The 115,343-nt window shown below is 48.6% G+C and carries 106 protein-coding genes and 6 pseudogenes (1 of these 112 running past the window's edge); 71 read left to right on the top strand and 41 right to left on the bottom strand.

Going from position 1 to position 115,343, the window contains the following annotated elements; translation table 11 throughout:
• Positions 1-110 (top strand): annotated as a pseudogene (locus J1784_RS26510) (IS630 family transposase); the annotation flags it as partial.
• Positions 111-123: 13 nt separating this feature from the next.
• Here the strand turns inward: J1784_RS26510 and J1784_RS16975 are convergent.
• From J1784_RS16975 to J1784_RS17000, 6 genes and pseudogenes are all read right to left on the bottom strand, one after another.
• A complete protein-coding gene (locus J1784_RS16975) occupies positions 124-3,936 on the bottom strand; it encodes an nSTAND3 domain-containing NTPase (RefSeq protein ID WP_217150209.1) in 3,813 nt (1,270 codons plus the stop codon).
• A 266-nt stretch (positions 3,937-4,202) separates the two neighbouring features.
• Positions 4,203-4,364 (bottom strand): annotated as a pseudogene (locus tag J1784_RS16980) (transposase); the annotation flags it as partial.
• A gap of 310 nt (positions 4,365-4,674) precedes the next feature.
• On the bottom strand, positions 4,675-5,448 hold the full coding sequence (locus tag J1784_RS16985; RefSeq protein WP_217150210.1) for a DUF4145 domain-containing protein: 774 nt from the start codon (positions 5,446-5,448) through the stop codon (positions 4,675-4,677).
• A 32-nt stretch (positions 5,449-5,480) separates the two neighbouring features.
• Positions 5,481-6,503, bottom strand: a complete 1,023-nt coding sequence (locus J1784_RS16990; protein WP_217150211.1) for a DUF3307 domain-containing protein — start codon at positions 6,501-6,503, stop codon at positions 5,481-5,483.
• Positions 6,504-7,160: a hypothetical protein gene (locus J1784_RS16995; protein WP_217150212.1), complete on the bottom strand. Its 657-nt coding sequence runs from the start codon at positions 7,158-7,160 to the stop codon at positions 6,504-6,506.
• Between the two features lie 860 nt (positions 7,161-8,020).
• Complete coding sequence (locus tag J1784_RS17000; RefSeq protein WP_217150213.1) at positions 8,021-8,911, bottom strand: LysR substrate-binding domain-containing protein; 891 nt, start codon at positions 8,909-8,911, stop codon at positions 8,021-8,023.
• 163 nt (positions 8,912-9,074) lie between these two features.
• Between J1784_RS17000 and J1784_RS17005 the strand changes: the two genes are divergently transcribed.
• Complete coding sequence (locus J1784_RS17005; protein ID WP_217150214.1) at positions 9,075-9,617, top strand: sugar ABC transporter; 543 nt, start codon at positions 9,075-9,077, stop codon at positions 9,615-9,617.
• A 333-nt stretch (positions 9,618-9,950) separates the two neighbouring features.
• A complete protein-coding gene (locus J1784_RS17010; RefSeq protein WP_217150215.1) occupies positions 9,951-10,796 on the top strand; it encodes an MBL fold metallo-hydrolase in 846 nt (281 codons plus the stop codon).
• A gap of 472 nt (positions 10,797-11,268) precedes the next feature.
• Here J1784_RS17010 and J1784_RS17015 read toward each other — a convergent pair whose 3' ends face one another.
• From J1784_RS17015 to gcvA, 3 genes are all read right to left on the bottom strand, one after another.
• On the bottom strand, positions 11,269-12,159 hold the full coding sequence (locus tag J1784_RS17015) for an oxidoreductase (protein WP_217150216.1): 891 nt from the start codon (positions 12,157-12,159) through the stop codon (positions 11,269-11,271).
• Positions 12,160-12,179: 20 nt separating this feature from the next.
• On the bottom strand, positions 12,180-13,007 hold the full coding sequence (locus tag J1784_RS17020) for a DMT family transporter (protein WP_217150217.1): 828 nt from the start codon (positions 13,005-13,007) through the stop codon (positions 12,180-12,182).
• Positions 13,008-13,082: 75 nt separating this feature from the next.
• The gene (gene gcvA / locus J1784_RS17025) at positions 13,083-13,988 is read right to left on the bottom strand and encodes a transcriptional regulator GcvA (protein WP_217150218.1); all 906 of its coding nucleotides are present in this window, start codon (positions 13,986-13,988) and stop codon (positions 13,083-13,085) included.
• A gap of 346 nt (positions 13,989-14,334) precedes the next feature.
• On the opposite strand from gcvA, the gene J1784_RS17030 reads away from it, so the two are divergent.
• Together J1784_RS17030 and J1784_RS17035 are read left to right on the top strand one after the other, a co-directional pair.
• Positions 14,335-14,487 (top strand): hypothetical protein, encoded by a 153-nt coding sequence (locus tag J1784_RS17030; protein WP_195817669.1) that lies wholly within the window; start codon positions 14,335-14,337, stop codon positions 14,485-14,487.
• 608 nt (positions 14,488-15,095) lie between these two features.
• On the top strand, positions 15,096-16,019 hold the full coding sequence (locus J1784_RS17035; RefSeq protein ID WP_217150219.1) for an endonuclease domain-containing protein: 924 nt from the start codon (positions 15,096-15,098) through the stop codon (positions 16,017-16,019).
• Between the two features lie 171 nt (positions 16,020-16,190).
• On the opposite strand, the gene J1784_RS17040 is transcribed toward J1784_RS17035, so the two are convergent.
• Positions 16,191-16,559 (bottom strand): hypothetical protein, encoded by a 369-nt coding sequence (locus J1784_RS17040; RefSeq protein ID WP_217150220.1) that lies wholly within the window; start codon positions 16,557-16,559, stop codon positions 16,191-16,193.
• 160 nt (positions 16,560-16,719) lie between these two features.
• Here J1784_RS17040 and J1784_RS17045 point away from each other — a divergent pair, with 160 nt between their 5' ends.
• From J1784_RS17045 to J1784_RS17175, 28 genes and pseudogenes are all read left to right on the top strand, one after another.
• On the top strand, positions 16,720-17,244 hold the full coding sequence (locus J1784_RS17045; RefSeq protein WP_217150221.1) for a hypothetical protein: 525 nt from the start codon (positions 16,720-16,722) through the stop codon (positions 17,242-17,244).
• A 99-nt stretch (positions 17,245-17,343) separates the two neighbouring features.
• On the top strand, positions 17,344-18,582 hold the full coding sequence (locus J1784_RS17050; protein ID WP_217150222.1) for an ankyrin repeat domain-containing protein: 1,239 nt from the start codon (positions 17,344-17,346) through the stop codon (positions 18,580-18,582).
• A gap of 571 nt (positions 18,583-19,153) precedes the next feature.
• Positions 19,154-20,035, top strand: coding sequence for an ankyrin repeat domain-containing protein (locus J1784_RS17055; RefSeq protein WP_217150223.1), 882 nt, complete (start codon positions 19,154-19,156; stop codon positions 20,033-20,035).
• Positions 20,036-20,303: 268 nt separating this feature from the next.
• A pseudogene (locus tag J1784_RS17060) lies at positions 20,304-20,564 on the top strand (helix-turn-helix domain-containing protein); the annotation flags it as partial.
• A gap of 60 nt (positions 20,565-20,624) precedes the next feature.
• Complete coding sequence (locus tag J1784_RS26515) at positions 20,625-21,101, top strand: ATP-binding cassette domain-containing protein (protein ID WP_420803979.1); 477 nt, start codon at positions 20,625-20,627, stop codon at positions 21,099-21,101.
• Positions 21,102-21,143: 42 nt separating this feature from the next.
• A complete protein-coding gene (locus J1784_RS26650) occupies positions 21,144-21,269 on the top strand; it encodes a hypothetical protein (protein ID WP_274387336.1) in 126 nt (41 codons plus the stop codon).
• 207 nt (positions 21,270-21,476) lie between these two features.
• Positions 21,477-22,160 carry an ABC transporter ATP-binding protein gene (locus J1784_RS17070; RefSeq protein WP_217150224.1) on the top strand — a complete coding sequence of 228 codons (684 nt, stop codon included), beginning with the start codon at positions 21,477-21,479 and terminating at the stop codon, positions 22,158-22,160.
• The gene (locus tag J1784_RS17075; RefSeq protein WP_238485578.1) at positions 22,160-23,407 is read left to right on the top strand and encodes an ABC transporter permease; all 1,248 of its coding nucleotides are present in this window, start codon (positions 22,160-22,162) and stop codon (positions 23,405-23,407) included. Before J1784_RS17070 ends, J1784_RS17075 begins: the two co-directional genes overlap by 1 nt.
• Entirely contained in the window at positions 23,400-24,146 is a 747-nt protein-coding gene (locus tag J1784_RS17080) for an outer membrane lipoprotein-sorting protein (protein ID WP_105454840.1), read from the top strand. Before J1784_RS17075 ends, J1784_RS17080 begins: the two co-directional genes overlap by 8 nt.
• Complete coding sequence (locus J1784_RS17085) at positions 24,143-25,396, top strand: hypothetical protein (RefSeq protein WP_217150226.1); 1,254 nt, start codon at positions 24,143-24,145, stop codon at positions 25,394-25,396. Before J1784_RS17080 ends, J1784_RS17085 begins: the two co-directional genes overlap by 4 nt.
• A gap of 192 nt (positions 25,397-25,588) precedes the next feature.
• Positions 25,589-26,584 carry a sensor histidine kinase gene (locus tag J1784_RS17090; protein ID WP_217150227.1) on the top strand — a complete coding sequence of 332 codons (996 nt, stop codon included), beginning with the start codon at positions 25,589-25,591 and terminating at the stop codon, positions 26,582-26,584.
• Positions 26,577-27,368 (top strand): LytR/AlgR family response regulator transcription factor, encoded by a 792-nt coding sequence (locus tag J1784_RS17095; protein WP_154708057.1) that lies wholly within the window; start codon positions 26,577-26,579, stop codon positions 27,366-27,368. Before J1784_RS17090 ends, J1784_RS17095 begins: the two co-directional genes overlap by 8 nt.
• A gap of 455 nt (positions 27,369-27,823) precedes the next feature.
• On the top strand, positions 27,824-28,603 hold the full coding sequence (locus J1784_RS17100; protein WP_217150228.1) for an SDR family oxidoreductase: 780 nt from the start codon (positions 27,824-27,826) through the stop codon (positions 28,601-28,603).
• Positions 28,603-28,992, top strand: a complete 390-nt coding sequence (locus J1784_RS17105; RefSeq protein WP_097750244.1) for an acyl carrier protein — start codon at positions 28,603-28,605, stop codon at positions 28,990-28,992. The genes J1784_RS17100 and J1784_RS17105 overlap by 1 nt, the downstream gene beginning before the upstream one ends.
• On the top strand, positions 28,992-30,056 hold the full coding sequence (locus J1784_RS17110) for a hypothetical protein (protein ID WP_217150229.1): 1,065 nt from the start codon (positions 28,992-28,994) through the stop codon (positions 30,054-30,056). The genes J1784_RS17105 and J1784_RS17110 overlap by 1 nt, the downstream gene beginning before the upstream one ends.
• A gap of 13 nt (positions 30,057-30,069) precedes the next feature.
• A complete protein-coding gene (locus J1784_RS17115; protein ID WP_217150230.1) occupies positions 30,070-31,356 on the top strand; it encodes a beta-ketoacyl-[acyl-carrier-protein] synthase family protein in 1,287 nt (428 codons plus the stop codon).
• Positions 31,357-31,366: 10 nt separating this feature from the next.
• Positions 31,367-32,773, top strand: a complete 1,407-nt coding sequence (locus tag J1784_RS17120) for an AMP-binding protein (protein WP_217150231.1) — start codon at positions 31,367-31,369, stop codon at positions 32,771-32,773.
• Positions 32,774-32,788: 15 nt separating this feature from the next.
• Positions 32,789-33,463: a hypothetical protein gene (locus J1784_RS17125; RefSeq protein WP_217150232.1), complete on the top strand. Its 675-nt coding sequence runs from the start codon at positions 32,789-32,791 to the stop codon at positions 33,461-33,463.
• Between the two features lie 52 nt (positions 33,464-33,515).
• Positions 33,516-34,178 carry a class I SAM-dependent methyltransferase gene (locus tag J1784_RS17130; RefSeq protein ID WP_129363309.1) on the top strand — a complete coding sequence of 221 codons (663 nt, stop codon included), beginning with the start codon at positions 33,516-33,518 and terminating at the stop codon, positions 34,176-34,178.
• A gap of 6 nt (positions 34,179-34,184) precedes the next feature.
• On the top strand, positions 34,185-35,393 hold the full coding sequence (locus J1784_RS17135) for an AMP-binding protein (protein WP_217150233.1): 1,209 nt from the start codon (positions 34,185-34,187) through the stop codon (positions 35,391-35,393).
• Entirely contained in the window at positions 35,357-36,202 is an 846-nt protein-coding gene (locus J1784_RS17140; RefSeq protein ID WP_217150234.1) for a class I SAM-dependent methyltransferase, read from the top strand. The genes J1784_RS17135 and J1784_RS17140 overlap by 37 nt, the downstream gene beginning before the upstream one ends.
• A gap of 3 nt (positions 36,203-36,205) precedes the next feature.
• Positions 36,206-37,279: a citrate/2-methylcitrate synthase gene (locus J1784_RS17145; protein ID WP_217150235.1), complete on the top strand. Its 1,074-nt coding sequence runs from the start codon at positions 36,206-36,208 to the stop codon at positions 37,277-37,279.
• Positions 37,270-38,070, top strand: coding sequence for an ApeI family dehydratase (locus J1784_RS17150; protein WP_217150236.1), 801 nt, complete (start codon positions 37,270-37,272; stop codon positions 38,068-38,070). The genes J1784_RS17145 and J1784_RS17150 overlap by 10 nt, the downstream gene beginning before the upstream one ends.
• On the top strand, positions 38,055-38,612 hold the full coding sequence (locus J1784_RS17155) for a hypothetical protein (protein ID WP_105454850.1): 558 nt from the start codon (positions 38,055-38,057) through the stop codon (positions 38,610-38,612). The genes J1784_RS17150 and J1784_RS17155 overlap by 16 nt, the downstream gene beginning before the upstream one ends.
• Before the next feature lies 1 nt (position 38,613).
• Positions 38,614-39,123 carry a DUF6622 family protein gene (locus J1784_RS17160; protein ID WP_238485579.1) on the top strand — a complete coding sequence of 170 codons (510 nt, stop codon included), beginning with the start codon at positions 38,614-38,616 and terminating at the stop codon, positions 39,121-39,123.
• Between the two features lie 388 nt (positions 39,124-39,511).
• The gene (locus J1784_RS17165; protein WP_217150237.1) at positions 39,512-39,919 is read left to right on the top strand and encodes an ATP-binding protein; all 408 of its coding nucleotides are present in this window, start codon (positions 39,512-39,514) and stop codon (positions 39,917-39,919) included.
• Positions 39,920-39,971: 52 nt separating this feature from the next.
• Positions 39,972-40,532, top strand: coding sequence for an isochorismatase family protein (locus J1784_RS17170; RefSeq protein WP_217150412.1), 561 nt, complete (start codon positions 39,972-39,974; stop codon positions 40,530-40,532).
• 187 nt (positions 40,533-40,719) lie between these two features.
• Positions 40,720-41,112, top strand: coding sequence for a GNAT family N-acetyltransferase (locus tag J1784_RS17175; RefSeq protein ID WP_338019915.1), 393 nt, complete (start codon positions 40,720-40,722; stop codon positions 41,110-41,112).
• Between the two features lie 95 nt (positions 41,113-41,207).
• Here the strand turns inward: J1784_RS17175 and J1784_RS17180 are convergent, their stop codons facing one another.
• A complete protein-coding gene (locus J1784_RS17180) occupies positions 41,208-41,369 on the bottom strand; it encodes a hypothetical protein (protein ID WP_217150239.1) in 162 nt (53 codons plus the stop codon).
• Positions 41,370-41,566: 197 nt separating this feature from the next.
• On the opposite strand from J1784_RS17180, the gene J1784_RS17185 reads away from it, so the two are divergent.
• Together J1784_RS17185 and J1784_RS17190 are read left to right on the top strand one after the other, a co-directional pair.
• Positions 41,567-42,010 carry a DUF3290 domain-containing protein gene (locus J1784_RS17185; RefSeq protein ID WP_217150240.1) on the top strand — a complete coding sequence of 148 codons (444 nt, stop codon included), beginning with the start codon at positions 41,567-41,569 and terminating at the stop codon, positions 42,008-42,010.
• Between the two features lie 11 nt (positions 42,011-42,021).
• Positions 42,022-42,657 (top strand): DUF421 domain-containing protein, encoded by a 636-nt coding sequence (locus J1784_RS17190; RefSeq protein WP_217150241.1) that lies wholly within the window; start codon positions 42,022-42,024, stop codon positions 42,655-42,657.
• A gap of 1,192 nt (positions 42,658-43,849) precedes the next feature.
• Here the strand turns inward: J1784_RS17190 and J1784_RS17195 are convergent.
• Together J1784_RS17195 and J1784_RS17200 are read right to left on the bottom strand one after the other, a co-directional pair.
• Positions 43,850-44,245 (bottom strand): pyridoxamine 5'-phosphate oxidase family protein, encoded by a 396-nt coding sequence (locus tag J1784_RS17195; RefSeq protein ID WP_217150242.1) that lies wholly within the window; start codon positions 44,243-44,245, stop codon positions 43,850-43,852.
• A 50-nt stretch (positions 44,246-44,295) separates the two neighbouring features.
• A complete protein-coding gene (locus tag J1784_RS17200) occupies positions 44,296-44,781 on the bottom strand; it encodes a hypothetical protein (protein ID WP_120509490.1) in 486 nt (161 codons plus the stop codon).
• 651 nt (positions 44,782-45,432) lie between these two features.
• Here J1784_RS17200 and umuD point away from each other — a divergent pair.
• Both umuD and umuC read left to right on the top strand, forming a co-directional pair.
• Complete coding sequence (umuD, locus tag J1784_RS17205) at positions 45,433-45,855, top strand: translesion error-prone DNA polymerase V autoproteolytic subunit (protein ID WP_217150243.1); 423 nt, start codon at positions 45,433-45,435, stop codon at positions 45,853-45,855.
• Complete coding sequence (gene umuC, locus J1784_RS17210) at positions 45,855-47,120, top strand: translesion error-prone DNA polymerase V subunit UmuC (protein WP_217150244.1); 1,266 nt, start codon at positions 45,855-45,857, stop codon at positions 47,118-47,120. Before umuD ends, umuC begins: the two co-directional genes overlap by 1 nt.
• Here the strand turns inward: umuC and J1784_RS17215 are convergent.
• The 6 genes from J1784_RS17215 to aspT (J1784_RS17240) all read right to left on the bottom strand — a co-directional run bounded on the left by J1784_RS17215 (position 47,117) and on the right by aspT (J1784_RS17240) (position 56,734).
• On the bottom strand, positions 47,117-47,824 hold the full coding sequence (locus tag J1784_RS17215) for an SOS response-associated peptidase family protein (protein WP_120509493.1): 708 nt from the start codon (positions 47,822-47,824) through the stop codon (positions 47,117-47,119). The two genes, umuC and J1784_RS17215, sit on opposite strands and share 4 nt — an antisense overlap.
• A gap of 452 nt (positions 47,825-48,276) precedes the next feature.
• Positions 48,277-49,068 carry an ABC transporter ATP-binding protein gene (locus tag J1784_RS17220; RefSeq protein WP_119824047.1) on the bottom strand — a complete coding sequence of 264 codons (792 nt, stop codon included), beginning with the start codon at positions 49,066-49,068 and terminating at the stop codon, positions 48,277-48,279.
• Positions 49,069-49,103: 35 nt separating this feature from the next.
• Positions 49,104-50,822 carry an ABC transporter permease gene (locus J1784_RS17225; protein ID WP_217150245.1) on the bottom strand — a complete coding sequence of 573 codons (1,719 nt, stop codon included), beginning with the start codon at positions 50,820-50,822 and terminating at the stop codon, positions 49,104-49,106.
• Between the two features lie 738 nt (positions 50,823-51,560).
• Positions 51,561-53,225: a bifunctional aspartate transaminase/aspartate 4-decarboxylase gene (locus J1784_RS17230; protein WP_120509496.1), complete on the bottom strand. Its 1,665-nt coding sequence runs from the start codon at positions 53,223-53,225 to the stop codon at positions 51,561-51,563.
• Positions 53,226-53,309: 84 nt separating this feature from the next.
• Positions 53,310-54,995, bottom strand: a complete 1,686-nt coding sequence (gene aspT, locus J1784_RS17235) for an aspartate-alanine antiporter (protein WP_217150246.1) — start codon at positions 54,993-54,995, stop codon at positions 53,310-53,312.
• A gap of 38 nt (positions 54,996-55,033) precedes the next feature.
• Complete coding sequence (gene aspT, locus J1784_RS17240; protein WP_217150247.1) at positions 55,034-56,734, bottom strand: aspartate-alanine antiporter; 1,701 nt, start codon at positions 56,732-56,734, stop codon at positions 55,034-55,036.
• Positions 56,735-57,270: 536 nt separating this feature from the next.
• Here aspT (J1784_RS17240) and J1784_RS17245 point away from each other — a divergent pair.
• Both J1784_RS17245 and arfA read left to right on the top strand, forming a co-directional pair.
• A complete protein-coding gene (locus J1784_RS17245) occupies positions 57,271-58,653 on the top strand; it encodes a glycoside-pentoside-hexuronide (GPH):cation symporter (RefSeq protein ID WP_217150248.1) in 1,383 nt (460 codons plus the stop codon).
• Positions 58,654-58,669: 16 nt separating this feature from the next.
• Entirely contained in the window at positions 58,670-60,190 is a 1,521-nt protein-coding gene (arfA, locus tag J1784_RS17250; protein ID WP_217150249.1) for an arabinosylfuranosidase ArfA, read from the top strand.
• Between the two features lie 52 nt (positions 60,191-60,242).
• Here arfA and J1784_RS17255 read toward each other — a convergent pair.
• Positions 60,243-60,380 (bottom strand): annotated as a pseudogene (locus tag J1784_RS17255) (IS3 family transposase); the annotation flags it as partial.
• Position 60,381: 1 nt separating this feature from the next.
• On the opposite strand from J1784_RS17255, the pseudogene J1784_RS17260 reads away from it, so the two are divergent.
• Positions 60,382-60,545 (top strand): annotated as a pseudogene (locus J1784_RS17260) (RNA-guided endonuclease TnpB family protein); the annotation flags it as partial.
• A gap of 107 nt (positions 60,546-60,652) precedes the next feature.
• Here J1784_RS17260 and J1784_RS17265 read toward each other — a convergent pair.
• Complete coding sequence (locus J1784_RS17265) at positions 60,653-61,765, bottom strand: nickel/cobalt efflux protein RcnA (RefSeq protein ID WP_120509501.1); 1,113 nt, start codon at positions 61,763-61,765, stop codon at positions 60,653-60,655.
• Positions 61,766-61,890: 125 nt separating this feature from the next.
• On the opposite strand from J1784_RS17265, the gene rcnR reads away from it, so the two are divergent.
• From rcnR to J1784_RS17290, 5 genes are all read left to right on the top strand, one after another.
• Entirely contained in the window at positions 61,891-62,163 is a 273-nt protein-coding gene (gene rcnR / locus J1784_RS17270; RefSeq protein ID WP_120509502.1) for a Ni(II)/Co(II)-binding transcriptional repressor RcnR, read from the top strand.
• A 1,627-nt stretch (positions 62,164-63,790) separates the two neighbouring features.
• Entirely contained in the window at positions 63,791-65,173 is a 1,383-nt protein-coding gene (locus J1784_RS17275; protein ID WP_217150250.1) for a radical SAM protein, read from the top strand.
• A gap of 678 nt (positions 65,174-65,851) precedes the next feature.
• A complete protein-coding gene (locus tag J1784_RS17280; RefSeq protein ID WP_338019917.1) occupies positions 65,852-66,637 on the top strand; it encodes an ABC transporter ATP-binding protein in 786 nt (261 codons plus the stop codon).
• A 15-nt stretch (positions 66,638-66,652) separates the two neighbouring features.
• Positions 66,653-67,609, top strand: a complete 957-nt coding sequence (locus J1784_RS17285; protein ID WP_120509506.1) for an ABC transporter substrate-binding protein — start codon at positions 66,653-66,655, stop codon at positions 67,607-67,609.
• Complete coding sequence (locus J1784_RS17290) at positions 67,606-68,604, top strand: FecCD family ABC transporter permease (RefSeq protein ID WP_120509507.1); 999 nt, start codon at positions 67,606-67,608, stop codon at positions 68,602-68,604. Before J1784_RS17285 ends, J1784_RS17290 begins: the two co-directional genes overlap by 4 nt.
• 200 nt (positions 68,605-68,804) lie before the next feature.
• Here J1784_RS17290 and J1784_RS17295 read toward each other — a convergent pair whose 3' ends face one another.
• The 7 genes from J1784_RS17295 to J1784_RS17325 all read right to left on the bottom strand — a co-directional run bounded on the left by J1784_RS17295 (position 68,805) and on the right by J1784_RS17325 (position 75,371).
• The gene (locus J1784_RS17295; RefSeq protein ID WP_119824065.1) at positions 68,805-69,029 is read right to left on the bottom strand and encodes a hypothetical protein; all 225 of its coding nucleotides are present in this window, start codon (positions 69,027-69,029) and stop codon (positions 68,805-68,807) included.
• A gap of 34 nt (positions 69,030-69,063) precedes the next feature.
• Positions 69,064-69,747 carry an LrgB family protein gene (locus tag J1784_RS17300; RefSeq protein ID WP_415838495.1) on the bottom strand — a complete coding sequence of 228 codons (684 nt, stop codon included), beginning with the start codon at positions 69,745-69,747 and terminating at the stop codon, positions 69,064-69,066.
• Between the two features lie 5 nt (positions 69,748-69,752).
• On the bottom strand, positions 69,753-70,130 hold the full coding sequence (locus J1784_RS17305; RefSeq protein WP_217150251.1) for a CidA/LrgA family protein: 378 nt from the start codon (positions 70,128-70,130) through the stop codon (positions 69,753-69,755).
• Positions 70,131-70,278: 148 nt separating this feature from the next.
• Positions 70,279-71,568 (bottom strand): MFS transporter, encoded by a 1,290-nt coding sequence (locus J1784_RS17310; protein WP_119824071.1) that lies wholly within the window; start codon positions 71,566-71,568, stop codon positions 70,279-70,281.
• Between the two features lie 296 nt (positions 71,569-71,864).
• Complete coding sequence (locus tag J1784_RS17315; protein WP_195817691.1) at positions 71,865-72,788, bottom strand: dihydrodipicolinate synthase family protein; 924 nt, start codon at positions 72,786-72,788, stop codon at positions 71,865-71,867.
• A 39-nt stretch (positions 72,789-72,827) separates the two neighbouring features.
• The gene (gene rbsK, locus J1784_RS17320) at positions 72,828-74,045 is read right to left on the bottom strand and encodes a ribokinase (RefSeq protein WP_217150252.1); all 1,218 of its coding nucleotides are present in this window, start codon (positions 74,043-74,045) and stop codon (positions 72,828-72,830) included.
• A 537-nt stretch (positions 74,046-74,582) separates the two neighbouring features.
• Positions 74,583-75,371 (bottom strand): histidine phosphatase family protein, encoded by a 789-nt coding sequence (locus J1784_RS17325; RefSeq protein ID WP_119824076.1) that lies wholly within the window; start codon positions 75,369-75,371, stop codon positions 74,583-74,585.
• Positions 75,372-76,241: 870 nt separating this feature from the next.
• Between J1784_RS17325 and J1784_RS17330 the strand changes: the two genes are divergently transcribed.
• From J1784_RS17330 to J1784_RS17350, 5 genes and pseudogenes are all read left to right on the top strand, one after another.
• A complete protein-coding gene (locus J1784_RS17330; RefSeq protein ID WP_119824078.1) occupies positions 76,242-76,994 on the top strand; it encodes a fimbria/pilus periplasmic chaperone in 753 nt (250 codons plus the stop codon).
• Positions 76,995-77,064: 70 nt separating this feature from the next.
• Positions 77,065-79,581 (top strand): annotated as a pseudogene (locus tag J1784_RS17335) (fimbria/pilus outer membrane usher protein).
• Positions 79,556-80,002, top strand: coding sequence for an AfaD family invasin (gene afaD / locus J1784_RS17340; RefSeq protein ID WP_195817694.1), 447 nt, complete (start codon positions 79,556-79,558; stop codon positions 80,000-80,002). The pseudogene J1784_RS17335 and the gene afaD overlap by 26 nt, the downstream one beginning before the upstream one ends.
• Before the next feature lie 47 nt (positions 80,003-80,049).
• The gene (locus tag J1784_RS17345) at positions 80,050-80,574 is read left to right on the top strand and encodes a hypothetical protein (RefSeq protein ID WP_217150254.1); all 525 of its coding nucleotides are present in this window, start codon (positions 80,050-80,052) and stop codon (positions 80,572-80,574) included.
• Positions 80,575-80,640: 66 nt separating this feature from the next.
• Positions 80,641-81,159 carry a hypothetical protein gene (locus tag J1784_RS17350; RefSeq protein WP_119824087.1) on the top strand — a complete coding sequence of 173 codons (519 nt, stop codon included), beginning with the start codon at positions 80,641-80,643 and terminating at the stop codon, positions 81,157-81,159.
• Positions 81,160-81,400: 241 nt separating this feature from the next.
• Here J1784_RS17350 and J1784_RS17355 read toward each other — a convergent pair whose 3' ends face one another.
• Positions 81,401-81,982: a phage repressor protein CI gene (locus J1784_RS17355; RefSeq protein WP_195817696.1), complete on the bottom strand. Its 582-nt coding sequence runs from the start codon at positions 81,980-81,982 to the stop codon at positions 81,401-81,403.
• A 501-nt stretch (positions 81,983-82,483) separates the two neighbouring features.
• On the opposite strand from J1784_RS17355, the gene J1784_RS17360 reads away from it, so the two are divergent.
• Positions 82,484-82,726: a hypothetical protein gene (locus J1784_RS17360; RefSeq protein ID WP_217150255.1), complete on the top strand. Its 243-nt coding sequence runs from the start codon at positions 82,484-82,486 to the stop codon at positions 82,724-82,726.
• Positions 82,727-82,788: 62 nt separating this feature from the next.
• Here the strand turns inward: J1784_RS17360 and J1784_RS17365 are convergent, their stop codons facing one another.
• Positions 82,789-82,926: a hypothetical protein gene (locus J1784_RS17365; RefSeq protein ID WP_195817698.1), complete on the bottom strand. Its 138-nt coding sequence runs from the start codon at positions 82,924-82,926 to the stop codon at positions 82,789-82,791.
• Between the two features lie 116 nt (positions 82,927-83,042).
• Positions 83,043-83,699 carry an L-fuculose-phosphate aldolase gene (fucA, locus tag J1784_RS17370; protein WP_195817699.1) on the bottom strand — a complete coding sequence of 219 codons (657 nt, stop codon included), beginning with the start codon at positions 83,697-83,699 and terminating at the stop codon, positions 83,043-83,045.
• A 540-nt stretch (positions 83,700-84,239) separates the two neighbouring features.
• Between fucA and fucP the strand changes: the two genes are divergently transcribed.
• From fucP to J1784_RS17420, 10 genes are all read left to right on the top strand, one after another.
• Positions 84,240-85,535 (top strand): L-fucose:H+ symporter permease, encoded by a 1,296-nt coding sequence (fucP, locus tag J1784_RS17375; protein WP_217150256.1) that lies wholly within the window; start codon positions 84,240-84,242, stop codon positions 85,533-85,535.
• A gap of 28 nt (positions 85,536-85,563) precedes the next feature.
• Positions 85,564-87,339 carry an L-fucose isomerase gene (gene fucI, locus J1784_RS17380; RefSeq protein WP_195817701.1) on the top strand — a complete coding sequence of 592 codons (1,776 nt, stop codon included), beginning with the start codon at positions 85,564-85,566 and terminating at the stop codon, positions 87,337-87,339.
• 45 nt (positions 87,340-87,384) lie between these two features.
• Positions 87,385-88,794 carry an L-fuculokinase gene (gene fucK, locus J1784_RS17385; protein WP_217150257.1) on the top strand — a complete coding sequence of 470 codons (1,410 nt, stop codon included), beginning with the start codon at positions 87,385-87,387 and terminating at the stop codon, positions 88,792-88,794.
• A 62-nt stretch (positions 88,795-88,856) separates the two neighbouring features.
• Positions 88,857-89,324 (top strand): L-fucose mutarotase, encoded by a 468-nt coding sequence (gene fucU, locus J1784_RS17390; RefSeq protein ID WP_195817702.1) that lies wholly within the window; start codon positions 88,857-88,859, stop codon positions 89,322-89,324.
• Between the two features lie 13 nt (positions 89,325-89,337).
• Positions 89,338-90,084 (top strand): L-fucose operon activator, encoded by a 747-nt coding sequence (gene fucR, locus J1784_RS17395; protein WP_119824101.1) that lies wholly within the window; start codon positions 89,338-89,340, stop codon positions 90,082-90,084.
• Between the two features lie 438 nt (positions 90,085-90,522).
• Positions 90,523-90,990, top strand: coding sequence for a PTS sugar transporter subunit IIA (locus tag J1784_RS17400; RefSeq protein WP_238485581.1), 468 nt, complete (start codon positions 90,523-90,525; stop codon positions 90,988-90,990).
• Positions 90,987-91,310, top strand: a complete 324-nt coding sequence (locus J1784_RS17405) for a PTS fructose transporter subunit IIB (RefSeq protein ID WP_217150258.1) — start codon at positions 90,987-90,989, stop codon at positions 91,308-91,310. Before J1784_RS17400 ends, J1784_RS17405 begins: the two co-directional genes overlap by 4 nt.
• Positions 91,311-91,323: 13 nt before the next feature.
• Complete coding sequence (locus tag J1784_RS17410; protein ID WP_119824105.1) at positions 91,324-92,427, top strand: PTS fructose transporter subunit IIC; 1,104 nt, start codon at positions 91,324-91,326, stop codon at positions 92,425-92,427.
• A 26-nt stretch (positions 92,428-92,453) separates the two neighbouring features.
• Positions 92,454-95,084: a mannosylglycerate hydrolase gene (gene mngB, locus J1784_RS17415; protein WP_217150259.1), complete on the top strand. Its 2,631-nt coding sequence runs from the start codon at positions 92,454-92,456 to the stop codon at positions 95,082-95,084.
• Positions 95,085-95,094: 10 nt separating this feature from the next.
• Entirely contained in the window at positions 95,095-97,008 is a 1,914-nt protein-coding gene (locus tag J1784_RS17420) for a BglG family transcription antiterminator (RefSeq protein ID WP_217150260.1), read from the top strand.
• 76 nt (positions 97,009-97,084) lie between these two features.
• Here J1784_RS17420 and J1784_RS17425 read toward each other — a convergent pair whose 3' ends face one another.
• The 3 genes from J1784_RS17425 to J1784_RS17435 form a co-directional block, all read right to left on the bottom strand.
• Positions 97,085-98,956, bottom strand: a complete 1,872-nt coding sequence (locus J1784_RS17425; protein WP_217150261.1) for an amidohydrolase — start codon at positions 98,954-98,956, stop codon at positions 97,085-97,087.
• 14 nt (positions 98,957-98,970) lie between these two features.
• Positions 98,971-99,531: an antibiotic biosynthesis monooxygenase gene (locus J1784_RS17430; RefSeq protein WP_217150262.1), complete on the bottom strand. Its 561-nt coding sequence runs from the start codon at positions 99,529-99,531 to the stop codon at positions 98,971-98,973.
• A 118-nt stretch (positions 99,532-99,649) separates the two neighbouring features.
• The gene (locus J1784_RS17435) at positions 99,650-100,066 is read right to left on the bottom strand and encodes a winged helix-turn-helix transcriptional regulator (protein ID WP_120509516.1); all 417 of its coding nucleotides are present in this window, start codon (positions 100,064-100,066) and stop codon (positions 99,650-99,652) included.
• 132 nt (positions 100,067-100,198) lie between these two features.
• Here J1784_RS17435 and J1784_RS17440 point away from each other — a divergent pair, with 132 nt between their 5' ends.
• A complete protein-coding gene (locus tag J1784_RS17440; protein ID WP_217150263.1) occupies positions 100,199-101,056 on the top strand; it encodes an SDR family oxidoreductase in 858 nt (285 codons plus the stop codon).
• 57 nt (positions 101,057-101,113) lie between these two features.
• Here the strand turns inward: J1784_RS17440 and J1784_RS17445 are convergent, their stop codons facing one another.
• Complete coding sequence (locus tag J1784_RS17445) at positions 101,114-101,371, bottom strand: biofilm/acid-resistance regulator YmgB/AriR (protein WP_217150264.1); 258 nt, start codon at positions 101,369-101,371, stop codon at positions 101,114-101,116.
• A gap of 529 nt (positions 101,372-101,900) precedes the next feature.
• On the opposite strand from J1784_RS17445, the gene J1784_RS17450 reads away from it, so the two are divergent.
• Positions 101,901-102,437 (top strand): P-loop NTPase family protein, encoded by a 537-nt coding sequence (locus J1784_RS17450; protein ID WP_217150265.1) that lies wholly within the window; start codon positions 101,901-101,903, stop codon positions 102,435-102,437.
• Here the strand turns inward: J1784_RS17450 and idi are convergent.
• Both idi and J1784_RS17460 read right to left on the bottom strand, forming a co-directional pair.
• Entirely contained in the window at positions 102,390-102,923 is a 534-nt protein-coding gene (idi, locus tag J1784_RS17455; protein WP_217150266.1) for an isopentenyl-diphosphate Delta-isomerase, read from the bottom strand. The genes J1784_RS17450 and idi overlap by 48 nt on opposite strands.
• A 25-nt stretch (positions 102,924-102,948) precedes the next feature.
• Entirely contained in the window at positions 102,949-103,368 is a 420-nt protein-coding gene (locus J1784_RS17460) for a MarR family winged helix-turn-helix transcriptional regulator (protein WP_217150267.1), read from the bottom strand.
• 157 nt (positions 103,369-103,525) lie between these two features.
• Here J1784_RS17460 and J1784_RS17465 point away from each other — a divergent pair, with 157 nt between their 5' ends.
• The 8 genes from J1784_RS17465 to msrA all read left to right on the top strand — a co-directional run bounded on the left by J1784_RS17465 (position 103,526) and on the right by msrA (position 113,099).
• Positions 103,526-104,113: a non-oxidative hydroxyarylic acid decarboxylases subunit B gene (locus J1784_RS17465; RefSeq protein WP_120509521.1), complete on the top strand. Its 588-nt coding sequence runs from the start codon at positions 103,526-103,528 to the stop codon at positions 104,111-104,113.
• A 49-nt stretch (positions 104,114-104,162) separates the two neighbouring features.
• Positions 104,163-105,593 carry a non-oxidative hydroxyarylic acid decarboxylases subunit C gene (locus J1784_RS17470; RefSeq protein ID WP_217150268.1) on the top strand — a complete coding sequence of 477 codons (1,431 nt, stop codon included), beginning with the start codon at positions 104,163-104,165 and terminating at the stop codon, positions 105,591-105,593.
• Positions 105,594-105,622: 29 nt separating this feature from the next.
• The gene (locus J1784_RS17475) at positions 105,623-105,850 is read left to right on the top strand and encodes a non-oxidative hydroxyarylic acid decarboxylases subunit D (RefSeq protein WP_217150269.1); all 228 of its coding nucleotides are present in this window, start codon (positions 105,623-105,625) and stop codon (positions 105,848-105,850) included.
• A 378-nt stretch (positions 105,851-106,228) separates the two neighbouring features.
• On the top strand, positions 106,229-107,782 hold the full coding sequence (locus J1784_RS17480; protein WP_120509524.1) for a peptide MFS transporter: 1,554 nt from the start codon (positions 106,229-106,231) through the stop codon (positions 107,780-107,782).
• Between the two features lie 241 nt (positions 107,783-108,023).
• Positions 108,024-109,403 carry a glycoside-pentoside-hexuronide (GPH):cation symporter gene (locus J1784_RS17485; protein ID WP_217150270.1) on the top strand — a complete coding sequence of 460 codons (1,380 nt, stop codon included), beginning with the start codon at positions 108,024-108,026 and terminating at the stop codon, positions 109,401-109,403.
• The gene (locus tag J1784_RS17490; RefSeq protein WP_217150271.1) at positions 109,400-111,439 is read left to right on the top strand and encodes a glycoside hydrolase family 31 protein; all 2,040 of its coding nucleotides are present in this window, start codon (positions 109,400-109,402) and stop codon (positions 111,437-111,439) included. Before J1784_RS17485 ends, J1784_RS17490 begins: the two co-directional genes overlap by 4 nt.
• 397 nt (positions 111,440-111,836) lie before the next feature.
• Positions 111,837-112,343 (top strand): peptide-methionine (R)-S-oxide reductase MsrB, encoded by a 507-nt coding sequence (msrB, locus tag J1784_RS17495; protein WP_120509527.1) that lies wholly within the window; start codon positions 111,837-111,839, stop codon positions 112,341-112,343.
• Positions 112,344-112,361: 18 nt separating this feature from the next.
• Positions 112,362-113,099: a peptide-methionine (S)-S-oxide reductase MsrA gene (msrA, locus tag J1784_RS17500; RefSeq protein WP_119824131.1), complete on the top strand. Its 738-nt coding sequence runs from the start codon at positions 112,362-112,364 to the stop codon at positions 113,097-113,099.
• An 81-nt stretch (positions 113,100-113,180) separates the two neighbouring features.
• On the opposite strand, the gene J1784_RS17505 is transcribed toward msrA, so the two are convergent.
• The 4 genes from J1784_RS17505 to J1784_RS17520 form a co-directional block, all read right to left on the bottom strand.
• Positions 113,181-113,486, bottom strand: a complete 306-nt coding sequence (locus J1784_RS17505) for a hypothetical protein (RefSeq protein ID WP_119824133.1) — start codon at positions 113,484-113,486, stop codon at positions 113,181-113,183.
• Between the two features lie 20 nt (positions 113,487-113,506).
• A complete protein-coding gene (locus tag J1784_RS17510) occupies positions 113,507-114,772 on the bottom strand; it encodes a PTS sugar transporter subunit IIC (RefSeq protein WP_217150272.1) in 1,266 nt (421 codons plus the stop codon).
• Between the two features lie 72 nt (positions 114,773-114,844).
• Positions 114,845-115,147 (bottom strand): PTS sugar transporter subunit IIB, encoded by a 303-nt coding sequence (locus tag J1784_RS17515; protein ID WP_217150273.1) that lies wholly within the window; start codon positions 115,145-115,147, stop codon positions 114,845-114,847.
• A gap of 65 nt (positions 115,148-115,212) precedes the next feature.
• Positions 115,213-115,343: the end of a PTS sugar transporter subunit IIA gene (locus J1784_RS17520; RefSeq protein WP_113876465.1), read on the bottom strand. 313 nt of this gene lie beyond the right edge of the window; 131 of the gene's 444 nt are visible here — the last part of the coding sequence; its start codon lies off the right edge, out of view — the gene reads right to left on this strand; its stop codon occupies positions 115,213-115,215.

Genomic DNA, 115,343 nt, shown 5'->3' on the forward strand with positions numbered 1-115,343 from the left:
ATCATCGCTGCCGGACAATGTGGCAGTTACTGAAAAATGTCAGACAGTTTATGAAATCAGCTTCACCTTTCCCCGGCAGTCAACACGGGTTAACAAAAGTGGAGCGGTAATAGGCGCAGCTATTTAGTACTGCCAGTCATTCAAATCAGGAAGGGGGAAAGAAGGTTCAAGGCGTTTATAATTAAACAGGTTGCTCCTTGCCTCATTCCAGACCCGAATGACCTCCTTCGACGCATGCATCTTCCTTAATATGTCCATAATGTGATCATAGGTTTTATGGTGTACCGGGGGCGATTTGGCCATTCGGTCATTAATGTTTGCAATGAATATAGACAACATACTTTCACTCAGAATAATTTCATTATCCTTTTCCTCACATAATTCACCTTTCAGGAAATTGTGGGGGTACACGTAGTAAAATGTATCGGGGGATTGTTCTAGAAACAAATTGATAAATTTTTGCGGAATGAAATTTTCTATTTCTTGAATATTAAAGTCATTAAAGACGCGATTCGCAAACTTAGCAAATTTTGGCAGCCAATTATTACAGGCGATATCTTCATCAGCATGTTTAAACAACATCTCCCACACAAGAGGCATATATTCTGGATTGGAGTCAACATAAGAGTAAAAAAGATAGTCGAAAATTTTCTGCAATCGCTTCTCATCTGCGGCGTTGATAACCTCGCATAGCAGCTTCTCTTTATCCTTAAAGAATGTCACAACATAATCAAAAGCCATAGGGGCAATAGGACTCAACTCATCCATAACAAGCATCTTTATCAATGCGTTCTGGAGCAATGAGTTAATATGATAAATGTTGGATGGTGTAGAATGAGTTGCGATCAATGCAATGGCTTCAAATAATGCAGGGTCAAGAGATTTCATTGATTCGATTGAAAGCGCGCTATCTTCATATCCGGGCAAAATGATTTCTATAAGCTCTCGGGGGATGTGTGAAATTATAAGAACGGACGCCAGTATCCATCGATGGTCCGGGCTTGCTTTAATTATCACTGCACTTACTGCTGCTCGTTCAGAAGGAGTCAATTCTGGCCAGGCACAAACAAGATCTTGTATAACTCTCATCCTGTCGCAAGTGCTGCGTAGTGCTAACAGGCGCTCAATCAAAGAAAGCCTTTGTGATTGTAGCGATTCAGGTATTTCAATATCCAGAAGAGCGTTTGTTGCATTTAGAGCATGGCCATCCCTGTAAATCGTCTGTATTTCAAGAAATTTAACCCAGCTTGTCAGTATGTCCATCATTTCAAAAGGTGTGATTTCTTTCTGAGCTTCTTCAACAACATGAGCGAGACGTGAAAAACTTAAATGCACATTTGCATTCAAAGAGGAAAGTGTGATGGAGAATAACCGGGAAAAAACCTGCCAAGGGGGAGCATCTCCTGTAGCATGCTCCCGTTCAAATATCACCAGCAATTGCATCATAACATTTGCCTGAGCCGGTTGCGATGCGAAGCGCTCAAGTGCATTCAGGACGTAATGTTGCCTTTCTTCGGAGTAGAGATGCCATCCTTTCATGGCCGACTGGAAGACAGAATCTGCAACTACCGGATTTGTTTCATTGAATATTCGTTCAAGAATTTCACAATCATTTTCACGGTTAACTCGCATCCAAAGTTTTGCCGCCATTGCCCTAATAAAGCTCTCATTTACACTCAGCAACTTAGCCATGAGTTTATGATCGAGTCTCTCCCGCGACGTCTCAAGATGATGAACAATGTCATAAGCGTCTTTGGAAGTTAAGGTGACATTAAAATCTGACGCAATTTCATTCAGAAGAGTTTCAACGTGTTGCTTGTCATATTCATGTACCCACCTCGTATTAATGATACGTTCACCGTTCATTGGGTACCACGGTTGTCCATTTTCCCACTGAAGAACTGTATGGCTGTATGTATTAACTTTTAGAGTCCAGGATGGTAACTGTTCCTGTATATTAGAACTTAAGGTTGAAGTTTGCTGAATTAGAAAATCAAAGCAGATATCGCGTACGGAAGGATAGCTTGAATCCAGCCCATTAATTGCCAATTGAATGATTAAGTTTTTATTGGAAGCTACGTTAGTTTGTTCGTATATCCAGAAAAGGTTACTTGCGCTTGCTCTGGCGGTTGATGGAGAAAGGCAGAAAATACCTTTGCGTAACGATCGTTCAATATTTATAAATTCGCGTCTCCCGGTTTCCCCTAAGAGTGATTCAGCGGCAGCTCGATAAAATGGATGTGTGAAATTCGTTCTTTCCAAGTCATCAATCTGGAGAATGTGTCTTTTCTCCAAGCGATCAAGATTATCACCATCACTTGAGGCTAACTCAGGTTCGGGATTGTAATCAGGGAAGGGAAGGACTTGATCTTTTTCGCGACTCCCTAACGAGTAGCCTAATGAATTACCAGATAGTCCATAGGATCCTTCACTCTCATCATTTAAAACCCAGGCTAACTCACGATCGCTGATGCTCTCTAAATGGCTTGTGGATAACGCCAAACCAAGTAAAAGACGTTTATACCCTTCAGCCACTAGCCCATTAGCAAGATCTCTGGATTCTTTCCGTGCAAACCGAATAATTTTTTCAGGAGAGGCGAGCGTTTCGAGTCTGGAGTATGTCATCGCAAGATAACTCAGGCATCCAGGTTCAATATTAAGGCGGCCCTGACTGATGTATCCGGCTATTGTCTGATAAACTTCGGAAGGGATGTGGCTTTCATACTGTGCCCAGCATTTAAGCAAAAAGGAATCAGGCGTATCACTTAAATCATTCCAGTGATGTCCTGAAAGAAGAAGGTCTGAAAGGTCAATTACATCATTGAGTTCATACAGACGGTCCTGCCCCTGCGCGATAATCACTTTTCTGCCCGTGCGGGCACTGTCGACGACTCGATTGAGCAACATCCATTTTTCATGCGGTTTGTTAGTTGCATGCGCACCGCCCAGTGGATCATCGATCAAGACAAGCCGATGGCTGCTCACAGGGTCCAGTAAAAAACGCTCAGCCACATCTGCATCTTGTGTTCGTAAAACTCGATATCCTTCTCTTTGGTAAGAAGCAGCAATCCACCTAGCCACACTGCTTTTACCCACCCGGGGCTTGCCTGAAAGCAGCAGAACATGTTGATTTTTAAGTATGTCGAGAAAGTTATCCTCATCCCCACGTAAGGAATATTCTCTGGGCATGACGGACTCAACTGGGTTCTCCTGCAGCTTGGCAACAAATTCTGGCATGATATTTTCTTGAGATGCCCGCCCGGCCTTAATTACGGACCGAAGGCCATTAATCTGCGCATCAAACAAATCATCTGGAACCAAAAAATGCTTTCGCAGGATTTGCCTGCAAGCTTCACTCAGATCTGCATCTGTGGTTCCATCAATGATAATGAGCCGTTTAAATGCCGCGATAAGAGATTTTTTTTCAATACCCGTTATGTAGTCAGTGAGATATTTTTTTCGACCAGACTCAAGATTAGTCTCTTTCAACGTTCCAGCATGGTGCTGTATTGCATCAATCACTAATTCGGCATCCAGATGCGTGAAATAAACGGCACTATGTTCTTCGCCACGCCAGTGTCCTCTCGGTATAAACTTCTGCAGAGAATCATTCGCGCGCCCCGACATGACCATTACGGCAAAGCGATGGGGATCGCTAACCAAGCGCTCTAGGAAGAAGTGGGTGGACTCGTAGGCCGGAAAATGGCTGAGACATTCAGCCAAAAGGGGGAGACCGAAATGCTCTTCTGAACCCTTTACCTGAATCTCGTAAACAATTCGCGTACCGTCGATGTCTGCGGAAATTTCCGCATCTTCAGCCCCTTTGCCTTCAACTATAAGGCTTGCCTGCCCAGATTTATAAAAGTCCAGAGCAAGCTTTATACAAACCAAGTCCTGGAAATCGTATTTTGCCGGCCCAACGGTAGCAATAGACATCATTAAGTCCCGTTAAAATATGCACGTTCCTGAATTGAACTGTCATGCTTGTCACATATTCAATGCGTTCTCAAACAAACAGATTTCTCCAGATCATTACCTATGAATCATACCTGAGTGTTGTACCAGTTTTCATTGGCGCGTTCATAAAAAATGGTTGGCTTGGGTGGGCAATAGTCTAAGCCTGTTAGAGAAAGGAATCGCAATGCGCGGATGGATTGACCTGCCCACAGTATTAGGTACAACCGTCAGTTAGTGATGTCGGTTTGTTTAACCTCGGGCACCTCCATACCGCCATACTTCTTACGGCAGGTGTAAAAGGTGGTGTCGGAAATGGCGTTCTTACGGCAGAGCTCACGGGCAGAAACCCCGGCTTCAGCTTCGCGGAGGATACTGATGATCTGTTCGTCGGAAAAACGCTTCTTCATGGGATGTCCTCATGTGTCTTTTGAAGGCAATACTAACACCACGGTGTATTAATCAACGGGGAGCAGGTCAGATCCTGCAATATTGGCATTACATCAATTCTCTTTATTATGACCGTTATTGCTTCAGGAAGAGAAACTACCACTGTGTTTATTAGATTTTTTTAGCGTAAATGATGATGTAACTGCAAATTGAGGGGGGTGCCGGCGCAAAGTCTCCTTTGATTTTATCATGGTTGAGGAAGCGTAATTTTACCGTCCCACCCAATAAATACGAACGCTTAAATACAAATCGGAGAGATCCTAAAGGAAATTATGATTCGTCTTTTTTCTGAGATTTGTCCTGCAAGTCAGGAAGCGCAATAGTTGATGCATTAACCTTTTTAACTGATTTCTTCTTACTAGCTATTTTCCCGGTTATTTTCATAATACTTTTATCACGTAAAATAGATCGGCGTATAAAGTCTTCTGTGATAGTTAATAGTGATTTGAACTCGCTTTTATTCGGTGACCAGGCACGGTGTGCAGCAGCGCTTCCTGCTTCCGTAACGATAATTAACTGACTCTTCTCAATTTCTCCTATGAACCCGTCTTCCGCGAGTTTTTCAACTTTTTTTCCGAGTGGCAGGGTAGGCAATATATTCAGAACCTCAGATGTACGATCAAACGCCGTTCTTAAACCAATTGAAGCCAAAATATAAGATTTATTATAATAAGCCTGATACATTTCATTAAGAATAAGGTAGAGCTGATGATCTATATCTGCAATATCATCAACCCACTGTGGTCGATGTTCAAGTGACCCTGGATACGTATCTAATCTGTAATTGGCTGAAACTACTGTTTTTCCTTCATCATCATATTCATATTCATATTCATAATCAAAATCTTCGCTATGCCATGATTTTGATTGATAAAAAACAGTATCGCATCCCTTGCATTGCAGCAGGCGATATTCTGTTCCCCAGTGAGCAGAATACCCCCCTCGTCCACTGCTCCACCTTCTATCAGTCTCTCCGATAATTATGCAGTTTCTTTCTCCATTACATTCTTGACACTTTGCTCGAAAACAATCTTTTTCTATCATTCGCCCTCCTGATTCTTTCTTTTAAAACACATTTATACAAACGGATTAATAAGACTATCGATAAACTTCGTCAAATCGCCAGGTGAAATGTAATGCTTAACCACAAGTGAGACCAAAAAGGTCATAAACAAGCTGACAAAGGTACCAAGCATAATGTACTCGGAACGATGACTATCATTATCATCCTTCAAATCATTGAATCTAAACGCTGTTTTTATTGCCATCATGGCTGCAATTGCTGTAAACTGCCCGAACATAAAAAAAGTAAATATCATCACGCGCTCTACATACCCTATCCATTGCCCCCCTTTATTTGATGTAAACGCTTCTTTAGATTCTATGCTTATATCAACATTTGGTATTTCACTTACAATAATCTCTGCGCGGTCCTTGTAGTCTGTATACACTTTCTTTACAGCGGCTGGTGCACATGATGTATCGTCCATAAGCGCATTAAGCTTTACTTTAAGATTCTCTTCTAACATTTTTGAAATATGGCTTTTAGTTACTTTGATATGTGTTATTTTTGTTTCAGCCATTGCCATGTTGAGGAATTTTTCAACAAACAATGATACTGGCCTTAGGAGGATGAGTAAACCACACATTATTGTAATAATGCTGGTCATTCCTTTTATGTGCTCATTTTTGATGGGTGTGAATTTCAATAACTCGAATTTATATATAATGCTCACAATTATCAATATCGTTGACAAGTGAATTACTTGATCTGCCATGAAGAGGTGTAGATCTTTATTAGCGAACTTTTTCTTTGTAAGTTCTTTCAAAACGTCCGTTATCAGATGGATAACTGCATAAATCGCACCCAGGCACAGTACAGGAATTGAAAAATGACAGAAATTACCACCCATTAAGTAAAACCAAACAAATAATCCGAGACAAAAAGCTAAAAAGTGTTCGCAAACATGTGTAATATGACCCCAAGCGGCCTTTTTCCTACCGTATTTTCCTGATTTATTTTCAACCATAATAGTACTTTGAGTATAAAAATCAGCGATGAGATGCGCCAATAGCAAAATAAGTGCAAGATAGAACATTTAAATTATTCCTGTGATGTATTTCCGACAATTCAGTAATGATTCAATTACCTTGTCTGTTCCTGAACGCTCAATAATTTTGTGTATGTTCTGTCGTGTTTTTTGTGTTTTCTTAACCAGTTCCGGTGGGTTAACCTCCATCACGTCTAGAGCTTCCCTGAGAATCTCGGCCTGGGGCTTAGAGAGCATCGATATGGTGTGATCCAGCAGGCTGGTTATAGAGGAAATCGGAAGCATAAAATTTCTTTGCGTTGAATTAAACACCATTTTTTTTGATTTATGCATTGATTCAAGATTTTTACCTGAAAGTACATATGCCTGTTCATATGCGCTTTCATTGTGCTGAGAGTATCTGTTGAGCATTTCGATTGATAATGAAAGTCTGGCATCCAGATTTTCGGACTCGTGAACATCTGTCTGAGAAATCAGGTACGTTCGGATGTACGCAGCTACCTCAAGAATGGATTGAGGAGATTCCATCGTAATCTGGAAGGAGTCACCACGAAAGAATTCAGTTTTTGAAATGCCGTACCAGTCGTGACGGGAAACTTCACTTAGGAGCGTATTTGCCAACTCTCTGTACGTAATACCACGCTCTTTACCGTCACTTGAGTTAACCAAGTCGCCAGTAATAACACCTATGTATCTGTTTTCCATAGCATTTACCTTAATGCCTTAAGTGCTCTTTCATTTATCATGATGATAAATAATTCTTGACACGATACTACTTATTGATAATTTTTTGTCAACCAAATTGATTGACATTAGCTTTTGTCAATCAATTTGGTTGACGCCACTATAAGCTAACAGCGGTTTTACAACGATAATTTGATATAAAACAGGTATAAAAGGAATGGAGTCCCGCTGAAACTAGCTACGTTTTGCCACAAGGTTAAATGCTAGGTCTTTCTGACCTTAGCAATAGCTCTGCGGTGCTAGTCTGCAATTCGCTTTGAACAAATTTCCTTTCGTCGTAAGGCTGCGGCCGATTTTGATGTCCGTATCTGTATTAGACGCTCCCTGATGGATGCAGACGGGCTGAAACCACCTTCCTATGACGTATGGCTCTTGCCGTACTCACGGCAGATATACTCTGACAACTCAATTACGGAATGACCATGTGTACGTAATACCGCGTTCTTTACCGTCACTTGAGCTAAACAAGTCGCCAGTAATAACGCCTATATACCTGTTTTACATAGCATTTAACTTAATGCCTCAAGTACTCTTTCATTTATCATTATGATAAATAATTCTTGACACGTTACGACTTACTCAGGATTTATTGTCAACCAAATTGATTGACATTGACGCTTGTCAATCAAATTGATTGACGTCAATATAAGCTAACAGGCGGTTTTACAACGATGATTTGATTTAAAAACAGGTATAAAAAGGAATGGAGTCCTTTGAAACTAGCTACGTTTTGCCACAAGGTTAAATGCTAGGTCTTTCTCACCTTAGCAATAGCTCTGCGATGATTGTCTGCACCTGGCACAGAGCGGACTATCTCTATGTCAATTTACGGGTAACGATTCAGCCTGCAACCAGCGCTCAAAATTTTGCAATGCAGTTTCATTGATTCCTGTTTCAACCGGTTTTACCAAACAAAATGTTTTGCTCAGTTGTTCTGATTGCGGCCAGGGTGCCACAAGCGATCCTCTGTTTAGCTCTTTTTCGACGTAGATGCGCGGCACCATCGCCACGCCTTGACCCGCCAGTACTGCAGCTATCGCCATTTCATGAAGGTCATAACGGACACCTTGCGCCGGGTTATCAAGGACTATCCCACTTTGCTCGGCATAATGCAGCCAGGCTTCTGGGTTCTGCCGCCGGTGAATACGGGGGAGCGTATTTAGCTGTCCAACGATGTTGTTTCCGGTTAACAGGTCGGGATGGCACACCGGCACCAGCCTCTCCTCAAAGAGGAGCTGCATGCACATGCCTGCCCAGGCCGGGTGCTCAAAATGAATCACCGCGTCAAAGCCACTCCCGGTGAGAATGAAGGGATCGGTTCTGGCCGCGATATTCAATGTGATGTCCGGGTATAAGGATTGGAAGCCGCTAAGGCGGGGGATAAGCCAGCGGCTGCAAAACGTTGGCAGTACAGCAATTTCCAGACTTCTACTGCCTTCAGGCATTCCCATCACATATTGAGTATCCCGCGCGAGCCGTTCGAGCATTTCTCGTACGTGATGGGCGTAGTGTGTCCCCACCGTATTGAGCTTTACCCGGGTTCCCGTCCGGTCAAACAATTTGCACTCAAGCAGAGACTCCAGCCGGGCAATCTGGCGGCTGATAGCGCCTTCCGTCAGTGATAATTCTGCCGCAGCCCGCGCAAAATTACCGTGCCTGGCAGCAGCTTCAAACGCCTGAAGTGAAGCACTGCTGGGAATTTTTCTGCGCATTAATATTGCCTTATTGAAAGGGTGATATCCGTTGTTAGTGACTAAATGTCACTAAAGGTTGAATTAATATCGATTTATTGCCGTAATTACAACATATAGCATGAGTAAAAGTCACTAAGGAGGGCCAGCCTGTCCCTTTGAATCTACAGGCGGAGGTGAGCCAATGTTCTACATCGTGGAGTGCAGCTATACCGATCCTGAAAGTGAGAAGGTGTGGAATGACTTTTACAGTCTGGAAAAGCTGCCCGCGCTGATCTCGGTCATTGGATTTAGTACTTCCCAGCGCTTTCAGTCCCTGACGCCAGGCTGCCCCGTATATCTCGCCATTCATACGGTGAAAGATGCGCAGGTGATAACCAGTAAGGAGTACAAGCTGAAAGGGGGCGGTAATTTTTCACGCTGGCAAAAGCACATCACTGATTGGCACCGTAACCTGTATGAGGGTGAAGGCATGGCACCCGCCGTATCCAGTGATGAATTCCTCCTGCTTAGCACTCACCCTTTGAGTGTTATTGAAGGGCAGGGATGTCGGGCACTCGAGATGCAAGCGTCAGGGTTGGACAGAACGCACGACCGACGTATTGCATACGTGATAAAGCGTGATACTGCAGCGCAAATAGCAGATGTGCCCGGCGTATACCTCTATAAGCCACTGACGGCGCAACTGACCAATTTGCCTAAAACCAGAAGGGACCGGAATTCATGACAACATGCCCAATCTGACGTTTTATTTATTTCAATAACTCGCGCGAAGGTTCACTGATGTAAGCGATTAATAAAGGGCTACAGAGCATGTTGCGCAAGGACTCTGCGTGCAGAATCGAAAAATGTTCGTGTCACCGGTGTGGAGATAAAGCCTGGATGTTGGGATCCGCTCTATGTCTAACACTTTTATCGTCAGATTACATGACGTACACCCGATGTCAGGAAGGACATTATGCGTGAGCTAGAACAGGCCATTCGAAATGCCTCGGATTTCACACCGCGTATATGTTTTGCAGCACCAAATCCATTTGCACGCAATTAACCCGAGGCAATTATGATCCATCCGTCTTTTTCAACCCATCAGATTGGGGATTATCTGGTGACAGCGCTCAGTGATGGCACGATGTCAGCCAGTCTGGATTTGCTGTCAGGCATCGAAACAGCTGAAGCCGCCGCTATTCAACACAACGCCCAGATCGCTGAATCGGGCACTATCCATATCAACGGTTATCTTATTCAGGGCAGAGGGCGGGTCATCTTGGTGGATGCCGGGGCGGGTGGGCTGAATCACGTAGGCGGGCAGCTCAAGGCGAATCTCGATGCAATAGGCATCAGGCCCGATGACGTAGACACCGTCTTACTGACGCACGGCCATCCCGATCATATTGGTGGTCTCTTGGATGCAGAAGGGCAACCTGTTTTTAAACAGGCTGAACTTCATCTTCACCCTCTTGAAGCACAATATTGGCAAGATGATGAGGTATTCAAGGTGGTGAATGAGCGCGGGCAGCGTAATTTTAATCTGGCCCGCCGGATGCTAGACGCGTATGCCCGGCAGGTGCGCCTGTTTGATGAGGGCGAGATATCGGAGGGTATTCTTCCCGTATGGTTGCCAGGACATACGCCAGGTCATACCGGATTTCGCATTACCTCCGGGGAGGAGTGCCTATTGATCTGGGGAGACATCGTCCATTTCCCGCATATCCAGTCAGCACGCCCGGAGGTGTCCATTGCTTTTGACTGCGACCCTCGCCAGGCCGAAGAAACACGGAAAAAAATCCTGGCCCAAGTGGCAAAAGAAAAACTTCTCATCGCAGGAATGCATTTAGACCGAGCGGGTTTTGCCCATGTGCTCAACGCGGGTCAGGGGTACTGTATTGTCTACCGAGAATATAAATGAGGATCCGCCTTTGATTGAACACCTGCCAGCCCCTCAATTGACCTCGTCTTGTCAACCATAAGAGTGAGAGATATCGAGCACACTCGGACAGGTTATTAAAGAGGAGGCAGCCCGCGATGCACGCAGAGGATACGAATTAGCAAAAAGAGGGCGGCTTGGCGATAAGAAAAATCCTCCAGAGACAAATCGCGTCTTATCGGATTGTGATGCTTTTTTTATTACGTTGAAGGAGACAGATTACCTACATTTCTGCAAAGATCTCTCTTGAATTGGTAGATAAAAATTCTCAAAAGGCGTTGGACTTCGTGTCTGTGGGTTTTCTCCAATGACACTTTTCTCTCCTTAGAGAGTCCTGCCGCGAGACGAATACACGAGATGACACGCCTCAGGTCCATAATAGCCTGGGTATTTAGGTCATAGCAGGTGATGGCACCATTCTTTGCCGTGTAAACCAGCCAAGAGGTTAATGGATTTACCCCGGGCCATCACTCCCCGCCGCCAGCAATGGTACCAGGATGTCACTAATAGGGGTTGGGATACCCTGTGAGTGTCCATATCGCTGAATGACGCCGTTGCGTATATCCCATTCCATCGGGCGGTTAGCCTGGCGGTCGGCAAGGATAGAGGTCCCTAAGTCCGCGGGCGCCCGCTGAAAACCCGCTATGATCTCTTGTGGAACATTATCATGAAGTACCGCACCCTGCGCACGCGCGACAGTCAGACATTCATGAAGATATGCCAGCGCCAGCTGCGTGATATCCCTGCGCGCGAACATTCCCGCGCGTCGATTTGCGAGCACCATCAGACCTGCAACCGCATTCTGCAGCAGTTTGCGCCAGGCAATCGAGAGGAAATCGTCGGCTAACTCAACCCCACAGCGGGTGCCGCTAAGTGCATCAGCCACACGTTGTGCCTGCGGCACATCCGGCAGCGTCAGACGCGGTTTGGCGCGTAGTCTGACCGACGCATCGGGCTCGCGTTGTGCCGGAAACCACACCACCGAGGGCAGCACGGTTGCCCCGCGGACATAGGGCGCCAGCAGGGTCTTCTGCTCCACGCCATTTTGCAGCGCACACACGACCGTATTTTCATTGCACAACGCGGCCAGCCAGTCGGCGCTGTCAGTCACCTGGGTAGTTTTGACCGCAATAAACACCAGGTCCATTGGATGTGTGACCGCAGAAGGGTTACTTAAGACCGGACCTGGCACCACGATCTTCCCCTCATCGTGGTGAAGGATTAAGTGCGCATGCGCGGTACGCCCGCATAGCAGGGGGGTGCGGTTAACTTCATGAAGCGCTGCGGCAATCGTTGTGCCGATCGCACCGGGACCAATGAGCGCAATGTTTGGGCGGTCAGACATAATGGGTTCTCCTGATTTGATTAACCTATCATCAGCTTGCCGGATGCAATCACCGTACACGCCAGCATTTTTCGCAGTGTGAGCTTTTCACCCAAAAACAAATAACCCAAAACGGCTGCAAACAAAACGCTGGTTTCGCGCAGCGCAGAGACAGCACCCATCGGTGCAGCCATCATGGCGTAAATAATCATGCCGTAAGCCAGCAGCGACACCAGTCCCCCGGCAGCCGTCATGACAATGCCGGGGCGCCAGCGCAGTAAACTTTTTGCGTCCCGCAGAGTGATGTAAAGGGCTGGCATCAATGCGCCCCATAACATTCTCATCCACACGGTGTAGGAATACGAATTGCCGGAGAGGCGCACACCTATCCCATCCACGACGCTATACGCGGCAATAAAAGCCCCGGTGGCGAGGGGGTAGGTGAGGCCCCGTGCCGCCAGCCTGCGGCCTCTTATGGCAAGGATCATAATACCGCCAGAAATTAACCCGATGCCCAGCAGGGTGTCTATGTCGACATTTTCCCCGGCAAATATCGCCGCTCCACAGGTCACCATCAGCGGCGAAGAGCCGCGTGCAATGGGATAAGCCTGACCCAGCTCCCCGGTTTGATAACTGCGTATCAGGCACAGGTTATAACCCACATGAAGCACACCCGATAACACCACGTACGTCACGCTCGCCACCGCGGGGAAGGGGAGAAACAGGGCAAAGACGGCGCAGCTAAGAGCGATGGCCATGCACATGATGGTCATCGACCAAAGCCGGTCAGCACCGCCACGTAATAAGGCATTCCAGCAGGCATGCAGAAGGGCGGCGAATAATGTCAGAAAAATAATGGGTGTGGACATGCCCTGATGTTAGTCAGCACTTGCCCGGATTTAAAGCGATGCTTTGTCATCCCTGCATGAGTCAATGCTCATGATTTAACGGTAGCTGAGTTGTGCCTGGTGAGATTCACTCAACAGCCAGCTGCGAAATTTCTGGATGTGTGGCCGCGTTTCAATGCCCGCTGGACAGACGAAGTAATAGGCCGCAGGTGAGGGGAACCGTATGTCAAAGAGGCGAATCAGGCTGCCATCGAGGAGCTCTTTCTCAACGTGGCCACTGCGTGCGAGCGCAATACCCTGACCCAGTAACGCGGCTTCAATCGTCATATTCGTGTCAGCGAAGCGCACGCTCTCATGGAGTACGTCGGTATTCAGACCCACCTGCTTAAACCATGCGTCCCATTTAGGCACCAGGTCGGCACCCTCACGCGTCAGCAGGGGGTAGCGCAACAATTCAGCAGGAACTCTCGGGATGCCAAAGCGTTTTAAAAGTGTCGGACTTGCAACCGGAAAGAGTTGTTCGCGAAACATAAAATCGGAATGCAGAGCGGGATAATTACCATGGCCGAATCGAATCGCTACCTCCGAATCTGCGCTTGTGAAGTTAATGGCGCTATCCGTGCTCTCAATCGTCACCAGGATCTCCGGATGCAGGCGTGCCAGACCCGGCAGGCGAGGTAACAACCACTTTAGCGCAAAAGAATAGGTCGTATTAACGAGCAACCGTACCCGCCCTTTTTGTTCACGCTGGTCGGCGAGCGTGGTTTCCAGTTTGCTAAAGAATTCGCGCACGAGGGGGGCAAGGGCTGTGCCGGCAGGTGTTAACCGCAAGGTTTTACCACGCTCAAAGAGCTGCAAGCCCCAAAGTTCCTCCAACTTTTTAAGCTGATGGCTGACCGCACTTTGCGTGATAAATAACTCTTCTGCAGCTGAGGTAAACGTAGCGTGCCGGGTGGCGACTTCAAAGGCGCGTAATGTGGCAGTCGGGGGGAGATCTCGCATAGTGCAGTTCCTGTTAATGAGCTAAAACTCATATCAGGTTAGGCTGAAGTTATTGTAAAAGATACGGTGAAAAACAGTCCAATAAAGCCATCATAAGAGTTGGCTGACTTTTATCGGCTACAATACGCGCGTAAAAAAACGCATCAGAATTTTTCTGCTGGCAAAACCCAACATTAAGTGAGGAGAAAAGGGCCGAGGCAAAGAAAAAATGGTAGCTAGCAGTTTCTTAAAAGGGGGAAGGGCGGTAGAACCCCTTCCCCCTTTAGTTACGTTTCACCGATTTACTTCATCAGGTGATCAATCAGTGCCGCAACCGCTGCTACCAGCTGAAGGACAAGGACGATGAATGTTAAGTTCATCCGTTTACTCCCAACAAGGGAGCGTGACTAACCGGAGCTTTGCTCTTGGATTGCCTATCGGCACCGGCAGACCGTTTGTTAGGACGTCTACACCACGCAACCAGAGCCTGAGCACCGACGGCACCACCCGTTGCGGCTAGGACTTAGTATTTGTGCTAAAGCTTAAGACCCTACACCGGCCTTTGGTCAAAGCACCTTCTGCGTGATGTAACCTAACGTGCTGGATTATATACCAACCTATTGTGAATGGGGCTTGGATTAAAGGTTTCTTGCAGGGTGATTGCAACCTGCAAGGGTTAGCTGTAAAATTAATCACGTTAGGACGTCTACACCACGTTCTGTCAGTGCGAAGGTCACCAACCTGAGTACCGGCAGGAAAACAAAACCCCACACGCTGGGGTTTTTTTTCGTCTAATATGACCCGCTTGCCGTTGAGCAGTATTTTCACTGCCGACTTCTTGTCCAAGGTTGGCAATCGATGGTCGATTGTCTAGACCCCAGGTTGATGCTATCAAACATTACATAGACTGGAACTTACCAACATCATTTGAAAAATCTTTGGTGACCTTATTTCTTTCACTTAATATAATCTGGCGTCTGATTTTTCTGAATAAGCTCTGCTGGCATTTCATTACCCTGTGCGAGAGGCAGATAATTTATTCATTGAACAAATGACGCTAAAAGCCCGGAAATCGGAGCGTTTGTTTCCATAAATGAATTATGATCCGCATAACAGCAGGGGTATTGTGTGCAGGCGAATAAAACTATCTGGCGCCGCGTCGGGTTCATCGTGGTTTTGCTGCCAGTCTGCTTCTTTTTTCCATTCATGTTATTGGTTATTGCCTGGTTGATCTGGACCCTCTATCAAGACCTGAAAACCCCCTCCATCATCCCTGTACCGCCGGCGCCTACCTGGCGTGATGCAAAAGCAGATGATAAAGACTGGCTAGTCAAGTTCTGCGCAGGGTGTGAGTCTCCTGCGGAAGAGCGGTTCCTTCTTGCCATGGTCAGAGCATTTGATCTCAAACCTGCCCGCGCTAAATTAGTCTCGCCCTCGCTGACATTGGAAATGCAGGTCAATGTTGGTCATTATCGCTTTGATTTTCTGGCAAATGGCCGGCAAGTGATTGAAATAGATGGTGCAGCCTGGCACTCATCCCCTGAACAAATCGAACGTGATCGGATCCGGGACGACTATTCTCTGGAACAGGGTTACAAAGTGCTGCGCATTCCCGCCAAACTGGTTTTCGATGCCCCAGACCAGGCCATCCACCGCGTGAAAACAGCTCTCGCCTTAACTCCGCATTTTACCCGCCCGGTGAAACCACCGTCCCTGGCGCCGAGAAAGAGCCTGTCTCGACATCTTAATGCGTTCGCTGAAGGCGTGGCGGCCCTTGATCGCCACGTTACGATAGCCAGTACGAAACATTCAACGATGGCGGATTTTAAATTAGCGATAAGCACAGAACAGATGTTACTTGAAGCACTGGTCTCAGAGGTTGAGCACGATATACGTATTGAAGCCATGCCTTTATTAGCCCGGAAAAATTACGAAGTGATTAAGGCCAAACTTGAAACGCAACAGGGTCGGGTAGGGAAGGCCTCCCGTCACGAGGTATATTGCTGGAAAGAGATAATAAAACCGCCCCCCGTTAATGATGCAGCAGTATAAATCAACAACCTTAACCTATTGATTTTAAATCAATATAAATTCTCTTATTAAATTCAAGCTACAAGTGAGCTACAAATTACAAAAGCGATATACATATCGCTTTTACATAGGTTTTATTAAATTATGAGTATGATATTCTCCATGGATTCAGAAAATATTTATCAAAAAATATCAAAGTCTTTTCTTGCTCTGTTTTATTTCACTTTTTAAATTTTCTGACATAACTGGAGAAAGAACGCTTTCTTCTTTTTTTGCAATTAAAGCCGGTATATTTATATTATCACAATCAAGATTATCTCCCCACCAATGCATGAATTTGTTCACTGCAGGTGTCATACCCTCTTTAATCTCATGATATTCATCATTAGTAAAAATAGAGGATATTAACTTCAAGTTATCAACTTCGATTTTCCTTACAACTATTATAAATATATCTTCTGTAGGAAACAAATCAGTTTCTTCCAAGGTAATATTTAAGTTATCAAGTATCTCACTCATAAGTATATTAACCTCATTGAATACTTTTTCATATTTACCCATTATGGCGCTCCTTTTATTTGCATTATTGCCAAACATTAGATAGCGGATATATTTTAAATGTCAAGTATCAAAACAATAAAAAATTTATAAATCCTTTCATTATTACAGACATGAAATACAAAATCTTAATGGAGGTATAATCTCATATGGATAGCCTCCTTTGGTTTTACACCCTGATTCAGATATCATATATAAATGCTTTTTTGCTCGTGATGCACACAATCGAAGCAGAAATTTCAGCACTTCGCCTGCACTACAGGAGAAGCTTTTAAAAACATTACAAGCGAAGCTTTCAGTATTTTTGAAAACACAACTGCTACATTATTTTTTCTTTATTATAACTGAAGCAAGGGCTAACCCTACGAAGCCGCTGCGCTTGCTTCTCCGGATTGCCCTTGCTTTTCTTCCCTTCGGTCAGAAAATGAAAGCAAGCCCAGAGCCACCGGCCTGTAATGCTGTTCATTCTTCTGATAAGCTTATAGAGTGCATGCTCTTCCGCAAGCAGTGTGGACTCATCATCGTAGCTTCCCAGACATTATTGCGTATATCAGGTTACCACCTGAGACTCATGCTTAATAACTATCGATTCGAATACCAACCCGTAGTCGATTCAGACACCATTTTTCCTTTATTACTCTATTTATCTTTATGCCTGACAGTTAACCCTCACATTAATATACAATAACATTTTATCATCTACACTATGAAATTAATTTCAAATAAATTTGAAAAGCAAAAAATCATTGATTATTGTTATTTTACATTATCAATAAGGAGATAAACTATGAACCAAAAATCACAAAGCAGCAATATCCAGAACCTCTTCAAAATAAAATCACCAGCCGAGCTCAAAAAACTTTTAAAGACAGGGGTAGACATAAACACGCTCAATTCCTCGAACCAGAATGCTTTGTTCGACTGCAGATCCCCTGAGCTTATGAAAGAAATGATCAACGCCGGAATAAATATTAATCATATTGATCCGTTCAACAAGAATGCGCTTTTTTATGCACACTGCCCAGAAACTATCATTCTACTGACTGAAAATGGGATTGATATCAACCATACAGACACGCTGGGCAGAAATGTCCTTTTTTACACCAATGACGCTGAATCAGTCCGATTACTGGTAAAAAATGGAATAAACATAAATCATACTGACCCTGAAGATAAAAATGCTCTTTTCTTTGCAGTCAGTGAACGCTCAGCCAGAGAACTAATCGACAACGGTATAGATATTAATCATAATGACTACATGGGAAGAAATGCACTTTTTTACGCCTGCGAGTCTGAGGTCACACGACTCCTGATTCAAAGAGGTATAAATGTTAATCACAGGGATATGTATAATAACAATGCCGTGCACATTACCAGCATTAACGCTGACTTACTGAATGATTATTTCGCCGCTGGCCTTGATCCTGACATACAGGACTACTACGGAAACAGCTTAATTTTTTACCCTTATAAAAAATCAATTACAGACATTTTAATCAACAATGGCTGCGATATAAACCGAGTTAATAATAATGGGGAAACCGTCTTTGAATACATACAGACCATGTTGTTCAGCAACTATCAACTTGACCAGTGTCTCAGCGTGCTTACGCCTTACATTCACCTTATTAAAGCCAGACCATTAATTTTTAATCGCCTTACTTATGGCTGCATTGAGCTGATTAAAATACTGGAAAGCCAGAATATCGATTACAAAATTAATGACCGTTGCGTTGTAAGATACGCTAACAAAGACATTAAAAATTTTATTACTGAAGCGCAGAAAATAATTGATATCAGCAATATTACTCTTTGCTCATGGTATGACACCCCACTGGTCAGCGTAAAAAACAAGGAAATCATTAAATGGTTTATAAGAAACAATGTAAAAGTAAACATTAATGACATTGAAGAACAGGACATACGTACTGAAATCCTTGCCTATCTTGCACTGAGGGAAAATAAAAATCTAAAAAACATTATCAAGGCGAACATAAAACATTCCGCCAGCAAAATAAGGCTGTGAGAATTATTTCCCATACGCAACTTTGCTCTACAAGAGGTACTTAAACAAAGACATTATGTGTACCGCACTCAATAGGGGCACTGTATAGCGTGATTTGCTGTCAGCAGCCCCCTTAACCGACTACTTCATAGTAAAAGTTTTATGAATGAAAATTCTGGTGCTCTGGCAGTAATAATAAATGCTTTAGTTATTTGCATCCGTGATTTATTGCAAACCTTAACAACAACCTTTCAATAAAGAGCGAAAAAACACGGCAACCATAGACTACACACTCCACTATCAACATTCTGGCTATGCAAGCAGGTATTATATCTATACCCCATACTTACCCCGTAAAACTTAGTAATTGTGTTATAAGAATACTCTCAAGGACTGCTATTATATTTATCCTGGTAAAAAAACACCATAACTGCTCTATGCTCTAAAGTGATCCTTATCATCACCCTGATGATTAATCATAGCCATTATAAATCCATACCGTACTTTATTATTAAAACAATTAAAAATAAATTTGAAAATTAAAAAATCATTGGTTATTGTTATTTTTAACATTAACCACAGGAGATAAACAATGAAAAATAAAATTAAAAAAATCAATGACAATCTATTCAATGCCAAATCCAAAAAAGATGTTATTCGATTATTAAAAATGGGAGTGGAAATCAACACCCTTAATGAGCATGGACAGAATGCATTGTTTCACTGTCGTACCCCTAAGGCTGCACAAGCTATGATTGATGCAGGAATAAACATTCACCATCTGGATAACCGGGCAGAAAATGCGTTATTCCATACCCATGATATAAAAATCATTGATCTCCTTATTAGGAATGGAATTAATATCAATCACAGAAATCAGTCTGGTCAGTTAGCCTTTCCGAACTTTTCCGTCACTCCAGAAGTAATGAAACTGCTGATCGAGTCAGGTCTGGATATCCATTCGTTCGATAATAATGGGCGTACACTCCTTTTCAACGTCTTGCTCGCTGACATTTATATTTTATTAATTGGATCAGGCTGTGATATAAACCACAGAGATCATAATGGCCAGACTGCTTTCGATTATCTTCAATCAAGCCAGTACGATCTCGCTCTGGCTTATTCAATTAATTTAAAGGACAGTTCCCCCGTCATTTTTAAACATTTGACATATACCAGTGTGGAACTAATGTTTGAACTGAATAAACAAGGAATAGATTTTAACATAGATAACCAATGCAGATTGTCGCTCGATGAAAGTGAGGCTACAGAAATCATTACATTAGCCCGAAAAATCACAGACCTCAGCCATGTAACATTTTGTCTTGGTTCCTCTGAATTACCTATTATAAAATATGCAAGTAAATCTTTCATAAAGTTCCTTATCGACTGTAATATAACAGTAGATACAGATTTACTGAAAGATCGGGCTCTTTACGATGAATTCATTCATTACAAAAAGATTAAACCCTGAGGTTTTATCGAAGCGTAACCCGGGTAGGACAGTCCCAAAAAAAACACTGTGCCTGCCTATCATAAAAACATAGTAATACATCATTAACCACCAATGGCTATACGAAAAAAAATGGTGTTTGCACTTAGCAACTATCTTAAATAAATTAAAAATAAATTTGAAGTTCTGAAAACACCATGTTCTTAGTATTAACAGAACAATAAATAATATATACCCGAGATCATTGAAGATGCTTGATTTTGTTAAAGATAGAGATCATGCTGTCCAAATGAAAATTACGCTGACAGCAGAACAAAAAATTGCCCTTGAGATGCAGCACCGCCAGAATCGCGATCGCCGTGTATGTGATCGTATTCTTTGCGTGTTGCTTTGCTCCGAAGGCTGGTCTCCTGTCATGATTGCCCAGTCCCAGCGCATTGATGAAACCACCGTTCGCCGCCATCTCAACGACTGGCTTTACGAAGAAAAGCTGAAGCCCGAAAATGGCGGCTCTCAGAGATACCTCAACGAAACACAAGTCCAGCAACTCAGAACCGGGTTAAGCCCGGAAATTCCGCCGAAACCGCACGCGGCAGAGCCATTTACCTCGCTGGCGCTGGAGAATATTCACTACCAGTATCAGGGAGAGGATGGGGAACGTACCTCCCTCGGCCCGCTGAGCCTGACTTTTACGCCCGGTGAGCGAGTCTTTATCGTTGGCGGCAACGGTAGCGGTAAAACCACGCTGGCAAACTTGCTGGTGGGGATCTTCCCCGCTGACAGCGGCCAACTGTGGCTGAATGGCAACCCCGTCGCGGCAGACGATCTGCAGCACTGGCGTCGGCACTTTTCAGTGATCTTCAGCGATTTCTTTCTGTTTGATGATGTCGCGTTCGTCACCGATCGAACACAGGAGCAGGTTGAGCATCTTCTAGACCTGCTCAAACTTAGCCATAAAGTCAGCTTTCACAACGGACGCTTCTCTACCGTCGCACTCTCTCAGGGGCAGCGCAAAAGACTGGCTCTGTTGCTGAGCTGGCTGGAGGACCGTCCGATCTATCTGTTTGATGAATGGGCCGCTGACTAGGATCCCGAGTTTAAGGCCGTTTTCTATCTCGAACTGCTGCCGATGCTGAAAGCCGAGGGGAAAACGGTGATCGCCATTACCCATGACGATCGCTATTTCCATCTGGCGGATCGGCTGATTAAGCTGGAGTCGGGCCAGATTGTCGAACACACTTCTCCGCCAGAGTGACAACGCTGCTCAGTTTTGGTTGCGGTCGCTGGTCCTGCTGGCAGAGCAATGTCACAGCGACCCGCATCCGGCGCGAAGCGTTTCAGTTCATCCCGCTATATTGCCTTTCATCCCCGCTTATTACCGTTCATCACATGCTGTAGTTTTTGCTGGCGACACTCCTTAGATTGAATGCCATTAATTCATGCATCTACAAGGGGAATGGCTATGTTGTCATTTTCTAACATTAAAAAAGACTACAGGCTGGGGTCGCAAACGGTACAGGCATTAGGTGGCGTGAATGGCGAAATCCACCCGGGAGAAATGGTGGCGCTGTGCGGCCCATCGGGTTCCGGGAAAAGTACCCTGCTGAATATCCTGGGTATGCTTGATATGAACTATCAGGGAAGTGCCTTTATTGATGGCACACCTTTTCCCCGCAAAGTGAAAGAAGCTACCGCATTACGCCGCAGCAGTCTGGGTTTTGTTTTTCAGCGTTTCAATTTAATTCCGGTAATGACAGCTATTGAAAATGTCGCTTATCCCTTAACGCTGAATAAAATCAGTACGAAAGTAAAAAAAGAAAAAGCGGAACAAATGCTGGCGAAAGTCGGGCTGGAAGATTTTCTGCAATATCGTCCGGAGCGTTTGTCCGGGGGCCAGCAACAGCGTGTGGCGATTGCAAGAGCGTTAGTACATCAACCCCGGTTAGTGATTGCCGATGAGCCAACCGCCAGTCTGGACAGCCATTCCGCCAACACAATTATTCAGATCATGAAAACGCTCGGTCATGAAATGGGCACCACGTTCGTGATCGCCACGCATGACCCACGGATGGCAAGCCAATGCGACAGACATATTAATCTGGTTGATGGGCTTATCTCCTCTGAGGAGATTCAATGGAACGCCTGATGCCCATAAGTATTAAAAGTGCATGGCTCAACCTGCAACGTAATAGCCGGAGATCGACGCTGTCAATTCTGATTATCGCCGTGGTAGTCTTTGCATTGTGTTGTATTGGCGGCTTTGGCCTGTATACCTATCAATCGCTGATGAAGGAAACGGCGATGAGCATAGGTCATATCACGCTGAGTCAGCCGAACTATTTTGCGCAGGAAGAAGAGATACCGCTGGATAATGGCTTATCTGACTATTCCATGATTGGTAAAACACTGGTTTCAATTCCGGGAATTCATGCCATTCTGCCGCGAATTGAATTTAATGGCCTAATCAGCAACGGAAGAAAATCGACAATTTATATGGGAACCGGAATTGATCCCCAGGAATTTGCCATTAAAGGTGAATTTCTGGCAATGAAATCCGGGAAGCCATTATCTCCCCAGCGTGACGATCCCGCAGCAAAAGAAGATCCTGAGGTGATGCTGGGCGCGAACCTCGCGCAAAACCTGAAAGTGACCGTTGGCGATGTTGTGACACTGCTATCAACCACCACGGACGGTGTGCTTAATGCGATGGATTTCAAAGTACAGAGCATTTTTTCTACCGGCGTTCCGGATCTTGATAAACGGCAGCTTTATATCAATATTGCCGATGCGCAGGCGCTGCTTGCCACACATAAAGTCAGTACGCTGTCGGTCTATTTATTTGAAACACCCCAAACCCCGGCGTTACAAAAACAGATCGAAGCAAAACTTAATACCCTAAAACTGGCAGAGCCGGTGATCGCGATACCGTGGCAGAAATTAGCGGTCTTTTATGATGGCGTTAAAAATTTATACAACCGCATTTTCGCCATTATGGGTGGCGTAATGGCGCTGGTCGTCTTCGCCGCGCTATTTAACTCCATGACTATGTCGGTAACGGAAAGAACCCGTGAAATAGGCACGCTGGCTGCGCTCGGTACCTATCCACAGGAAATTATTCGCGGCTTTTTGCTGGAAGCGGGATTAATGGCAATGTGCGGATCAATTGTCGGCGGCGGATTATCCGCGGGGCTGGCGCTGTTATTAACGGTCGTTGATATCCGCATGCCGCCTGCGCCGGGCAGAACAGAAAGTTACCCGCTGAATATTTATTTCTCTGCGGAGCTTTTTATCAGCGTGGCGCTCGCCGTCGCCATTATTTGTTTTGTTGTAGCGTGGTTTGCCGCCCGAAAAGGTGTGAAGAAACCGATCATTGAGGCACTGATTTATGCGTAAAATATTGGCATTGTTATTATCCGGTGGAATTGCTTTATCCGCTCAGGCAGAAACAGTGGAACAGATGCTAACAAAAGCGGATCAATATCGTTCCAGAGAGCCTTATGCAAAAGTAACCACCGTGGTTAAGCTCTACCAAAATAATCAGCTCGATACGACCAGATTGTACGATGTGTATATCCGGCCAATGCGCGAGTCATTGGTATTATTTAAATCGAAAGCCGAGGAGGGTCAGAAATTACTGATGCTCGGTGATAATTATTGGCTGTTGATGCCGCAAAGTCGTCGGCCAATCAGAATCACGCCCATACAAAAACTCCTTGGCAATGCGTCCGTCGGTGATATTTCTACCCTCAACTGGAGCGAACATTATCAGGGAACGCTGCAGGGGGCGCAGGATATCGTGATACAAAATAAACACGTCATGGCGAATCACCTTGAGTTGACGGCAAAAACGGCAGGTGAAACCTACGCTAAAATTCAGTTATGGCTGGATGCAACGAATGATTTCCCACTAAAAGCAGACCTCTATTTGCTATCACAAAAGATGGCGAAGCAGGCAATTTTTACTGCAGATAACCCGCTTCATCCGCAAAAAATAGTTTCGATGACATTACTGGATAGCATACAGCCGGAGAAACAAACGGTTATTGATTACCAGAATGTCGTGCCCTGGCAGCTGGATGAAAAATATTACAATCCGGCCTATTTAATCCAACAGCCAAGGGTAGATCTGTGACCGCTTCGGGTCGTCTATGTCTATTATCCATGCTGATTGTTGGCGCGCGGGCTGAAGCTAAATTCGATGTTAACTGGACATGGCAAAGCAGCTTTGAAAGTGAGCAATATCGCCACACGCTGTTAAACGACACGTCTGATGGGTCGATACAGTCTCTGGATTCGCTGGTCACGGCAACGGCTGAGTGGAACAGCGTAACCGGGACATTTGCCCTGGAAAGCAATAATCTTTTAACAACTGATAGCCAGTCATCCGTTGCTAAGAAGTTCATTGTGCAGGAGTTATTTTGGCAGCCAGAAGCCGAACTGGCAGGTGTGCCGCTTGATTTGAGCATCGGGAAACAACGGCTGGACTGGGATGTCGGGTACGGATTTCGTCCCCTGGATATTTTTAAGTCGTACGAGCGCAACCCGATGGGGATACAGGTTGACGAAGGTGTTGGCGCGGCCACGGCATCCTGGTTTGATGGCGTCGGTCAATGGGAACTGGTGGCAACCGATGAGTCCTGGGCCTCAACCAATACGGATCAGGCCCGGCTAGCGGAAAAACAGCACGGCATGGGTCTTCGGCGCTATGCCCTTGTGGGGAATACAGAACTGCAAGGGGTGATGTACTTTGATCAGGTTCATCACGGTACTGTTGGGGGTTCCGTCGTTGCGGTCGTGACGCCGGCGCTGGAGCTGCACAGCTCGTTTGCTTATGCGCAGCGTTATCAGTCTTATAAGCAAGGCGATATGAATGAGCCGGTCAGGTGGGGAACAAGTAATGATTCGTATCAATTTTTGCTGGGTTTCAATTGGGCCAATACCACAGGTTTGAATATTATCGGTGAATATTGGTACGACGGGCGTAGTTGGGATAAAAGTATGTGGAAGAAGGCATTTCAGCGCGCAGACGAACTCTCGCAGCATCCGGCAACAACAGGTTTGGCCAGCAGTTATTCATGGGGGCTGGACAATACCAGTTTAGTTGCACAGAACGTGATGCTGCACTTTAAGATGAATATGTCCGCTTTACATCCCAAATATTTGTGGCTTGAAAAATTAGAACCCAGCCTGGATTTACTGGTTTCGCCAACCGATGGTGGTCTGGTCGCGACCCCAAGGCTCTCATATCCGGTGTATGAGTCAGGAGAATCTGATATGAAGATTGAGTTGGCAAGCCGATTTTATACCGGTGCGGGAAATTCCGTGTATGCCAACATGCCGGATCGGGATTTGATTTTTATAAATCTTGAAGGAGATTTCTAATCAATATGATATAATTTTCTGAATAAAGCAGGGAAACAGGTTAACGCAGAGAAATATGAGTGAAAACTTCCACCATAATATAAAGCTAAAAGGACATTCGGGATGCGCAGGCTATTACCAGTAAGCCAAAAGTTTCGCACTCAGCTAATACAAATAAGTTTGTATTGTATGGGCGCTGCCGGAATACTCATCTTGTTTGAATCGCCAGCAGATTTATCTCACAACTGGGCGTCCTTATTATTCAAAAAAATGATTATTAGTTTTGGTTATGGTTACAGTGCCTTGTTCAGCGCATTGTTGCTGAGATGGATGAAGCCATCACTGTCTGAAGCAAAAATTAAAGGTCTCTCTTTCATCTGTTGCATCCTGTTTGGCAGCCTTAATGCCTATTTTTGGTTTAGCCCATTATCTTATAACGAATTCTTTCTGAATCAACGTTCGACGCTGGTCCCGGGTTTCATTCTGGCCATCGTGAGTTTCACTTTCTTTTATATCCATGAACAGAAATTAAAAGCGCAGAACGCGCTCGAAGTCGCCAGGCGCCAACAATCTGAACAAAAGAAAGCGCTGGCATTAAGTCAACTCAAACAGCTCCAGAGCCAAATAGAGCCGCATTTTCTTTTCAATACTATGGCGAATCTGGATGTCTTAATTGATAAAGATCCTGCGCTGGCAAAACTTTTACTGGTCAATTTGACGAACCTGTTACGCGGAGCCCTGAAAAAAAATCGCAGTGATTTTGTGAATATTGATGAGGAACTGGCGCTAATCGATGCTTATTTATCTATCCAGCAAATAAGGCTCGGCGCACGTTTGGTTTACAAGATAAGGAATGAGTTCAGCACCGGTGCTTTTTTTATTCCGCCCATGCTAATTCAGCCGCTGGTTGAAAACGCCATTCGTCATGGTATCGAACCGCAACACCGAAGCGGATCTGTTGAAGTGACGGTGAAAAAAGAGGCCGAAGGCGCCTGTATCCAGGTTGCGGATAATGGCTGCGGGTTTTCTATGGCACCCTCATCCAGCGGGCATGGTCTGGCGCTGGAGAACATCCGGCAAAGGCTGGATGCAATCTATATGGGAAAGGCACGGTTACGCATCAAAGAAAATCCAACTCAGGGCGTCACTGCTGAAATTTTCATCCCGCTAATAGTAACCAATTCAACGCCGGAAATGCGCAATGACTAAAACCATAACCGCAATTATTGCTGACGATGAGCCTTTACTGAGATATCAGCTCAATAAAATGCTGGCAGATGTTTGGCCTGAGCTGGACATACTGGCCAGCTGTGAAAACGGGAAAGAAGCATTTGATGCCATCGCGGAAGAGCAGCCTGATATTGCCTTTCTGGATATCCGTATGCCGGAAATGGATGGTATGACATTAATACGCAGGATCAGCCAGCTGGATAAATTTCCGTTAGTGGTATTTGTGACGGCCTACGATGAGTACGCCGTGCGGGCATTTGAAACCAATGCCATCGACTATTTGTTAAAACCGCTGAATGAAAAGCGGCTGGAACAATGTGTGTTGAAAATGAAGCAGCGGCTGAATGAGACTACGGCAGACAAAACCACACCCGATCTGAATGCCTTATTCGAAAAGTTTCAGTCCTTTCTGCCCGTTGAGCATAAAAGTTATTTGAAATGGGTCCGAGTGCAAAAAGGCGAGGATATTGAATTAATTCATTGTTCGGATATCCAGTTTTTTAAGGCGGAAGATAAGTACATATCGCTGTATAAGAAAAATAAAACGCAGTCAGACATTTTCCTGTTGCGTGGTTCGCTGCGGGAACTGTTGCTACAGCTTGATCCGGACGAGTTCTGGCAGGTTCATCGCTCTGTTGTCGTCAACGTTAATGCTATTGAAAAAATAAAACGAGACTATACCGGTAAGATTCAATTAATCATTGGTGGGCATGTGTTACAAGTTAGTCGGGCAATGCAGAACAAATTTCTCTATAACATATAAATAATAAAAGACCAGAGATCGCGTTTACTGCTAAATGCACATTATCAATGCTGGTTATTAATCAGGAAAATAGTGTATGGCATAAAAATACCCATTACTGCAATAACTATATTTAATAATAGCTTACGCCAGGTATTAGAAAATTCATTTGCGAAGATACCTGCGGATGATTATTGCCTGAATTACAGGTTATTTAATATCTGATCGTTAGTGGATATTAAACTCTTGTGATTGAATTTCTTTTGCTTTTTATTTGTCTGTAAATATTTTAAAGTAAAAGTAATTGACTTTGTAAAATTAGATGATATTTTAAAACGTAATCAGACATTGCTTATTTATATAGCCTTCTCAGGGCTTGTGTTTGTATTGAGAATGGATGATTCAATTTTTGAGCTGCAATAGAGGATTCATGGTTACGCTTAAATATAAGCAAGATATAAGCAAGGAGAAGTGTCATGAGCCATATCTTTACCGATGTTATAAATCATCCTGCATATAATGAAAAACCTTTGGCACTGGTAGTGGCAGGTACTGCTGAGATAGGTCGAAATGTCATTGATTCATTAATTAATGATGATTATCTCGTTGTTTTTACATGGTTCAGTAATGAAACCATGGTCAGTGATATGAAGGCGCGATATCAAAGCGCTGTTATGCCGGTTCAGCTGGATTTAACCTCTGAGCATGATGTCGTGCAATTCTGTACTGCCTTAGAAAATATCAAAGTAGATGTTGCAATCTACTGTGCCGGTAATAACCCGGCGTGTCTGTGCGATGAGCTGAAACCCGAGAATATTCGCACCACAACGCGTCTTAACTATCTGTCAGCAGTGTTAATTTTTAATACCATCGTCAAAACGATGAAGCAGTATAAAGAAAATGAGACCAAGCTGGTGTTTATCAGCTCGGTGGCGGCCAAAAAAATCAGCGTGGGCAACTCGCTGTATGGTTCGACAAAAGCAGCAATGGAAAGATATCTTTCCAGCGTCGCTCTGGAAATGGCCAGATTCAATATCAGGACGCTATGCCTGAGCCCTGGTTATATCAAAACAAAAATGCTCCAGGACTATTGTGCGAAAGAAGGGAGAAGCATCGCCAGCATAGAAAAAACGATCCCAATGAGAAAAATGCTGGCTACTGAAGATGTTGCAAATGCCGTCAGCTCATTTATTAACGGCACAATTATTACTACAGGCGTTTCATTAACGATCGGAAATGGTGAGGGGATAATCTAATGTCTATTTCAACAATTAATCAGATTTTTAAAGATATCATGTACCTGGATGAAGCAGAGGAGCTTGATCCGAACAAGTCATTGTTCTCTGATTACGGGATGACCTCGATTGATTATATTGATTTTGCCTTCGAGTTAAAAAAGCACTTCAAAGTTGACGTTAGCCCTGAAAGCCTTTGGCCAGTAAATAAATGGGCTACCACCGAAGATTACTATTCATTTGATACCAAAGAGTGGACCAGCAAAGGCCTTACTGAAATCAACAACCTGCTGGGTTTAAAAGGAGCTGCCGCTGTTGATAAAAAAATTCAGTTCAAGGAGCTCTACTCCTATTTCACGCTGAACTATATCAACCAACAAATATCAGCCGTTAAGACGCAGGTCGCGTGATGGAAAAAGTCTATATAAAAAACTATGGTGTGCATCAGCAATTTGCCACCAATAGTGCGGCGCTGAGCCAGTTATTGGCCACTGAGGAGGAAATTAATCCTCATGATCTGGACTACTATAATTTTTCGACGCCGTCGGTGCTGGAAAAAAAGTGGGTCAGCAGAGAGGACTGCTCAGTACTGAACTCGATGTCAAAAATGGCGATCAATGCGCTGATTGATTTTAAAAGCAAAGCGTGCCTAGACGAGCATGCAAAAGCCTTTCTTTATACGGCATGTGATAGTGAGGAGCATAGTTTTTCTACGCTTTTTGAAATTTGCCGTAAATATAACGATGCTGGTTCAGTCTGGAAACATATCCAGCAATATAAAGAGATGAATAATCCTCTTGATATGCTGAGATTACTGCCAACAAATGTGCTGTATCACACCTCAAAATTATTACGCGACCATGAGGAAGGTACGCCGTTACGCGCCGCATCGTTAAGTGGCCTGGTGGCATTAAAACTGGCCTGGGCTGACATCGTTAATTCAACGGCAAAAAAAGGGGCCATGGTGGTGAGCGCGGCAAATATGCTGTCCTTTGACAGCCTGGCCGTCTTTAAAAAGTTTTGTGAAATCCGGAAAAATGCTGCGGATGCCTCCGGTATTATTCCCAGTTGGGGGGCGGCGGTGATCTCTTTAGATAATGACAGCCGCAATGCGCTGGCTGAATTAACCTCCGTCACTGTTCGCTATTGCCCCAAAGTCCGGTTTGAACAAGAAGACTGGGAAAGTCTGATGGGCAAGCAGCGAACGCAACAGGGAGAACCCGATGTTATTATTAGTTATAACAACGGCATTCGCGCACAAAAAATAGCGGAGTATTCTGCGCTGGAGAAATTTTTCCCCCGGTCCAGGATTATCAATTATAAAGCGAAAACCGGCTACACCGGAAAACTCAATAATATACTGGATATTTTATGCTGCCTTAATGATCCCGCTATTCCTTCAGGAGCCCGGGTCATGCTAAATGGCGCTGGTATCAATTATGGTATCGGGAACATTTGGTTAATTAAAAGCTGAGGAACGGATCACAATGAATACCCATTTCGATGCAGATACTTTATGTATCAGTGCATATGGCGCCGTCACGCCATTAGGCAGCAATCTGGATGAAATTCACGCCAGCTTTATCAATGAGAAAAGCGGTATACGGGAGATAAAGAAGTTTGATCACCGCTATTTTCAGACGCATGAAGCAGGTATCCCTGTAGAAGGCAATGCTGCAATTAGCTGGCCTAAAAAAAGCCCTTTCAGGAACGGTGAGCTTTTTTACGCCGGATTAGCAGCAAAGCGGCTGCACGATCGGCTGCGGCTGTCGGCGTATTATTCAGTGGAAGAAATTGGCTGCATCGTGGGAATCGATGAACCGGCGATCGATATTGAGCAGTGCATCGGTTTCTCGGAAAAGGTTCCCGCCGATGCGGATAAGCAATGCTTGGTCGATGCCGCGCTGGAGCATTTTAAAATTGGTGATTTTCTCGATCTTGATACCACTGCCGTTCTGAAAACGATACATGACATCATCCCTTTCGCCGGTCTCAGCTTCGCGCATTTAGGCCTCTGCTCAGCATCGACGCAAAGTATCGGACTGGCTATGCGAGCCATCCGCAGCGGTGAAATTAAAGTGGCAATTTGCGGCGGTGTTTCAGCCAAAGTTACGCCGTTAAACCTTGCGCGATTAGAAGGAATGGGCGTGATCTCGACCGATGAACACTATTGTGGCACCGGGCGTTCACGGCCTTTCGATCGGCACCGCAGCGGATTTGTCTTAGCCGAAGGCGCAGGTCTGTTCGTCATTGAAAAGCTATCCAGCGTATTGGCGCGGCAGGACAAACCGCTGGCCTATTTATTGGGCTATGGGGGCGCACTCTGCGCACAGCATATTGTGATGCCGCATCAAGACGATCTGGAAATGCAATTGTCGATGGAGCGGGCTATCGAACATGCGGGTATTGACCGTAATACGATTGACTTTGTGAATACGCATGGAACATCGACATTACAAAATGACCAGCACGAAGCCAGCGCAATCAGAAAAGTATTTGGTGAGCACAATCCGGCGATTGTGGCGACGAAATCGTATCACGGGCACCTGATTGCCGCCGCCGGGGCGATGGAAATTCTGGGCGTGCTGGTTTCATTTCAGCATGATCTCTTACCCAAAATTTTGAATTGCGATGAGCCCGATCCGCAATTATCTGATGGCATTGCGCTTGTGAATGAGCATCAGCACCGGCCGCTTAAATACGCATTGAAAAACTCATTTGGTATGGGTGGTGGCGCAGGCAGTCTGGTTTTAGGAAATCCCAAATATCTGTAAGGCAGACATCATGCTAACAATGCATTCCTTATTAGAAAGAAACTGGCAAGTGATTTATCATGATAGTCAATATTCGGCAGATGATATCACCACCATAACAAAGGGCTGTGCCAGTAACGTGGTCAGATATTTTCGTCATCATTCGCAGGCGGAACAAAATAAGCTGTTTGTTTTTGTGATTAGAAATAATTTCGAAGGCATGATCAGCTATTTTGTTGCTTCTGCGCTGAGGTTGAAAGCCTGGATAGTGAATGTTCATGACCTTGGCATTGTTGATATGCTGGTTGATACAGGTTGCATTGCCGCTTTTGTTATGAGTAATGAAGTCAGGGATATTAATACGATAAACCAGCGGATTAATATCTCGTTTGACCGCAATCCTTCGCTCGCAAGCGAGAAGCTTGAGGGTTTTACTGAGTATCCGTGTGCGCGTTTTTATTTTTGCACCTCCGGCACAACCAGTACGCCTAAGCTGATCCAGTATCATGAAAATACACTGATTGAAAACGCATGCGCGGTGAGCCAGTACCTCAAGCTCGACAATGAAGATCGCTCATTGTGTTATTTCCCGGTGCAGTATATGTATGGTCTCTCAACCATGCTGTGTGCGTTTTTGTCGGAAAGTAAGCTGGTATTTGAAAAATTTCACATCAGTAATATTGGTGAACTTGTTTCACACTACGGTATTACTAATTTGCCTTTAATCGGTGACTGGATGTTGCCCGTCAGCGAAATTTTTACCAAAAGCCGAATTCATGTAAACAATATCCTTAATGCATCCGATCGTCTGCTCACCGTGCAGGCAGCGAGCATCCTTTCATCCTGCAATACGTTGTGGAATAACTTCGGCCAGACCGAATCCGGGCCTCGCTTGTTTCATAATGGGATCCGCTTGCAAAGTGATATTGAAAAAACCAGCAAATATGGCGTTGTGGCACCTGGTAAAGTTATGACGGACAACATCAAAATTGATTTGCGTCCTGTTGATCCGGACGCGTCTGATTCAGTGTGCCGGATGTTTTATAAAACGCCTTTTGCTTGTGATGGCTATGTTGATAGCTACCTGCAATTAAAACCGCGTGCTGAATGGTTTGATTCCGGCGATCTGTTTGTGAAAGATGAAGCCGAATGCTACTACTGGATAGCCAGAGCGGTGAATGAATTCAAACACAATGGCAAATTTATTCCGGTTCAGCTTATTTCAAATGATATTGTGAAGTATGTCGGTGGTTTGCGACATTATTTTTCAAAAGCGCAGAGCGGCGATATTTATCTCAATCTTGATATGTCTGCGAACAGTGCGCAGATAAAAATAATCACTAAGCTATTAATGGATAAATGGTATCAGTATGCATTTAAAATAAATGTCAGAGAAATCGCGACGACAAAGACAGGGAAGATAAAATGTGCAGTATAGGGTTAGAACCATGACATGAATAAAGTGTATGTTAATCGTCATGCAAACAATTATCTGTGCATTGTGAGTCACTCTTTTTATACCGCTTATTTGCATATCGGCAGGCTTCATCGTTATTTGCCGGTCGCAACAAAACGCTCAGCGGAAAAACTATTGTATCGTGAAATGGCCAGGGTACTTTTTGTCGATATAGTGAAAAGGATTTTACCTGGCGTAGAGGTGACACACAGTTCCGTAAGCCATGGACGGAATGAAAGCGTTATGTTGGTGAATAACGATCGGCGGATTCATTCTGTCGGGATTGATATCGAGTTTATCGAAAAGGCGAAAGCACCAAGGCCATTTATGCTGGATTATTGTGAAAAATATGCCCGTTTCCCGGTCGGACAGGCTGACAACCGTTTGTGCACCACGATATTCAGCTGTATGGAGAGCTTGTATAAGGCGTTGTGCGCCATTTCGGTATGTACTTTTGATATCAATGATTATTTATTAGTTGCATATAACCGGGTGAGATGCGTTTTTCGCTATGTTGGCAACGTAGCCGAATTTAAGGGGAAGACGTTTATTTGTAACTGCTATTACCTTGATCAATCTGTAATAACCGTCGTTTTGCTGGATGCGTCTTTAACATCAATCATTTTAGATGATCTGTTATATGAAGAGATGAGCATCGCAATACCCGATTAATTTTTTAACAATCCTGTGGCTGCGCCATAAATTCATTTAGAGGAATATTGGTATGAACGATTTACTGGTAGATATCACACCTGAACATTATGAAGCTTACGCGACGGAAGGCACATCACCGTGGAATGCGTATTTAAAGGAAAGGATTCTGGAAGAAGCAGCCAGTATTACTTCGCCGAGGAAAAAGATTCTGGATATTGGTATGGGAACCGGCCACATGCTTTTCGACCTGTTCCAGTCGCAAAAACTCACTGATTACTCCTTTTATGGGGTTGATATTGATCCGCGGATGGTGCGTTTTTGCGTTAAAAAATGTAGCGAGCTGAAATGCCAGCACGTATTCAACATTGTTGAAGCCAGCGTCAGTAATTTACCGTTTCCCGATAATTCATTTTCAATGATCTATGCCCGCTCCGTCATTCATCACTGGGCTGAACCTGCAAAAGGGTTGCAGGAGCTGTGTCGTGTTCTGGATAGCGGCGGTCGCATTATTATCCACGAACCGCTGGCCGATGCAGAAGAGACCGCGCTGGGTGTTTTTAATCAGTCACGTAGTGAGTGTGGCGTGACTGATATGTCCACGGAAGAAAAATTCACCCTGGCGAGCCTTACCGCGCTTATGCACTGCTGCGATCTTGACGGGATAAGCTGGACAGTGACGCGCGGAGAAGGTCTTGCTGCCCTGGGCTGTGAAATTTTCATTAAAAAGGCCTGAGTCATCATGGATTATTGCTGCGCTGAGATGTATGCAAAAATGCAACCGCGGATTACGGCAATCACCGGATGCCAAGCCTTCGATTATACGGCCTTCCGTGATTCAGTCAGGATTAGTTCCCACGTTTATTCAACCACTGGCGACAGTGGTTCTTTGACGCAACGGGACCCTGCGGCTGAACAAATACCGATGCTGCTTGGCGCCACAAGCGGCACCACCGGGGCGATGAAAATGATCAGCGTCCGTTTAAAATCCAGTAAGGACGCGGTCAGCGCATCGGAGCACAACTTAATTCATAACCTGCGGTCGCGGGAGGTTTTTTCCGCAGGAGACGTCGTTGGCAACCTTTTTACGATTAACCTGTTTTCATCCTTACACTATTCAGCGTGTGAAATTTTAAAACATTGCCGCGCGCATGTGGTGCCGGTCGGCGATATTGCATTGCTGCGGAAGAGTCATTTTGATTTCCTGGCCGACATTCAACTCTCGACGCTGTTTGGTGTGCCGGCCACTCTCGTGCAGTTTGTGGAAACCATGATCGGGCTTGGGGTTCCGCTGGTCATTAAAAATGTGGTCTTTACCGGCGAACCGATGTTGGCCGCGCATGAAAACTATCTGCGCGAGGTGCTGGGCGACGACCTGCGGATAATCGGTTTGTACGGCCTGTCGGAGTGCGGTTTCATTGGGATGTCTGTCGAGGGGCATCATAATAAATATCTGCTATTCAGCGATGACTTCTTCTTTGAATATGAAGATAAAAAGGGGTTATTGGTCACGTCGCTGGACCCGGATGCCTCGCGTAAACTTGTCAGATATCCGGCAGGGGATAGGGGCAAATTATTCGTTGAAAATAATCAACTCTATTTTCAGGGTATTAAACGCAACGCTCTTGATTTTAATTTCATGGGTAATCTGATTAGCCATGAAAAAATAGCCAGAATGATTAACCAAAAATTGCCTGAGGCGATTGTTCAAATCGTCTTGTCTTTATCCGCTGAAAGACAAGAAATTATGGATATTAAAATCTGCTGCGGATTATCTCATGCCGTTGATTTGTCCGAACTGGAGGATGAAATCTGTCATTTGCCGGATATTTATGAAGCCTATATGAAAAAGCGGGGACGTATCAACCTCACCGTTGTTGAGTATAACGCTCTGCTTTTTTCACCCCGAGGGAAATGTCTGCTGGTTTGCGACACAAGGGAGTCATGCTAATGCAACTTGATAACTTGCTTCATGAAATTGTGTTAGTGAATTCGCATCCGATTGATGAGCATTCACTCTTTTCTATGGATTTTTACGACAGGCTACAGCATATCAGTATGCAATTTTCTGCTGCGCGCAGAGAGAACGCCGCCGTTTTTAATACCTTCATTGATACCCACAAGGATCTTCTTGCGGAACTGGATCGTAAAGCGCTCGACTATGAAATGAAATATGAAGAGCAGATGTCAGGGATGATGTCCAGGCGCCTGGCGATCCCGCAATCTGAAATCGAGAGTATCAGCAATAACAGAAATAAATTTATCGATTTTTATCGCCAGCTTTACGATGCAGAAAGGGCGCTTATCCGCAGTGACGCGGCTAATATTTGCCATGTAGGTTGCGGGCCGATGCCAACCAGCGTGCTGATGTGGGCAAAATATTCAGCATGTCAAATCACCGCGCTGGATATTATTCAGGATGCGGTAGCGCAGGCGCAACATGTTTTCGATTGCTGGCGTATTCCTAAAGATGTGGAGGCGCATCGCGTTCGCTTTTTATTCCAGCCGGGAGAAGCGTTTGATTATAAGGATATGGATGTGATCATTTTGTCCTCTTCCATTATGAATAAGAAAAACCTCTACGCTGCCATTAAAAAAACGATCACCAAAACGGTCGATGTGATCGAGCGGGAACCTAACTTTCTTTATGAGTCAGGATATCTGAATGCTGATGAAATGGCTGAGCAGCTTATCGCCAAAACCACGCTCAATAATGTCAACATCAGGCTCTATCGCCTGTCGCCAGAGCAACAGGAGTAAATTATGTCAGATGATGTTATCGATAATTATGATTTAGATAATAACGTATTGTTTGTTCGTGGATGTAATTTGATCGATATTGCCGATGCAAACCGTTATTTGCAGAACGCCTGGTTTGCACTGACCGGCAGCCTCGTGAATGAAGAACAGATGAATCGGCTTATACAGAGTGCCAACTCCGAACTAAAACAAACGGACCCCGTAACGAAAATTAAAGCGATGCATCAACTGATCAACGCATTGCCATCGCTGACCTTAATGCAGCGGTTTATGATGTTATTGTCGCAAGTTGAGGTGTCGGCAGCGCAGCGTAAAGTTATGGTGCCGATAAACGCTGACGACTGTCTGAAAATTATCTTGCTTATGCCGTGGATTATTTCGCTGGCGCGTTCCTCTGAGCCATTTTTTGATGTACCGGTGATAGAAAATTGCAAAACCTTTGAACACGCTTTTTGGTTAGCGTTAACCGGGAAGGCGGCGTCTTCCGGGCTGGAGGATGAATCGCATTGCCGGTTTATGTCTCTGCTGTTAGGCGGGTTTGGTACTGTGACGCCCACCACGACCACGATAAGGTTTATTGCCAGCACCAAGAGCGATGTGATTTCTGCATTAATCGGCGGGTTTTGTGCCACCGGGCCTGCGCATATGGGCGCCTGTAAATATGCCATCATGAGACTCTCCAGCGTCATTGATGATGTTGAAAAAGGGAATATTGATGCTGCGACAAACCATTACTGCAAGGACAAACCCTGGCCGGGATTTGGTCATCCGATCATGCGCAATGATGTCCGGGTCGATTTCTTCTTTTCACGCTTTCACATGTTGATGCGACCCTTCAGTGCGCTTGCCCGCGCCATTTCGGACAACAGCGGGCTGCAACCCAATGTCGATTTTTTAATTGCCAGCGTCATGAGCGCGCAGCGGGTTGCGCCTGAACTGGGACTGCTGGCCTTTTTTGTCTGTCGGATGCCGATACTTCTCGCGCACTATCAAGCGCGGTTTAGCGCTCACTCCTTTGGTTTGTCCTCAGAGGATTTAAGAGAAAAATATAAAAAGGTTCCCCAATCATGGCTATAAGTCATCGCATCGAGCCAAATTTCCTGGGAATATGTCAGGGCATCGCCTTAACGGGATCGGCGGCGGCTTGCGGGCAAATCAATATTTCCCACTGGGATTTAGCGCATAACTACCTGAAACCGGGTTTGTTACTCGAAGCCTTGCATCAATTTGCCGTTCGCTTCGCCACCGCGGTTTCGAAAAATACCGACCCAACCTGGCGCTATCTGCCGGTGATGGTGGAACAGTTTGACTCTACCGCCAATTTTGATAGCGATCTGTTACGCGTTGAAGGGCATATTGAACTTATTAATGATGCTTACCGTATTCACTGTAAGGCCACTCCACGCGATAATCACCGCGCTGTTATTGCGCTGGCTATTATCATGGTCAGCAAGGTCTACTTACCTGAATCGGCTTCAGACAACGCCTCGCCATCATTCCTCGGTGATTTATATAATGTTTCTCCTTTAAGCGGGGACACTTATCCTTTTTCCTTTAACGCGCATCATCCGCTTTTTCAGGAACACTTTCCCTCCCGGGCTGTATGTCCCGGTTCATTGTTGATTGACATGGTTCTCGCATTAACGTCGCGCGAGACGGCGGAAAATATTGCTTCTGTTACGCTGGAAAAAGTCAAATTTATTGAAGCAGTTTATCCGGGGAATGCCTATCTGCTGGCCATTAAACGAGATGTAGAGTGTGATTCGAGCGGTGTTTTTTATATTCATTCAGAAACTAAAAAACGGTGCACGTGCGGCAAGTTTTCTATTAAATATAGAAAGGATGATGCGATATGTTCAATATTATAATTTCCTTTATTCCATGGAGTATTTACTCGTGGGTGGTAAATGAAAACGTTTTAACTATCGTTGAAAGGTCACTGATCTTAAGTGTGATCTTACTGTTTATTATTGTGGTGAACATTAAAATCGTCCGGCAGGGCGAGCCAGTAATGATTACCAATATTTTGACGGTTATCATCCTGTTTGCTAATTACTTTGTCGGCTGGTCTACGCTGTTATTGAATTACCCAACAAGTTTTTGTTATCTGTCACTCGCGTTCGTCTCGTTTGTGAGTCTGCTGGTCAAGAAACCCTTTACCATTTTTTATGCCAGCGCCGGTGTTTCTGAGGAAAAACGCAGGCATATCATGTTTTACCTGATCAATAAATATATTACATGGATTTGGACGATCATCTTTATTGCCAATGGTCTGCTCAATGCGTTTTTTGCATGGACTCCTCAGCTTCGTCTGGCGACTATTGGTCTGGTCTGTGTTGGCATTCTTTTTTCTAAATATCTTCCTAACATCATGCGATATTTTTATCGCGTCAAACACCATGGTGCATAATATGTCATTATTAACGATTTTGACCGGAACTCCTGTATGGGTCTGGATTTTACTTGTTTTTCTCATTGCGAGGGGAATAAATGCATTGAATGACCGGGAAATGGAAGTTAAACGGCTTTTTCTTTTGCCGTTAATCTTCCTTTTTTGGGGGGGAAGCGGCGTGATTAATGAGCTGGCGTTCCCGCACTGGGGGATGGTATCTATGCTGGCGGGGCTACTCATAGGCGGCAGCGTTGGCTGGTTGCTCTGGCGCGCTGGTCCGCGTTTAGAAATCAAAGAGGGAACAGATTTAATTATTCGCCCGGGTACGCCATTGACCCTGATATTTATCATTGTTGCTTTTGCTACCAAATTCGCGTTGATTTTTTTTCTCAATGTCGAACCGAATTTGAAATACGCGTTTAATTTTAATCTTATGTTTGGTCTGTTAAGTGGGATCATCGACGGTGTGTTTTGGGGCGGAACGCTAAATTTATATTTTACGCCCCGACAGGCCGGGAAAGGCATCTGAATACCTTTGCGCCTGCGTATTGCTGCCTGGCCTTCGGGCCGCTGATAAGCGCATGCACGGGAGAATATGCAGAACGCTCCCAGGCTGAGGAGCGTTTCTGAGCGTGGCTTCTCTGTCGTATGTTATTTTAAGCACACGATAGCGTGTTTTCTCTGCGGCACTGTTTCTCTGGCAATCGATTGTGCCTATTGTGTTATGAGCATTAGCTCATTACTGATCCTACCCGCAAATAGTGGACACAGCCTAATCTGATAAGCCCTCCCGGGTATACTATTTGTAAAATGGCATACTTTTTTATCCTGCCAATTAAATAATTCACCCTGCAACAGTTTGACTTATTCACCACATCGGTTATCTGTAGTAATAAGCCTGCAATAAAAGGATAACTATGAACAAAGATATTAGTAAAGAGGGTGACATAAGCAAAGTATCAAGACGCGGTAAATTCCATACTGACAAACTTCCTGAGAAGGAAATACGACATCACTGCATCAGTGTCAGATTAAATGAAGAAGAGTTAATTCTTCTCGACCGTAAAAGAGGTCAGTATAAAAAAGGAGAATGGCTCAGGATGGCTTCCCTGAATAAACTCCCGCCGGTTCTGCCAGAAATCAAGCGTGAAGCATGGATTAAACTCGGCAGCCTTTCACAGGATTTAAACCAGCTGCTGAGTCATCTCGACAGCAAAAGCCCTGACAGCGAACTGACCCGTACAGAACTCTTTGCCCTGCGCAGACAAATAAAAACTCTTCGCGATCACCTTATTCCTACAACCTTTCTGGAGTCAGACCGATGAAAGGCATGCAGAAAATAAAAAGGGGTAAACAATTCGCTGGTGTGGTTCTTTACTGCCTGAAGTCAGCTTCTCACCACAAAATCACGCCTTATGTCATTGGTGGCAACATGACGGGCAGCACTTCCGTGGCCCGACATCTCCGCATTCCGCCGGAGCGGTTTTGTCGAATATTTGTCTGCTGATTGCAAAAGCAAGACAGGCTCAGGTGCCCGTCTTTTTCGCCCGTCACACCGGACTCAATGACTCCCCCTTATCTGAACAAAGTCCGTTAACACAACTGATACCTGAAATGGACGTTAATGTTGAAAGGGATATCGTCTTTATTAAAAAACACCCCAGCTGTTTCCGCGATACCGGCATGCAGCTTCAGCTCATCCAGCGAGGCGTTAAGCGGGTGGTTATCGCCGGGATGAAAACAGAATTTTGTGTCGACACGACCTGCAAGGTTGCCTCGGAGCTGGGATTCAAGACCGTGCTGATTTCAGATGCACAAACCACAGTGGATAACGTATTTTTATCAGAAAATGAAATTATTGCTCATCACAACGTCACGCTGGCCGGGCCGTTTGTGTCTCTGGCAACTGCCGATAACTTGAGATTTGCTCCTGACTAATGAGTTAGAGCGGAGAGCCGTCCGCAGGGAAGCTGAAAATCCATTTTCGTTTCTGCCACGAACCTGTCGGCTGAGTATCTGGTTGATATATTTGGTATCATCGCATTTTAAATCATGACTGAGACCTTATCTGATGGGTATAAACATAAGACCAGCACTTGTTACTGATGTCGGGAGTATTTTCGATGTGAGAACGTCGGTGATAGAAAATCATCTCAGTCGTGAGGAAATGCGGCGGATGGGGATCACTGAAAGCGTTGTGGCAGATATGATCCTGAAAAACCCTTGTGCCTGGGTCGCAGTTGATAATGAAAAAATTATCGGTTTCTCGATGATTTTACAGGATGAAGGCTGCCTCTTTGCGGCATTTGTTCGCCCGGAATATGAAAATAAAGGGGCAGGGCGTAAGCTTGTCATGGCTGCTGAGCAAGAGTTATTTAAACACCATGTTGTAGTCTGGCTGGAAACCGATAAGAACAGCCGTGCTGCGAAATTTTACAGACATCTCGGTTGGGGTAATGAAGCGGCTATTAATGATGTTGATATCAGATTAGAGAAAAAAGAGAAGAGCATTCTGTAATTCAATTTTACGCAAAGAGAGTTAATGCGTTATGCCCCTTTATTGAATCCTGTCAGGCGGGGCAGTCAGAAGAGGAATAACTTCAATGTGTTAAATTAGTAACCTGCAGCTTTGTTAGCGGCTTTTATACGCTTATTTCTGGCGTCTTTTTTTTGTTTATCATTAGCCTGCATTATCCCACCCGCAGCATCGACCCAATCGCTCGCCGTGCAGCCTGATAATCCCATGCTCAGCATAAATGCTAGTACATACTTCATTGTCGCTCCATCATCTTATCTTTGTAATACGTGAATTTGTGAAATTAATGTATAAATAACGTCCGTGTAATACTCAAAGTATTTGACACTTACTCTTTAACTTTAACAAAAACCCAAATCATCATCAAGATAATTGACAATACACAGTTATAATTATAAAAAGCAGGGAGCCTTAATCAACAAGGAATGGTTTGACTATGAATTTTTATGGGATAAGTTACCTGCAAACGCAGTCAAATATAAATGATTATCTGAAGTATGTGATTATTTTTAGTACATTGTTTGTTCTGATTGTCGTTTTCAGCTTGTATATGCGTCATCGCCTGCAGACCCGATATCGGGATTTAACGATTATTGCTTTTCTTTTTTTGCTGTTCGTCTCAGGTGTTCAGTATGCAGATTATGCCAATAGTGAAAATATTCACTCCCAGTCGTCGCAAATGGTTAATTTTGTCACGTTATTATCAAGGCAGAAGAATGTCAGCATTAATGATATTTATTCCAGCTCAGTGCAGTTATCCGATGGCGTGATCGTTAAAGTTAACGACGGCTATTACCGGGTTAACTTAAGTGCAGATCAAAACACCTATAACTTAACGGACGTCTGGTTAACAAACCCGGAAGTTAACATCATAAAATAAGGAGAAATCAATTGCCTATATACACGCCTATCATCATCAAACTGGGACTGGGCATACTGTGCCTGATTGTCCAAATCAACCTTATGGGCAAAGGCAATCTTGCCCCGACATCTGCCATGGACCAGGTTCAGAACTACGTTCTGGGCAGTATCATCGGTGGCGTCATCTACAATGAATCAATTACAGTGCTGCAATTTGTGCTGGTCTTAATTATCTGGACGTTGCTGGTTTTCATTCTTAAATTCCTTAAAGAAAATAATCGGTTTGTGAAGCGGATTATTGATGGTAAACCCATTACGCTGGTACATAACGGCAATGTGGATGTTAAAGAATGTTTGAGAAATGGCGTTTCAGCTAATGATCTGATGTTTAAGTTAAGATCTAATGGCATCTATGAAGTTGAGCAGCTTAAACGCGTGGTCCTCGAACAGAATGGTCAGTTAACGATTATCCAAAGCGGCGACGAGAATATTCGTTATCCCATCATCGTGGATGGATCAGCAAACTTCGATCTGCTTGAGATAATTAATAAAGACGCGGAATGGTTAGAAGCCAGGATCGCGGAGCAAGGTTTCAAAAAAATTAGTGAAGTCTACTTAGGTGAATACCTTTCGGGCAGGATTAATTTGTACGGATATACGCGATAACCGACCGAAGTTCTCCTGTTCATGCAGCACTGAACCCCGCGTCGGATAAGACCGTGATCACCGGTCCTGTTTCTTAAATGTGGGGCGTTTGCCCTTGCTTTTTCATTATCGCCACCAGCACATCGCCCGGTTTTTCAAGCACAGCCAGATGAGTTCTCGCATCTTCAAGACGTTTCACATCAAAGAAATCATGCGCCTGAGCAAAACGCTGCTGTAAGGCTAAGTAATCGTCATCTCTGTCGAGGGAATAGATGTGGGTAGCCCTGGGGGGTGTGACGGCCTAACAGGGTTACCTGCAATAGTAAGGCCCAGAAAGAACGGGCAGGTTTGGGTACGTCAAGGTTGCTGAATCAGCGCGTGTGAATTCTGGGCTCAATCAGGTTGCCGTACTCAAGGCAGTTGATACCAGCACGGCATCGGACATTACTTGGTCTGCCGATCCTGCCTCATACGTTTTTTCTGATTAACCTTCTCTTGACGTAAAAAAGCCCTCGTGAAGAGGGCCAGTGAACATCACTTAATTTAGTTTTGGAACGAGAGCTATGCTCGCGAAGAGATATTAGTCCCCTTTAGAAATTTGGCTTGAGAAAATGGGTTTAGTAATTAAAGAAATTTCACGGTATTTTTGAAAAAAAATGCCCGCAGTATGGGAGCCGGTTCAAGAGATAATGCAGTATCGCCTTGGCAGGCATTCTGATCTGATGCCAGTTAATACAAGGCTAGTGCATCTTAATGATATATAAGCATAAAAATAAAAAAACCACCAGCGGGAGAGGGGGGCCAGAAATAGTATTCCAAGGCTTTTGACGATTTGAGGGGCTCAGATCGTATTATTAGGGTAGGACATCCTTTTTTTGTAAGCCAAGCGCTAGGGCCGGTTAGGGTGTAAAATGGGATGTTTGTCCCATATTTCTGAGTATAGATGGAAAAATCGGCGCGAGGGATGTGTATTTTATTTAATTCATGTTAATTCAAACACCGTCGATATGTTGCAACTTAAAGTTGAAGAAAAAGTATTGAAGGAGTATAAATTTTTATATATTAATCAATTATTACTAATCATATGTATGAGTATAATTCCACTTCAAAGGGAAATACGAAGTGGCATAAAATGGGGAGTAGCACGTTATTATCTATTTTATGCGTCTACAGAGCTATGTTCCCCAGGTGCCAGAGGTATTATATTGGATAATTACAATTCTTTCCCTGCAGTATTACCCGAACTCAGGGAGTAGATGTTTTCAAGATGGATAAGAATGGCAAATTTAGGAGGTCTCATACCATTTTTCTTCGCAAACTCAAGGGAATCTATATAGGGTTCGCCCTCACAAAATATCTCGGGGCTACCCACAAATCGATATCCATCGAGCCTTTCTCTGTTAATAATCGCCACTGCCATTTTTGAACCGTCGATAATATTTTGCAAGGTTTGACCGCACGTATTTTCATTGTAGATCAACGTGCTTTCATCATATTTACGTAGAGAACGCTTAGGGCCAATATCCGGGATGCCTCCCTTGCTGGTTGTCGCCTGGATCGGAAGTTGTTTCGCTAACATGGCAATCATGGCTGCTGTTAATTTTTTCATAAAAACTCCTTTTATTGTGGGAAGTTGTGATGTTCATCATTCTGGGGGAATTAATGAAACATCGGCGGTGGCGGAAAAGAAAGTGAGGGGGCATTCTCGCTACTGGAAGGATTCTCACGCAGGAAAATAATCATATCCTCCTGAAGTCTTTGGTAATGACGTTCAGCAATACTGAGCATCTCCTCATTCAGTGATCCCTCCGTGAGGAGCTGGAACATAGCGGTATGCGAGCGAAGCAGTGACACTTTTGCCATCTCCATATCACCGAGGCGAATATAGAGATTTGCAAGATTATTATGTGTCACGATAAGCGCAGCGAGGGAGGATTCAAATATCTTTAGCATCACATACCCGACAGTCTCTGAATCGATTAACCATAATTTTCTGGCCACCATGTCCTGTGCCAATACGAGCGCTTTTTGATAAAGCGCCAACGCCTCTTCATTTTGCAGACATTCATAGGCTACATTTCCCTCATCAATAATGTCTTCCCACTCGCTTAAATAAGAAATGGAGGATGACAGTGTCGGAAACATTATTTGTCTCCCTTTTCGATACGTATCAGTATTAGCGCAGGGCCACAGGATACCGGCACATACTCTGATGAAGGAGATGTCGGTTTACAGGCATCTTCCACGATGTTCATCGCTCTGGCTTGCCTAATTAATTCCCCGAAGGCAAAAGAACGCGTTGAGATGGTTTTCTTGACCATTGTTAACCCTCCATGACTAAACATTAAACGATATTAGTGAGAATGATTATCGTTATCAACGTTTATTTTCATGATAATCCCGAAGGACTACGGCGAGAAGCGCCTGCTTTTGAAGCGGGGAAAACCCCGGTAACCGAAAAATGTAGGCGCACATCGGGGAGGGGAAGGGGGAGAAACACCTGGGTAAACACTGCTGTAATATCCTGACTGCAGGGCAGCGGAGACGAAACGTTGGACAACGTTTTTCGATGCTGGAGGCCTTCTGGCAAGCCGATGAGAAGCCATTCTCACCTCCTGCCTGATATCACCTCCCTGGCGTATTTGCCGAAAGGACAACGTCAAAAACCGGAGTATCGCCCGAAACATTCTTTCTTTGCCGATCAGCGGTATAACAGAAATATCCTAACCCGGACTTTTCAGACGGTGAGACTCATGATTATACTGTATGCATAACCAGTTATTGTGAGTGTGCATGATGAACGTATTTTACCCCATTTCCGACCCGCGAAAGCTGCTTATCCCTTTGTTCCAGGACAAGGTTCACGCGGGCTTTCCGTCCCCTGCACAGGACTACATCGAGAAAGGGATTGATTTAAATGAGCTGTGTATCAATCACCCTGCCGCCACCTATTTCGTGATGGTGACCGGGATGAGTATGGTCGATGCCGGTATCTATGAAGGTTCGCTGCTTGTCGTGGATCGCAGTCTGCAAGCTAAGCATGGAGACATCATCATCGCTTCACTGGCCGGTGAGTACACGGTCAAACGCCTTTGTACGCATCCGGTCTTTCAACTGATCCCCATGAACCCGGATTTCCCACCCATCGTGCTGCATGATGGCGGCGATGAACTGGAAGTGTTCGGGGTCGTCACGTTCAGCATCAACGGGTTTCAGTAATGTTTGCCCTCGCCGATGTCAACAGCTTCTACGCCAGTTGCGAGACGGTGTTCCGACCCGATCTCAAAGGACGACCTGTCGTGGTGCTCAGCAACAACGACGGCTGTGTCATTGCCCGCAACAGGGAAGCCAAGAAGGCGGGTATCGTGATGGGCGCGCCCTTTTTTAAAATGCGTGACCTGTTCGAGCGTCACAATATTGTAACGTTCAGCAGTAACTACGCGCTGTACGCCGACATGAGTTCGCGGGTTATGACCGTGCTGGAAGAAATGTCTCCTGCGGTGGAGGTCTACTCCATTGACGAAGCCTTCATGAATCTTCAAGGGGTCAGCAACTGCCAGAACCTGGAGGACTTTGGGCGGGAGGTGCGGGCGAAAGTCTTGCTGTGGACAGGCCTGACGGTTGGGGTCGGTATCGGACCAACGAAGACCCTGGCGAAGCTGGCAAATCATGCCGCCAAAACATGGACGAAGACCGGCGGCGTTGTTGATCTCTCACCGCTCATCCGGCAGCGAAAACTCATGGCGTTGGTCGACGTCTCGGAGGTATGGGGTGTCGGCAGACGAATAGCGAAAAAACTCAACGCAATGGGCATCAATACGGCGCTTCAATTGGCGGATGCGCCGACGCCCCTCATCCGAAAACATTTCAGTATCGTGCTCGAGCGAACGGTAAGGGAGCTGCGCGGTGAACCCTGCTTCGAGCTCGAGGAATTCGCACCGACCAAGCAGCAAATCGTCTGTTCCCGGTCATTTGGTGATCGGGTCACAGAATATGACCTGATGCGCGAAGCCATATACAGCCATGCTATGCGTGCAGCAGAAAAACTCCGCGGCGAGCGGCAGTTCTGTCGTCATATCTCAGCGTTTATTAAAACCAGTCCGTTCGCCGTGAATGAGGTGTACTACGGAAAGACGGCGGGCACCAAGATCCAGATCCCTTCGCAGGACAGCCGGGATATCGTGGCTGCCGCGACGAAATGCCTTGATGCCATCTGGCAGGAGGGTCATCGGTTTCAAAAGTGCGGGGTCATGCTAGGCGACTTTTACAGCCAGGGTGTGGCGCAACTCGGCTTATTTGATGAGTACAAGCCGCGGTCAAACAGTGAACAGCTTATGGCCGTGCTTGATGGGATCAACCACAGCGGAAAAGGGCGGGTGTGGTTCGCCGGACAGGGCATACAAAAGTCATGGGAGATGAAACGGCAGATGCTTTCACCGGCCTACACCACCCGCTTCAGCGACCTGATGCGCGTCAAAGTTTAAAGCAATGGATCACTGATCTGTTCGATTAAGTCAGCCCCGTTGTTCCTGATGTTGCCTACCTTCTTCGTGACCGGCTGCCACGTAAATTGTGCTGGGGGCAACGACTCCTTTTCTGCAATCTCAAGTGCCCTCTCAGGTAACGTATTGCCATCCAGCCATTCTAACGCTTGTGCACGGTCAAGAACGAGCGGGCGCCGGTCGTGGATATCGACCAACCCCTCATCGCTCGCGGCTGTCACGATAACAAAGCCATCTTCCTCCGGCGTTTCTGGCGCATCAGGGTGAAACCGGCTTATTGCAGCGAAGAACAGCGGTGTATGCGATGCGTGGTGGATGAAATAGGGTTGCTTGATCTTTGAGTCGTTCGCATCTTTTTTCCATTCATACCACCCGTCTGCCATGACAAGCGCGCGGCCCTGTTCGAAGAGCGGTTTAAACATCCGGCTCGTTGCGACGGTTTCTACCCTGGCGTTGATCATCGGTGGCCGCTTTGACTCCTTCGCCCAACCCGGCTGGTAACCCCACTTCACGGGATCGAGATAGATTTTATCATCTCGCTGATTGAGCAGGAGAACGCGCGTACCCGGCGTGACGTTGTAACGGCCGAGCGGGATATCATCAATGCCGCTGGCGAACGTTTTGTCAGGTGCCAGGACGTCGATGTAATGCGAGCGGGGCTCGTACTGAGTGAAACGTCCGCACATATCAGATCCTCCATTATACGTTTTTTAAGTATAGCTTGCTGCCTTGACAGCGTGTCCGCCAGAAAGAGGTGGGGATGCGAGAACCTTATCTTTCAAAAGAAATAGGGAGGGATATCGCGCAAGTGTAAAAAGGAGGATAACTCAACAAGAGGCTGAAGCACGGGCGCAAATTATTTTGGCGGAAACTGCTCATACAACACTTCGCAGAGTGGGAAGAAATGCCACTCTGCTCTGGTAAGCGTCTGCAAGAATGCAATCTTGCGACATGAGTGCGCGTTCAAAATGCATTTCTCTTGGGCACTCGGTAATATTGTCATGAAGAGGGGGGCAGGTTCGAAAAAAAGGGGAAACACATCGCGGTATGTCCCTCTATCCCTTCATAATGAGGGAATAGAGGGACATACGAGCAGGGTCAGTCTGACGGATAGAGACCTATCGGCGTGTCCGTTGCATTAAAGCCGCGGTGTAGTGAGGGCGATCTTGCGGTTCAATGTTTCGCTAATGGTATCCACCAATGCTTTGGTATTTTCCTGCGTGCGGATCTTGCGGGGAATATCGATACTGAATTCATCTGTGAGGGTGCCGGGTGACCCCGTCAATAACAGAACGCGGTTGCATAGCATTACGGCCTCTTCAATATCGTGGGTCACCAGAATCATCGATTTCGTTTTGATGTAATGTTTTTCCCACAGCTCCAGCAGATCCTGACGCAGCTTATGGCCGGTATAAATGTCGAGTGCCGAGAAGGGTTCGTCAAGCAACAACAGCTGCGGTTCTACCGCCAGCGCCCGCGCAAACCCTATCCTTTGGCGCATTCCTCCGGATAGCTCCTTCGGATAGGCCTCCGCATAACCCGACAGACCAATCAGGTCGATCATATCGACCGTTCTGCGGTTCACCTCATTGGCCGGCAACCCTAATGCCTGCAGGCCAAAGGAGACATTCCCAAACACAGTGAGCCAAGGGAAGAGCGCAAACGTCTGAAAGACCATGCTGGTATCCGGGCAGGGGCCGGTCACCGGCTGGTCATTACACACAATGGAGCCAAAGCTGCTGTCGACCAACCCGGCAATCATCCGCAGTAAGGTGGATTTCCCTGAGCCAGACCTTCCCAGCAAGGCAACGATTTCATTTTCTCTGACGTCCAGATTGATATTATCCAGTACGCATTGCGTATGCTTATGTCCTTTCTGAAAAGATTTGGACACGTTTTTAATTTCTAAAACAGTACGAGTATTGTTCATGTCATATTCTCGGCTTTAATAGGTTTCTGAGCGAGTTAGTCAAATTTGAACCGCGTTTCTGCAAAGCGATAAAGTGGCTGCCAGATAAAAATCACGCACAGGGCAACCATAAAGCACATCGCAATACAGCCCAGCGCAGCCTCAGGATTCAATCCGGCATCGGTGGTGGTGGAAATGAATGCGCCCAACCCCTCCGTTTTCAGGGTGACGTCACCCCAATTGAGCACTTCAGCGGCAATGGCCGCGTTCCAGGCCCCGCCGGCGGCTGAAATGATGCCTGTCACGATGTACGGGAAAACGGCAGGCAAAATATACTTGCTCCACCACATCCACCCTTTCACACCAAAAACCCGGCTCACATCCACCATCTGACTTGGGATAACAGACGCCCCGGCAATCACGTTAAACAAAACGTACCATTGCGTGCCCAGCATGATCATTGGCACCGTCCAGGCATTGAGACTTTGGTGCCAGGTGATCAGAATGATGGTGACTATCGGATAGAAAACATTCGAAGGGATCGCTGCCATGATCTGAATGATAGGCTGGAAAAAACGCACCCACTTTGGCCGCAGGCCAATCCAAACGCCCAGCGGCGTGAAGATCACAATGCTTAACAGCATGGCGATGATCACCCGGGCCGCCGTCAGTCCCATCCATTCAGGGAGCTGTGAGAGGTACTGGAAGGGCAGATAACCCCACAAAAGATGACCGTAATACAAGCAGGCGACAGCAATCGCCAGATACCACAGGCTTGCCCACAGCCAGTTGAGTACCCCCAGAAAATTAAAGAGTCGATTTAACCCCAGCAGGTACCACGCTTTCGGCAAGGTAAACAGCCAAAACCGACTGAACGAGGCGCCCAGTTTGCCGAGCTGTTGACCCGTAAGCGAACGCTTCAGGCAATTATAAAACCAGGAGGTCGGCCGTTCCGCATAGGTGATATCCTCGTACTTAAACTGGCTGGCATAGCGCACCAGCGGGCGGAAAAGTAACTGATCAAACAGCACGATGTTCACCACCAGAGCCAGAACTCCCCACAGCACCCCGTGGATACTCCCCGCATCAATGGCATGACCCAACCACGATCCGATACCGGGTAGATTGACGTTATTGTCGCCAATCGTCAGCATCTCGGAGGCAATCAGTGCAAACCATGCCGCAGACTGAGACACCATAGTGTTCCAGAGCAACCCAGGGAAGGAATAAAGAAATCCCAGTCGCCAGAACCGCTGCCAGGGGTTGCACTGAAACGCGCAGGAGACTTCGGTGAGTTCGCTGGGGACAACGCGCAGCGTCTGATACATCGTCAGCATCATATTCCACGCCTGCCCGGTAAAGACGGCAAAGATGGCGAGCCCTTCAAGACCCATCACGCTGTGCGGATACAGACCCAGGAAGAAGGCGGTGGTGAAGGTTAAAAACCCAAGGAGAGGAACGGATTCCATGAAGTTGACGAAGGGCAAAATAACGCGGCGCATCGCTGCATATTTTGCAGCAAGTACAGCGAATACCACCGTAAAAAGTAATGAGAACACTAATCCAATCACCAGACGCAGGGTGGTACGTAAGGTGTAATAAGGTAAGTCTTTATAATCTTGAGTAATTGCCGGCATCGTACTCCCATCAAAAGGCGTATGCATACCTTGCCAGCCATAAATGAATAATCCCGCTAACAGACACAGTATTGAGATGATAATCACATCATCCAGGCCGAATTTTTTCCGGCCCATAATAGGATTGTTCTTCTGCATAATGTTAATTCTCAGTTGGAATTTTTATATCGATAAAAATCGATGAGCAGAGAGAATAGGGCGCAATTAACCCCTCCATAGCAATGGAGTTATTTTTACACCGTATTCAATTTAAAAAAGTATTCATTAGGGTAACAATTTAGACGTTGTTACCCTAATGCGTGTCACCCTCTCAGGGGAGAAGGCTATCGATTTGTGCTTTAACCGCACGTTGGTAATGGGTTGAAAAGTAATGCTTTAGAGTCAGGAACAACGGAAGGGGGCGCGGCGGCCGAATAGCCGGGGCTGTCATGCCTGCAGTGGCGAGCGTATCGCTAAGAGATGAAGAGCTTATCGTCTTCAGGAACATTGGGGAAATAAATTTTTTCAACAGCATAAAGCACCTCGATATAACAGCATCGAAATAAAGATAATCTTCGCCCGTCATTTATCGGGCTTGTGGCTCTGATTATCCTTACAGACACTGACCGGTGCTGAGGATAATCAGGGAGTGGTCGGAATACCCGACGGGGGTTCATCGTTTAACATACGCGTCCTCACTGGATTTATTATTAATTGCACCGGGATACTATCAGGGGAATATTAAACAAAACGTATATATGCACACAATTGGAGAGGATTTATCAGAGAGAATTTAATTCGAAAGGCTTTGCGTAGAAAAATAAAGAATACGTCGCTTTAGGGGGAGAACTGGCAGCAGCGCAACCGAACCGCTGCCAGTGGTGACGCTCAGACTGTTTACGAAGGTTTTTTCTTGGCTTTAGGTTTTGCAGCCGCCACAACCTTCACGGCTTTGACCGCAGGTGCCGGTTCTTTGGCACTGGTCGCCTCGATGAATTTATCGTAATACTCACGAGACAATCTGCGAATCGCTTTACCGATGTTGGCATAGTCATACTCATTGAGGTTGGCCAGCGACACACGCCATGACGGGTGCGGCGTACCAAATCCTTTGCCCGGCAGCAAGATAACGCCGGTTTCCTCGGCAAGCCTGAACAGCGCCTGATTCGGTTTTAGCCTTGCCATCATCCACTTCACAAAGTCGGCACCGTACATCTGGGTCGCCAGTTCTTCCATGTCCAGCAGGTGGTAGTAGCGCACCGAGTTTTGATCCTGCGGCATAGGCAGCCCCAGCTCGCGATACAATGCTTCCTGGCGGCGCAGTACGATACGCTTCATTTCGGCTTTGTAAGCACCCGGCTCATCCATCAGACAAAACAGTGAGAATAACGTCATCTGTGCCTGCACCGGCGTGGAAAGACCTGCGGTATGGTTTAGCGCTACGGTACGGCTGTCGGCAACCAGCCTGTCGATGAACTTGAGTTTGCGTGGTTCCGTGGTAATGGAAGAGTAACGGTGATCCAATTGCTTTTTCTTGGCCGCGGGCAAATTGGCGATAATATTATCAATGATGTTGTCTTCATGCGTTGCCACAACCCCCATACGCCAGCCCGTTGCCCCAAAGTATTTGGAGAACGAATACACCAGAATGGTGTTGTACGGACAGATCGCAAACAGAGAGACAAAGTTGTCGGCAAAGGTGGCGTAAACGTCATCAGTGAGGATGATCAGGTCTGGACGTTTTTTCACGATTTCCGCGATATAACGCAACGTCTCATCATCAATTCTCACCGCCGGCGGGTTGCTCGGGTTCACAAGGAAGAATGCTTTGACTTTCGGATCGAGTAATTTGTCCAGTTCAGCAGTGGTGTACTGCCACTTATTGGATTGCGGTGCATCGATGTGGATGGTCTTCAGGTTGTAATCACTGAGTTCCGGAATTTCGATGTAAGGCGTAAAGATCGGCATACCGAGGGCAATGGTATCGCCTTCGTTGATGACGTGGTTGGCCTTCAGGCTGGCGAACAGGTATGTCATCGCCGCGGTGCCGCCTTCCAACGCGTACATATCGAATTTGCCGACAAACGGATAGTTACCGACCATTTCATTGTGGATGTACTTGCCGACAATGACTTCGGTCATCTTCAGCATACGGTCAGGCACCGGGTAGTTACAGCCCAGAATCGCTTCGCACATCTCGTAAATGAAATCACCGGCATCCAGCCCCATCTGGTCGCGCACGTAGGAGACGGCGGCTTCGATAAAGCGCACGCCGGGATTCGTTTCATGCTGTTTGGCAAATAATTCGAATCTTGCCTCAATGCCTTCGCGTTTAGGGAATCCGCCGACATGATCCATATACATGTACGAGCGTTCGGCTTCGGTCATCGCAAATAAGCCAAACTGGAAAAAACCGTGGCGCGGGGTGGTTGCAAGAAAGTTGGGGTTTCCGCGGCCTGCATTCAACATTAACTGATTGCTCTGCACAGCCTGATGCATCAGCGCATCTTTCAGTTCAAACGGGCTTAACAGCGCCAGCTTCTCGGGGTCGTCAAAATTCATGTCACTACTCCTTGCTGTATCATTAAGAACGTAATTTGCCAGCCCGGTTCGACCGGGACTGACGATTCGCAGAACAGTACCTGGTTATACAAATGCCACGACCAGCGGCCCCAGCAGGGTTAAAAATACGTTGGCCAGTGCGTAGGTGATGGCAAACGGAACGGTGGGAATGGTGTTCTCGGCTTTATCCAGTACCTCACCAAATGCCGGGTTGGCACTGCGTGTACCGCTAAGTGCACCGGCAAAAATTGCGGTGTTGTTGTAGCGCAACACATAGCGACCAAACAGCATGGTCAGCACTAACGGCAGGATGGTGACGACAACGCCAATAATGAGGATCTTAAGCCCCTGGCTTTCAACGGTTTGCACCGCCTGCAGGCCGGAAGAAATACCGACGACGACCACGAATGCGGCCAGACCTAAGTCTTTCAATATTTGAACCGCGCCGGAGGGCATGTAACCGAATGACTGACGACGGGAACGGAACCAGCCAAACAGCAGGCCGGATAACAATGCGCCGCCGCCGCTGCCCAGCGTCAGAGGGATAGAACCGATTTTTGCGGTAAGCATGCCGACCAGCAAGCCGACAATCAGACCCGCGCCCATATAGACGAAGTCTGTTTTGGCACTCGGGACAATCGCATGACCGGCCTGATCCACGATGCGTTTCACATCATTTTCAGCACCAAACACCGTCACCACGTCACCGAGCATCAGCAGGGTTTCAGGTTCCAGTGGCAGCGCTTTGCCCTGACGGGAAATCTGCGACACGTACACGCCGTGACGCACATCTTTCGCCACCGCCTCACGGATGTCGCCAAAGGTGCGTTTGTCGAGCGTCTTATTGGTGATGACCACATCCCGTTTCTGCATGGTCAGTTCCATGCCTTCTTCGTCCTGCAGTTCTTTGCCCAGACGCCCGGCGACCGCGACGATGGCAGAGCGACGTCCCACCACCAGCACGATATCGTCAGGTTGCAGCGGCATATCCGGAGTCGGTTCCATGATTTGCTTGCCGCGTTTCACGCGCTCAATGGTGAGCGGGATATCGGTGGTGTGTTCGAGAACCTGCACGGTATCCGTCGTATTGGCAGGCAGTTTGAAAATACGGCCAACGAGATCCGGGGCAGCCGCTTCCTGACCCGGCCCGTAAACACGAACCCCGGTCTGCAGGGCGTTTTCCGCCTTAAGCGCATCTTCTTTGATGGTGCGGCCCATGAATTTCGGCAGTAAGTTCACACAAACCAAAATCGCGCCGAATGACCCGAAGACATACGTGACAGCGTAACCAATCGCCACGTTGCCTTGCAGCCGTGTGACCTCCTCGGGAGCCAGCCCGAGTTTGGCAATGGCATCACCCGCGGTCCCGATGATGGCGGACTGCGTCAGCGCACCGGCGGCAACGCCCGCGGCCAGACCTTTGTCCAGATCAAACCATTTCGCGAGCACCACCACGGTGAGCAAACCGGTGATCGCCAGCACCGCCGCCAGAATGATCTCTTTGATGGATTGCTTGCCCAAAGACCGGAAGAAATCTGGTCCGCTCTCATAACCCACCGCGTAGATAAACAGGGCAAACATGACCGATTTCACCCCGTTATCAATTTCGACACCCACCTGACTGACTAATACCGCCACCAGCAGCGAACCCGCGACCCCACCCAGCTGAAACTTACCAAACTTGATTTTGCCAATGTAATAGCCCGCCGCGATGGAGAAAAACAACGCAATCTCGGGGGATTTTTGGAACAATTCGTGTAACCAGTTCATGTGCGTACCTCAGTTACCGGGATAATAAAAATGAACGACTAAAGAGGCTGAAGCGAACTGGCCAGCCCGACAATTAATGGCCCCATCAGGGGCAGCACAACGTTGGAAATCGCGTAAGTAATGGTGTAACCCAGCAGCGGTGTGGAATTACCACACGCATTTTGTATGGCGCTCAGGGCGGGCGTGCTGCACTGTTGCCCGGCGATCGCTCCCAGTAACACAGGCGCGCGGAGCTTAAGCCAAAAATGGCCGACGACCAGTGAGACGGACGCCGGAATAATCGCGATAGCGACGCCGAGCAGGGGCAGCGTGATGCCATATTGCATGATGAGAGAGAGCGCCTGCGGGCCGGAAGACAACCCGACACCGGCGATAAATCCGGCAAGGCCAAGGTCTTTGAGCAACGTCAGGGCATCACCATTAACCGAATGCAGGTCAGCGCGGCGTGCGTGATACCAGCCCATTACTAATCCGACGATCAACACACCGCCGCCGGTGCCTGCGGAGAAATCAATGCCGCCAATGTTCAGTTTGAAACTGCCAAGCCAGGTGCCCAGTGCAATCACTAGCCCGACGATCGCCAGATTACTGGCCAGCTTATCGGGCATCATTTTGCCGATTTTGCTCAGCACCGGTGCCGCCAGCGTGGCGCGTCCGGGATTGGCATCATAAATTTGCAGCACGTCGTGAACCTGCAAACGGGTGGCGGGAAGCGCGGGCAACATCGCGTCCCCACGCAGAACGGCTGCCACATGCACGCCGGTCGGCAATTCCAGGTCGCGCAGTTCGCGGTTAGCCATCGTCGGTTCAAGGAGGATCACATGGTAAGTGTCGAGGGCGGCGGTAAGGGAATTGGTATCGGCGACTTCGCTGCCGAGGATCCTGGACATTTCAATGACCGTTCCGCGATATCCCACCAGTAAGACCTGATCGTTCCTACGAAGCCGGAGGGAAGGGGAGAGCGCCAGTGTGCGGCCGTTGCGCTGTACGCGCACAATGCTGCTTCCCTGACCCAGGCGTTGCTGGAGGTCGTCAACACTTTTGCCTGCTCCGGCCTGAAGCCGGTAAACGCGCCCGACCACCGTAGGCAATGCGGAGATGCCTTCTGCATCGACCTGGCCGCCCATTTCCTTCCAAAGTTTTTCGGCGTCTTCGCGCAGATTGGTGCGCATAATCAGCGGGAAAATCTGACTGGTGACAATGACAATGGTGATAAGACCGCAGATGTAGGTGATGGAATAGGCGGTGACGACGTTACCTTGAAGACGAATGATTTCGCTGGCAGGGAGGTCAAGGCGGGAAATCGCATCGGTTGCAGTACCGACTACCGCTGATTCGGTCGCCGCACCGGCCATCATGCCCGCTGCCGTGCCCGGATCCAGATGCATCACGACGGTGGCGGTCAGAACCAGACCGAGCACCACCACGACCTCAATCAGACAAAAAAGGCCTAACTGGATATTTTTGGCATTCAGATTGGCGAAGAATTGCGGTCCACCGCTGTAACCCAGCGCAAAGATGAACAGCATGAAGAAAATGTTTTTGATATCGGCATCGACGGGAATATTCAGCTGACCAATGAATAATGCGGCAATCAGTGTTCCGCACACACCGCCGAGCTGGATCGGCCCCAGACGAATTTGCCCGATGGCATAGCCCAATGTTAATGCCAGAAAAATGGCCAGACCGGGCACTGTTTGTAACGTCTGTGTGATGAAAGTGATCAGAGTGCCAGACATTTAAAATCCCTGGGTGAGGAGTTGATCTACGAAGAAGAAGGTTATGGAACCTTCAGGTCATGAAATTGTAAATAAAATGTTTTTATGATGCCTTTACGAAATATAGCAGAGGTTTGAGTAATAGAAAGAAAGACGCTAAATCAATCCTGGGACTGTTGTTGACGCGTGCGTGAGGTGGACATAAAAACCATAGGGTTAACAGGGGAATTAATGTTGCACTGTCTCCGTTACGGCCAGATTATATCCCCCCGCCTTATTTCCTTGATTTATACAAGGTCATCCGAAAGTCGTGAAAGGGTGAAAATGAACACTCACGCCTGGCAGAAACAGGTAAACCCATTTAATAAATAATCCGGTCCAAAACGGTTCCTGGATAACAGCGATAACGCCATTCTCCTTAGCAAATAAACGCCTAGTTTTAACTGGTTAAATTCATGGACTAATCTGCCAAATATTTAATCCTCTGATGCTCTGCAAATTAATAATAGCCCTTTTAAATAAAGTGGGGTTTTATAACAAAAAATAGTGAGGGCGCCATGAGCGTAAATACCATTGTCAGCGCTAACGCGAGAAGCAGCACGGAGCGATTAAGTTTCTTTGAAAAAGTGGGGTTTGCATCAGGCGATGCCGCCTGTAATATGTTGTTTAACCCCATAACCATGTTTCTTTCCTTTTTTTATACCGACATTTTCGGTCTCGCCCCCGGTATCGTCGCGGCCATCTTTTTGGTGGTAAGAATATTCGATGCGATTTTTGACCCGCTGTATGGCGCATACATGGACAAGAAAATCACCCGCTGGGGACGGTTTCGTCCCTGGATCATTGGGTGCGCGATCCCCTTTGCCTTAAGCTGCATGCTCATGTTCTACACACCCGCCTTCGAGGGCACGAGCAAGGTTGTGTATGCTTTTATTACCTACCTCGTCTTGTCGCTGCTGTATTCCGGTGTGAATATGCCTTACTGCTCACTGGGCGGTGTCATTTCTACAAACTCACAAGAACGGGTGTCATGTCAGCAATTTCGCTTTCTGGGCTCAGGCATTGCAAGTTTATTTTGCACCCTGACGCTGCTCCCACTTGTGGCTTATTTTGGTCACGGGAATAAACAAGTAGGATTTTTTTGGGTGATCACCGTATTTGCGGCGATTTCAGTCGTCCTATTCTTCTTTTGTGCACTCACGACAAAGGAACGCATTATTCCGCATGACTACAGTGAGGCGAAATTATCGACCATGCTACGGGAAGGATTGAAAAACGATCAATGGATCGTTTGCATGGTGGCTATGTTTCTTGATTGTATTCCCTCCTTTGTTCGCGGCGCAGCTTGTATTTACTTCGGTAAATACGTCATGCACCTCGATGACATGCAGACGACCTTTTTTTTAGCACTTTCTGTGGTATCCGGCATGGTGGGGACATTCCTCACACCCTATTTTACTGTGCGGTGGGATAAAGTCGCCGTTTATAAGATCACCAAATTTTTGGCGATGCTAATAACGCTTGGGTTTTACTTTATCCCCGCCAGCAATATCACCGCGGTATTCGTGTATTTCTTTATCCTGTCTGTTGTCCATCAAATTGGTTGCCCCATTCTTTGGACGTGGATTGGCGATGTGGATGATTACGGCGACTGGAAAATGGGCATGCGCTACAGCGGCATTTGCGCATCTGGCAACTTGTTTACCCTGAAAGTCGCTTTGGCCGTGGGCGGGGCTATTGTGGGCGGTGTGCTTTCACTGACGGGATACCAGGCCGATGCAGCCACCCAAACTCCGCAGGCCATTCATGGCATCTATGCATTGATGGTCTGGATACCTGCCGTGGCGTATGTGATCAGCGTGGTGAATGTCCATATGTTTTATAAATTAAACGCCAGTCAGATGGACACTATCGAGCGCGATCTTTTTCTTCAACAATAAATAGGGTAGACATGCCATGACACACCTTAAATTTCTATTTCAGAAAGAGAATTATATCGATGCCGTGGACCCTGCGCTCTATGGATCATTCATAGAGCACATGGGGAGGGCAGTCTATTCGGGGATTTATGAGCCTGGCCATAAATCTTCGGATGAAAAGGGATATCGTGAAGATGTAGCCAAACTGATCAAAGAGCTCAATATCTCGACGGTGCGCTATCCTGGTGGCAATTTCGTTTCTGGCTATCACTGGCGAGATGGTATCGGGCCTCAAGATCAGCGACCTGTGCGGTTAGACTATGCCTGGTTAACGAAGGAAACGAATCAATTTGGTATTCATGAGTTCGCTGAATGGGCGGAGAAAAATAGTATAACGCCCATGATTGCAGTCAATCTGGGAACGGGGACGCCTCAGGAGGCGGGGTACTTCATCGAGTATTGCAATGTCAAAGAAGGGACGACGTTAAGCAATTTGCGCCAACAACATGGCCGCCACGAACCCTATGGTTTCAAGCTTTGGTGTCTTGGCAATGAAATGGATGGTGCCTGGCAGACCTGCCATCTCGATGCTGAAGATTATGTGAAAAAAGCATGTGAAACAGCAAAGATCCTTCGCTGGGTTGACCGCGATATCAAACTGGTCGCCTGCGGGAGTTCAAGCTCTTTGCAACACACTTTCCCGGAGTGGGACCGTATTGTGCTCGAAGGGTTATACGAGCAGGTCGACTACCTTTCCTGTCATCACTATTTTGAAAACCGCACCGGAAACCCTCAAGACTTTTTGGCTTCCTTTGTGCAAATGGATAACTTTATCCATACCATTGTCGCCACCGCCGATTATGTGAAAGCCAAACTGCGCTCCAAGAAAACGATGATGATTTCATTTGATGAGTGGAACATCTGGTCGATTGATGGAGAACCTTGGCAAGACTATTTCACAGATCACAAGCGTCTGTATGAAGTCGCGCCACCCATTCTCGAGCAGCGTTACACGTTTCTTGATGCACTCGTTTTTGGTGGTTTGATGTGCTCGCTGATTAATCATTGCGATCGGGTGAAAATGGCATCACTGGCACAGCTCGTCAACGTCATCGCGCCCATTTTAACGCAACCCGGTGGCGAAGCGATCAAACAAACAATTTTCTGGCCTTTCCAGATGGTGAGCCAGTTTGGTCGAGGGGTTGCGTTACGGTATTTTGCGCGAGTACCGGTAATTGATACCGTCCACGGCACATCGAAAACGGTTCAAAGCGCGGCCGTTTTTAATGAAGAAACACAGCAAATTGCCTTCTTTGCGCTTAATACGGATCCCGAAAAGGCATTTGATGTCACCTTCAACTTAGAGGATTTCGGGGTTACCTCTATAGAACGTCACGTTGCCTTGTACGGAGATGAGCTGGATGCATGCAATACTTTCGAACAACCCGACAATGTGATCCCTAAAATACTCCCCCTTTCGGACGAGGGAAGGATAAACAAACAAGTTTCATTGCCGTCATTGAGTTGGAATATGGTGGTTCTGAATGTGAATCAATAATGTTAAAGAAAACTCAAGTGGAGTACCCCGTTCCGGTAGAGATTTTCTGTCCTCACGGTGAGGCCTTTTCGAAGGCCTCAGGGCTGACGCCACCAAGATGACTGTGACGTCGGGTTCGGTTGTAGAACACTTCAATGTTATCGAAGTTATCCGCCCGGGTCATGTCCCGGGTTTTATATATTCGCTTTCTGGTAGCCAGCGCTCGTGCCGACTTTCAACATAAATTATTTCGCGCAATTTTTGACGAAAACCAAACGGTAATTGTCGAGACACAAAAATGGCAAACATGATCAAAAATCACAGACCGGCATGTTCTATCTGGAACGCTGGCTGGACTGGATTTATGACAAAACTGGGCGAGGGAGTTCAACACCACACGGCAGACCATTCTCAGAGGGAAAGTGGCGCATCCCTGATGTTAAGTTGCTCTCCTTTGTTTCACCTATGGCAACAGTGGATTACTTAGCCAAAGATGCCAAGATACCCATGAATCCCCATATAAATCCCTACGCATCCAATAAGAGCACTTGAAAAATAAGGTATTTTTCTTCCAATGTTCTTAAAACCACCCCAGCGCTTTGCGACCTGGCGGACACTCAACGCAGCACCAACACCGACAGTGACCAGCGTCAGTGCAAGCCCAATGCTGAAGCAAACAACCAGTGTTGCTCCTAAAGTTAAAGCTTTAAGCTGGATGCAGATTAATAATACGGTAATTGCAGCAGGACAAGGAATAAGCCCTCCAGTCAGGCCGAATAACAGGATCTGTCCGTTCGTGACTTTATTTTTGGTAAAGCGCCGATTGATGTCCTTTGCATGTGCCAGCTCATGAGCATCCTGAAATTCATTAGAATCTATATTCAGGCCTGCCAGAGAAGAGTGATCATGTTCGTGTTCATGGTAGACAACATCATAATCATGGACATTGCCCCGATGGCCTAACGAAAGACGAACTCGAAAGTTATGAGGTTCTGGGATCGGCAATCTGGATTCTAAATATTCACCTTTATCAATAAATTCAAAAAGCTGTAAAAACGTAGTTGCCTCTCGGATTGTGACTAACGAAACCTCGCGGGCTGCCCATTTTGTGCCACTGAGCGTACGTAACCGCCAATGTGGGGACTCATCTTCTTCAAAGATGGATAACTCAACTTTACCGTGACCGGTATCTATCAGACGTGACTCGTCATGATGAAGGTGTTTTTCACTTTCCTGCATCCCTTCCAGCCAGTTTTTTTCACCTTTCCAGGTCCGCCAGAACATCCAGATAGCAGTGCTGAGGATGATGACTGCGGAAACCAACTGTAACCAGGGTTCGGCAGATTCGGCGGTGAACTTATTGCTCAAATACATTCCGCCGAATGCAATCAACCACACGATCGCGGTATGTGAAAGGGTTGCTGCCAGTCCAAGCATGACAGCCTGCCGGATAGTGCCCCTGATAGCGATAATAAAGGCCGCCATCATGGTTTTAGAGTGCCCGGGCTCCAACCCATGAAGAGCACCGAGTAAAATTGCACTGGGAATGAAGAACCAGGTGTGTCCTTGCTGCATAAGGATTGTAAATTCATTCATGATAATAATTCTTAGTAAGAAGTGGCGATTGGAATTATACTCCCCCCCAGTAGTATATACTACCCCCCAGTAAAATGATGATGCTACACTTCAGAGAGAGTTTTTTTGTTCAATGAGGTTTCAGGATGTCGCATACGATCCGTGATAAACAAAAAATCATAGCCCGCACAAACAAGATTCAGGGGCAGGTGGTGGGGTTGAAAAAAATGCTGGATGAACCTCATGAGTGTGCCGCCGTATTACAACAGATCGCAGCAATACGTGGGGCAGTGAATGGATTAATGCGGGAGGTAATTAAGGGGCATCTGACAGAACATATTGTTCATGAAGTTGAGGAAAAGAAACGAGAAGAAGATCTTGAGGTCGTGCTGAAAGTGTTGGATTCCTATATTAAGTAATCGCACCAATCGCCCGTTTTTGAAACAGTGCTTTTTATTTGCTTTCTTCTCTGACACGTTAAAATACCAAATGAAACCATGCGTTACCACCACGTGTGGTGCACATCCTGCACAAAAAGCAGGCTTATTTTAAGATGTTATTCGTTTTCCAAGCGGCAACCATTATCGATTAAAGATATCGTTCAGCAGAGGGAGACAAGTTACCCCCGAAATGATTTACCCGTTGTGTCTAGGCGGAGGCGGCAGGGGTGATAGCCCAGACCCTCAGTTTAGATCTTGCGAAATTACGCGATGGCGTTCTGATTAGTGTGGAAGCGGCGGGCAGGTATCGGTATTTTCGTCTTGCCGGCCCTCACATAGCCCAGTTGCTTGAAAATTTGGCCTCCGTCGGCCCTGTCGCTTCTTAATGGCAGACAACCCCCAGTCCGGCTGCCAAAGAACCTCGCTTTGCGCGGTGCTGTTATGCTCATCTTGCGGGTCAGACTGGTATTGCTATTACTCAGGCCATGGTTGACCGCAATCTGCTCGAAAAAGCCGGGGACTTGCATTATTACGTCACTGACGCCGGGGTAACTTGGTTTGAAATGCAGGGGATAGCACTGGCATGTGCGAAGGAAGGCAACGTTCTGTGCAAACGTGTCTCGGCTGGACAGAACGACAGCCTCATGTTTCAGGCACAGTGGGCGCGAAGTTGATGCAAATGTTTCTAAACCGCCAATGGTTAAGCCGACAGCCCGCGACTCGGGCGTTGAGAGTCACTTCTCAGGGACGTAAAGCCTTTGAACAACATTTTGGTCTTAAAGCCTCTGCCTTACTCAAAGGGGCGCTGGCGAGTCAGAAGAAGTGAAACTCAGGGGGAGGGTGAAAGTGGCGGTAACGCCCCGTTACCGCCACTTTACCGTAACAGGCGGTATGCAAGCCCCTGCTACACAGAAATCATATCAGAGAATATAAAAGCGTGGGTGACTTTAAAACACTACCAGACTCGCAATTTCCAAGCTTGAAAATAGTGCGAAAAATAATAATAGCTATTTGGGACAGGTGAATGAAATGAGTCAGAATACCTAAAGGCGATGAGTCATGTCATCGATGCAGTTTGTCTTGAAATAGTAATGAACTCCGCCCTTTTATGAACAATACTACTTTGTATTGAAGACTATTTTTCAGATGGTCATTCTCCGACTATGGAAGGATTGAGAGGTTTCGGCGTCATGAGTGTGGCGAAAGAAAGATAGCCGAAATTTAAATGTTGATTGGAGCGCACTATAAAAGTGGCTTGCTGTTTCACACCAAGATATTGAGATGAGTTTTTTCAGGGTAAATCTAAGTTTCGCCATCATGAATATAAAATGGATATACGATGAGCTCTGTTTGTGAGTTTATCTTAACAGGATGATTGCGATTGCTCTCCTCAGTGCTAATAGGATAAGCGTCCACATTAAAACAGGCTTGGAGCGTCAAATAACTATCTGATTTGCAGTTGATATATTTTTAATTCACATGACTTATTTATAAAGCGCTGTGAGTGTAATAAGAGCCTTGCGCATTTATTAAAGGCAAATTCCCATGATTTAATTATTAGGGTTTTACGCATATTAATTGAGTGTTATCACTTATAGGAATGATAATGATATTAGGCACCTTAACTAAAAAAGCATTGCCAGTGGCCTTGTCAACAATACTTCATCATCTGGATGAGTCAGGGCTGGAAAAAATATTTCGTCTCGGAGCAAGGATTTCAAAGGACAGTAAAGAGGATTTACTTTCATTAGCTAAAATGTGCCATGACCACGATCCCATGGTTAAAGGCTGGATCCAGGCAATCAAAAAATTAAATCCCGCTTCACGCAATAAGCTCATTTCAAATCTTATTTTTAATCACATTGTCGAAGGCACGGCCTTGCGTGATGCGGCAGGCGAGGAGTTTGAAACACACATTCCCTTTTTAATATTAATCTCCCCTACCTATGAGTGCAATCTGGAGTGTAAAGGATGTTACTCCGCATTATATGGCAACAGATATCATTACACGGAAGAGGAGATATTCAATATCGTTCAGCAGCTCTATGACCTTGGCGTTCGCTTTTTTACCTTCACGGGTGGCGAACCCTTTGTTTATAAACCCTTAATGAAGGTGTTTGAAAAATTCAGTGACTGTTATTTCATGGTCTTCACGAACGGTACGCTGTTAACGGAATCTCGCGTCGATAAACTGGCCAAACTTGGGAATGTGGCGGTCACCATATCGATTGAAGGGGATGAGCTCATGACAGACTGGAGGCGGGGAGAAGGGACATATCAAAAAATCATCACGGCGTATGATCGGCTCAACCGAAGAGGCGTTTTATGCGGGGCGTCTATCATGGCGACCTCCAAGAATCATGATCAAATTATCAGCCATGATTTTTGGGACTTTATGATCAACGACCTGGGGATTAGCTATTCCTGGGTATTTCAATATATGCCAATGGGGCGAGATGCCGCGTTTGACCTTGTCCCGACAGCCCAGCAACGGTATGAACGTTTTCATTTTCTAGAAGCGCTCCGTCAATCCGGACGTTTAGCCTTTTTGGCCGATTTCTGGAACCACGGATTCTTAGTCAATGGGTGCATGTCAGGGGGAGCCAACTACCTCCACATTAATGCCAAGGGAGGCGTTGAACCCTGCGTATTTCAGCCCTATTCAGTGGATAATGTCCGCGAAAAATCCATCGTGGATATCCTTAAGAGCCCCTTCTTCGAGGGCTATAAAAAACAGATCCCCTTCAATGATAACCTCATGCAACCCTGTCCGATTATTGATAATCCGCAAAAGTTCAGAGAGCACATCCAACAGCATCATGCCACTCCCCAGCATGAAGGTTCGGACAGCTACTTCAAGTTCTCACATGAATTGGATGCACTTTCAAAAGAATGGGAGAAATATGCCATTAAAATATGGAAGGACGAAGGCTACGGCGAGGCCTACCATGCTGAACACGGAACCTATACCGTGACCAAGCCGGAATGAGAAAAAGATTTTTCCGCAGAGTAGTCAGTAGCTGCATGTGTTTATGAACGATATAATAAGATTATATTATTGATTCTGTAATCCGGTAATCCTATGAGCCAGTAATCCTTAGCTGTTGTGACGTCACTGAGGAACCTCTTACAAGCCCCTGCGTTTACCGGATACAGCCTATCTGGGGCTGCCAACGTATGTTGGCGATACAGCTCACTCACCGAAAGACATGGCGTGATACCTACGCGGTATTGATGCATAAGTCGGTGATCCCGCAGACCGTCAGGCGCCGTTCTCTGTGCAGTACATGCAAAAAACAGGTCAGAACGGCCATCAAACCTCCCGCCACTGAACCGCCATCTGCCTAACTGTGCACAAGCATCTTCTTCGCTGAGCGCAACCCCCATGTTGTCGAGGACTGCTTTGGATTTTATCAAATAGTAATGATAATCATTTGCATTAACTTGTGGCAAATGATAACTGTATTAAGAGAAGCGTGAACACAGCGTCAGGTTTTTTGGCGTCTGCATTTCTCGCGATGCGGCGAAAAAGGGGGGGGGACTACCGACGAAGTTGCCGTTCTCCCAGGCAGACGGTGCAGTTGAGGTACGGTCAGTGCTGCAGGTGGCGGTAAAGGACCCTGGCAGAGAGGGCCGGTATTACGGGGAAAGGAGAGCAGTGAAGGCTATGAAGACTGATGAATTTGTGCTGGAGGTGGAAGGCCTCAGCCTTCTCTCGCCTGAGCATAACCTGATACTGGATAATATAACTTTCAGCCTGAGGGCGGGAGAGAAAATGGCGGTGATTGGGCCAAACGGAAGCGGAAAAACCAGCCTTCTCCAGGCACTCATTCGCGAAAAGCGTCCTGACAGCGGCACCATTTTACTCAGGGGCCAGCCTCTGAATACGCGGTCTGCTCTCGACTGTGCCAGAGAAATCGCGTTTCTTTCACAAAGTGACATCCCCGATTTTCGTCTGTCCGTTGAAGAATATGTCTCACTCGGCCGTTTGCCTTATTTCGGCCAATACGCGTCTTCGGACGGCGCCCATATTGTGGCGCAGGTGATAAAGGACATGGGCCTCACCGCGTACAAACACCGCCTGATGGGAGAGGTATCCGGTGGACAGCGGCAACGTGCTGCCCTCGGCAGAGCGCTGGCACAATCGCCCTCAATCTTACTTTTGGACGAACCTACCAACCATCTTGACCCAACGGGCCGGACAGCGCTGCTTTCGCTGGTCAAAAGCAAAAATATCGCAGTGATTGCGGTATTGCATGATTTAACCGCCGCGGAAGCATTCGCCGACCGGATCCTGGTGCTCAACGAAGGAAAGCAAGTGAGTGATGATATTCCCGAGTCCTCCTTGCGAAACCAAGTCATCTTCCCGGTATTCGGCATGCAGAGTTTCCGTGTCGCGCATCCCCACGAAGGGAAAATGTTGCGCGTTTTTGAAGTGCCGAGCGGTTCTTAAGGATAGAGGTCAACAATGAAACGAATAGGGTTACTCATTATCTTTCTTTCAGCAGGCTTTTCGGTCAGCGCGACGTCATACCCCATAATCATTGATAACTGCGGAAAACCGGTCACTTTCACCCACGCCCCTCAGCGCGCGGTGATCAATGATATCAATATGGCCGAAATGGCCTTTGCACTGCACTTGCAGGATAAAATTGTCGGGCTAACCGGTATCACCGGCTGGTACAAGCTGACGCCGGCATTCCGCAAAGCCATGGGTACCCTTCCGGAACTGGCGCCAAAATACCCTTCGCTGGAAACATTAGTCGCCGCCGAACCCGATTTCTTTTTTGCCGGCTGGAATTACGGCATGAAAATCGGCGGGGACGTGACGCCAGAAAAATTAGCCCCTTTTGGCATTAAAACCCTCGTACTCAGTGAAAGCTGCATACAGGCCGGCGTACGTCCCCAGAAAGTCAGTATGGACCTGCTTTATCAGGATGAACTGACGCTGGGTACCCTGTTTGATAAACAAGAAGAAGCCCGCGCGCTGGTCAATAACTGGAAGCAACAACTGGCGGCGCTACCTGCGAAACCTGCGGGCAGCCCTGCGTTGAAAGTGTTCGTGTATGACTCTGGGGAAGATAAACCTTTCACCAGTGGCAAATACGCGATGCCGACGGCCATCATCGAAGCGGCGGGTGGCCGAAACGTGATGGATATGCTTCCCTCCGGATGGACAAGCACGTCCTGGGAGACCGTCGCGACGACAGATCCTGATTTGATTATCCTCCTGGACTATCAGAACGGTGCAGGTGCACCCTCGCTGCGAGAGTTTCTGGAGCATCACCCGCTCATGAAGCAAACGACGGCTGTGAGACAACATCGTTATCTTAAATTACAGTACGCTGAGCTGACACCCGGTCCTGCCAATATCCCTGCTGTACAAAAGCTCGCTCACGCGCTTTACGCCCCGGAGCATCCATGAGCAGCGTGGCAAAGCGGCTTGCGCTGATTGTTCCGCTTTTCTCGTTAATCCTGATGGGGCTGCTGTTTTTGAGCCTTGGGCTCGGAAGTGTCGCGCTGTCATGGCATGAGGTTTACGCAATACTGCGTGGCAGTCATCTGCCAGGCATGCTCGATACGATAGTCATGGATTTGCGCTTGCCCCGGGCTTTACTGGCCATATTGACCGGCGCCGGTTTGGCCATCACCGGTGCATTACTTCAAACGACGGCACGCAATGAACTCGCCGATCCGTTTCTTTTCGGTCTCTCGTCAGGTGCCTCCGCCGGAGCGGTTCTCGTCATCACCCGCTTCGGCGACGTGCTGGGGGACATGACGCTGCCGATATCAGCCTTCTCGGGGGGCATACTTTCCGCTCTGGCGGTCATGATAATGTATCGAGTGAGCCGGATACGGCGCGCCGAACAGCTCATTGTGTGCGGCCTTGCCGTTTCATTCCTCTTCAGCGCACTGACGAGCTATCTGATTTTCTCTGGCGATCAGCGTGCCGCAAGTTCCGCTTTATTTTGGTCCCTTGGCGGTCTGGGTCTGGCGAGATGGGATAACCTCTTTATCCCGTGTTTAAGTCTGCTCATGCTCGGGGTCTTTACGGCATGTCGCTGGCGTTCGCTCGATAGCCTGCTCGCGGGCGAACAAACCGCGCGTTCTATGGGCGTGAACGTCTCGCGTTTAAGAACGGAGACATTCATTTGCTGCGCGATCTCAACGGCGTTTCTCGTCTCCCTGACGGGGGTGATTGGATTTGTTGGCCTTATGGTGCCTCATCTGGCGCGACGCGTTGTCGGCGTGAGGCACAGTATTGTCATCCCGATATGCGGTTTATTTGGGGCAATCTTGTTAACCGGGGGAGATATCCTGAGTCGCAGTCTCATACAAAATCAGGAACTCCCGGTCGGCATCATTACTGCTGGTGTCGGGGGCGCTTTTATTATTTCTATGCTCATACGAGGGAAATAATGTTTAAAAGGACATGCTCATACGGTGTGAGGCGATAAAAGTAATGCAAATGTGACAGGGAGTATGTTTAACCCCCTGTGAAAAAGTCCCCCATCGCAAAGCATGCCCATTTATTTAACAGCAAGCTGAGGGGAAATGATTAAATAAATACTTTTACTATTGTTATCTTAAAAGTAACCCTATTCTTTATGAAGGGTGACTTAATATCTATGTCTATCTAAAGGTTTCTGGGGGAGGGGTGACTGCGGTTTGTCTTTTTCAGGGAAATAGGATAAGCGCCTTAGTGAGTTCCAGGCGATATTGCGTTGCCAATCTTCAAATCTCTGGGTGGTGGCAATGGTCTGCCATGCGCGGATCGCCCTGCGAAATAACCCTTTCTTTTCGAGCCAGTATGCATTGTTTTTTAATGTTTCGAAGTCAACCATATCCATAGCCTCATCGGTTTAGTGTGAATTCCTATCAGAACAGTAATCGTAAAAAGAGGGGGGCGAACACTACCAGGCAGACGCCGGAAAACATCATCACCAGACTTGCTACCACCCCTTCTTCTTTTCCCATTTCATAAGATCTCGCGGTGCCCGCCCCATGCGATGCCCCGCCCAGACCTGCACCCCTTGCGGCAGCATGCCGAATAGATAGCAGCAGAAAAATCGCGTCACCCACGGCCACGCCCACGACACCCGTCAATACCACAAAAAAGGCAGCCAGATTAGGCTCGCCGCCGAACGACTTCACCGCAGCAAGTGCAAAGGGTGTCGTCACTGAACGTACCGCCAAACTGCGTTGCACCAGGTCCGGCAGATAAAATAAACGCGCCAACCATACCGAGCTGGTGACAGCCAGGACCAAGGCCGTCACAACGCCTGCGGCAATGGATTTCCAATGCAGGCGGATCATCGCCATATTTTCATAAACAGGGACCGCAAAAGCGATGGTCGCCGGCCCCAACAACCACACCAGCCAGTAAGACTCAGCAGAATAGTCAGCCCAGGAAATTTTTATGGTCAATACGAAGATTACCAGTATTGCGGGCGTAAAAACCAAAGGCATAAAGAGTAACGTATGCCATTTTTGATAGAGCTTTTTATTCAAAATATAAATCACAAATGTGACAACCAGGCAGAGTAGCTGCACTTTCTGAATATGTCCTAGCATTTTTCTCTTTTCCGTAATTCATATTTAAAGACTTTATCTACAATATAAGCCGTAGCCGATAATACAATCGTGGTGCTAAGGACGATAACCACTAGAATGCGGATGCCCTCATTCTCAAGAATGTCGAAATAATTGATAATGGCGACGACGGCAGGAATAAAGAACAGCAGCATTTCTGAAAGCAATAAAGATGAACCACGCCTTACATAGCGTACAGGGATCACCTTCGTAAACATCGCGAAAAATAAAATCGCCATGCCGACGATATTTGCCGGTAAGGGTATCGATAATTTGTCCACGATAAATACGGAGAGTAAAAACAAAATAATATAAAAGACAACCTGAATACTGGTTTTACATGTATTAATCATAAGAATGATGACGTGCTCTGGAAAGAAGTTGCAGAAAGCTTATCACTTTTCCTATCATTCTATAAATGAATAAAAAGAATCCAAAACATTCCACTTTGGAATGTTTTGGATGGTCGAGTCCGATATGCCCCTGCACGTACCTAGGGATTTAAACGGTGATTTTACGTCGTACAAACAGACCGTAACTTAGGGCACCCATGAAGAGCAGAGCCGCGCCGAGTAAAAACACATTCGTAAATTTTCCCGTCATATCGAGGATGATACCGGTCATAATCGGTGCGAGTGCGGCACCGAGGAAACCACCGAAATTTTGGATCGCACCGAGGGAGGCCACCTGGTCTTTTGGCGCAATGTCGCTGGCTAATGTCCAGAGAACACCTTGTGGCATCTGGGAGAAGAAGTATCCCAAGGCAAGAAGGCCAATCGCGACAGGCGTGCTGGAAACAAACGGAATAGGCGCAACAAAACAGGCTGCCAGCAAGGCTCCCAGCACAATGGGGATTTTTCGTGAGGTGATAGCCGCAAATCCGCGCTTTACTAACGTGTCGGAAATGAGTCCGCCCACCAGGACGCCAAGAATACCGGCGAGGAAAGGAATAGAGGCGATCCACCCGGTCGCTTTGAGGCTAAATCCCAGTGAGGTTTCCAGGTAGCTCGGCAGCCAGGTCAGATAGACCCAAATCGTGAACATAATGGAGAAGTTCCCAATTACCATGGCCCAGGTCGCCGGGTAGCGGAACAAAGCTCCCCAACTGGATTTCGAATTTTCACCTCTTTGTGGGAGCGACGCATGGCCTGCATGCAACAGTGCGTATTCACGCGCATCAGGATCCCGATAAAACTTCCACCACGCGAATAACAGCGGCACGCCCATTACACCAATGGCGACAAACATCCCCCTCCAGCCTAAGGTGATCAGAAGAATCGTCAAAATGGGGGGCGCTATGGCATTGGCAATCTGCGAACCCGTGTTAATGATGGCACTGGGCAAACCCCGTTCATTTTCCCCAAACCAGCTGTGGATAATCTTTATGCCTGATGTGAAAAACGGCGATTCGGAAATGCCGAGCATCATGCGCAGCCCATAGAAAAAGCTGTAACTGTTTACAAAGGCCGCCAGCACGCTGAAACCCGACCACAAACAGAGCGCGGCTGAGAACATGCGTTTAGGACCAAATTTATCCACCAGCCAGCCGGCCGGTAAATTTGCCAGCGCGTAAGGCCATAAAAAAGCCGATAAAAGCAGGCCCATTTCTGTTTTAGAGAATCCAAATTCTGCGGCAATGGTGGTGTTGGCGATGCTCAGGTTGGCGCGATCCAGATAATTTACAATGGCCGCCAGCAATAAAACCAGGATGATGACCCAGCGTAATCGACTGATGTGCGGGCTCGGGATAGCGCCCGCTGTGGCTTTCACAACGACTGGAGAGGTACTCATAAAGAAGCTCCTTGCTCAAACTGACGGTAATAGGGTTTGATGGCCGCTTTGCGTCACCGCGATATGATCGCGTTCTTGAAATCAGCGCGATGCCTGTTCGGCGTAAACACGATGTTCAAAGAGTGAGTGGGAGACATTTCACCCCCACAGAAACCGCTCACTCAGGGAATGCAGGGCACACGTTTCCCTCGCCGGAGTGAAGCGATCTAAATAATCATCGTTATTGCGTATATCGTTAGCGAGTGGACATAGGAAGGCACGTCATGGGGCAGTGTCCGCCACCCCATTTCAGTGAATTACTCTACGATCCTTTTGCCCCAAAGCTCGCTGCCCTGGTGGATTTGCGCCAAAAGCACACTGAGTCCCCAGAATTTTTCCAGGACGTCATCTTTATTCGCTCGGCAGAATTCGCTCTTAAAAGTGCCAAGATGCTGATGATAGATTTTTGCGTTTTTCGGGTATCCCAGCGTTTCAGTGACGGCGCTGAGGGACAGAAACAGCGACAATTCCTGTGCTTTCTCGGGCTGGCCGGCTCCGTGGCGGTAAAGCCAGCAGTAAAGCTCGGGATGAAAATTGGTGAATACACCACTGAACCCTTTTGCCCCGGCTAACATTGCTGGCCACGCAATCGCGGCATTGGCATTGATCACGTTAAGGGGGGAGTTTGCTGCGATCGCGACGCGACGCGATACTGTGGCCAAGTCACAACTGACGTCTTTGAGCACCACAAAACGCCCGCTCTGAGCGCAAACACGGAATTCTTCATCGGTCAGCAAACGACGATAGGGGGCGGGACATTCATATAATCCGAGAGGGAGGTCCGAGGGTAATGTCTCAAGTAGGGTATTGAGGGTGGAATAAAAAACCTCACTGCCTTGGTTTTTTGGATCCAAATGATTCGTCACCAACACCAACGCATCAATGCCCGTTTGCGACATGGCTAAGAGTTCTTCTTTTTGGCACGCCAGATCATCACTAATGTGGCCTGATGCGATCACCGGGATGCGACCTGCAACCTCTTTGACGACAAATTCAGCCACGGCAACGCGCTCATCCAACGTCAGAAATTGCATTTCACTTGACTGGCACACCGCAAACAGCGCATCGACACCTTTCGCCAGATACCAGTTAATTAAGTGGGTCAGTCCGGGATAATCAATCTGATTGTCTGGCGTGAAAGGGGTTAACATCACAGGCACAATGCCTTCTATCGGTTTCATTTATTCTCCTCTCCCCGGCTCTGGCCGCGGTAGTAAATGTTAGATTCTTCGCTGAGCCAGACGCGTCAGGACCTGCTCACGATCGGGCATATTGGATGCGCCTTCGCGTTCAACCGCCAATGAGGCAAAGGCTGAGGCGTATGTCGCGGCTTGAGCGATGCTTTGCCCATCGGCAAGCGCCGCGGCTAACGCACCATTAAACGCATCCCCGGCGCCGGTGGTATCGACGCTGAGCGCCGGGAAAGCCGAAATATGCTGAAACTGGCGTTGGTCATAAAGTAATGCACCCTGGGATCCCATGGTGATGATCACGCATTGGGCACCGAGCTGAACAATGGCCAGCGCAGCGTCTTTCGCGCTGGCCAGGTCTGTGATTTCAATCCCTGAAAGTAACGAGGCTTCGGTTTCGTTGGGGGTAAGGATGTCGATAAAGTTCATACAAGACAGTACGTCGCGGGAAAATGGCGCAGGGTTCATGATCACCCGAACGCCCAACGTTTGCGCAAGCTTGAGGACGTTCAGCGTAGCGGAAATGTTGTTTTCTAGCTGTACCAGCAGCACGTCAGATTGCGCCAGTTCCGGCGTAAGCTCCGCAATCTCCGCGTCGGTAATCGTTTTGTTTGCCCCCGAGTAAATCGCAATCATGTTTTCACCATCTTCCTGGGAGACATAAATGATGGCGCTGCCGGTCGGCTCTTCGTCTGTCTGATACAGTTTGAACGAATGAATGTCTGAGGCTGATAAGTGATCAAAGGCAAACTGACTGAACTGATCCGTGCCGACTTTCGACACAAAGTGGACGATGGCCCCTGCGTGGCTGGCCGCCATCGCCTGATTTGCCCCTTTCCCGCCCGGCCCCAACGTACTTCCTAGGGCCATCAGCGATTCACCTCCCTTTGGAAAACGTGCCACTTTAGCGACGATATCCACATTAAAAGATCCGAGAATACAAACCTTACCTGCCATTTTCTCTCCCTTATATCGAGTCGGACGCTGCGTACGCGGGTTTTTCATCCGTTGCAGAAGCACGTCGAAACTCTCACTCATTTCACTGATTAATGGTGCTTGCATATTGCGGCGCACAATCAGGGCGCCACCATGACATCGCTGCACCAGACCTTGTTGCGCGAGGGCGTTGAGATCTGAGCGGACAGTCTCTTTGGTGACATCGAGGGTGTGTGCCAGCCAGTTGACAGTGATGCTTTCATGTTGATTCAACCAGGCGAGGATCTGCTGTCGTCTTTCTTGTAAAAACATTGAAACCTCCTGAACGGCGAAATAAGAATAAGCGCGCGATGGCTTTTAAGAATGTGACTGAAATCTATTCGCTTCGGTCAAAACAAAAACAAACAAAAAACGACGGACCTCGGGAGACGTCTGTTTCAGGTGATAAGAATGTCCTCGGGATGAACAAATGAAGGGATGGAGGGAGTATGTTGAAGGTTAAGCTACCGTGACCATGGCCTTGAATCTAACAGGGAGAAAATTACCGAACGACTATATCAATCCATTTACAAATGCGACTTCAGACATTTCGCAGGGCGGAACAATAAGGCCAGGAGGCAAGAAATAGTCAACACGATCAGAACTTCCTCTGACCTTAATATGTACGGATACGATATTATATATTTTGTGGCTCGCGATAAACATATAGCTTTTCGCTATACGTTTATCGGATTGGTATTGCTTTCGTCTGATCCCAGATAGAACAATCGAACCTTCTTACTCGAGGTATAGCTTTACTGCCAATGTTCACTGGGTGTGGCCGAAATAACCTGCTTTAAAAGTGAGGCTCTATTGCCTGTCATTTTTAATGACTTTCATTCCATCATTAACAAAATGCATATCACCGATATTCTTGACGTTATACTGACCATCACGATACTCAATTTTTACGACTGCGGCATTCCCCATGCCTTTATTTTTTAAAGGGCTGTCTGTCATGTCTGAAATCATAATACCGATTGACATACCCGATGAAACAGCAAGGATATTTCTGTCATGATGAACCAGCGCATTTGCTACCATGTAATGCAGGGCTCTTTGCATCCGATTTCTTACCTGAAGTGCCGTCTCCGCATCTTGTTTCTCATCGGCCTTATGAATCGCGTCGGCCAGTTGGGTAAGTGGCATTTTCCCTTGTTGGCGAAGCAAGGTCATTTCATCATGGGTATGGAATCCTAACGCCTGACCTGCTGCGCTATTCATTGTTTCATTAGATAATCCTTCAAAGCCGCCAAAAAATACTTCGCGGAGATCCTCTAATTCGGTGGGCATCTGCTTACTGTGGTGCGCCTGCATAATTAACGCCAGTGTTTCACGCTGCCTCCCGAGATCGCTTGAGTAATACTGAGTAAAATCGATGGCTCGGGACCCCACGCCGAATGCGCGTGCCACCTCTGTGCCTTCAGTTGTGAGGGGAGTATCAGACCATCCCTGTACGCGATCATATTGATTAAATATCGTCTGTCCATGTCGCACAAAATAGACATCCACCTCACCTTTCTGATTGTCGTGGATTTGTGCCAAAGCACTGCCTGAAATGAGGAGTAGGGAGGTTAACACTGCGTGTAATTTTCTCATGTCGTCTTACTTCCTTGTGAAAAAATGAAATATAGGCCGGTTTTACATTTAAATAATATGAGGTGGTTCACATAATAGATAATGTTACATTATGAAATGTTCTCACGCGCATAGTTTAATTTTCCTGGCGTTAAGCGTGAAAATTTGGCGCAGCCTTTCGCTCCGTCAGATAATTTTAGAAGGTTTGACCTCAATCACTGCCAGGTTATTTATGATGTCTGGTTATGTAGATATTCTCATTCTATTGCCTCGTCGTTACAGTGATAGAAGACTTGTGTCTAAAAAATGTTATCGCTGAAAAAAAACAACTAATAATAACCTCGGATAGGAATTTTCGCTAACCACGCTTTGAATCCACAGATTATTCTGTATTCCTCTTTCTGTGACTATTACAAATATATCGCCGTTATGAATAACCCGGGGATATAGCACGACGAGTTAAAATTGTGCTGCGTACAGATATCACCCTCGGGTGAGCATCACTCCCGATGAGGGCGTCGCACGCTATTGTTGACCCATTACAAGTCGCATGAAGATAGTTAATTTAAGCATTTGATGTAAATCAAGACGTATCATTTTTCCGCGTTTTTCACCGATAGAGATGGCTACATATGATAGTTAATATCAATTAGATATCTATTATTGATAGCTATTTATGATCATCATATCGTGTGGGAAGCCTCTTTTCTGGACATACCGGTTTCGCGTATTACAGCCCTGAAAAGACAGCCTGACACACTATTTAATGCGTTTGGGGCTTGCGGGGCTTCTCGATATTTAAAATGTGGCGTTTACGCCATCTGAACTTGAGGTGAGATCTGGATAGGTTGGCAAACTCCCTACCGGTCGAGACGAATAAGGACAGAGCAGATGACATGGCGAGTGTTGACCGCAGGAGCGGTCCTGTTAGCGACCTTTGCACAAGCTAGCGAAGTGACGTTAGAGCAGGAGTTACAAACCTTTTCAGTGGAGACCGGCGCAACGCGTGTGATTTATACCCCGGGATCTGCTGGCGCCACTCTGACAGTGATTAACCCCCAGTCTTATCCCATGCTAGTGCAATCAGCGGTATGGCAGGCGGACAAAAAAACCAAGGCACCCTTTATCGTTACACCGCCCTTGTTTCGTCTTGACGGTCACCAACAGAACCGCCTGAAGGTGGTGAGTATTGGAGATCTCAGGCCGTCAGATAAGGAGTCGCTGAACTGGCTGTGTCTTACCGGCATTCCCCCTGAACCCAACGCCGTTTGGGCACAAGATGACAAGGTCATCAAGGCCGCCCCCGCAAAGCAGGCCACGCTGTTAACGCAACTTCGGGTTACCTCCTGTCTAAAATTGCTGGTCCGCCCAGCGTCTTTAAAAGGTGACCCCGTCGATAAGGCGATGTCCCTGACATGGCATCGGTCCGGCACCACGTTGACGGTCAATAACCCAACCCCTTTCTTTATGAACTTAAAATCTGTCCGGCTAGGGACAACATCGATCGGCGCGCCTGGGTATGTGCCGCCGATGGGCCATCTCGGACTAAAGCTCCCCGAACATCCGACCGAGGGCCCGGTGCGTTGGACGCTGGTGACTGATTATGGAGGAGAAAGCCGTGAGTTTTCTGCCGCCTTACAATAATTCACTTTTCCCCCTAAAGGCTCCACAGACTGACACACATTAAGGATAAGCGGTGGGACGCAAATATCACATGTTATCCCTCAGTCTTCTGGCGATAGTGAGTGTTCCTCAGGGGCGAGCAGGATTATATCGGTTCAACCCTTCACTGGTAGACAGTAAGGAGCAGCAAACCGATCTTTCTCTGTTTGAACAGGGTGGGCAACTGCCAGGGACATACACCGTAGATATCTAGCTCAACGGCGATCGGGTGGACAATCGGGATGTCATGTTTACCCAAGTGCTTACACCAGCGGGTCATTCTCAATTGAAGCCCTGCCTGAGCAGGGCGCAACTTTCCGCCTATGGCGTCAAGGTCGAAGGTTTCCCGTCAGGTGAGCGAGAAGGGGGGCACTGCTTCCTTCTCGATGCTATCCCCGGAGCCCGAGCGGAGCTGAACTTCAATACGCAGACATTGCAACTGAGTATTCCTCAGGTTTACCTCCGGCCGGTGCTGTCGGGGATAGCTCCGGAGGCCCTTTGGAACGACGGCGTGCCCGCTTTGCTGCTTAATTACCAGGCCAGCACGACCCGACTAGAGTCCCGGGGAGTGGCCGGAGAGGTAGAAGAAGATCATTACTTACAGCTGTCCCCTGGCGCCAACTTCGGTCCATGGCGGCTGAGAAACACCACAACATGGCAGCGCACCGGCGTCCAGCCGGGACGCTGGCAAACCATCAGCACGTATGCAGAACGGGGACTTAATGGTATTCGCAGCCGCCTGACGTTCGGAGACCGTTACACGGCAGCGGATATCTTTGACAGCGTGCCGTTTCGTGGCGTGATGCTCGCGTCGGATGACAACATGGTGCCCTCGAGCCAGTACATGTATGCCCCGGTGGTCCGTGGAGTGGCCCGGACACAAGCCCGCGTGGAAGTTAAGCAGAACGGTTACACCATCTATAACCGGGTGGTCGCCCCAGGTCCCTTTGCGCTGACCGATCTCAGTCCGACCGGTTCCGGAGGTGACCTGCAAGTGACGGTGTGGGAGACGGACGGGCGACCACAGGTGTTTATTGTGCCGTTTCAAACCCCGGCAATCGCGGTGAAAGCCGGTTACCTGCGCTATGGGCTGATGGCCGGGCAGTACCGGTCGTCCGATCGCAGTGTGAATGACGCCCAGGTGATGCAAGCCACCGTGATGTACGGCCTGCCCTGGGATCTCACGGCTTACGGTGGCGCACAGGCTGCGGAGCACTTTCAGTCTGCCTCTCTGGGAATGGGTGTGGCGTTTGGCGACTGGGGAGCGGTATCGGTCGACGTGACGGAAAGTCAGGGGCAGCGCTGGCAGCAGCAAAATGAACGGGGGCGCTCAGTAAGGATGAGCTATAGCAAGCAATTAGTAACAACCGATACCACGATGACGCTGGCGGACTATCGATACGACCAGGACGGATACAACACCCTGTCGGACGTCCTGGACACCTGGCGGGATGACAATCAGCAGGGCTGGGAATCGAATAATACCCGGCGAAAAAGTCGAACCGGATTGACAGTGAGTCAGGGGCTGGGGCGCTGGGGGTATCTCAATTTTAGCGGGTACAGAGAAAGCTATCGTAAACGTTCAGGATCCGACACCACGGTGAATGCGGGTTATTCCGTACCCATCGGGGATATGACACTTTCCCTGAACTGGTCGCAGAGCCGCTATGTTCACTCATTAAAGGAGGGCAAAACCGACCGCGTCACCAGCCTGTGGTTGAGTGTACCGCTGCGTCGCTGGATGGGCGGTGACACCGCGGTCTCTTACCGCTTGACTCATCCGTCTTCAGGTTCTGATACCCATTCAGTCGATCTCAGCGGGAATGTGCTGGACCGCCAGCTTCACTGGGACGTCAGCCAGCAGTACCGGCCGGATACCACAGGTGATCGGGATAACGGGGCAATCAACCTCGCCTGGAGTGGAGCCTACGGGCAGCTTTCAGGTAACTACAGCTACGGGAGCAGTTACCGCCAGATGGGGGCCGAGCTCGATGGCGGTATGGTTATCCACCGTCACGGGCTGACGCTCAGTCAGCCGCTGGGTGACACGGTCGCCCTTGTTGAAGCACCGGGTGCGGCAGGTGTGGGTGTCGGCGGATTCCCCGGCGTACGAACAGATTTTCGGGGTTACACCACGCAGGCATACCTGATGCCTTATCAGGAAAATACGGTCAGCGTGAACCCCCTGACGCTGCAATTGGGCGTGGATATCACCACCACGGATGTGAAGGTGGTGCCCACTGCCGGGGCCGTCATACCCGCCCGCTTTGCTACGCGACGCGGAGCGCGGGCATTGATTACCCTGAAACAGACGGATGGACGCCCGATACCCTTTGGCGCACTGGCTTCCCTTCAGGGAGAGGCTGGCGGAAGCGGCGTGGTGGGTAACGCAGGAGAGGCCTATCTGACGGGCTTATCGGGGCAGGGGGAACTCAACGTGAGATGGACGGGACACGCCTGCCACGCGCCACTCCGTTTGCCGGCGCAGGTCGGTCCAGGCGGGGTCTATCGTATGACGGCGGTCTGCAGAGAAGGAACAGGCAATGAAACGGTTTCGTACCACCAGTAGAGTCACGTTGCTCGCCTGTGCCCTGATGTGGGCGTCCGTGGTGCAGGCAACGGCCCCGCAACTGTATATACGGGTGACAGAGAATATGCGGGCAGGGCGATTGAAGGATGGCATGTTGCTCGCGCAAGTACGTATCACTTATCTCGATAATCACTGCGGTTTCCAAGTCTGGAGTGAGGTACCCAGGGTGAATGGGCAGCCGGACCGCTATGCGCTTACGGGGAAGAATGCGTTGAATCAGATACTGCATGTCCGCCTGAAGGGGCAGGACTGGAAGACAGACACGCAAGGTGGGGAGGGGTTGATGCTTAACAGCAGTGAAACCTCAGCAACCCTCCAGGTGCTGGCTGATGGTAACCAGGTTGTGCAGCCGCAGAAATGGCCCCTGTTATTACAAGGTGTGGCAACAGGGTGCCGTTAACAGATGGCCATGAGGTCATCAACACGTCAACAGACGAGGATTGCATCATGAGAAGAATGAAAACTTACGGCGCCAGTACTCTGCTGGCGACCACACTTCTGGCGACGGGGACGTGTGGCATCGCGCGGGCGGCAGGTCCGGTTAGTGACATTGTCACGTCATCAGCCGAGGCTGTTTTCCAAAAAACAGGCGCGGCAACGTTAACGATCACGCCCCGCACAGACTTGATGGCGGGAACCTATTCAGCCGATACGGTCCTTGCCACTGTTAAAATCGAGCCCCCGGCGCCGACCGACAAGATAGTTTATCGCTGGTCACCGGGAGTCGGGGTCAAACCTGCGGGTTATACAAGCCGGGACGATTACCGGGAATACAGTGGTAAAAACAAGTCAGAAAATAAGCTGGTTGTCTCCTTCAAAGAGTCCCCGAACTCATTCAATGAGACAGATTGGTTTAAAGCGAGCGCCCCCGGTACGGTGACAGAGTCGATCAAAACGCCCTTTGGTAAAAAGGAATCCATCGCCCCCGATGTCTACACCCTTTCCCTGGATGCAGCCGTATGGGCTGACTGAATCACCCTCTGTCACACAATGACATGTTAATCATCCCGTACAGAATCGGGTATTTGCGAGGTAGTTATGAACAAACTCAACACTCTTAAAATTTCTGCTGCTCTGTTACTGATGGGTATGGGCAGCACGATGGCGTATGCCGGTGGCATTACCTCAGACATTACGACTCAAACTGCTGATCTGACGTTTGCCTCTACAGGAAAAGCGACAATTTCACTTGAAGCCCAACAAGATTTGATAGCAGGTGCATTTAAAGCTGGTCAGGAAATCGCCAGCGGGGAAGCGACGGCGACTGCCGGTACCGTCGCCTATCGTTGGACACCCACTTCAGGCGATATCTCACAGGCCAACGGTGTCAGTAAGATCATTAAAATCAAGGGTACTGAGAACAAGAACAACAGCATCACATTAGCGCTGGTACCCTCCACCAGTGTGGGGACGCTAACTGATGGCGGAAATGGCTGGATAGTCCCGGCAACGCTAAATACTTCAAAAGTGGAACTGAGCGTGCAAAATAATCAGGCTGCGGTGATCTCACCTGATACCTACACATTGTCTGTAGATGCGGCGGTTTGGGGGTACTAATATCCTGCTTAATCACTATCTCACGGCTTGATTCTCTATGAGATTCGAGCCGTTCTGATTTCGTATTACGCACAACTGCGACCTGAGGGGATGTCGTATATCTTTAATGAGTAAGGCGCAGAACAATCGTCTTAACATTGAGTACTGTATCTTGAAGGCAACGTCAAACAGGTCTGTAAGCCGTTGCAATCACCAATAGAAACGGCTCTATATATTTAGCTAATATTTCAGAAAGACGTGGTCATTTACAAGTCATCACAACGCGTCCATACACTATTATGTCATCTAAGTTGCAATCAAATGCTATACCCACACCACTGACGCGAACTCTTTTGACCGGCACGCGTGTCAATGTTCTGATGCTTATCTTCCCTTCAATGTCTACCAACCAATCACTGTCATAAATTTCGAGGAATTTTTGCTCGACGATGAATTGCGTTGAACCATCAATTACACAGATCGGATCTTCGGGCATATGGGTGCCAGGAAGAAACAAAACTTTATCAAACAGTACATAGCCTGAGTCATACATCTGTCCATCAATTAGCTTTTTGCGAGGCAACCGTATGACGTCCAATTCGCTGTCTTCAAATTTCTTCCCTTGGCCTGTAGCCACCCATTCCAGATTTGCCCCCGTTTCTGCAACGCATCGCACTACGATATCCGCAGGAAATCCTCCGCGCTTATAACGTCCAGCCAAGCTACTAGAAGCTATACCGAGATGCGCTGCCAATAATATTTTGGAACTGAAGCCATATGCTTCTAAAACCCGATCCAGTACCGGTGCGCTCTCGCCATCAAAGTTGAAGGAAAATTTTGACATGATTTCATGACGACCATCCCGCTTTTAGCTACATAATCCTTGATTTGTAGCTTTATGCGAGTTAATCTAGCTCCGTATTGTAGTTATTAGAGATTAATGATGGATATTGCAGTATCCAATCAATAAAGGAGTTTGCCTTATGAGTCCGACTATTACAATTGCCATCCCCGAACCTTCGGAGCCTCTTGTTGAGTTATGGCATGGAACAGGAGTCTAGCGCGATGAGATCAAACTGATAATTTTCAGGCTAAACCAAGAAATCTTCAGGATTAGGGATTAACCAAAATGGTAAGAGGTCCTTACTAAACAGGCTTGAAATGAATGCAGCGTGGTGTCCCTGATATCGTTACTCGCCTACCTCAGTGTATACGACACTGTTTGAGCTCCAGGCTATACATCCAAATTCTGAATATGCTCATCTCCACTTCCCAGTGGGCTCAAAATTTAAATGAGACATTGTGCAGTGGTTCACTGTATTTGGACTAGAAGGGGTTTACCGATATGAATCTTTCCCATTCTGTATTTAGACAAGATATTTTAAAAAATGTGTTTCAGGAAAAACCTTCTCCACGAGAACTCGTGGACCGTTCACGTGTACTAGCGAATGTTATGCTCGATCGCCCTGATGAAGCTGGCCCGAATTTTGTTATGCTGATCATTCTTGCTGACCAGCTTCAAATGCTACATGACGTGTTCGAAGCAGAAGAAGTTCGGCAACTTAGCACTGAAAATGTACTTGAATGATCACTAAAGCGAAGGATAACCCGCGGCATCTTTGAAGATTTTACGGGTTATCAACAATCGTATTAGTGATGGGTCTGGGGGAGTTCAGTTTCGCTGGGGCCGGTCATGCGCATCACCATGGCGCTATCTAGCCCGCTCGTTAACATCTTGCGGGCAACTTTCAATATCGCGTAACATTCGCCTTCTTCAATACCTTCCAAGCGTGCTTCCTCTCGTCTTTTCAGCATCCCGCGCTGTTCACCCTCAAGCCGTTAGTGTGCAGAGATTGTCATACCGGTCTCCTCATCTTCGGGTACATATGATGCAAACGTACCGATCAAGGCTGCGCCGGGCCACACTGTAATCCGTAAGTCTTGAATTTCTCCAGCACGACGGCCATTTCCTCATCATCCAGCACCGGTACCGGATCAGTGATCGCCAGCGTACAAAGATAAAGTTGTGCCAGTACTTCCACTTCATGTGCCAGCCACAAGGCTTTTTCCAGATTTTCGCCACAGGCTATCAGGCCATGATGCTGCAGGAGTGTCGCTTTACGGTGCTTGAGGGCTACTGCAACATGCTCCGATAACTCAGATGTCCCAAACGTTGCATAGGGTGCACAGGGGATCGAGTTACCGCCTGCCGCCGCGACCATGTAGTGAATGGCCGGAATAGGGCGGTTAAGAATTGAAACCGCTGCACAGTGTATGGCGTGATTATGCACGACGGCGTGAGTATCCGAACGGGTATGGTAAGCAGCTAAATGAAAGCGCCACTCGCTGGACGGCAATTGCGTCTTGTCGTGATTTCCTTCTGCATCCACATACACAATATGTGACTCGGTCAGCTTTTCATAAGGGATGCCGGAGGGCGTGATCAACATCCCCTCCTGATAACGCACACTGACATTTCCCGCCGTGCCCTGGTTTAACCCTAAAATTGTCATCTCAAGGCAGGTATTAATAATCTGCCGAGCCAGCGTGTTTCGTTCCATTATATTGCCCCTTTCATGAATGCAAACACGATGAAAATATCCTCGTATTATACGGCGTTAACTTAATAGCCTCCTATTTTTCTACTTTAGAGCATGATGTGAATCGAAATGGGGATGACTTGTGACGAACCTCAATGAATTACGCAGTAAATAGCGTGTGTTTGAAATTTAAAAACCCCAAATATTGCCCGTATTAACGGTTTATTCTCAAAGCGGTCATGACTTTGCCATTTTGTTAACAAATGCCCGTTTCTATTTCTATGTACTTATTCGGTCATTCCCGCACGTGGTTTATTTAAACCTTAATTAAACAGGTAATCTGTTTAATTAAATAAAGGTGATTACAGTCACAAAAACTCCCCTCTCAGAAGTTAAGTGTGACAACGGTCAAAATAAGGGGCGTGCTCATTGGAGAAGGTCCTCATGAGCGCATTGCCCTTGAGCCATGGCGCATACCTTGAAAATGCCGGCACCAGTCAACCGAGGCTTGGGGACTGTGTTTTAACGCCGTTAACACACACCTGAATAGAGGAGGATGCTATGGGAAACATAACACTACCAACGCAGAGTTATTGCGCAGTGGCCGGAAGGGAAGCAAAAAAATATGCCATTCCTTTCGCATTACTCTGTTCCCTCTTTTTTCTCTGGGCAGTAGCAAATAATCTCAATGATATTTTACTCCCCCAGTTCCAACAGGCTTTTACGCTGAATAATTTCCAGGCCGGCCTGATCCAGTCCTCATTCTATTTCGGCTATTTTGTGATCCCGATCCCTGCTGGGATTTTGATGAAAAAACTCAGCTATAAGGCCGGCATTCTTACCGGGCTGATATTGTATGCCGTTGGCGCCGCTTTATTTTGGCCGGCGGCGCAAATGATGAGTTATGCGCTGTTCCTGATTGGCTTGTTTATTATCGCGGCGGGTTTAGGTTGCCTGGAAACAGCAGCGAATCCTTTTGTCACGGTATTAGGCCCTGAAGAAAGTGGCCACTTTCGTATTAACCTGGCGCAAACCTTTAACTCCTTCGGCGCGATTATCGCCGTGGTATTTGGACAAAACCTCATTTTGTCGCACGTACCTCATCAGTCTCAGGAAATGCTGGACACACTGACGTCTCAGCAACTCAGTGCCTATAAACACAGCCTCGTGTTATCCGTACAATTCCCGTATCTCATCATCGTACTGATTGTGTTAGTGGTCGCACTGCTGGTCACGCTCACACAGTTCCCTTCGCTTAAAAGTGACGATCACACTGACACCGTCCAAAGCACCTTTTTGGCTTCCTTTAGACGCTTGGTTCGCCATCGTCACTGGCGCTGGGCCGTGCTGGCCCAATTTTGCTATGTGGGCGCGCAAACGGCGTGCTGGAGTTATTTAATCCGTTATGCGCTGGAGGAAATCCCTGGCATGACGCCTGCCTTCGCGGCGAATTACCTGACGGTTTTCATCGGTCGTTTCAGCGGGACGTGGCTTATTCGCCGTTTCACCCCCTATAAAGTGCTCGGCGGCTATGCGCTGGTGGCCATGGTGCTATGTCTCATCTCAGCCTTTTGTGGCGGACATGTCGGCCTGCTGGCGCTCACATTGTGCAGTGCCTTTATGTCGATTCAGTACCCGACCATTTTCTCGCTGGGTATTCGTGATCTGGGACCGGATACCAAATACGGTTCGTCTTTCATCGTGATGGCCATCATCGGCGGCGGCATTGTGACACCCATTATGGGCTTCGTCAGCGATGCGGCGGGCAACATCCCCATGGCAGAACTGGTCCCTGCGATCTGTTTTGCCGTCATCTATATCTTCGCGCGTTTCCGTTCTGATACCGCATCGGACTGAATCTTTTGCGAACAACTGAGGGTCAACCATGAAGAAAATCAGCTTACCAAAAATTGGCATTCGTCCGGTCATTGATGGACGTCGTATGGGAGTGCGAGAGTCACTCGAAGAGCAGACCATGAGCATGGCAAAAGCCACGGCCTCACTTATCCAGAATAAACTCCGTCATCCCTGCGGAGCCACGATTGAGTGTGTGATTGCCGATACCTGTATTGCCGGTATGTCAGAAGCCGCACTGTGTGATGAAAAATTCACCCATCAGAACGTAGGCGTCACGATAACGGTGACCCCGTGCTGGTGTTACGGCAGCGAAACCATCGATATGGATCCTCTGCGCCCAAAAGCGATTTGGGGCTTCAACGGGACAGAGCGCCCTGGCGCCGTTTACCTGGCCGCCGCACTCGCGGCGCACAGTCAAAAAGGTCTTCCCGCTTTTTCTATTTACGGCCATGACGTCCAGGACGCCGGTGACGGGGCGATCCCTGTTGACGTTGAGGAAAAGCTGCTGCGCTTTGCCAAAGCGGGTTTGGCTGTTGCGACGCTCAAAGGGAAAAGCTATCTGTCCGTGGGTGGGGTTTCAATGGGGATTGCCGGATCGATTGTTGACCATCACTTCTTCGAGTCCTGGCTAGGCATGAAAGTGCAATCAGTGGATATGACGGAACTGCGTCGTCGTATTGATGAAAAAATTTATGATGTTGCTGAACTGGACATCGCCATGGCCTGGGCGGACAAGCATTTTCGGTACGGTAAAGACCAAAATGCCCCGCAGTTTCAACGAAATGAAGTTCAGAACCGTGCCGTGTTGCAAGAAAGCCTGCTGATGGCGATGTGCATCCGCGACATGATGCAAGGCAATGCCAAATTAGCCGATAAAGGCATGAGGGAGGAGTCGCTTGGGTATAACGCCATTGCCGCCGGTTTTCAGGGACAGCGCCACTGGACAGATCAATACCCGAATGGAGACACCGCGGAAGCGCTGCTCAATAGCTCGTTTGACTGGACGGGTATTCGTGAACCCCTGGTCGTTGCCACTGAAAACGACAGCCTGAATGCCGTGGCGATGCTCATGGGGCATCAACTGACCGGCACGGCTCAGCTGTTTGCCGATGTGCGGACTTACTGGTCACCACAGGCGGTTCGGCGTGTCACCGGTCAAGCGCTAAGCGGCCTGGCCGAGCATGGCATCATCCATCTTATCAACTCCGGTTCTGCCGCTCTCGATGGCACCTGTAAGCAGCGTGACAGCGAGGGCAGGCCGACCATGAAACCCCACTGGGAGATTTCCCAAAAAGAAGCGCAGGAGTGCCTGGCGGCCACCGAATGGTGCCCGGCGATCCATGAGTATTTCCGCGGTGGGGGCTATTCCTCCCGTTTCCTGACAGAAGGCGGCGTTCCCTTCACCCTGACCCGCGTCAACCTCATCAAGGGTCAAGGACCGGTGCTACAAATCGCCGAGGGCTGGAGCGTGGAATTACCTGATGACGTACACGATATGTTGGATGTGCGGACTAACTCGACCTGGCCGACCACTTGGTTTGCGCCACGCCTTACCGGGAAAGGGCCTTTCACCGATGTGTATTCGGTGATGGCGAATTGGGGGGCAAATCATGGCGTACTGACCATTGGGCATGTGGGGGCCGACTTTATCACGCTGGCGTCCATGCTGCGGATACCGGTCTGCATGCACAATATTGATGAAGCGAAGATCTACCGGCCTTCTTCATGGGGCGCTTTTGGTATGGACAGTGAAGGGCAGGATTACCGCGCCTGCCAAAACTATGGCCCGCTCTATCAACGTTAATCTCTCACGCCCTCGCTTTTGGGGAGGGCGCTTTCAGGAGCACACATGAAACTTGAGGTCATATTGGTTCTCGACTGCGGGGCCACAAACATCAGAGTGATTGCCGTCGACCGCCAGGGAAGGAATGTGGCACAAGCCGCGGTCGGAAATGCCAGCGAAATAGCGTCAGAAAACAGTGCCTGGCATCAGTGGTCATTGGAGGCTATTTTGCAGCGTTTCGCGACCTGCTGCCAGAAACTGGCCACTGAGCTTTCCGATTGCCACATTCGGGGGATGACCGTCACGACCTTCGGCGCAGATGGAACATTGGTCAATGAACAGGGGGCGCTGCTCTATCCTGTCATGAGCTGGAAATGTCCCCGCACGGAATCTGTCATGAAGGGCCTAAATCTGTTCAAACGCCCCAAACAGCTGCAGGAGATCACCGGTGTCGGTGACTTTCGCTTCAATACGCTCTACAAGCTGCTTTGGCTTAAAGCAAACCATCCTCAATTACTGAAACAGGCGCACGCTTGGTTGTTTATTTCCTCACTGATTAACCACCGGTTAACAGGACAATTCACCACGGACATGACGATGGCGGGTACCAGCCAGATGCTGGATATCCATCAACGCGATTTTAGTCCGGACATTCTTGAAATCACAGGACTGCCTCGTCGTCTGTTCCCCCGGCTGGTGGAGGCCGGAGAGAAAGTGGGGACGCTTCAGGCCGATGCAGCATGCCTCTTAGGTCTCCCTGCCGGTATACCGGTCATTGCAGCAGGCCATGACACCCAGTTTGCGCTTTTCGGTGCAGGTGCCCAACCGGGGCAGGCGGTTCTTTCGTCTGGCACATGGGAAATCCTGATGGTGCGCAGTGCGCAGGTGAACACCTCCTTGTTGAGTCATTTCGCCGGTTCCACCTGTGAGCTCGACAGCAGGGCGGGTCTGTATAACCCCGGGGTGCAATGGTTGGCATCCGGCGTGCTCGAGTGGGTACGTAAGCTGATGTGGCCCCCAGAGACACCCTGGCAAACCTTGATTGATGAAGCGCGGGTCATCCCTGCAGGCGCTGAGGGGTTGAAGATGCAATGCGAATTGCTGACCAGTCAGTATGCAGGTTGGCGTGGCGTCACCCTCAACACCACACGCGGTCACTTTTACCGGGCTGCGTTAGAGGGGCTCACGGAGCAACTTCAGCAAAATCTTCAAAGCCTGGAAAAAATCGGTAACTTTCGGGCAGGCGAGCTGCTGCTGGTCGGGGGAGGCAGCCGCAATACGCTGTGGAATCAGATAAAGGCAAATAGGCTGGAGATCCCCATTAAGGTCCTCAGCGACGCGGAAACCACCGTCACGGGGGCCGCAATGTTCGGCTGGTATGGCCTCGGTGAGTTTGCCAGCCCTGAACAGGCACGTGCACAGGTTCACCATCATTACCGTTATTTTTATCCGCAAACTGAACTCAACGCACTCTGAGTGGTGGCGCCACCATGGCACCTCTGATCATGAGCGCATCACGCTATGCCAAGGAGTCTGAAATGTTGAAGACTATTTCACCACTGCTTTCCCCTGAATTGCTGAAAGTCCTGGCGCAAATGGGGCACGGGGATGAGATCGTGCTCTCCGATGCCCATTTTCCTGCACACGGTCTCGGCGTCCCTGTTATTCGTGCCGATGGCGTGCAAATTGGCAGTCTCCTGCGGGCCATGCTTCCGTTGTTTGAGCTCGATAATTACGCTGCGCCGCTGGTAATGATGAAAGCCGTTGAGGGCGATACGCTCGACCCCATTGTCGAAACCCGTTATCGCAAGGCGTTATCAACGCCCCAAACACCGTGCCCAACCATTGTGCACATAGACCGCGTGGCGTTTTACGAGCGGGCGAAAAAGGCCTTTGCGATCGTCGTTACGGGTGAAACCGCGAAATACGCGAATATCTTGCTGAAAAAAGGGGTGACGCCCTGTCTCCTGACCGGGACAACCGAGGACGGAGACGTTTACCCATGACGAAAAACGCAATATGAAAGCCGCTCGCCAACAAACGATAGTCGAGCTGCTCATCCTTCATGAAAATCTCACCACTGAAGCACTGTCTCTTCAACTTCATGTCAGTAAAGAGACCGTCCGTCGTGATCTCACTGAACTCCAGAGGCAGGGGAAAGTGCTGCGCACGCACGGGCGTGCCAAATCTCTTCACCGGGAGAAGGGAGACAGTGGCGACCCTTTTCACGTCCGAATGAAAAGCCACTATGTGCATAAAGCCGACATCGCGCGGGAGGCGCTTAACTGGATAGAAGAGGGAATGGTGATCGCTCTCGATGCGAGCACTACCTGTTGGTACCTCGCCCGTCAATTGCCGGATATTACGTTGGACGTTTTCACCAACAGTTTTCCTGTTTGCCAGGAACTGGCTAAGCGTCAAAACATACAGCTCATCTGCTCGGGGGGGACGCTGCAGCGAAAATACGGTTTTTACGTCAATCCGTCGCTCGGGTCTCAGCTCAAAACGCTCGACGTGGATCTGTTTATTTTTTCTTGTGAGGGGATTGATGCGCGTGGCGCACTTTGGGATTCCAATACGTTCAGCGCAGAGTTTAAAAGGGTGTTGCTTAAGCGTGCTTCACAGTCCCTGTTATTAATGGATAAAAGTAAATTCGACCGGTCCGGCGTGGCTCACATCGGGCATCTGGATGACGTGACGCGCATTATTTCAGATGCCCGGTCCGACGCATGGCACGCGTTATCGACCCGGGGGCCCACGGAGTAATCACCCCCTGACTTTCCGTGACGGCCTACAGAAAACGACAGGGTCGTCCAGTTCCAAAAGGGGGCATGAAAGCTCATCGCGTTGGGTGGCAATGACCCCCACTCCTTTCGTGACACCCAAAGAGGTATGCCACCGTTGTCTCAACGAATACTCAGAGAAAGAGAAAGTCTAGGGCGAAGTGTTATCACAAAAACGTTATTTTCTTTTCAGATGACAGGGGCAATTTCAGCTATTTCATGGCGCCGAATGCGCGGTGCTTTACTAAATAAACGTGACCGGTATTGCATAAAGAGAGAATTCCATGATCGTGCTCGCTATTTTTTTCTCTCCCTAACAAAACATTTCCTGTTTAAGGAGGAAACCGACTGTCTGTTAATACTAAAAATAAGTCCTAGTATCGTATACAACTCAATTGCGTCAACACTTGGATGGAAATGTATGGATATGCTTATTGCTCGTGAAAATATTTTCCTGGATCAGAATTTCAACAACAAAAAGGATATTTTCTGTTTTCTGGCGGCTCAAGCCGTCGCGCAAGGTTGGGCGGAGGATGCGAAGAAAATAGAAGCTGACCTTTGGGCGCGGGAAAACGAGTATTCCACCGGCTTTGAAAGCCAAATCGCCATTCCTCACGCCAAGACCGCGAATGTGATCCATGCGGGTGTGATTTTTATTCGTTTGCAGCAGCCTATCGATTGGGAAAGTTTGGATGAACAACCTGTACAGATTGTTTTTGGTCTCTTAGTGCCTGAATCGGGCGCAAAAAGGTTGCACCTTCAGATCATTAATAGCCTGGCGACTCAGCTCATTGAAGAGGATTTCAGGACCAGATTGTTAACAACAAGCAACAAAGAAGACTTATTCCAATATATGAAATCACGACTCACTGTGGAGGAGAACGTATGAAGATTGTTGGCGTCACATCCTGTATTGCAGGGTTAGCGCATACCCCAATGGCGGCGAAATCTTTGGAAAAAGAAGGGGGGCGTTTAGGGCACCAGATAAAAATTGAGCAACAGGGTGCTATGGGGATCATGAATAAAATCACCAAAGAGGAAGTCGCTGCGGCGGATTTCGTCATAATTGCCGCTGACCGCTCGATTGAAGAAGAAGAGCGCTTTGCTGGAAAAACGATCATCCGGGTGAAAATAGGTCAATGCGTGAGTCATGCCGCTGACGTTATCACGAAATGCGTTGCGGCGGTTGAGGCTCGTCGGAATACATAATAAAGGTGATGTCATGAAAAAAATAATGATAGACATAAAAAATCATTTAATGACGGGTATTTCATTTGCCCTGCCTGTCATTATTTCTGGCTCTCTCATGGTCGCGGTGGCCAAGATAATCGGACTGGCAATAGGAGAGCCGAATCTGGATGTGCTCGCGCATAGCAGTGGTTTAGGAAACTGGTTGTATCTGACGCAGGATATCGGTTTCAAAATCATTGGATTGATGAACTATGTTCTGGGTGCGTATGTGGCCTATTCCATTGCGGGAAAGAAGGGGCTGGCGTCAGGGTTTACAGCCGGTCTCATCGCCTCGCTCACCGGTTCCGGATTTTTGGGGGCGGTGGTGGGGGGATTGTTGGCGGGTTACTCCTCAGAATGGGTCTCCCGCAAGATTCAAATCACCGGTTCTGCCGCGAGCTCCGTCCCGCTGATTATCCTCCCCTTTATTACCGTAGGCTTACAGGTCGTGGTGATGCTGTTGCTGCTCGGGGATGCGCTGAGCTGGATAAACATTTCCCTGATGAGCTGGGTTCAGCACATGACCCAGGACGGCACCAGCACGATTGTGCTTGCCGCCGTTTTGGGCGGAATGATTTGCTTTGACCTGGGCGGGCCTGTCAATAAAGCCGCGTGGGGTACGGGCAATGTGCTGTTTCTCAGTGGCGTCTATCTTCCTGCAATACTTGTGAATGTCGCCATCATCACACCGCCGCTTGGCTATGCCGCTGCCCGTTTTTTACGGCCGAACAACTTCAATCAAACACTCAAAGAAGCCGGCAATGGGGCTGTGATTATGGGGATCCTGGGCATTTCCGAAGGCGCGATCCCCTTTACCTTACGCAACCCAGCACGCCTGATTCCGCTTAATGTCGTTGCGGGTGTCTTGGCTTCGGTGTCGGTTGCGTTGTTTAAGGCCTATCCCATTATGCCGCCGCTGGGCGGGCTTTATGGTGGACTCACTGTCGGTAATCCCTGGGCGTATTTTATTGGCGCTGCAGTCGGCACAGCCGTGATCGCTTTTGGGGCCAATCTGTTGGTCAACTTCAATGACGAAGAATCTGACTCGCCTGTCAGCCGTCAACGTGATGAAGGGATCGATATCAAGTTTGATTGATGTTCGTACTTCGCGAGGGAGGTTTTATGAAAGATAAAATTGTTCACATTTATAGCCACACTCATTGGGACCAGGAGTGGTATTTCACATCTTCACGCTCACGAATTTATTTGTTTAATCACATCAAGAATGTGATCCGTATTTTGCAGAGTAACGATGAGTTCCCCTGTTATCTTTTGGATGCGCAGAGCGCCTTAATTGAAAGTTATCTGCAGTGGGCGCCGGCGGACAAGGAGGTACTGTCCCAGCTCATTGCCGATAAACGGTTACTGACAGGGCCTTGGTATACCCAAACTGACCAGCTCGTGATCCATCAGGAGTCGGTTGTGCGTAATCTCTGGTATGGCATCAAAATAGCGAACGATGCGGGGGGAAGCATGGCGTTAGGGTATGTACCAGACTGTTTTGGACAGGGCGGAAACATGCCGCAAATCTATAAACAGTTCGGTATTCACCACGCCCTGTTTTGGCGGGGTATCGCGGATAATACCCTGTTTGAGACCGAGTTCCTCTGGCAAGGTGATAACGGTGAGCAGATCTTTGCCGTACAAATGCCATGGGGTTATCACTATGGCGGATTACTGGATGAAACCCCTGAAACGATGGCGGCTTTTCTCAGTGAAAAAATGGCAGTGATTGAAGCGCGCAGCGCTCGCCAAAATCTGCTTTACCCGCACGGATTTGATCAGGCACCTATGCGTGAAAACCTGCCGGATCTGGTCAAACAGTTCAATGCCTGCGATCCGGACCGGCATTACCAGATTGGCAGTCCTTTGGCCTTTGTTGAGGCGGTAGAAAAAGAAACGCAAGATGTGCGAGTGCTGCAAGGGGAGCTCACAGAGGGCAAACATTCCCGTGTGCACAAGACCATTTTCTCATGCCGTGCTGACCTGAAAATACTCAATAATGAGATGGAATCTCTTTTAGTCAACACGTTGGAACCGATACTGGCAATCAGCCACACCCTGGGACATGACTACCCATCAAACATCATGGCAGATATCTGGAAGCTGATGTTTTCTAACGCCGCCCATGACAGTATCGGAGGGTGTAACAGTGACACGACAAATCAGGACATCTTCTTCCGTTATAAGCATGCCCGCGATTTAGCGATCAATTTGCTTGAATTGCATACTCGCTTGATAGCGACCCGCACCCCGCGGGAACATGATTACGCATTTACGGTCTTTAACCCGCTGACCAGCAAGGCGTCCCCGCAGGTGACGTTTGAGGCCTGGTTGCCAGGTATTCCCTTTATCTTGCGTGATACGGCAGGGAATGCGATGCCTTACGTGATAGAAGAAGAGACAGACCTGACGCAGTACGTGCTGAATCAAACCATACGACTTAATCCTGGTAAGCCCTACCTTAAGCCGGAAAAGGTCTATCGCACGAAAATCACCGTAAAAAGCAGTGCCTTGCCTGCCCTCGGTTATACCCGATGGTACCTGGATTTTGCAGGAGCAGGCGCAAGCAAAGTGGGGGAAGATAAATCCCCCGTTATTGAGAATGCGTTCTATCGTATTGAAATCGAGGAAAATGGGTTGCTGACGGTTACCCATAAACCCACAGGGAAAAGCTATGGGCGTCAGATGTTACTCGTCGAAAACGGGGATGATGGTGACTCCTATAATTACTCCCCTCCGCGTCAGGACCTACTGGTCACCTCCGAAGGCTGTCTGACGTCTTTCTGTCGGGAGCAGAGTGTCTTAAACCAGTCTCTGCTACTGGAGTATGTGCTGAAGGTACCGCGCGATCTCGATGAGAGGGCGAGAGGGGTAACCACGTCCGCCATGAAGGTGGCCGTCTGCGTGACGCTGCAGCACGACGACATGATCCGCTTTTCTCTCGACGTGGAGAACCAGGTGCTCAGCCATCGCCTTTGCGTCCATTTTGCCACGGACATTATGGCAAACATGTCCTATGCAGATCAGCTGTTTGGTGTGGTAGCCCGCCCCGTTTTACTGAGTAACGCGTTGAAAGTGTGGGAGACCGAGCACTGGCATGAAAAACCTGTCTCGATTGAGCCGATGCAAAGCTACGTGAACCTGCATGACGACGAACATGGCTTCACCCTGCACACCAACGGTGTGCGTGAATATGAAGTGGTCGGGGATTGTTTCGATACCCTGTCCCTCACGCTTTTCCGGTCGTTTGGTTACATGGGAAAAGAGGACCTGCTCTACCGGCCTGGCCGTGCGTCGGGTGAAACGGTCGTGGCAACCCCGGATGCACAATTGCTGGGGCCGCTGGCGTTTCATTTTGGCTGGCGGCTCAACAGTGGATGCTTTGACGCTGCCCAGCATGCGAGACACTCGAAAGCCTTCCTGACGTCTTTCCCGGTCTATCAGGACAGCGATTTCCTTAATGGGCGCCTGCGCTTTTGTTTAAGCGAGGAAGAGCGTACTTATCCGCAGGAATACAGTGTGTGTGAATTGCCTGACAGTCCCACTGATGCCCTGGTCAGCGTGGTGAAATGTGCTGAAGAAAATAAAGGGCTCATTTATCGATTTTACAACCCGAATCTGAACGCGCCGGCGACCCTTCCCGCGTTGCACAATGCCCGGTATGTGCTGCTGGATGAGAAAACGCCGTCGAAGGAAAGGGCAATGTTAAATCCTAATGATATCCAGACCCTGTATGTCGACATTGTGTAAAGGAGGCGCAATGAGACTGTTTGCCAATAGGCGGATACGCGATATTTTCATACAGGTTGCCCAGAAAGCCGTCACGCAAGCCTCGTTAGCCAAAGAGATGAACGTGTCCACGCGAACGATCCGCAGCGACCTGAAAGCACTCAACGATATCATCAGTGAGTATGGTAACAGCCTCATCTACGATCGAAAAAAAGGGTACTCAATTCGTGTGGACAATCAGGCCGGGCACGACACGTTGCTTGAGTTGTCGCAAAGGCCCTGGAAAGAAAAACGGTCAACCGTCGAACGTCGCAGGACATTACTGTCTGCCCTTTTGCACCAGGAGGCGGAAATCTCACTGGAGGAACTCGAGGCAACATGGTTTATCAGCATCTATAGTTTACGAAATGACATTACTTTGCTTAAACGGCATGTTGCGTCCTATGCGCTGAGTATTGTGACTGAAGGCGCCGATAAATTTACCCTCGCGGGGAGTGAAATAGCGGTTCGTCGGTGCATATACGACCACTTGCTCGGTTCTAAAGACGTCGACGAGGATTATCAGGATGTCTTTGGTTCGTTAACGCCTCTTTCCACTATTAAAGTGGCGCTCACTGACTACTTTGTTAAACATGATGTCGTGATCAGTGATGTCAATTTACGCTTTTTCAGCTTGATTTGTGCTATTGCTTGCGAGCGTATTATCCGGGGAAGTTGGTTGCTCGATTATGAATTTACCGACTGTGCGCCCAGGATAAAAACCGTGGCATCGGACATACTATACCTGCTGCTGGCGGGGCAAGTGACGGTTTTACTGCAAAGTGAAATCGATTTTATGGCGATGAATCTCACCGCATTTTGTGCCGTGTCGAACGAGAGTGCTTCTGAGGGTTCACTGTACGACGCTGAGCACGCGGTAATGAACCATTTTTTAACGTACATCAGTGCGTCCTGGTGTTTCGATGTTCGTTATAACGAGATGTCGCGTCAAAATTTGCTCCGACACATTAAAGCCATGCGTCTACGGGTTAATCATGGCATCACCATGATTAACCCGCTGATCGACCAAATCAAACGTCACTATCCGCTGATGTATGAGTTGACGCTCGCTGCTTTCAGTGAGGTAGAACCGCTCTTTTTTTCGAACACGATCAGTGATGATGAGATTGGCTATCTCGTCATGCATATCGGTGCCATCCTCGAAGAGACGCAGTTGAAAGACGAGGGGAGGAGGATCACTGCTTTAATCGTCAACGAACAAGGTGAAGCGTCGACCAGGATGGTTTGCCAGAAAATAGTCAGGATGTACCCGCACATTGTTATTGCAAAGTGTATTTCGCTTGAGCAATACAAAGCGATGGGCAATGTTGAAAATGACATTGTCATCAGTTTTGTGGACATTGAGGAAAAAAATAAACGAGTGATCAGTCTGCCTCCTTTGCCTGAAAGGTGGCAACTGGAGAATATGAAATATTTTTTAAATGATGAAACCATTCCCCCCGCCGCAACGGTGAATTATTTCTCTGCAGAACACTTTTTTGTGTTCGATAACCCCAACCCGACGAAGTCGTCAATCATCCGCTTTCTGGCATCGCAGTTAGAATTAAAGGGGAGGGTAAATCCGCATTATTTAAGCTCGGTCATGGAAAGAGAAGAGAGGGCATCTACATTACTGGATGACAAAATTGCCATCCCTCATCCTTTGGGGCTGGTGGCCTTAAGCACAATGGTCACGGTGGCAATATTCCCTCAAGGTATTGAGTGGGATGAGGGGAAAAGAGTGAAGTTGGTGTTTATGTTGGCCATTAGTGAGGATGCTTTTGTGGATAGTATGATCATTTATGACTACCTAACGAACATTCTTGATAACGACGTTATCGATCATTTAAGCCAGTGTTTAACATTTACCGATTTCATGTCTTTGTCGAAGAAGTATTTTCTCTAACACGGCGTTGAATTCATTTCTTAATTTAAGCAGCAAGGCCTGCAATGCAGGCCTTGGGTATATTATTGCGAACGGATCAGAACGAGAAGCACGAACATCCCAGCGCGCCCCAGAAGGCGTTGTCGTTGGAGACCGGAACATCGGACCCCCGGGCGATGTCATGGCTGTGTTTATGCACGCCACACGGACCGGCGCACTGATGTGCCTGACGAACCAGCCCGACGCGCGCCGCACCTTCTGGCGGGGCAGAGCGGTAGTGGCCCGGCACTTTGGTGACCGGCGACCAGTCTGGTAAAACCGGGATTGCAGGAGGTGCGAGCGGTGAGAAACTGCCTGCCGCGTAAACCACTTTGCCGTCCACCACGGTCATCACCGATTCAATGCCCTTGATGCGTTCTTCCTGCACGCTGAAGAAATCTTCAGAAAGCACCGCCAGATCTGCCAGTTGCCCGGCTTTGATCTGCCCCTTTTTTCCCTGTTCACTGGAGAACCAGGAGCTGCCCTGCGTCCACAGCATCAGCGCAGTTTCGCGGTCAATGCGCGCATCATCGTCATACATCGCCATACCACCGACGGTGCGGCCAGAAACCAGCCAGTATAGCGCCGTCCACGGGTTGTAACTGGCCACGCGGGTGGCATCGGTGCCTAGCCCGACCGGCAGTCCGGCGGAGAGCATTTTCGCCACCGGCGGCGTATGTTTAGTGGCTTCGATACCGTAACGGTCTGCGAAATATTCCCCCTGGAACGCCATGCGATGCTGAACCGCAATACCACCGCCCAGCACTTTCACACGTTCAATATTCCGCTCGGTGATGGTTTCCGCATGGTCAAAGAACCAGTGCAATCCGTTGAACGGAATGTCTTTATTCACCTTTTCGAAGACATCGAGCATACGGCTGATCGACTCATCATAAGTGGCATGCAGGCGGAACGGCCAGCGGTGCTCCACCAGATGACGCACCACGCGCTCCAGCTCAACTTCGGTACCCGGCGGTAGGTCCGGCCGCGGTTGCAGGAAGTCTTCAAAGTCAGCGGCGGAGAACACCAGCATCTCGCCCGCGCCGTTGTGGCGGTAGAAGTCGGTGCCTTGTCCCGGTTTGAGCATATCGGTCCACATTTCAAAATCTTCCAGCTCATGCTGTGGCCGCTGGGTAAACAGGTTGTAGGCGATGCGCACGGTCAGCTGATTTTTCTGATGCAGCTCATCAATAATCTGATAATCCTCAGGGTAGTTCTGGAAGCCGCCGCCCGCATCAATCGCGCTGGTCAGGCCGAGACGGTTCAGTTCACGCATAAACTGGCGTGTGGAATTCACCTGCTGCTCCAGCGGCAATTTCGGGCCTTTTGCCAGCGTCGAATACAGGATCATCGCGTTCGGTTTGGCGATCAGCATACCGGTCGGATTGCCGTTGCTGTCGCGCTGGATTTCGCCGCCCGGCGGGTTCGGCGTGTCTTTGGTGTAACCGACCACCTTCAGCGCGGCGCGGTTAAGCAGGGCGCGGTCGTACAAATGCAGGATAAACACTGGCGTGTCGGGTGCTGCCTGATTGATTTCTTCAAGCGTTGGCATCCGGCGTTCGGCAAACTGGAATTCCGTCCAGCCACCGACCACGCGTACCCATTGCGGGCTGGGCGTGCGCAGCGCCTGTTCTCTCAGCATCCGCAACGCATCGGCCAGAGACGGCACGCCTTCCCAGCGCAGTTCCAGATTGTAATTCAGCCCGCCGCGGATGAGATGCAGGTGCGAATCGTTGAGACCGGGAACCGCCGTGTGACCGTGTAAATCCACCACCTGAGTGGAGGCATCCGCAAACTGCATCACTTCATTTTCGGTACCGACAGCAAGAAATTTGCCGTCTTTAATCGCCACCGCGTTAGCCAGGGGTTTCTCCCGGTCAACGGTGTGAAATTTGCCATTAATCAGGATCAGGGATGCAAAACTTGTCATTGGAAAAGCTCCTGTTATTGCGCGGAAGAGCGCGTCAGCCATGAATGGAAAACTCGGGTAATGATGGGCATCCAGAGGAAAACCACCAGCGCAACGACGGAGGCATCATTGAGTAAATGACCGCCTTCCGTGCCTTTAAGCTGTGGCAAAAACTGCCCCCAGAACCAGGGCACAATGTGGGTCGAAGGGTAAATCACCAGCAAGGTCAGCAGATATTGTTTCCAGCGGGCAGGCGGGCGAACGGTCGCACTCGGCGGAGTAAACCAGAATTCTGCGCCGGGGCGCACTTCGGTGCTGTCTTCCTGTAACAGCAGCGGGCTGACTTCTGCCACCAGCTGTTTACGCAGTTCGGAACTGTGCCAGGCATTGAGATTTTCCAGCGTGTCGAAGCGCACCAGAATGGTATACGGGTCACCGCTGCGGCTTGGACGGATGACGTTGACGCCCAGATGTCCGGGGAACGTGCTCGCTTGCGGCATGATTTTGTTCAGCCAGGCTTCGTACTGCGCCTCGCTGGCCGGGGCAATTTTATGCGTGATGACGAGCGTAACGTGTTGGTTATGGGACGGGGACATACATCACCTCAGCTGATTTAAATGAAAGCATTTATCGAATCAATGAAATGATGTTAGTCGGCGGGTTGAATCAATGATAGGCGAGAATTTTTGCGTTCTTGTTAAGATTTTTTGAGGGTTATTCTTCGCCGACCACGCGCAGTTCACGCTGCCTGAGAATGCGGTGCAGATTAAACTCCAGCCAGTCGGCCAGCCCGGCAACCTGGTCTTTCATCTCAAGTCCGAGAGGCGAGAGACTATACTCAACGTGCGGCGGCACCACCGGAAATGAATGCCGGTCAACAAAGCCATCTTCTTCTAACGCCTGTAAGGTCTGCGCCAGCATCTTTTCGCTGATGCCACCGACTTTACGGCGCAGTTCGCTAAAGCGCAGCGTTTCGTCGCACAGGGCAATCAGGATCAATAAACCCCAGCGGCTGGTGACGTGGCGCAAAATCTCGCGGGAAGGGCAATTTGGATCAAGGACTTTCCCCTGACGGATTTGCTCTGACAGCGGCAGGCGTGATTCAAACGGGTCTGACGGAATTATTTTCATACTTACCTTTTGGTGCGTACTTACGAAAAGTAAGTGTATCGCATAGGATGTCTTCACGGCGACGAATTTCGCGTCTTGCAGAACATAAACCCAGAATATGAACAGTGTGTCGAACCCTTCAGGAGAATAAATATGATCGCAGTTACCGGTGCTACCGGCCAGTTAGGCCGCCTTGTTATTGCCGCACTTCTGAAAAAAGTGCCCGCTAATCAAATTATTGCCGCAGTGCGCAGCCCTGAAAAAGCCAAAGATCTGGCAGATTTAGGCGTTCAGGTTCGCCAGGCGGATTACAGCCAGCCGGAGACGCTGGATTCAGCGTTTAAAGGCGCAGAGAAACTGCTGCTGATTTCCTCAAGCGAAGTCGGTCAGCGCGAAGCGCAGCACAACGCGGTGATCGCGGCGGCGAAACGTGCGGGCGTGAAACTTCTGGCTTATACCAGCCTGCTGCACGCGGATAAATCTCCGCTGGGTCTGGGCACCGAGCACCGCGCGACCGAAAAAGCGTTAAGGGAATCCGGCGTTCCTTTTGTCCTGCTGCGTAACGGCTGGTATACGGAAAACTATGCCGCGAGCATTGCTCCGACGCTGGCGCATAACGCCTTTATTGGCTCCGTCGGCGAAGGAAAAATTGCTTCCGCAGCGCGTCAGGATTACGCCGAAGCGGCAGCGGCCGTTCTGGTGCTCGATAATCAGGGCGGAAAAATCTACGAACTGGCGGGGGACGACTCTTATACCCTGGCGGAATTCTCAGCCGAAATTGCACGTCAGTCCGGCAAAAAAGTCGATTACGTGAATCTGCCGGAAGCGGAATTTGCGAAAGCGCTGCTGGGTGCGGGTTTACCGGAAGGTCTGGCGAATATGCTGGCAGATTCTGATGCGGGCGCAGAGAAGGGCGGTCTGTTTGATGACTCTCATACATTGAGCAAACTGATTGGTCGTCCGACAACGCCGGTAAAAGACGTGATTGCCGCGACGTTAAAATCACTGTAATACGTTAGGACACTTTTCCGGCCTGTTAACATTTTACGTAACAGGCCGGTGGTGATGTTAAATCACGTCATCCTGCGTGGAGAGCAACACCAGCTCCAGCAAATTGCGGCAACCCTGCTGGTTGCTGACGTTAGACTCCTGCTCCAGCTGGCGCAGCAGCCCTTCAATGATCGCTTTATTACTGACCGGATACCGGTTGTTTAATAGCCCTGAAACGATGGTGCCGAGGATCTCGACTTCGCTCAATGTTGGGGTTTCACGGACTTTGAAATAATCACTGATTTCTGTAACTGTTTGTTCTGCTTCGAGTTGCATGTAGACCTCCTCAAACTTCTCCGCGAATTTCATCGCCGGAAAAGTGCCTATTGCCAGTCAGAAAAGAGAATATTGTGAAGCGTTTCTTCACAATCACCGTCCCTGTTCATCCCGTGATTATTTTATACAAAAATAAAATTCAGCCGTAAAAAAAACCTTTGGAAGAAGGGAAATCCAATTTTTTCTTCCAAAGGCCAGGCCGAAACTGCCCGTAAAAGACGGACTAATGATGAAGCAGGGGTAGAAGAAAGTTATACAATGATTGCAAATATGTACAGGTATGGATGTGAAAAATCTCAGATAATGTTGCTAGCAATGGATTAAAAAGCACGAAAAGCTCATTTCTTTATGCTGCCAATACATTCACGGTATGAGTTAGTTCCGTGAGTTATGGTTAAGAAGGTGATTTATGTGGCAGCCTTTGCATCAGTATTTCTGCATCTGTACAACCGCTTACGTCTGCGGCAGAATAGTCGCCCTTTTTTTGCGCTATCTGGCGAATTCTGCGGCGGCAGACAGGAGATTTTCGGTGAGAATTAACGTCATCGGTACCAGCGGCAGCGGCAAATCGACGCTGGCGCGCGGCATATCTGAGAAACTGAATATTCCCTATATTGAACTGGATGCGTTGTTCTGGCGGGCTGACTGGCAGGGTACCCCTGACGAACAATTCTTTGCCCGCCTTGAAGAGAGATTGGCGGCCAGCGACAGCTGGGTGATTGACGGCAATTACAAACGCACGCAGCCGGTAAAATGGCGCAATATCGATCTGATCGTGTGGGTGGATTATTCGTTCGGACGCACGGTGTGTCAGGCAGTGAAACGGGCGGCCACGCAGGCGTGGGGCAGGCAGGAAATCTGGGCGGGAACGGGGAATTGCGAGACGTTTCGCAAAAGCTTTTTCAGCCGGGATTCGATCATCCTGTGGACGCTGAAAACGTACAGTAAAAACCGCCGCCAGTATGAGGCCTTACTCAGTGACCCCGGCTGGCAGCATGTCCACTTTGTGCGTTTACGCTCACCCCAGCAGACTGAGGTTTTTCTGCGTAATCTGACCGAGCTGTAACACCATCCACGGGCTGAATGCCCACGGCGTGGTACGCACACTGCTCAGTAAATCTTCCGGTTTCACCCATTGGTAATCCATCACTTCAGACTCCCGCGGAGCCGGGGGCTGGCGGGTGAAGGCGGCAAAAATCGGGCAGAATTCGTTTTCGACAATGCCGGAAGCATCGGTGGCGTAATACTGAAACTCATCAATCAGCGGGGTGATATTTTCCACCGGCAGGCCGAGCTCGTACTGGCAACGGCGCGAGACAGCCGCCTGCAAGGTTTCGTCGGGCAACGGATGTCCGCACACCGAATTGGTCCAGACGCCCGGCCACGCGACTTTGCACAGAGCACGGCGCGTCAGCAGAATTTCGCCACGTTCATTGCGGATGTAGCAGGAAAAGGCCAGATGCAGCGGAGTATGGCCGGAATGTACCAGCGTTTTATCCATGGTTCCAGATGGCCGATTTTGCACATCCAGCAACACGACTTCTTCAATCATAAAAACTCCCGTAACTCCTTAACTTTCAACTCTCAGCTTCAAGCATTTGCCTGAGCAAACGCACCAGATGCTGCTGATCGTCAGGAGATAATCTTGCTAAAAACTCGGTATCCACCTGCTGACTGACCGGCTGAGTTTTCGCCAGAACGGCATTGCCCTCTGCAGTCAGCGTAATAAAACGACGACGCTTATCTGCCGGATCAGCCTGGCGGACTAACAACCCGCGTGATTCCAGCCGTGACAGCATTTCTGCCAGTGTGGCCTTACTGCTGATCGCCACACCGGTCAGCTGCACCTGCTCAATTCCCGGATTTTCAGCAACCGAGCGCATCACGGCGTATTGCGGTTTGGTCAGTTCCGGGATGCATTGCTGCCAGCGTGCAGTGTGCTGCTGGAATACCTTACGCATTATATGAAAGGCTTCCTGTCTCAATTGTGTGCTCATCATCAGTTTCCGCTGTTCTTATTGCTCTGCGGCTATTTTAGCAACCTCTGAGGAATGAATGCGACAGACCATTGCGGTGATTTGAAAAGGAGTATAAGGTAAAAATCATTCGTATACGAACAATATACTCAAGAATCATCATCTGTGTGAGGCCGGAATGAAACTGATTATCGCAATGACGGGCGCGACGGGCGCTCCGCTGGCAGTGACGCTGTTGCAGGCACTGCGGGAGATGGAAGGCGTGGAAACGCACCTGGTGATGTCGAAATGGGCGAAAACCACGATTGAGCTTGAAACGCCGTACACCGCGCGAGAGGTCTGTGAGATGGCCGATTTCACGCACAATTGCGCCGATCAGGGGGCCACGATTTCTTCGGGTTCATTCAAAACGGACGGCATGATCATCATCCCGTGCAGCATGAAAACGCTGGCGGGGATCCGCGCCGGATACGCCGAAGGTCTGGTCGGGCGGGCGGCGGATGTGGTGCTCAAAGAAAACCGCAAGCTGGTGCTGGTTCCGCGTGAAACCCCGCTCAGCACCGTTCACCTTGAAAACCTGCTGGCACTGTCCCGCATGGGGGCCGCCATCGTGCCGCCGATGCCGGCTTACTACAACCATCCTGAGACTATTCAGGACGTGACAGACCACATTGTCACCCGCGTACTCGACCAGTTTGGCCTTGAATATCATCGTGCTAAGCGATGGGCAGGGTTATCGGCAAGGAGTGACGGCGTCACTAATTAGTTTCTAAAACGTGTTAAATCTACCCCGCACTACGTAAAGGAGAATCGAGATGGCTTTTGATGATCTGCGCAGCTTTATGCACGCACTGGATGAGAACGGACAGCTGCTGAAAATCACCGAACAGGTGAAAGCGGAGCCGGATCTGGCCGCAGCCGCGAACGCCACAGGCCGGATCGGCGAGGGCGCACCCGCCCTGTATTTTGACAATGTGGAAGGATTCACCGACGCGCGTATCGCCTTAAATACCCTCGGGTCCTGGCCCAATCACGCCATTGCGATGGGATTACCGCCTTCCACGTCGACCAATGAACAGATTGCCGAATATATCCGCCGCTGGGATACGTTTCCGATAAAACCTGAGCGCCGTGAAAATCCTGCGTGGGCAGAAAATACCGTCGACGGCGAAGACATTAATCTGTTCGACATTCTGCCGCTGTTTCGCCTAAACGACGGCGACGGCGGTTTCTATCTCGATAAAGCCTGCGTGGTATCCCGCGACCCGACGGATCCCGACAGTTTCGATAAACAGAATGTCGGCATTTATCGTATGGAAGTGAAGGGCAAGCGTAAGCTCGGGCTGCAACCGGTGCCGATGCATGACATTGCGCTGCACTTACATAAAGCGGAAGAGCGCGGCGAAGATTTACCGATAGTCATCACGCTGGGTAATGACCCGATTATCACGCTGATGGGCGCGACGCCGCTGAAATATGACCAGTCTGAATATGAAATGGCGGGCGCACTGCGTCAGGCGCCGTATCCGATTGCCACCGCACCGCTGACCGGTTTCGACGTGCCCTGGGGTTCAGAAGTGATCCTCGAAGGAGTGATTGAAGGGCGTAAACGCGAAATCGAAGGGCCGTTCGGCGAATTCACCGGGCACTATTCCGGTGGCCGCAACATGACCGTGGTGCGTATCGATAAAGTGTCTTACCGCAATCATCCCATTTTTGAATCGCTGTATCTCGGCATGCCGTGGACTGAAATCGACTACCTGATGGGACCTGCCACCTGCGTGCCGCTGTATCAGCAACTCAAAGCCGAATTCCCGGAAGTACAGGCGGTCAACGCCATGTACACCCACGGTCTGCTGGCAATTATCTCCACCAAAAAACGGTACGGCGGTTTTGCCCGTGCCGTGGGGCTTCGCGCAATGACCACACCGCACGGTCTGGGTTACGTGAAAATGGTGATTATGGTCGATGAGGATGTGGATCCGTTTAACCTGCCGCAGGTGATGTGGGCGCTTTCCGCCAAGGTGAATCCGGCGGGCGACCTGGTTCAGCTGCCGAATATGTCCGTGCTGGAACTGGATCCGGGGTCATCGCCGGCGGGGATCACTGACAAACTGATCATTGACGCCACCACGCCGGTCGCACCGGATAACCGCGGTCATTACAGCCAGCCGGTACGCGATTTACCGGAAACCAAAGACTGGGTCGCCAGACTCAATTCCATGCTGGATGAGCGCAAAGCCTGAGCATTTACCGACTCTATTAAGGAGTGATTATGATTTGTCCACGTTGTGCCGATGAGCATATTGAACTGATGGCCGTGTCGCCGGTAAAAGGCGTCTGGACCGTGCATCAGTGTCAGCATTGTTTATACACCTGGCGTTCCACCGAACCTTTGCGACGCACCAGCCGCGAACATTATCCCGAGGCGTTCCGTATGACGCAGGCGGATATTGATAATGCGCCGATGGTGCCGTCGATCCCGCCACTGCTTGCGGAGTAATGTTGTTTTCTCCTCCCTCTGAAAAGGGGGAGTAAAATGTTTCAGAAGCCGTTTTTCCGCAAATTCAGCTGAACATAAATTTCTCGCTAAAAATTGGCTTCTGTAATCTCTAAGATAATTCTTTAAATCAATCAGTTAATACCTCTCTTTGCTCGAAAACCTCCCCTTTTTTATCCAAAACAATCCCGTATTTTTGCCATCATAAACTCTGTAAAGGTAGACAGTTGTCGACTTTTCCTCTAAAAGTTCTGCAGTTATCGCCAGACAAAACTAGTTTCCAATGGCAAGTAATAATTTCTGAATGTTAAAGAGCGGCGAAATCATAACCGCCAGGCATTGAGTTTTTACAAACACTACGACACACCTTTTGGAGAGTTTATGCATTCCTCTGATCACAAAAACGAGAGCCGGACGTTCTTCGGTCATCCTTATCCGCTGGGTTCTCTGTTCTTTACAGAAATGTGGGAGCGGTTCTCGTTTTACGGTATTCGTCCCTTACTGATCCTGTTCATGGCGGCCACGGTTTATGACGGCGGCATGGGGCTGGCGCGTGAAAACGCATCGGCCATCGTCGGTATCTTTGCCGGTTGTATGTATCTGGCGGCGTTGCCGGGTGGATGGCTGGCCGATAACTGGCTGGGTCAACAGCGGGCAGTCTGGTACGGCTCGATCCTGATTGCGCTGGGTCACCTGTCGATTGCTTTGTCGGCTTTCATGGGCGACAACCTGTTTTTCATCGGCCTGATGTTTATCGTGCTGGGTTCCGGCCTGTTCAAGACCTGTATTTCGGTCATGGTGGGGACGCTGTATAAGAAAGGCGATGCGCGCCGTGACGGTGGTTTCTCACTGTTTTATATGGGCATCAATATGGGTTCCTTTATCGCGCCGCTGATTTCCGGCTGGCTGATAAAAACGCACGGCTGGCACTGGGGCTTTGGCATCGGGGGTATCGGGATGCTGGTGGCGCTGATTATCTTCCGCGTGTATGCCGTTCCGGCGATGAAACGCTATGACAGCGAAGTCGGTCTGGATTCAACCTGGAATAATCCTGTCGCGAAGAAAAACGGCGTCGGCGCTTGGCTGCTGGTACTGGCAGTGGGTGTGGCGGTCGTCGTGACACTGATTGCGCAGGGCGTGATCGTCATTAATCCGGTCGCTGTCGCCAGCGTGCTGGTTTACGTGATTGCGGCTTCCGTGGCGCTGTACTTTATCTATCTGTTCCTGTTCGCCGGGCTTAACCGCAAAGAGCGCGCCAGACTGCTGGTTTGCTTTATCCTGCTGGTTTCCGCTGCGTTCTTCTGGTCTGCGTTTGAGCAGAAACCGACCTCGTTCAACTTGTTTGCGAATGACTACACCAACCGTATGATCGGCGATTTCGAAATCCCAGCGGTCTGGTTCCAGTCCATCAATGCGCTGTTTATCATTCTGCTGGCCCCGGTATTCAGCTGGGCATGGCCGATGATGGCACGTAAGAACATTCGTCCGAGCAGCATCACCAAGTTCATCATCGGTATTTTGTGCGCTGCGGCAGGCTTTGGCCTGATGATGATGGCAGCGCAAAACGTGCTGAGCAGCGGTGGCGCAGGCGTTTCGCCATTCTGGCTGGTGGGCAGTATTCTGATGCTGACGCTCGGTGAGCTGTGTCTGAGCCCGATAGGGCTTGCGACCATGACGCTGCTGGCGCCGGAAAGAATGCGCGGTCAGATGATGGGGCTGTGGTTCTGCGCCAGTGCGCTGGGTAATCTGGCGGCGGGTCTTATCGGCGGTCACGTGAAAGCCGATCAGCTGGACATGCTGCCTGATCTCTTCGCACGTTGTTCTATCGCGTTGCTTATCTGCGCCGCAGTGCTGTTCGTGCTGATCATTCCGGTGCGCAGAATGCTGGAAAACGCGCAGACCAAAACTGAGCAGAAGCCAGTGACCCACGCCTGACGGGCAGTGGCGCTGTTCATCACGAATAGCGCCGGGTACGAAAAACAAAAATGAGGGGGTCTCCGGACCGCCTCATTTTTTTTCTTCTTATCCATGTTACCGGTATCACATTAATCAAAAAACATAAGAAATTTATAACATCTCGCAATTGTGACTGCCTTTTAACCATTCTATAACAAGTCCTCGGGCCACGGACGGACTGACTTTTTTGTGTTTAACCCTACAAAAGGCAGGACGAAAAATGACGGCGAAGTTATCCGTAAAAGAAAAAATCAGCTACGGTCTGGGGGATATGGCGAGCCATATTGGCCTGGATAACGTGATTATATTTTTGACGTTTTATTACACCGATGTCGTGGGATTACCGGCGGTGTTCGTCGGGACAATGTTTCTGGTCGCTCGTGTGGGGGATGCGATTGTTGACCCTGCAATGGGGCTGATTGCCGACCGCACGCAGACCCGTTTTGGCAAGTTCCGCCCCTATATTCTCTGGCTCGCGCTGCCATTTGGTGCCAGTTGTTTACTGGTTTACGCGGTGCCGGAATCGCTCTCGCTGGGTGGCAAAATGGTCTACGCCAGCGTCACCTATTGCGTGATGATGCTGATGTATACCGCGATCAATATTCCTTACTGCTCTATGGGGGCTATCATCACGCCGGATAACACCCAGCGTATTTCGCTGCAATCCTACCGCTTTTTCCTCGCCACGCTTGGCGGCGCGATGTCCACGTTCCTGATGATGCCGCTGGCAGAAATGATGGGCGGCGGCAATAAACTCGACGGCTATTTCGGCGCGATGGCTGTAATGGCGTCGATTGCCGTGGTGATGTTCCTGCTGTGTTTTATCAATACGAAAGAACGTATCAGCGCACCGCCAACGCACGAGAATTTCCTCTCCGATCTGCGCGATTTAGTGCGTAACGATCAATGGCGCGTGGTCGCGGCGCTGATCTTCTTCAACATCTCGTTTGGTGTCGTGCGTCTCGGCGCGATGATGTATTACGTCACCTATTATCTCGGTAACGCCAGCTACTTTATGTGGCTGCTGGCGGCACACATTATTGGCAAAAGCCTCGGCAGTTTGCTGGTCAAACCGCTTACCCGCAACCGTAGCAAACTGGCGGCATTCACGCTGTGCGCCATTCTGACCGGTGCGCTGAGCGCGGCGATCTTCTTCGTTCCGGCGTGGATTTCCCTGCTGGTCGGCATGACGTTGCTGGTGTCCACGTTCTATCAGGTCACGACCACGCTGATGTGGGTGATGATGTCCGACGTGGTGGATTACGGCGAATACAAACAGGGCAAACGCATGGACGGCACCGTGTTCTCGACCTTGTTGGCGATCCTGAAAATGGGGATGGCGGTGAGCGGGGCGGTGGTCGGCTGGACACTCGGCATGAGCGGTTATGTGCCGCACGCCGCGCAGCAAAATACCGCCGCGATGCTGTCCATTATCGCGCTGTTCTCACTGGTGCCGGGCGTGCTCTCGATGTTCAGCGCGCTGTCGATGCGCTGGTACAAACTTAATGACGCCACCATGAAACAGATTAACCAGTCCAAAATTTCACGGGAACACGAGCCTGTCCCTCAGGCCACCTTGCATACACAGGAGTCCGCATGAGCGAATTAATCGCCGAAAAAAACCGTATCCTCTGGCATTTCGATCAGCAAACGCTGGTGATTGAACCCTGGGGTGAAAACAGCCTGCGCGTTCGCGCCACCTGCCGACCTGAGCTCAATGATCATCTGTGGGCGCTGCTGCCAGCGGACAGTCAGCCGCAAACCGACATCAGCCGCGGCACCGAAACGCTGAGTATCCGCAACGGCAACATTACGGCGACGGTGAATATCAAAGGGCAGCTGGCGTTTTATAACCAGCGAGGTGAGCTGATCCTCGAGGAGTTCTGGCGTCAGCGTTCGACGGTCGGTATCGGCGCGACGGAGAAGAGTCAGGACAAATACATCAGCGCGCTGAAGATGGATGCCCGCGAATTCAAGGCCATTCCGGGCGGCAAGCATCAGCTGACCGTGCGTTTTGAATCACGCCCCGATGAGAAAATCTATGGCATGGGCCAGTACCAGCAAAGCTGTCTGGATCTGAAAGGCTGCACGCTGGAACTGGCGCAGCGCAACTCACAGGCCAGCGTGCCCTTTATGCTTTCAAGCCTCGGATACGGCATGTTGTGGAACAATCCGGCCATCGGCGAGGCGACCTTCGGCAAGAACATCACTCGCTGGGAAGCGCAGGTCACGGAGCAGATGGATTACTGGATCACATCCGGAGACACGCCAGCAGACATCATGCATCAGTATGGCCGTGCGACCGGCACCGCGCCGCAAATGCCGGAATACGCCACCGGTTTCTGGCAATGCAAACTCCGTTACCGCACGCAGCAGGAAGTGCTCGAGGTCGCGCGCGAATATAAACGCCGCAATCTGCCGATATCGGTCATTGTCATCGACTTCTTCCACTGGCCGAATCAGGGGACATGGTGTTTTGATCCGGTGGACTGGCCGGATCCAAAAGCCATGGTGGCAGAGCTGAAATCACTTGGCATCGAAACCATGGTGTCGGTCTGGCCGACGGTAGACAGCCGCACTGACAATTATAAGCAGATGAAATCCAAAGGTTATCTGGTGAATACCGACCGTGGTGTGTCGGTGAATCTGGATTTCCTCGGCAACTGCACCTTCTTTGATGCCACACATCCCGGCGCGCGTCAGTTTGTCTGGGAGAAAGTGAAGCAAAATTATTACGATCTGGGTATCCGTACCTTCTGGCTTGACGAAGCGGAACCGGAATACCGCGCCTATGATTTTGATAATTATCGCTATCACCTCGGGCCGGTACTGGAAGTCGGCAACATTTATCCGCAGAAATTTGCGCAGGGTTTTTATGACGGTTTACAGCAAGAAGGCGAAAACGAGATCGTGAATCTGGTTCGCTGCGCCTGGGCGGGCAGCCAGCGATATGGTGTGCTGGCCTGGTCCGGCGACATTCACTCTTCCTTCCACGCCTTGCGCAATCAGATTGCTGCGGGTCTGAACATGGGACTGGCGGGCATTCCGTGGTGGACGACGGACATCGGCGGGTTCCAGGGCGGCAATGTGAACGATCCGGCGTTTCAGGAGTTGCTGATCCGCTGGTTCCAGTGGGGCGTATTCTGTCCGGTCATGCGGTTACACGGCTACCGTGAGCCACAGATCCAGCCGCCGGAACCGTGGCGCGATGGCATCGCCCAGTGCAACAGCGGCGCACCGAATGAAGTCTGGAGTTATGGCGAAGAAAATTACGAACTGATGAAAAGCGGATTATTCCTGCGCGAAAAACTGCGTCCGTACATCAGCCGCGTCATGCAGGAAGCCCACGAAAAGGGCGATCCGGCCATGCGCACCCTGTTCTATCAATACCCGCAACAGCCGGAAAGCTGGCAGGTGGAAGATCAGTACCTGCTCGGCGCAGATATTCTGGTCGCGCCGGTACTGCATGCGGGTCAGCGCGAGCGGAAAGTGTGGTTACCGGCAGGAGAAACGTGGGTGGCGTTGAATGGCGAACGGTATGAAGGCGGAAGGGCGATTACGGTCGCCGCGCCGATGAGTGAAATCCCGGTGTTTGTAAGGGAAGGGGCAGACCCGACTGCACGGGCGATTTTGTAATTGGGTTGCAGATAGCCGCTGCAATGAGGCGGCTGTTTAGAACAGAAAGGTGATAGTTTCGGTTTCTTAATAACTGTTATCACCTGGCCTTTGGCGCCGAACCGAACCGAGCAGAGGGGAAAGGCTTTTCCCTTCTGCTCGCCCTCGCTTTTTTAATGCCAGCTGCGCTCGCTGTGTATGTTTCATGTAACACAGTGATAGCTGCAATATTCCGCCGCTGCGCGGTGCCCTCCGTGCGGGTTACAACCCGCGCAAACTACCGCGATCTGACCGCTCTCCCAGCCCGCAGTGCAACTGCAAATCGATTTATCACAAAACTGTTAACTCTCCGCGAGGATTCCGTAATCCATCCCCTTGTAGTCTGATGCCATCGACAGTAACCGGATCGGTGACAATAATGATTAACAGACGCAATTTCCTGCTGGGCAGCAGTGCGGTTTCCGCGGTCGCGGTGATAGGGCTGCTCCCGACGTTTTTCCCACGCAAAGCGGATGCGCAGGCCAAAGCCGAAAAATTTGAATTTACCCTGACCGATGAGCAGTGGCATCAGAAGCTGAACGATGATCAGTACCATATTCTGCGCGAGGCGGGCACCGAACATCCTTATTCCAGCCCGTTAAATAATGAGCATCGTGTGGGTGAATTTGCCTGCGCGGGCTGCACTCTTCCTCTCTTTTCATCGGCCACAAAATTCGACAGCCATACAGGCTGGCCGAGTTTCTGGAAGCCGTTACCCAATGCCGCGCTGACCAGCCGGGATACCTCGTTTGGCATGGTGCGTGATGAAGTGCATTGTCGCCGCTGCGGCGGGCATTTGGGACATGTGTTTGATGACGGCCCGCAGCCGACCGGCCTGCGTTATTGCATGAACGGGCTGGCGATGACGTTCACCCCCAAAGCTTAATCAGTCAGGACATTCACAATGAAAAATGCATCTAAAAAAGTGCGCAGCTTGCGTAATTACAGCCTGATAGCCGGACTGGTGCTGGCTTCGGCTTTTGCCTTTCAAAATAATGCCTGGTCGTGGGGCGGTGGAGCAGAACCGGCGGTGGTCATCCCCGCACCGATAAAAGATGAGCCTGCGGGAACGTCGCACAGCGAAACGGCTTTGTTTGCCGGTGGCTGTTTCTGGGGTATTCAGGGCGTATTCCAGCATGTGAAAGGCGTCACCAGTGCGGTGTCGGGATATGCAGGCGGCGAGGCGCAAACGGCCAGCTATGAGCAGGTGAGCAACGGCGATACCGGCCACGCAGAATCCGTCAAAGTCACGTTTGACCCGACGCAGGTGAGTTACGGTGAACTGCTGCATATTTTCTTCTCAGTGGGACATAACCCGACGGAGCTAAACCGTCAGGGGCCGGACACCGGCAGTCAGTATCGTTCGGCGGTTTTCCCGCTTAATCAGGCGCAGGCGGAAGTAGCAAAAGCGTACATTGCCCAGCTCAACGCCAGCCACAGTTACAGCGAACCGCTGGTGACGAAAGTGGAAAGCAGTGCACACTTTTATCCGGCTGAGGCTTATCACCAGAACTTCTTAAACGATAACCCGGATTATCCGTACATCGTGGTGAATGACTTGCCGAAAATTAAAGATTTGAAACAACATTTCCCGGCGGATTATCGCGAACAACCGGTGCTGGTGAAGGGGGTTAACCCATAGGAAAAAATAAAGACGCCGCCGCGTTATCCGCGGCGGCTTCTTAAGGGGTTAACTGAACAGATTATCCGGATTTACCGTGGCTTAAAATCCGTAACGGATAGCATCTTTGCTTTGTTGCATCAGCGCATCAATTTTTTCTGAATACCGCTCCAGCCCTTTGCCGTCCCCGGCTTCAGAACACTGGCGACGTCGCGCGTTATACGCTTTCATCAGTTGCGCCTGTGCAAATCCCGGTTTGCCGTAACAGGCCATGCTTTCCTCCCAGCAGGCAATTGCGGCATCCAGATCCTGCTGCTCCTGATACTGTTTTCCCAGCTCGTTAAGCGCTTTCGCCGACTCCTGAGGGGGCAGTTGCTGCGCTAAAATTTGCTCAATACGAGTGTCCATAATCATGACCTCCGGCTCACTTAATGGAAGAAGTTAAGGATATGACCAAATACCAGCCCGACGCTGATGACATCAGAGTCACTGAATGTTACGTTCGAGAAGCCAAACTTGCCCAACAGTGGCAGCAGCAACGCCGGCAGCAGGGTGATAAACAGGCCGTGGAAAATCCCGCCGATAATCGCGCCGCGACGCCCGCCGACGGCGTTACCGAAGATGCCCGCCGTACCGCCTGCGAAGAAGTTGGTCAGCATGCCCGGTAAGATCATCGCCAGTCCGAGGCTCGGGAACAGGAACATGCCGATCACCGAACCGATGGTGGTCGAGATAAAGCCGATAATGACTGCGTTCGGGGCATAGGGGAAAAGTACCGGACAGTCGAGCGCCGGAATGGCGTTCGGCACAATACGCAGGGCGATACCGCGGAAAGCCGGGACGATTTCCGCCAGCAGCAGGCGGACACCTGACAGCAGCACGTAAACGCCGACCACAAACTGAATGGATTGCAGGAACGAATAGACCAGATAGTTAACGCTGTTGGCATAAGGCGCGATGACTTCTGGGCCTGCTGCAATTGCCGGGATCAGGTAAATCGGGATCATCACCACCATCATCGACAGATAGGTGTCTTGCAGGAAAGAGAAGGATTGCGGCAGCTCGAAGTCTTCGGTGCTTTTACTGACATCGCCGGTAAGTTTCGCCACACCGGCCTGCACGATATAGCCGATAGTACAGAAATGGCCGAGGGCAATGTCATCGGAGCCGGTAATTTTGCGCACAATCGGCTGAGCCAGCACCGGCATCCCGACGGCCATTACACCGGCAATAATCCCGCCGGTCAGGATAAGCTCGGTACCGCGCAGACCGCCCATGTAGCCGATGACGGAACAGACCGTGGCCATCCACAGCGACGCCTGTCCGGTGAGGAAGATATATTTGAAACGGGTCATGCGGGCAATCAGGATATTGACGATAAACGCCAGTACCATAATTAATGCCGTTTCACGCCCGAGAGTTTGCTGTGCGATACCGGCAATAGAACCGACGTCGGTAACAATCCCGCGCATATGAAATCCTTTCTGGAATATTTCACCCAGAAAGGTCAGGGTATTAACAATTATGCTGGCACCCGAAAGCAGAACCAAAAATCCCAGAAGCGTTTTTAATGTACCGGTAATAACTTGTCCGGTGCTTTTCTTTAATGCGATCAGGCCAATCATGGCGATCAGTGATATTAATATTGATGCCTGGCCTAATACATCATTGACAATAAAGTGAAGGAAAGACATAAGCGTCCCCTGTAGAGTTCACGGTAATTGTTCTGTCGATTTATAAGTGTTTTTACTTTAAATAATAATTTATTAAATGGCCAGATGTCCCATTTCCTGAAGGATAGGGGTCAGCTTGGCCTTTATTTCATTTTTATCAACCAGACGCTTCAGATAAATAATGTTGGCGTTGATTGTGTAATGCTGGAATTGCGATCTGAAGTTTTCGCCGGTCATAATAATGTCGGCTCTCGATGACGTGGCACTGGAAATATCACAATGTGATAAATCGGCTTCCACACCCAAATCTTTTAACGCTGCTTCGATACTCATTTCACAGGCAAAACTGCTGCCCAGACCCGCACCGCATACCGCCAGGATTGATAGCTTTTTCATCATTTTTCCTTACGTTCTTTGTAGGTGTTCATAAAGGGTTATGTTTAACTCTTTTCACTTCACGTTTAAAACTGCCGGATGATATCTAATGCTTCCTGTCTGTTTTTACTACGTTTTAACCGCTCTGCCGCCTCGTCATCACAGAACAGATGGGAAAGGCTGGCAATCATTTCTATGTGCGAATGGCTGTCCACAG

The sequence above is a fragment of the Rahnella ecdela genome, from assembly GCF_019049625.1.
GTDB lineage: Bacteria > Pseudomonadota > Gammaproteobacteria > Enterobacterales > Enterobacteriaceae > Rahnella > Rahnella ecdela.

Coding starts and splice junctions, on each gene's coding strand:
- J1784_RS17290 (WP_120509507.1), top strand. CDS start 67,606: ATGAGCAGCGTGGCAAAGCGGCTTGCGCTGATTGTTCCGCTTTTCTCG.
- J1784_RS17510 (WP_217150272.1), bottom strand. CDS start 114,772: ATGTCTTTCCTTCACTTTATTGTCAATGATGTATTAGGCCAGGCATCA.
- J1784_RS17310 (WP_119824071.1), bottom strand. CDS start 71,568: ATGAGTACCTCTCCAGTCGTTGTGAAAGCCACAGCGGGCGCTATCCCG.
- J1784_RS17115 (WP_217150230.1), top strand. CDS start 30,070: ATGAATACCCATTTCGATGCAGATACTTTATGTATCAGTGCATATGGC.
- mngB (WP_217150259.1), top strand. CDS start 92,454: ATGAAAGATAAAATTGTTCACATTTATAGCCACACTCATTGGGACCAG.
- J1784_RS17325 (WP_119824076.1), bottom strand. CDS start 75,371: ATGAGAAAATTACACGCAGTGTTAACCTCCCTACTCCTCATTTCAGGC.
- J1784_RS17475 (WP_217150269.1), top strand. CDS start 105,623: ATGATTTGTCCACGTTGTGCCGATGAGCATATTGAACTGATGGCCGTG.
- J1784_RS17005 (WP_217150214.1), top strand. CDS start 9,075: ATGTTCTACATCGTGGAGTGCAGCTATACCGATCCTGAAAGTGAGAAG.
- J1784_RS17000 (WP_217150213.1), bottom strand. CDS start 8,911: ATGCGCAGAAAAATTCCCAGCAGTGCTTCACTTCAGGCGTTTGAAGCT.
- J1784_RS17295 (WP_119824065.1), bottom strand. CDS start 69,029: ATGGTTGACTTCGAAACATTAAAAAACAATGCATACTGGCTCGAAAAG.
- J1784_RS17485 (WP_217150270.1), top strand. CDS start 108,024: ATGACGGCGAAGTTATCCGTAAAAGAAAAAATCAGCTACGGTCTGGGG.
- J1784_RS17245 (WP_217150248.1), top strand. CDS start 57,271: ATGAGCGTAAATACCATTGTCAGCGCTAACGCGAGAAGCAGCACGGAG.
- J1784_RS16990 (WP_217150211.1), bottom strand. CDS start 6,503: ATGTTCTATCTTGCACTTATTTTGCTATTGGCGCATCTCATCGCTGAT.
- J1784_RS17055 (WP_217150223.1), top strand. CDS start 19,154: ATGAAAAATAAAATTAAAAAAATCAATGACAATCTATTCAATGCCAAA.
- rcnR (WP_120509502.1), top strand. CDS start 61,891: ATGTCGCATACGATCCGTGATAAACAAAAAATCATAGCCCGCACAAAC.
- J1784_RS17145 (WP_217150235.1), top strand. CDS start 36,206: ATGTCAGATGATGTTATCGATAATTATGATTTAGATAATAACGTATTG.
- J1784_RS17100 (WP_217150228.1), top strand. CDS start 27,824: ATGAGCCATATCTTTACCGATGTTATAAATCATCCTGCATATAATGAA.
- J1784_RS17180 (WP_217150239.1), bottom strand. CDS start 41,369: ATGAAGTATGTACTAGCATTTATGCTGAGCATGGGATTATCAGGCTGC.
- J1784_RS17470 (WP_217150268.1), top strand. CDS start 104,163: ATGGCTTTTGATGATCTGCGCAGCTTTATGCACGCACTGGATGAGAAC.
- J1784_RS17315 (WP_195817691.1), bottom strand. CDS start 72,788: ATGAAACCGATAGAAGGCATTGTGCCTGTGATGTTAACCCCTTTCACG.
- afaD (WP_195817694.1), top strand. CDS start 79,556: ATGAAACGGTTTCGTACCACCAGTAGAGTCACGTTGCTCGCCTGTGCC.
- J1784_RS17070 (WP_217150224.1), top strand. CDS start 21,477: ATGTTGTCATTTTCTAACATTAAAAAAGACTACAGGCTGGGGTCGCAA.
- J1784_RS17160 (WP_238485579.1), top strand. CDS start 38,614: ATGTCATTATTAACGATTTTGACCGGAACTCCTGTATGGGTCTGGATT.
- J1784_RS17150 (WP_217150236.1), top strand. CDS start 37,270: ATGGCTATAAGTCATCGCATCGAGCCAAATTTCCTGGGAATATGTCAG.
- J1784_RS17350 (WP_119824087.1), top strand. CDS start 80,641: ATGAACAAACTCAACACTCTTAAAATTTCTGCTGCTCTGTTACTGATG.
- J1784_RS17200 (WP_120509490.1), bottom strand. CDS start 44,781: ATGTTTCCGACACTGTCATCCTCCATTTCTTATTTAAGCGAGTGGGAA.
- J1784_RS17425 (WP_217150261.1), bottom strand. CDS start 98,956: ATGACAAGTTTTGCATCCCTGATCCTGATTAATGGCAAATTTCACACC.
- J1784_RS16985 (WP_217150210.1), bottom strand. CDS start 5,448: ATGATAGAAAAAGATTGTTTTCGAGCAAAGTGTCAAGAATGTAATGGA.
- fucA (WP_195817699.1), bottom strand. CDS start 83,699: ATGGAACGAAACACGCTGGCTCGGCAGATTATTAATACCTGCCTTGAG.
- J1784_RS17400 (WP_238485581.1), top strand. CDS start 90,523: ATGGATATGCTTATTGCTCGTGAAAATATTTTCCTGGATCAGAATTTC.
- J1784_RS17265 (WP_120509501.1), bottom strand. CDS start 61,765: ATGAATGAATTTACAATCCTTATGCAGCAAGGACACACCTGGTTCTTC.
- fucP (WP_217150256.1), top strand. CDS start 84,240: ATGGGAAACATAACACTACCAACGCAGAGTTATTGCGCAGTGGCCGGA.
- umuC (WP_217150244.1), top strand. CDS start 45,855: ATGTTTGCCCTCGCCGATGTCAACAGCTTCTACGCCAGTTGCGAGACG.
- rbsK (WP_217150252.1), bottom strand. CDS start 74,045: ATGTTTTTACAAGAAAGACGACAGCAGATCCTCGCCTGGTTGAATCAA.
- J1784_RS17050 (WP_217150222.1), top strand. CDS start 17,344: ATGAACCAAAAATCACAAAGCAGCAATATCCAGAACCTCTTCAAAATA.
- J1784_RS17330 (WP_119824078.1), top strand. CDS start 76,242: ATGACATGGCGAGTGTTGACCGCAGGAGCGGTCCTGTTAGCGACCTTT.
- J1784_RS17225 (WP_217150245.1), bottom strand. CDS start 50,822: ATGCAGAAGAACAATCCTATTATGGGCCGGAAAAAATTCGGCCTGGAT.
- J1784_RS17015 (WP_217150216.1), bottom strand. CDS start 12,159: ATGTCTGACCGCCCAAACATTGCGCTCATTGGTCCCGGTGCGATCGGC.
- J1784_RS17165 (WP_217150237.1), top strand. CDS start 39,512: ATGAACAAAGATATTAGTAAAGAGGGTGACATAAGCAAAGTATCAAGA.
- J1784_RS17275 (WP_217150250.1), top strand. CDS start 63,791: ATGATATTAGGCACCTTAACTAAAAAAGCATTGCCAGTGGCCTTGTCA.
- fucU (WP_195817702.1), top strand. CDS start 88,857: ATGTTGAAGACTATTTCACCACTGCTTTCCCCTGAATTGCTGAAAGTC.
- J1784_RS17195 (WP_217150242.1), bottom strand. CDS start 44,245: ATGAAAAAATTAACAGCAGCCATGATTGCCATGTTAGCGAAACAACTT.
- J1784_RS17105 (WP_097750244.1), top strand. CDS start 28,603: ATGTCTATTTCAACAATTAATCAGATTTTTAAAGATATCATGTACCTG.
- fucK (WP_217150257.1), top strand. CDS start 87,385: ATGAAACTTGAGGTCATATTGGTTCTCGACTGCGGGGCCACAAACATC.
- J1784_RS17460 (WP_217150267.1), bottom strand. CDS start 103,368: ATGAGCACACAATTGAGACAGGAAGCCTTTCATATAATGCGTAAGGTA.
- J1784_RS17445 (WP_217150264.1), bottom strand. CDS start 101,371: ATGCAACTCGAAGCAGAACAAACAGTTACAGAAATCAGTGATTATTTC.
- J1784_RS16975 (WP_217150209.1), bottom strand. CDS start 3,936: ATGTCTATTGCTACCGTTGGGCCGGCAAAATACGATTTCCAGGACTTG.
- J1784_RS17185 (WP_217150240.1), top strand. CDS start 41,567: ATGAATTTTTATGGGATAAGTTACCTGCAAACGCAGTCAAATATAAAT.
- J1784_RS17305 (WP_217150251.1), bottom strand. CDS start 70,130: ATGATTAATACATGTAAAACCAGTATTCAGGTTGTCTTTTATATTATT.
- arfA (WP_217150249.1), top strand. CDS start 58,670: ATGACACACCTTAAATTTCTATTTCAGAAAGAGAATTATATCGATGCC.
- J1784_RS17355 (WP_195817696.1), bottom strand. CDS start 81,982: ATGTCAAAATTTTCCTTCAACTTTGATGGCGAGAGCGCACCGGTACTG.
- J1784_RS17075 (WP_238485578.1), top strand. CDS start 22,160: ATGCCCATAAGTATTAAAAGTGCATGGCTCAACCTGCAACGTAATAGC.
- J1784_RS17440 (WP_217150263.1), top strand. CDS start 100,199: ATGATCGCAGTTACCGGTGCTACCGGCCAGTTAGGCCGCCTTGTTATT.
- J1784_RS17095 (WP_154708057.1), top strand. CDS start 26,577: ATGACTAAAACCATAACCGCAATTATTGCTGACGATGAGCCTTTACTG.
- J1784_RS17110 (WP_217150229.1), top strand. CDS start 28,992: ATGGAAAAAGTCTATATAAAAAACTATGGTGTGCATCAGCAATTTGCC.
- aspT (WP_217150246.1), bottom strand. CDS start 54,995: ATGAACTGGTTACACGAATTGTTCCAAAAATCCCCCGAGATTGCGTTG.
- J1784_RS17155 (WP_105454850.1), top strand. CDS start 38,055: ATGTTCAATATTATAATTTCCTTTATTCCATGGAGTATTTACTCGTGG.
- J1784_RS17280 (WP_338019917.1), top strand. CDS start 65,852: ATGAAGACTGATGAATTTGTGCTGGAGGTGGAAGGCCTCAGCCTTCTC.
- aspT (WP_217150247.1), bottom strand. CDS start 56,734: ATGTCTGGCACTCTGATCACTTTCATCACACAGACGTTACAAACAGTG.
- J1784_RS17465 (WP_120509521.1), top strand. CDS start 103,526: ATGAAACTGATTATCGCAATGACGGGCGCGACGGGCGCTCCGCTGGCA.
- J1784_RS17215 (WP_120509493.1), bottom strand. CDS start 47,824: ATGTGCGGACGTTTCACTCAGTACGAGCCCCGCTCGCATTACATCGAC.
- J1784_RS17010 (WP_217150215.1), top strand. CDS start 9,951: ATGATCCATCCGTCTTTTTCAACCCATCAGATTGGGGATTATCTGGTG.
- J1784_RS17435 (WP_120509516.1), bottom strand. CDS start 100,066: ATGAAAATAATTCCGTCAGACCCGTTTGAATCACGCCTGCCGCTGTCA.
- J1784_RS17080 (WP_105454840.1), top strand. CDS start 23,400: ATGCGTAAAATATTGGCATTGTTATTATCCGGTGGAATTGCTTTATCC.
- J1784_RS16995 (WP_217150212.1), bottom strand. CDS start 7,160: ATGGAAAACAGATACATAGGTGTTATTACTGGCGACTTGGTTAACTCA.
- J1784_RS17430 (WP_217150262.1), bottom strand. CDS start 99,531: ATGTCCCCGTCCCATAACCAACACGTTACGCTCGTCATCACGCATAAA.
- J1784_RS17505 (WP_119824133.1), bottom strand. CDS start 113,486: ATGGACACTCGTATTGAGCAAATTTTAGCGCAGCAACTGCCCCCTCAG.
- J1784_RS17135 (WP_217150233.1), top strand. CDS start 34,185: ATGGATTATTGCTGCGCTGAGATGTATGCAAAAATGCAACCGCGGATT.
- J1784_RS17020 (WP_217150217.1), bottom strand. CDS start 13,007: ATGTCCACACCCATTATTTTTCTGACATTATTCGCCGCCCTTCTGCAT.
- msrA (WP_119824131.1), top strand. CDS start 112,362: ATGAAAAATGCATCTAAAAAAGTGCGCAGCTTGCGTAATTACAGCCTG.
- J1784_RS17220 (WP_119824047.1), bottom strand. CDS start 49,068: ATGAACAATACTCGTACTGTTTTAGAAATTAAAAACGTGTCCAAATCT.
- J1784_RS17040 (WP_217150220.1), bottom strand. CDS start 16,559: ATGGGTAAATATGAAAAAGTATTCAATGAGGTTAATATACTTATGAGT.
- J1784_RS17125 (WP_217150232.1), top strand. CDS start 32,789: ATGAATAAAGTGTATGTTAATCGTCATGCAAACAATTATCTGTGCATT.
- fucR (WP_119824101.1), top strand. CDS start 89,338: ATGAAAGCCGCTCGCCAACAAACGATAGTCGAGCTGCTCATCCTTCAT.
- J1784_RS17285 (WP_120509506.1), top strand. CDS start 66,653: ATGAAACGAATAGGGTTACTCATTATCTTTCTTTCAGCAGGCTTTTCG.
- umuD (WP_217150243.1), top strand. CDS start 45,433: ATGAACGTATTTTACCCCATTTCCGACCCGCGAAAGCTGCTTATCCCT.
- gcvA (WP_217150218.1), bottom strand. CDS start 13,988: ATGCGAGATCTCCCCCCGACTGCCACATTACGCGCCTTTGAAGTCGCC.
- J1784_RS17405 (WP_217150258.1), top strand. CDS start 90,987: ATGAAGATTGTTGGCGTCACATCCTGTATTGCAGGGTTAGCGCATACC.
- J1784_RS17420 (WP_217150260.1), top strand. CDS start 95,095: ATGAGACTGTTTGCCAATAGGCGGATACGCGATATTTTCATACAGGTT.
- fucI (WP_195817701.1), top strand. CDS start 85,564: ATGAAGAAAATCAGCTTACCAAAAATTGGCATTCGTCCGGTCATTGAT.
- idi (WP_217150266.1), bottom strand. CDS start 102,923: ATGATTGAAGAAGTCGTGTTGCTGGATGTGCAAAATCGGCCATCTGGA.
- J1784_RS17490 (WP_217150271.1), top strand. CDS start 109,400: ATGAGCGAATTAATCGCCGAAAAAAACCGTATCCTCTGGCATTTCGAT.
- J1784_RS17130 (WP_129363309.1), top strand. CDS start 33,516: ATGAACGATTTACTGGTAGATATCACACCTGAACATTATGAAGCTTAC.
- J1784_RS17480 (WP_120509524.1), top strand. CDS start 106,229: ATGCATTCCTCTGATCACAAAAACGAGAGCCGGACGTTCTTCGGTCAT.
- J1784_RS17345 (WP_217150254.1), top strand. CDS start 80,050: ATGAGAAGAATGAAAACTTACGGCGCCAGTACTCTGCTGGCGACCACA.
- J1784_RS17120 (WP_217150231.1), top strand. CDS start 31,367: ATGCTAACAATGCATTCCTTATTAGAAAGAAACTGGCAAGTGATTTAT.
- J1784_RS17410 (WP_119824105.1), top strand. CDS start 91,324: ATGAAAAAAATAATGATAGACATAAAAAATCATTTAATGACGGGTATT.
- J1784_RS26650 (WP_274387336.1), top strand. CDS start 21,144: ATGCTGAAAGCCGAGGGGAAAACGGTGATCGCCATTACCCATGACGAT.
- J1784_RS17230 (WP_120509496.1), bottom strand. CDS start 53,225: ATGAATTTTGACGACCCCGAGAAGCTGGCGCTGTTAAGCCCGTTTGAA.
- J1784_RS17140 (WP_217150234.1), top strand. CDS start 35,357: ATGTCTGCTGGTTTGCGACACAAGGGAGTCATGCTAATGCAACTTGAT.
- msrB (WP_120509527.1), top strand. CDS start 111,837: ATGATTAACAGACGCAATTTCCTGCTGGGCAGCAGTGCGGTTTCCGCG.
- J1784_RS17515 (WP_217150273.1), bottom strand. CDS start 115,147: ATGAAAAAGCTATCAATCCTGGCGGTATGCGGTGCGGGTCTGGGCAGC.
- J1784_RS17030 (WP_195817669.1), top strand. CDS start 14,335: ATGTTAAGTTCATCCGTTTACTCCCAACAAGGGAGCGTGACTAACCGG.
- J1784_RS17360 (WP_217150255.1), top strand. CDS start 82,484: ATGAATCTTTCCCATTCTGTATTTAGACAAGATATTTTAAAAAATGTG.